This is a genomic window from Pseudomonas sp. IPO3778 (assembly GCF_013386825.1).
Classification (GTDB): Bacteria; Pseudomonadota; Gammaproteobacteria; order Pseudomonadales; family Pseudomonadaceae; genus Aquipseudomonas.
In genome coordinates, this window is the sequence record NZ_JACARC010000014.1 from 55,473 (window position 1) to 156,008 (window position 100,536).

87 protein-coding genes, 1 tRNA gene and 3 pseudogenes (1 of these 91 cut by a window edge) are annotated in these 100,536 nt (G+C 58.9%); 55 read left to right on the forward strand and 36 right to left on the reverse strand.

Annotation, left to right across the window (positions count from 1 at the left end; genetic code table 11):
• Positions 1-944, reverse strand: the 5' portion of a protein-coding gene (locus HX855_RS05150) for an MFS transporter (protein ID WP_177087382.1). Its footprint begins 274 nt before the window's first position; the window shows 944 of its 1,218 coding nt (coding positions 1-944); it begins with the start codon at positions 942-944; the stop codon falls past the left edge of the window.
• A gap of 426 nt (positions 945-1,370) precedes the next feature.
• Between HX855_RS05150 and HX855_RS05155 the strand changes: the two genes are divergently transcribed.
• The 4 genes and pseudogenes from HX855_RS05155 to HX855_RS05170 all read left to right on the forward strand — a co-directional run.
• Entirely contained in the window at positions 1,371-1,691 is a 321-nt protein-coding gene (locus tag HX855_RS05155) for a DUF6124 family protein (RefSeq protein WP_177087380.1), read from the forward strand.
• Positions 1,692-2,221: 530 nt separating this feature from the next.
• Positions 2,222-2,542: a DUF6124 family protein gene (locus tag HX855_RS05160; protein ID WP_177087380.1), complete on the forward strand. Its 321-nt coding sequence runs from the start codon at positions 2,222-2,224 to the stop codon at positions 2,540-2,542.
• Positions 2,543-2,789: 247 nt separating this feature from the next.
• Positions 2,790-2,866 (forward strand) — tRNA-Met (locus tag HX855_RS05165).
• Between the two features lie 167 nt (positions 2,867-3,033).
• Positions 3,034-3,958, forward strand: a pseudogene (locus HX855_RS05170) (tyrosine-type recombinase/integrase); the annotation flags it as partial.
• Between the two features lie 276 nt (positions 3,959-4,234).
• Here HX855_RS05170 and HX855_RS05175 read toward each other — a convergent pair.
• Complete coding sequence (locus tag HX855_RS05175) at positions 4,235-5,269, reverse strand: NAD-dependent epimerase/dehydratase family protein (protein WP_177087378.1); 1,035 nt, start codon at positions 5,267-5,269, stop codon at positions 4,235-4,237.
• Between the two features lie 74 nt (positions 5,270-5,343).
• Here HX855_RS05175 and HX855_RS05180 point away from each other — a divergent pair, with 74 nt between their 5' ends.
• The 5 genes from HX855_RS05180 to HX855_RS05200 all read left to right on the forward strand — a co-directional run bounded on the left by HX855_RS05180 (position 5,344) and on the right by HX855_RS05200 (position 7,281).
• A complete protein-coding gene (locus HX855_RS05180; protein WP_169355375.1) occupies positions 5,344-5,748 on the forward strand; it encodes a helix-turn-helix domain-containing protein in 405 nt (134 codons plus the stop codon).
• A gap of 388 nt (positions 5,749-6,136) precedes the next feature.
• The gene (locus HX855_RS05185) at positions 6,137-6,451 is read left to right on the forward strand and encodes a phage holin, lambda family (RefSeq protein WP_256353031.1); all 315 of its coding nucleotides are present in this window, start codon (positions 6,137-6,139) and stop codon (positions 6,449-6,451) included.
• On the forward strand, positions 6,448-6,672 hold the full coding sequence (locus HX855_RS05190) for a hypothetical protein (protein WP_177087374.1): 225 nt from the start codon (positions 6,448-6,450) through the stop codon (positions 6,670-6,672). The genes HX855_RS05185 and HX855_RS05190 overlap by 4 nt, the downstream gene beginning before the upstream one ends.
• Positions 6,659-6,919 carry a hypothetical protein gene (locus tag HX855_RS05195; RefSeq protein WP_177087372.1) on the forward strand — a complete coding sequence of 87 codons (261 nt, stop codon included), beginning with the start codon at positions 6,659-6,661 and terminating at the stop codon, positions 6,917-6,919. The genes HX855_RS05190 and HX855_RS05195 overlap by 14 nt, the downstream gene beginning before the upstream one ends.
• A gap of 17 nt (positions 6,920-6,936) precedes the next feature.
• Positions 6,937-7,281: a hypothetical protein gene (locus HX855_RS05200; RefSeq protein ID WP_177087370.1), complete on the forward strand. Its 345-nt coding sequence runs from the start codon at positions 6,937-6,939 to the stop codon at positions 7,279-7,281.
• 258 nt (positions 7,282-7,539) lie between these two features.
• On the opposite strand, the gene HX855_RS05205 is transcribed toward HX855_RS05200, so the two are convergent.
• On the reverse strand, positions 7,540-8,079 hold the full coding sequence (locus tag HX855_RS05205) for a DUF637 domain-containing protein (protein ID WP_177087368.1): 540 nt from the start codon (positions 8,077-8,079) through the stop codon (positions 7,540-7,542).
• A 179-nt stretch (positions 8,080-8,258) separates the two neighbouring features.
• Positions 8,259-8,360, reverse strand: coding sequence for a CHC2 zinc finger domain-containing protein (locus HX855_RS33800; protein ID WP_177087366.1), 102 nt, complete (start codon positions 8,358-8,360; stop codon positions 8,259-8,261).
• Between the two features lie 182 nt (positions 8,361-8,542).
• Here HX855_RS33800 and HX855_RS05215 point away from each other — a divergent pair, with 182 nt between their 5' ends.
• Both HX855_RS05215 and HX855_RS05220 read left to right on the forward strand, forming a co-directional pair.
• Positions 8,543-8,938: a helix-turn-helix domain-containing protein gene (locus tag HX855_RS05215; RefSeq protein ID WP_218175879.1), complete on the forward strand. Its 396-nt coding sequence runs from the start codon at positions 8,543-8,545 to the stop codon at positions 8,936-8,938.
• Positions 8,935-9,483, forward strand: coding sequence for an RNA 2'-phosphotransferase (locus HX855_RS05220; RefSeq protein ID WP_177087364.1), 549 nt, complete (start codon positions 8,935-8,937; stop codon positions 9,481-9,483). Before HX855_RS05215 ends, HX855_RS05220 begins: the two co-directional genes overlap by 4 nt.
• Here the strand turns inward: HX855_RS05220 and HX855_RS05225 are convergent.
• From HX855_RS05225 to HX855_RS05260, 8 genes are all read right to left on the reverse strand, one after another.
• Positions 9,474-9,899, reverse strand: a complete 426-nt coding sequence (locus tag HX855_RS05225; RefSeq protein ID WP_218175878.1) for a hypothetical protein — start codon at positions 9,897-9,899, stop codon at positions 9,474-9,476. The two genes, HX855_RS05220 and HX855_RS05225, sit on opposite strands and share 10 nt — an antisense overlap.
• The gene (locus tag HX855_RS33640; RefSeq protein ID WP_177087363.1) at positions 9,896-10,198 is read right to left on the reverse strand and encodes a hypothetical protein; all 303 of its coding nucleotides are present in this window, start codon (positions 10,196-10,198) and stop codon (positions 9,896-9,898) included. Before HX855_RS33640 ends, HX855_RS05225 begins: the two co-directional genes overlap by 4 nt.
• 194 nt (positions 10,199-10,392) lie before the next feature.
• Positions 10,393-10,851, reverse strand: coding sequence for a hypothetical protein (locus tag HX855_RS05235; RefSeq protein WP_177087361.1), 459 nt, complete (start codon positions 10,849-10,851; stop codon positions 10,393-10,395).
• 348 nt (positions 10,852-11,199) lie between these two features.
• Positions 11,200-11,439 (reverse strand): hypothetical protein, encoded by a 240-nt coding sequence (locus HX855_RS05240; protein ID WP_177087359.1) that lies wholly within the window; start codon positions 11,437-11,439, stop codon positions 11,200-11,202.
• A 7-nt stretch (positions 11,440-11,446) separates the two neighbouring features.
• The gene (locus HX855_RS05245; protein ID WP_177087357.1) at positions 11,447-11,767 is read right to left on the reverse strand and encodes a DUF4951 domain-containing protein; all 321 of its coding nucleotides are present in this window, start codon (positions 11,765-11,767) and stop codon (positions 11,447-11,449) included.
• A gap of 23 nt (positions 11,768-11,790) precedes the next feature.
• Positions 11,791-12,192 carry a contact-dependent growth inhibition system immunity protein gene (locus tag HX855_RS05250; RefSeq protein ID WP_177087355.1) on the reverse strand — a complete coding sequence of 134 codons (402 nt, stop codon included), beginning with the start codon at positions 12,190-12,192 and terminating at the stop codon, positions 11,791-11,793.
• On the reverse strand, positions 12,189-22,046 hold the full coding sequence (locus tag HX855_RS05255; protein WP_375140061.1) for a filamentous hemagglutinin N-terminal domain-containing protein: 9,858 nt from the start codon (positions 22,044-22,046) through the stop codon (positions 12,189-12,191). The genes HX855_RS05250 and HX855_RS05255 overlap by 4 nt, the downstream gene beginning before the upstream one ends.
• Positions 22,047-22,195: 149 nt before the next feature.
• Positions 22,196-23,926, reverse strand: coding sequence for a ShlB/FhaC/HecB family hemolysin secretion/activation protein (locus tag HX855_RS05260; protein ID WP_177087351.1), 1,731 nt, complete (start codon positions 23,924-23,926; stop codon positions 22,196-22,198).
• Between the two features lie 594 nt (positions 23,927-24,520).
• Between HX855_RS05260 and HX855_RS05265 the strand changes: the two genes are divergently transcribed.
• Complete coding sequence (locus HX855_RS05265) at positions 24,521-25,453, forward strand: LysR family transcriptional regulator (RefSeq protein WP_177087349.1); 933 nt, start codon at positions 24,521-24,523, stop codon at positions 25,451-25,453.
• Here HX855_RS05265 and HX855_RS05270 read toward each other — a convergent pair.
• From HX855_RS05270 to HX855_RS05280, 3 genes are read right to left on the reverse strand one after another with little or no spacing between them, the layout of a single operon-like run.
• Positions 25,411-25,782 (reverse strand): DUF485 domain-containing protein, encoded by a 372-nt coding sequence (locus HX855_RS05270; protein WP_177087347.1) that lies wholly within the window; start codon positions 25,780-25,782, stop codon positions 25,411-25,413. The genes HX855_RS05265 and HX855_RS05270 overlap by 43 nt on opposite strands.
• 28 nt (positions 25,783-25,810) lie before the next feature.
• Positions 25,811-27,466, reverse strand: coding sequence for a cation/acetate symporter ActP (locus tag HX855_RS05275; protein ID WP_177087345.1), 1,656 nt, complete (start codon positions 27,464-27,466; stop codon positions 25,811-25,813).
• 35 nt (positions 27,467-27,501) lie between these two features.
• Positions 27,502-28,659, reverse strand: coding sequence for a M20 aminoacylase family protein (locus HX855_RS05280; protein WP_177087343.1), 1,158 nt, complete (start codon positions 28,657-28,659; stop codon positions 27,502-27,504).
• Positions 28,660-29,576: 917 nt separating this feature from the next.
• Between HX855_RS05280 and HX855_RS05285 the strand changes: the two genes are divergently transcribed.
• From HX855_RS05285 to HX855_RS05340, 12 genes and pseudogenes are all read left to right on the forward strand, one after another.
• Positions 29,577-30,086, forward strand: a complete 510-nt coding sequence (locus HX855_RS05285) for a hypothetical protein (RefSeq protein ID WP_177087341.1) — start codon at positions 29,577-29,579, stop codon at positions 30,084-30,086.
• A gap of 100 nt (positions 30,087-30,186) precedes the next feature.
• Entirely contained in the window at positions 30,187-30,474 is a 288-nt protein-coding gene (locus HX855_RS05290; protein ID WP_177087339.1) for a hypothetical protein, read from the forward strand.
• Positions 30,467-30,688 (forward strand): hypothetical protein, encoded by a 222-nt coding sequence (locus HX855_RS05295; protein WP_177087337.1) that lies wholly within the window; start codon positions 30,467-30,469, stop codon positions 30,686-30,688. The genes HX855_RS05290 and HX855_RS05295 overlap by 8 nt, the downstream gene beginning before the upstream one ends.
• Before the next feature lie 60 nt (positions 30,689-30,748).
• Positions 30,749-31,099: pseudogene (locus HX855_RS05300) on the forward strand (toprim domain-containing protein); the annotation flags it as partial.
• Complete coding sequence (locus tag HX855_RS05305) at positions 31,086-32,882, forward strand: DUF927 domain-containing protein (protein WP_177087335.1); 1,797 nt, start codon at positions 31,086-31,088, stop codon at positions 32,880-32,882. The pseudogene HX855_RS05300 and the gene HX855_RS05305, both read left to right, overlap by 14 nt.
• Before the next feature lie 707 nt (positions 32,883-33,589).
• Positions 33,590-34,720: a PAS domain-containing protein gene (locus HX855_RS05310; protein WP_177087333.1), complete on the forward strand. Its 1,131-nt coding sequence runs from the start codon at positions 33,590-33,592 to the stop codon at positions 34,718-34,720.
• Positions 34,717-36,153, forward strand: coding sequence for a sigma-54-dependent Fis family transcriptional regulator (locus HX855_RS05315; protein WP_177087331.1), 1,437 nt, complete (start codon positions 34,717-34,719; stop codon positions 36,151-36,153). Before HX855_RS05310 ends, HX855_RS05315 begins: the two co-directional genes overlap by 4 nt.
• Positions 36,154-36,389: 236 nt before the next feature.
• The gene (locus HX855_RS05320; protein ID WP_177087328.1) at positions 36,390-36,992 is read left to right on the forward strand and encodes a dimethylamine monooxygenase subunit DmmA family protein; all 603 of its coding nucleotides are present in this window, start codon (positions 36,390-36,392) and stop codon (positions 36,990-36,992) included.
• Complete coding sequence (locus HX855_RS05325) at positions 36,989-37,957, forward strand: PDR/VanB family oxidoreductase (protein WP_177087326.1); 969 nt, start codon at positions 36,989-36,991, stop codon at positions 37,955-37,957. Before HX855_RS05320 ends, HX855_RS05325 begins: the two co-directional genes overlap by 4 nt.
• A gap of 18 nt (positions 37,958-37,975) precedes the next feature.
• Positions 37,976-39,016 (forward strand): DUF3445 domain-containing protein, encoded by a 1,041-nt coding sequence (locus tag HX855_RS05330; protein WP_177087324.1) that lies wholly within the window; start codon positions 37,976-37,978, stop codon positions 39,014-39,016.
• 93 nt (positions 39,017-39,109) lie between these two features.
• Positions 39,110-40,642: an APC family permease gene (locus tag HX855_RS05335; RefSeq protein WP_177087322.1), complete on the forward strand. Its 1,533-nt coding sequence runs from the start codon at positions 39,110-39,112 to the stop codon at positions 40,640-40,642.
• 51 nt (positions 40,643-40,693) lie between these two features.
• Positions 40,694-42,118, forward strand: coding sequence for a gamma-aminobutyraldehyde dehydrogenase (locus HX855_RS05340; protein ID WP_177087320.1), 1,425 nt, complete (start codon positions 40,694-40,696; stop codon positions 42,116-42,118).
• Between the two features lie 325 nt (positions 42,119-42,443).
• Here the strand turns inward: HX855_RS05340 and HX855_RS05345 are convergent, their stop codons facing one another.
• Complete coding sequence (locus tag HX855_RS05345) at positions 42,444-42,842, reverse strand: hypothetical protein (protein WP_177087318.1); 399 nt, start codon at positions 42,840-42,842, stop codon at positions 42,444-42,446.
• Positions 42,843-43,255: 413 nt separating this feature from the next.
• Here HX855_RS05345 and HX855_RS05350 point away from each other — a divergent pair, with 413 nt between their 5' ends.
• The 9 genes from HX855_RS05350 to HX855_RS05390 all read left to right on the forward strand — a co-directional run bounded on the left by HX855_RS05350 (position 43,256) and on the right by HX855_RS05390 (position 51,983).
• The gene (locus HX855_RS05350) at positions 43,256-43,795 is read left to right on the forward strand and encodes a hypothetical protein (RefSeq protein WP_309139808.1); all 540 of its coding nucleotides are present in this window, start codon (positions 43,256-43,258) and stop codon (positions 43,793-43,795) included.
• A 575-nt stretch (positions 43,796-44,370) separates the two neighbouring features.
• A complete protein-coding gene (locus HX855_RS05355) occupies positions 44,371-45,234 on the forward strand; it encodes a competence protein CoiA (RefSeq protein WP_177087478.1) in 864 nt (287 codons plus the stop codon).
• 396 nt (positions 45,235-45,630) lie between these two features.
• Positions 45,631-45,855, forward strand: a complete 225-nt coding sequence (locus tag HX855_RS05360; protein WP_177087314.1) for a hypothetical protein — start codon at positions 45,631-45,633, stop codon at positions 45,853-45,855.
• Positions 45,856-46,373: 518 nt separating this feature from the next.
• Entirely contained in the window at positions 46,374-47,183 is an 810-nt protein-coding gene (locus tag HX855_RS05365; protein WP_177087312.1) for a TIGR04255 family protein, read from the forward strand.
• 13 nt (positions 47,184-47,196) lie between these two features.
• A complete protein-coding gene (locus tag HX855_RS05370; RefSeq protein ID WP_177087310.1) occupies positions 47,197-47,895 on the forward strand; it encodes a Cro/Cl family transcriptional regulator in 699 nt (232 codons plus the stop codon).
• A 12-nt stretch (positions 47,896-47,907) separates the two neighbouring features.
• Complete coding sequence (locus HX855_RS05375; RefSeq protein ID WP_177087308.1) at positions 47,908-48,774, forward strand: hypothetical protein; 867 nt, start codon at positions 47,908-47,910, stop codon at positions 48,772-48,774.
• A 653-nt stretch (positions 48,775-49,427) separates the two neighbouring features.
• Positions 49,428-50,246 (forward strand): alpha/beta fold hydrolase, encoded by an 819-nt coding sequence (locus HX855_RS05380; protein WP_177087306.1) that lies wholly within the window; start codon positions 49,428-49,430, stop codon positions 50,244-50,246.
• Positions 50,236-51,432 carry a PAS domain-containing sensor histidine kinase gene (locus tag HX855_RS05385; protein WP_177087304.1) on the forward strand — a complete coding sequence of 399 codons (1,197 nt, stop codon included), beginning with the start codon at positions 50,236-50,238 and terminating at the stop codon, positions 51,430-51,432. The genes HX855_RS05380 and HX855_RS05385 overlap by 11 nt, the downstream gene beginning before the upstream one ends.
• Positions 51,429-51,983 (forward strand): GNAT family N-acetyltransferase, encoded by a 555-nt coding sequence (locus tag HX855_RS05390; RefSeq protein ID WP_177087302.1) that lies wholly within the window; start codon positions 51,429-51,431, stop codon positions 51,981-51,983. The genes HX855_RS05385 and HX855_RS05390 overlap by 4 nt, the downstream gene beginning before the upstream one ends.
• Positions 51,984-51,988: 5 nt before the next feature.
• Here the strand turns inward: HX855_RS05390 and HX855_RS05395 are convergent, their stop codons facing one another.
• Together HX855_RS05395 and HX855_RS05400 are read right to left on the reverse strand one after the other, a co-directional pair.
• On the reverse strand, positions 51,989-52,600 hold the full coding sequence (locus HX855_RS05395; RefSeq protein WP_177087300.1) for a hypothetical protein: 612 nt from the start codon (positions 52,598-52,600) through the stop codon (positions 51,989-51,991).
• A 228-nt stretch (positions 52,601-52,828) separates the two neighbouring features.
• Positions 52,829-53,719: a bifunctional helix-turn-helix transcriptional regulator/GNAT family N-acetyltransferase gene (locus tag HX855_RS05400; protein ID WP_218175885.1), complete on the reverse strand. Its 891-nt coding sequence runs from the start codon at positions 53,717-53,719 to the stop codon at positions 52,829-52,831.
• A gap of 196 nt (positions 53,720-53,915) precedes the next feature.
• Here HX855_RS05400 and HX855_RS05405 point away from each other — a divergent pair, with 196 nt between their 5' ends.
• From HX855_RS05405 to HX855_RS05430, 6 genes are all read left to right on the forward strand, one after another.
• A complete protein-coding gene (locus HX855_RS05405) occupies positions 53,916-54,413 on the forward strand; it encodes a sigma-70 family RNA polymerase sigma factor (protein ID WP_177087296.1) in 498 nt (165 codons plus the stop codon).
• 3 nt (positions 54,414-54,416) lie between these two features.
• A complete protein-coding gene (locus tag HX855_RS05410; RefSeq protein ID WP_177087294.1) occupies positions 54,417-55,355 on the forward strand; it encodes a FecR domain-containing protein in 939 nt (312 codons plus the stop codon).
• A gap of 116 nt (positions 55,356-55,471) precedes the next feature.
• Positions 55,472-57,892, forward strand: a complete 2,421-nt coding sequence (locus HX855_RS05415) for a TonB-dependent siderophore receptor (RefSeq protein ID WP_177087292.1) — start codon at positions 55,472-55,474, stop codon at positions 57,890-57,892.
• Positions 57,893-58,109: 217 nt separating this feature from the next.
• Positions 58,110-59,936, forward strand: a complete 1,827-nt coding sequence (ggt, locus tag HX855_RS05420; RefSeq protein WP_177087291.1) for a gamma-glutamyltransferase — start codon at positions 58,110-58,112, stop codon at positions 59,934-59,936.
• Between the two features lie 23 nt (positions 59,937-59,959).
• Complete coding sequence (locus HX855_RS05425) at positions 59,960-60,688, forward strand: polyphenol oxidase family protein (protein ID WP_177087289.1); 729 nt, start codon at positions 59,960-59,962, stop codon at positions 60,686-60,688.
• Between the two features lie 298 nt (positions 60,689-60,986).
• Positions 60,987-61,142, forward strand: coding sequence for a hypothetical protein (locus HX855_RS05430; RefSeq protein WP_256353030.1), 156 nt, complete (start codon positions 60,987-60,989; stop codon positions 61,140-61,142).
• On the opposite strand, the gene ddlA is transcribed toward HX855_RS05430, so the two are convergent.
• Entirely contained in the window at positions 61,132-62,226 is a 1,095-nt protein-coding gene (ddlA, locus tag HX855_RS05435; protein WP_177087287.1) for a D-alanine--D-alanine ligase, read from the reverse strand. The genes HX855_RS05430 and ddlA overlap by 11 nt on opposite strands.
• A gap of 43 nt (positions 62,227-62,269) precedes the next feature.
• Complete coding sequence (locus HX855_RS05440) at positions 62,270-62,908, reverse strand: LysE family transporter (RefSeq protein WP_177087285.1); 639 nt, start codon at positions 62,906-62,908, stop codon at positions 62,270-62,272.
• A 137-nt stretch (positions 62,909-63,045) separates the two neighbouring features.
• Here HX855_RS05440 and HX855_RS05445 point away from each other — a divergent pair, with 137 nt between their 5' ends.
• Positions 63,046-63,846, forward strand: coding sequence for an AraC family transcriptional regulator (locus HX855_RS05445; RefSeq protein WP_003214430.1), 801 nt, complete (start codon positions 63,046-63,048; stop codon positions 63,844-63,846).
• A 122-nt stretch (positions 63,847-63,968) separates the two neighbouring features.
• Here HX855_RS05445 and HX855_RS05450 read toward each other — a convergent pair whose 3' ends face one another.
• Positions 63,969-65,339, reverse strand: a complete 1,371-nt coding sequence (locus HX855_RS05450) for an MFS transporter (protein ID WP_177087476.1) — start codon at positions 65,337-65,339, stop codon at positions 63,969-63,971.
• A 121-nt stretch (positions 65,340-65,460) separates the two neighbouring features.
• Here HX855_RS05450 and HX855_RS05455 point away from each other — a divergent pair, with 121 nt between their 5' ends.
• Complete coding sequence (locus tag HX855_RS05455) at positions 65,461-66,345, forward strand: LysR family transcriptional regulator (RefSeq protein ID WP_177087283.1); 885 nt, start codon at positions 65,461-65,463, stop codon at positions 66,343-66,345.
• Between the two features lie 157 nt (positions 66,346-66,502).
• Here HX855_RS05455 and HX855_RS05460 read toward each other — a convergent pair whose 3' ends face one another.
• From HX855_RS05460 to HX855_RS05470, 4 genes and pseudogenes are all read right to left on the reverse strand, one after another.
• Complete coding sequence (locus HX855_RS05460; RefSeq protein ID WP_177087281.1) at positions 66,503-67,078, reverse strand: flavin reductase family protein; 576 nt, start codon at positions 67,076-67,078, stop codon at positions 66,503-66,505.
• Between the two features lie 55 nt (positions 67,079-67,133).
• Positions 67,134-67,565, reverse strand: coding sequence for a methyl-accepting chemotaxis protein (locus HX855_RS33805; RefSeq protein WP_371317243.1), 432 nt, complete (start codon positions 67,563-67,565; stop codon positions 67,134-67,136).
• 108 nt (positions 67,566-67,673) lie between these two features.
• A pseudogene (locus HX855_RS33810) lies at positions 67,674-68,492 on the reverse strand (PAS domain-containing protein); the annotation flags it as partial.
• Between the two features lie 63 nt (positions 68,493-68,555).
• Positions 68,556-68,888, reverse strand: coding sequence for a DUF2790 domain-containing protein (locus HX855_RS05470; protein WP_177087277.1), 333 nt, complete (start codon positions 68,886-68,888; stop codon positions 68,556-68,558).
• Positions 68,889-69,126: 238 nt separating this feature from the next.
• Here HX855_RS05470 and HX855_RS05475 point away from each other — a divergent pair, with 238 nt between their 5' ends.
• From HX855_RS05475 to HX855_RS05490, 4 genes are all read left to right on the forward strand, one after another.
• Positions 69,127-70,455: an OprD family porin gene (locus tag HX855_RS05475; protein WP_177087275.1), complete on the forward strand. Its 1,329-nt coding sequence runs from the start codon at positions 69,127-69,129 to the stop codon at positions 70,453-70,455.
• A 236-nt stretch (positions 70,456-70,691) separates the two neighbouring features.
• Complete coding sequence (locus HX855_RS05480) at positions 70,692-70,877, forward strand: hypothetical protein (protein WP_177087273.1); 186 nt, start codon at positions 70,692-70,694, stop codon at positions 70,875-70,877.
• Between the two features lie 219 nt (positions 70,878-71,096).
• Positions 71,097-71,771, forward strand: a complete 675-nt coding sequence (locus HX855_RS05485; protein WP_177087271.1) for a heavy metal response regulator transcription factor — start codon at positions 71,097-71,099, stop codon at positions 71,769-71,771.
• Positions 71,768-73,171, forward strand: coding sequence for a heavy metal sensor histidine kinase (locus HX855_RS05490; protein ID WP_177087269.1), 1,404 nt, complete (start codon positions 71,768-71,770; stop codon positions 73,169-73,171). The genes HX855_RS05485 and HX855_RS05490 overlap by 4 nt, the downstream gene beginning before the upstream one ends.
• Before the next feature lie 139 nt (positions 73,172-73,310).
• Here the strand turns inward: HX855_RS05490 and HX855_RS05495 are convergent, their stop codons facing one another.
• Genes HX855_RS05495 through HX855_RS05505 form a run of 3 tightly spaced genes read right to left on the reverse strand, consistent with a single transcriptional unit; the run spans position 73,311 to position 78,865 of the window.
• A complete protein-coding gene (locus HX855_RS05495) occupies positions 73,311-76,472 on the reverse strand; it encodes a CusA/CzcA family heavy metal efflux RND transporter (RefSeq protein WP_177087267.1) in 3,162 nt (1,053 codons plus the stop codon).
• Positions 76,473-76,490: 18 nt separating this feature from the next.
• Positions 76,491-77,603, reverse strand: a complete 1,113-nt coding sequence (locus tag HX855_RS05500; RefSeq protein WP_177087265.1) for an efflux RND transporter periplasmic adaptor subunit — start codon at positions 77,601-77,603, stop codon at positions 76,491-76,493.
• Positions 77,604-77,620: 17 nt separating this feature from the next.
• A complete protein-coding gene (locus HX855_RS05505; protein WP_177087263.1) occupies positions 77,621-78,865 on the reverse strand; it encodes a TolC family protein in 1,245 nt (414 codons plus the stop codon).
• Between the two features lie 161 nt (positions 78,866-79,026).
• Here HX855_RS05505 and HX855_RS05510 point away from each other — a divergent pair, with 161 nt between their 5' ends.
• Positions 79,027-79,701: a heavy metal response regulator transcription factor gene (locus HX855_RS05510; RefSeq protein ID WP_008437506.1), complete on the forward strand. Its 675-nt coding sequence runs from the start codon at positions 79,027-79,029 to the stop codon at positions 79,699-79,701.
• A 3-nt stretch (positions 79,702-79,704) separates the two neighbouring features.
• Here HX855_RS05510 and HX855_RS05515 read toward each other — a convergent pair whose 3' ends face one another.
• Positions 79,705-80,610 carry a cation diffusion facilitator family transporter gene (locus HX855_RS05515; protein WP_177087261.1) on the reverse strand — a complete coding sequence of 302 codons (906 nt, stop codon included), beginning with the start codon at positions 80,608-80,610 and terminating at the stop codon, positions 79,705-79,707.
• Positions 80,611-80,827: 217 nt separating this feature from the next.
• Between HX855_RS05515 and HX855_RS05520 the strand changes: the two genes are divergently transcribed.
• On the forward strand, positions 80,828-82,198 hold the full coding sequence (locus HX855_RS05520; RefSeq protein WP_177087259.1) for a gluconate:H+ symporter: 1,371 nt from the start codon (positions 80,828-80,830) through the stop codon (positions 82,196-82,198).
• Positions 82,199-82,312: 114 nt separating this feature from the next.
• Here the strand turns inward: HX855_RS05520 and HX855_RS05525 are convergent, their stop codons facing one another.
• The gene (locus HX855_RS05525) at positions 82,313-83,596 is read right to left on the reverse strand and encodes an MFS transporter (protein ID WP_177087257.1); all 1,284 of its coding nucleotides are present in this window, start codon (positions 83,594-83,596) and stop codon (positions 82,313-82,315) included.
• A gap of 189 nt (positions 83,597-83,785) precedes the next feature.
• On the opposite strand from HX855_RS05525, the gene HX855_RS05530 reads away from it, so the two are divergent.
• From HX855_RS05530 to HX855_RS05545, 4 genes are all read left to right on the forward strand, one after another.
• Complete coding sequence (locus HX855_RS05530; RefSeq protein WP_177087255.1) at positions 83,786-85,204, forward strand: short-chain fatty acid transporter; 1,419 nt, start codon at positions 83,786-83,788, stop codon at positions 85,202-85,204.
• Between the two features lie 264 nt (positions 85,205-85,468).
• The gene (gene acpA / locus HX855_RS05535; RefSeq protein ID WP_177087253.1) at positions 85,469-87,169 is read left to right on the forward strand and encodes an acid phosphatase; all 1,701 of its coding nucleotides are present in this window, start codon (positions 85,469-85,471) and stop codon (positions 87,167-87,169) included.
• Between the two features lie 122 nt (positions 87,170-87,291).
• Positions 87,292-88,461 (forward strand): hypothetical protein, encoded by a 1,170-nt coding sequence (locus HX855_RS05540; protein ID WP_177087251.1) that lies wholly within the window; start codon positions 87,292-87,294, stop codon positions 88,459-88,461.
• 173 nt (positions 88,462-88,634) lie between these two features.
• Positions 88,635-89,159, forward strand: a complete 525-nt coding sequence (locus HX855_RS05545; RefSeq protein ID WP_177087249.1) for an SET domain-containing protein-lysine N-methyltransferase — start codon at positions 88,635-88,637, stop codon at positions 89,157-89,159.
• Here the strand turns inward: HX855_RS05545 and can are convergent.
• Positions 89,156-89,800 carry a carbonate dehydratase gene (can, locus tag HX855_RS05550; protein ID WP_177087247.1) on the reverse strand — a complete coding sequence of 215 codons (645 nt, stop codon included), beginning with the start codon at positions 89,798-89,800 and terminating at the stop codon, positions 89,156-89,158. The genes HX855_RS05545 and can overlap by 4 nt on opposite strands.
• Before the next feature lie 152 nt (positions 89,801-89,952).
• On the opposite strand from can, the gene HX855_RS05555 reads away from it, so the two are divergent.
• Positions 89,953-90,357, forward strand: coding sequence for a serine kinase/phosphatase (locus HX855_RS05555; protein WP_177087245.1), 405 nt, complete (start codon positions 89,953-89,955; stop codon positions 90,355-90,357).
• A gap of 119 nt (positions 90,358-90,476) precedes the next feature.
• Here HX855_RS05555 and rimI read toward each other — a convergent pair whose 3' ends face one another.
• Positions 90,477-90,929, reverse strand: a complete 453-nt coding sequence (gene rimI / locus HX855_RS05560; RefSeq protein WP_177087243.1) for a ribosomal protein S18-alanine N-acetyltransferase — start codon at positions 90,927-90,929, stop codon at positions 90,477-90,479.
• On the reverse strand, positions 90,922-91,659 hold the full coding sequence (locus tag HX855_RS05565) for an energy transducer TonB (RefSeq protein WP_177087475.1): 738 nt from the start codon (positions 91,657-91,659) through the stop codon (positions 90,922-90,924). The genes rimI and HX855_RS05565 overlap by 8 nt, the downstream gene beginning before the upstream one ends.
• Positions 91,660-91,846: 187 nt before the next feature.
• Between HX855_RS05565 and mksB the strand changes: the two genes are divergently transcribed.
• The 3 genes from mksB to mksF are packed head-to-tail and all read left to right on the forward strand — an operon-like array spanning position 91,847 to position 96,658.
• Positions 91,847-93,124 carry an Mks condensin complex protein MksB gene (gene mksB, locus HX855_RS05570; protein ID WP_003214377.1) on the forward strand — a complete coding sequence of 426 codons (1,278 nt, stop codon included), beginning with the start codon at positions 91,847-91,849 and terminating at the stop codon, positions 93,122-93,124.
• On the forward strand, positions 93,114-93,821 hold the full coding sequence (gene mksE / locus HX855_RS05575; RefSeq protein ID WP_177087241.1) for an Mks condensin complex protein MksE: 708 nt from the start codon (positions 93,114-93,116) through the stop codon (positions 93,819-93,821). Before mksB ends, mksE begins: the two co-directional genes overlap by 11 nt.
• The gene (gene mksF / locus HX855_RS05580) at positions 93,818-96,658 is read left to right on the forward strand and encodes an Mks condensin complex protein MksF (RefSeq protein ID WP_177087239.1); all 2,841 of its coding nucleotides are present in this window, start codon (positions 93,818-93,820) and stop codon (positions 96,656-96,658) included. The genes mksE and mksF overlap by 4 nt, the downstream gene beginning before the upstream one ends.
• Before the next feature lie 170 nt (positions 96,659-96,828).
• Here the strand turns inward: mksF and HX855_RS05585 are convergent, their stop codons facing one another.
• Genes HX855_RS05585 through HX855_RS05595 form a run of 3 tightly spaced genes read right to left on the reverse strand, consistent with a single transcriptional unit; the run spans position 96,829 to position 100,394 of the window.
• Complete coding sequence (locus tag HX855_RS05585) at positions 96,829-99,132, reverse strand: PqiB family protein (RefSeq protein WP_177087237.1); 2,304 nt, start codon at positions 99,130-99,132, stop codon at positions 96,829-96,831.
• Positions 99,125-99,748: a paraquat-inducible protein A gene (locus HX855_RS05590; RefSeq protein ID WP_177087235.1), complete on the reverse strand. Its 624-nt coding sequence runs from the start codon at positions 99,746-99,748 to the stop codon at positions 99,125-99,127. Before HX855_RS05590 ends, HX855_RS05585 begins: the two co-directional genes overlap by 8 nt.
• On the reverse strand, positions 99,735-100,394 hold the full coding sequence (locus HX855_RS05595; RefSeq protein ID WP_177087233.1) for a paraquat-inducible protein A: 660 nt from the start codon (positions 100,392-100,394) through the stop codon (positions 99,735-99,737). Before HX855_RS05595 ends, HX855_RS05590 begins: the two co-directional genes overlap by 14 nt.
• Positions 100,395-100,536 lie beyond the last annotated feature (142 nt).

Below are 100,536 nucleotides of genomic sequence, written 5' to 3' on the forward strand. Positions count from 1 at the left end.
AGGTCCACATGGGGCAGCAGCAAGGTGAACGGCGCCACGCCGAGGATCGAGAACCAGATCACCGCCTTACGGCCGATCTTGTCGCCAATCGGCCCACCAAAGAACGTACCCGCCGCCACCGCGCCCAGGAACAGGAACAGATGCAACTGGGAACTGGCCACCGACAGGTCGAACTTCTCGATCAGGTAAAAGGTGAAGTAACTGGTGAAACTGGCCATGTAGAAGTACTTGGAAAACACCAGCAGCCCCAGCACCACCAGTGCGCTCAGCACCCGGCCCTTGGACAGGCCATGGGTGGCCGCCTGGCCTTGCTTGAGCTTGAACAGGTTCAAGTGGTGGGCGTACCAGCGGCTGATCGCATACAGCACAAACAATGCAAACACCGCGAACAGGCCGAACCAGGCCACATTGCCCTGGCCGAACGGAATGATGATCGCCGCCGCCAGCAACGGGCCAAAGGCCGAACCGGCGTTACCGCCCACCTGGAAGGTCGACTGCGCCAGGCCATAACGCCCGCCTGACGCCAGACGCGCCACGCGGGAGGCTTCCGGGTGGAAGGTCGACGACCCGACACCAATCAACCCCGCCGCCAACAGGATCAGCGGGAAGCTGCCCACCTGGGACATCATCAAAATACCCACCAGCGTGCAGATCATCCCGCAGGGCAACAGGTACGGCTTGGGGTGGCGGTCGGTGTAATAACCCACCCACGGCTGCAACAGGGACGCAGTGAGCTGGAACGTGAGGGTGATCAGGCCGACCTGGGTGAACGTCAGGCCGTAGTTGGCCTTGAGCATCGGGTAGATCGAGGGCAGTACCGACTGGATCAAGTCATTGATCAAGTGCGCCAGCGCCACCGCGCCGATCACACGCATCACCAACGGGCTGGTTTGCCCGGCAGCAGGCGTCGTAGCCACGGAGGGCTGGGAATTGCTCAGAGCCATGGGAGGTTTTCCGTACAGCAGATGGATGCACAGGTGCAGGTGCGACAATGTGCCACTTTTGGGGGCAGGAAGGCTATCCCGTTAGCAGGCTAACGACTAGATGAATCGATGCAGCGGTCATGGTTTGTAAAGGGCCAGCAAGATGAATCCCTTTAATTTGCGGGACGTTTCCTAGAGAATCTTTCGGCCTTGTGCCTGGGGGAGTCGGTGGCTAGTCTTCGGTCCGTCGCTGGTTTTCAGTGATCGGGTTTAGCAGCCTGAACTCAATAGGCACACGTTTTACGGCCCCGTTTTATGGTGGCTGTGCGTGGGGCACCTTCGGGTGCGCCGGTTTTCCTATTGACTGGTCTGCTAACCCGCGTACAGCCGCCACCCTACGTTTAGCAGCGAAGGTGGCAGCTTCTTCAGGTCAATAGGAGCTACACCATGTTCAAGATCGTCCCCGACCCACCCCGTGACCAAGCCAAAGACCGCGCCGCCTTCAACCGAGCGCTCGACCACTACCTGCCCACCGATCCGCCGCAACCGTCGACGAACTTCTACGCCATCAGCGACGACATCAGCTTCGAAGACTCCCTGCTCTACACCGCCGACCTGCTGCACAGCGCCTCGGCCACCGCGCTCGACTGTGGTGAACACCTGCAAAGCCCCGAGCGTGCCAAAGTGCTTGCCGTGTGGCACCTGCTGGAAATCGCCAAAGCCATGGTCGACCGCTCGATAGAATGCCTGCACCCGCGCAAAACCTGACGACTGACGCCGATCCAATGTGGGAGCGGGCTTGCTCGCGAAAGCGGTAGGTCAGCCAATACCTCTGTTGACTGACACACCGCATTCGCGAGCAAGCCCGCTCCCACACTTTGATCTTCAGCGCCTTGGGACCTGCGCAAACCTCAACCGCTCGTCACCAAACACGGTGTACTGATCGTTCCCGTTAAGCAGGCTAACGACTAGATGAATCGATGCAGCGGTCATGGTTTGTAAAGGGCCAGCAAGATGAATCCCTTTAATTTGCGGGACGTTTCCTAGAGAATCTTTCGGCCTTGTGCCTGGGGGAGTCGGTGGCTAGTCTTCGGTCCGTCGCTGGTTTTCAGTGATCGGGTTTAGTCGCCCGGACTTATATCAGGCGCATGCTCCCATGAGGTTTCATGGTGGCTGTGCGCAGGGCACCTTCGGGTGCGCCGGGTTTTCCTGATTAGCCGGTCGACTAACCTGCGTACAGCCGCCACCCTTCGTTTAGTCGCGAACGGTACGGCTCCAAGTTAATCAGGAGCTACACCATGTTCAAGATCGTCCCCGACCCACCCCGTGACCAAGCCAAAGACCGCGCCGCCTTCAACCGAGCGCTCGACCACTACTTGCCGACCGACCCGCCGCAGCCGTCGACGAACTTCTACGCCATCAGCGACGACATCAGCTTCGAAGACTCCCTGCTCTACACCGCCGACCTGCTGCACAGCGCCTCGGCCACCGCGCTCGACTGTGGTGAACACCTGCAAAGCCCCGAGCGTGCCAAAGTGCTTGCCGTGTGGCACCTGCTGGAGATCGCCAAAGCCATGGTCGACCGCTCGATAGAATGCCTGCACCCGCGCAAAACCTGACGACTGATCGTTCCCACGCTCTGCGTGGGAATGCATCCCGTGACGCTCCGCGTCACCCTGGCACATAGCGTCGACCGCGGGACGCGGAGCGTCCGAAGCGGCATTCCCACGCGGAGCGTGGGAACGATCAACCTCAACCGCTCGTCACCAAACCCGGTGTTTCCCTTTAAACAGTTGATAGCGTAGATAAATTTTCAAAAAAAGCGCTTGACGCATTCCCGTTCTACGCGAATAATGCGCGCCACTTGGCTACATAGCTCAGTTGGTTAGAGCATAGCATTCATAATGCTGGGGTCCGGGGTTCAAGTCCCTGTGTAGCCACCAAGTACCTGTTTACAGACGTCTCCATGAGTCTCTAAACAACCTCAAGAAGCCCGCCTAGTGCGGGTTTTCTTGTTTCTGGCTGTATCCCCTTATCTCCCCCTATATCTTCCCTCCGTGTATCCCCTCGTGTACCTTGGAAAAAAATTGAAACTGAGGGATACAAGCAAATGAAGCGCAGCGACATCAAGCGCCGCCCCTTAGCCGACACCGTATTGAATACGCTGGAACCAGAGGCCAAGGAGTACCGGGAACTCGACGGAAACGCCCTTTACATTCGCGTGCGTCCGGACGGCAGCAAGTCCTGGCAACTGCGCTACAAGAAGCCGGACGGCAAATGGTCGTGGCTTGGATTGGGTGGTTATGGCGCTGGAGACCATCAACTATCTGGATCGCAGGCCAGGCAAAAAGCCGCTTTGCTGAGAGAGGATGCCGCCAAGGGCGGAAACCCACTCGCCACCAAGCGAGCCAGAAAGGCTGCCGAGGTCGAGGCGGCAAACAATACGTTTGAGCACTTGGCACGGGAATGGCACACCGCCAAGCGCAAAAGCTGGACGGATGGCACGACCACCAGAACCATCGGCGCTTTGGAGCTTCACGTATTCCCGGTATTCGGCAAGCGGATATACACCGAGATACTCCCCATGGAGTGGATGGAGTTCCTGCGCGGCATGGAGCAGAAAGGCATCATTGAGCAGACCAGCCGAGTGCGAGCCAGGTGCCAAGAGATTTACGACCTCGCACGCGTTACAGGCCGTGCCACCCATAACCCACTGGAGGGGCTTCACAAGTTTCTTCAGACCAAGCCGTCAGAAAACTATGCCCACGTCCCGGTGGATGAGCTGCCGCCATTGCTACGAGCCATTCGTGCATATCCTAGCGCCATAGATGTTCGGATCGGGCTACACCTGCTCTCCATGCTCGCTTGTCGCCCGTCTGAGCTGCGAGAAGCCCGATGGGATGAGTTCGACCTAGACAAAGCACTGTGGACAATCCCCGCTGAGCGAATGAAGCGCCGCCGCGAACACTTAGTTCCGCTGCCCCATCAGGCTGTTGAACTGCTGTGTGATCTTCGTACTCTCACGGGCGGTTACGCAACAGGTATCCAGAAGCAGGTAATGTAATCATCACTTACTACAAATCGCGCGACATAGATCTGATGACTGTCGGTAAGCGACTCGGGTTCGGTTACGGGAAAACTCAAGGTCTTTGGAAGGCGGGTGTTGCTTGGATTGATGGCGCTCTCGATCTTCGTCGAGAGGTTGCTTGACGATTACATTCTTTCACCCATCACCGCAAATTCGGTGATTTTGAATGATTTGGGAGCACACGCTTTTGCCGTGATTCTTCTTGCTGGCATGTGCCTTCAGGCTAACGATGTCGGGAAATAACTAAACTCCGCGCACAATCGATAACGGTTTCGGCGACCGGTCGAGGATGCCAATTAAGCTGCTCAATCGCTTTGCGTGAATCAAGGGAGCTCTTCTTCCCAAGCATGGGCGCCATGAACTTGGCATCCTCTTGAAACAAGGCCGCTAATCGAAGAACAAAATCGGGCATCATTCGCGTAGGGACTTTAGCAGCCTCTTCACCAAGGGCCGTTTTGAGTGCTGCCGCGATTTCGGATAACCAGAGAAAATCACTAATCCCCAGAAATCGCTGACCGGCAGCGCTAGAGGACAACATTGCTTTGACGTGGAGATCAACCAAATCCCGCACGTCAACAATGCCAAAACCGATACGGGGGATGGCAGGCATCGCACCGGAGAGCATTCTTTTGACGACTTCAAGTGAACCTGTTGCTTCATCCCCGAAGAGAGGTCCCAAAATCAGGCCAGGAAGAATCGACGTCAACGAAAAATTCCGCCCCTCAGCTTTCATAAAATCCCAAGCGGCGCGTTCAGCGAGGACTTTGGAGCGTGCATAGTTACTCATGTCTTTGCGGGCGCTGTCTGCCCACACCGCTTCAGCTTCAACGCCGACAAGACGCTTGGTGACATCGTCGCCTTGCGCTGCGAATCCTGAAGACGTCATGACTACACGCTTGACCGAGCGCTGCTGCGCGGCGCGCAATACGCGTAGAGTTCCCTCCCGAGCGGGCGTAACTAGATCGACCTTCTTGCCTTGACCTTGCCCCATAGGCGACGCGACATGCATGATGGCTTCGCAACCGTCAACGGCATCGTCCCAGCCTACATCACTCAAAAGATCAATAGTCTTGAAGGTCAGTCTGTCAGGCGCAACGCCGCTTTTCTCAATTTTGTTGAGCAACGTATCACCCGCTTCAGGCCGACGGATGCTTGCCCGCACGTCGTAGCCCTGTTTTAACAGTGCCTGAATCATCCAGCCGGCAAGATATCCGCTGCCCCCCGTAACAAGCACCGTTTTCCCATTCGCGTCGTTCATAAGCTGCTCTTGTGGTTACTGTTGGTGACCGACATACTAAAAGTGACCATAAATCGCCGCAAGGAGGCACTTTTATGTATCCAAGTCACCTTAAAGTAACCACTTGTCAAAGTGCGTCCTCATTCGCTGAGTTGCCAGCCGATGTCTGCCAATCAGTCAGCGACGTGCTTGCTCGAGTCGGCGACAAGTGGTCACTTCTCGTCATCCACATGTTGTCGGGCCGGAGCAAGCGATTCAGTGAGTTAAAACGTGATCTCGGGTCGATTTCCCAAAAGATGCTCACGACGACATTGAGAGGATTGGAGCGAGACGGATACGTCCTTCGAACAGTGATGCCGACGATTCCTCCACGGGTAGATTATGAACTTACAGATATGGGTCGTGATGTGTTGGTCCCGGTTACGGCGCTGGCAACGTGGGCGTTCATGCATCGAGACACCGTAGAGAAAGCCAGAGCGGTTTACGACAGTCGTGACTAAATTGGCTATTTATCGAAACAAACTACGAGCTATAGATAACTTTATGCGTGGACTAAGTCGCGCGGCCGAAGCCCCTCAGCGGCATGCAGTAACATCGAAGGCAAAATGATGTTTGACAGGATCGATCTCGATCTATGGTTTTCACGTTAATTTGCGGTTTTTCCGCGAGCAAAGCCCGACCCTAGAGTTGGGCTTTTTGCTTTCTACAGTTCATTGAGCCTCGGCATTCGCCGGGGCTTTTTCGTTTTCGGCTCCACCACACCCATCGCTCTGGCTGGGAGTGCTGCTGGGCCTGATTCAATTGAACGCTGCTCCCCAGCACTGGGCCGCTCACACCGGCCTTTTTTATTCCCCAACTCCCATAAGGGAGGACTTCGGATTGAAGATCATGCCCGAAAAAGACCCTTCCTTCTGGGCGCTTGTCCTCTCCGCACTTCGGGACAACGGCCTGGCAATGGCCCTGACCTTCCTGCTTATCTTTCTTCGTGTGCAGTACGAGGGGAAAGAGACAAGCACCGTCCGCAAGTTAATCGAGGCGACTCTTGGCGCGCTGATGGTGATGGTCGTAGGTCTGACGGTAAAGGAATTCGGATTCAGCATTGGCTGGTCATTCTTCGCTGCTGTGTTCGTCGGCATTCTTGGCGTTGACCAGGTTCGCCTGCTTGGCAAGCGTTGGTCTGAGCGCAAGGCGGACGAGCTATGAAACTTATAGATGGCGCAAGCGGCTGGCATAGGCTCTGGTCAGTTCGCCTCGCTCTTGCCTGCGCGGTGCTCAACGCCTGCGCAATCGGCTGGACCGTCTTCCAGGGTACCGTCAACCCATTGATCTACGCAGTCATCAACATGGTGCTAGGCATCGGTGTTGCTGTCGTCCGAGTGTTGTCCGAAGCGCCCCCTGAGGGAGACAACCATGAAAATCCCTAAATTCCTGAAATCATCCTTCGCATGGCTTGCGAAGCTATTCACTGAGGTTCCAACCATGACTGACGAAACCACTGCTGCTCCAGCACCTGCTGCTACACCTTCACCGGCACCTGCTGCCGCGCCTGTTGCCGCAGCTCCTGTCGAGCCGGCAGTAAACACCGACACCCTCAAGGCTCTGCTGCTGACCCTGGGCCACAACATCGAGGCCGAGTGGGATCACCTCATCGCACTGGCCAAGAAAATTTAAGGGGAACGACATGACTGATGAAACCCTCTTGGTTGATGACGCGGACCAAGCCGCACCGGCTGAAGGCCCGCAAGGATATCTTCATTGGTCCGGTGAAAACCAAGTCGGGCATCGTCAATGGTGTTTGGCAGCGAGCGTTCTTCCGGCTAAAGGGAGCGGAACGAGGTCGGTCCCGCCAGGGTGGTGAGGTTCGGCGCGGCGCCAACACAACTGGTCGCCTCAAGCTGCTGATCCGCTTCGGCGATTCGCTGGCCGTGAACAAGCGGTTGAACTACCGAAGCCGAGCGAAGGCGCTGATAGACCGCCGGTTCAGTGCCGTGTTCGGTGAGGCTATGGCCAAGGCCCTAGCGTCCGCACGCTGACTGGTGCGACGGGAGGGCTGGGGGTACCCCCCCTGCATGGGTCCCTCCTGGGACCCTCGACATCGAGGGCATTGCGCACCGTGCTGTTTCTCTAGCTGCGAACTTTTGAAATTTGGGTAACAGGTAACAGAATTAATCTATGAATTAGCCAGAATCTTCCAAGCTTCACGGCGGCTCTAGAAAAATCGAAACACGCTGAAAGGCCCGTGGTTGGCTGGCTTCAGCGAAAGGCGTGATTAATGTCGACGCATCAAACGTTCAAATAGAGCTCAATGGAAAGTCTGTTACCCAAATGAAAAAGCAGATTTGGGTAACGGTTTTGGGTAACGAGGGTAACTCGTTACCCTTGTTACCCAAGCTGTTAATCGCCTCACTCAAGGCCGCGCTGCTCAAGTTCTGACCAAAATTTCCGCCATCGATCGCTGTGGAAATCCCACTGTTGATCAAGGCATGTGCACCACTGCGCAGTACGGTTTGCTCAGCATTGCCCCAACTGAGCATGTCGCTGGAGTAGCTAGCATTTTGAAGCGGCCCGGCGTTGGTGGCCGTCGATCCGTTCACCTCCGAGCCAACTGGTGTCGGCATAATCCAGAACCCCGTAGCTATTGCCAGCGACCGCTGCGTTTTCAAACTTTCCGAACTAAAGGTGTCGTTCCGCGTACTGCCCAGGTTGCCTTTGTCATCGATGAAGCTGGTCACCGCCGTCGTGGCCAGGCTGATCTCCGCCACGCCCTCTACCCCGCTCAGTCCCAGCCCTGCCGGACCGAGAGCGACTGACATCAAGATGGCGATGATCACCTTTGATGCGGGTCCCCGGTCGCAGTCATCGCAACATCACGCGTGGCATCGATATGGCTCGCAATGGCACTGATGTCACGCCCAACGGTAACCTGGAAGTCGCGCCACGCCTCCATAACGCTGCCGTATTGGGTCACGTCGCTGCTGCGGGACAGGTCAGTGACGGCGTTGCTATCCACTTAGCAGTGATAGAGGTTTTTCTCTTCGGAGACTGACAGGCTGGCACTGTTTTCATCATGAAACACGCAGTACATCACCCAATCCTTGCCGCGCTTTTGCAACGAATGGCCCTGCGATTAAATCAGCCGAACCAGCGACACCTCATGTTTGAGGCGTTCCAGTTCAGCTTCGGGAATGTGGGCCATTCGGTGTCCCCTCAGGACCTTGTCAAACAACTGATCAGGGATTGTTGTAGGCTCCATATAGATACTTCAGTCAACCCTCATCAGAATCAGAGGTGACAATGCCAGGCATCGACCACCACCAATGCTTGTTCTGGATGAGCTTCACTGAACGCCTCTTGCGGCTACGCAAGCAACACAGCCTGACCCAACAGCAAATGGCTGACACCGTGGGAATCCATATCACCCAGGTAAAACGCTATGAATCCGGTGAAGCCCAACCATCGCTTGAGGTGCTCAAGAAGGTTGCCGTGGCCTTTAACGTCTCCACCGATTGGCTGGTGTTTGAAGAAAACGAGCGCGAACCGCAGGACGAGTTAAAGCTCAAATTCGAAGCTGTGGTGCAAATGGACGAGGACGAACGCCGCTCTGTGCTCGCCCTACTCGATGCGATGATTTTGAAACACCAGACAAAACGATTTTTTGTGCCCAGTCCAGAGTCAAAACAGCAACCATGAACAGCAAGCAGCTCAACGAAATCAGCAAGTTTCTCAGCTATGTATTGCGACATGAACCGCAGTCCATTGGACTTCAACTAGATATGGAAGGCTGGGCAGAAATTGATTTCTTAATTGCAGGCGCAGCTAAGGAAGGGCGTGTTCTAGATCGCGAACTGATCCTGGCTGTTGTCAGCCGCAGCGATAAAAAGCGTTTTGCTATTTCTAACGATGCGCAATACATTCGCGCCGTGCAGGGCCATTCAACTGAAAGCGTAAACCTTCAGTATATTGAGAAAGAGCCGCCCGAGTTTTTGTACCACGGAACAGCAACTCGCTTTCTAGAGTCAATTCAGAAAAAAGGATTAATTGCGGGTTCTCGCCATCACGTGCATTTATCACAAAACATGGCCACTGCCGCATCGGTGGGACAGCGATATGGAAAACCTGTAGTGCTAAAAATTGAAGCCCTGCAAATGTACCAGCAGAGCTTCAAGTTTTTTCAGGCTGAGAATGGCGTATGGTTAACGAGTCAAGTCCCCATTTTTTTTATACATCAGGAATAGCCTTCGTCTCCGACCCGATCAGCCTTATAACGAGCAGATTCTTCTTTGGCAGCACTAAACCATTCAGAAAAACCAGAGTAAGAAAAGCTATCCCAAGGACTTGATTTCGGCCTTGAGTAATCATAAATCCGAACACTTGAATCCCCCCCCTTGCCTCCATCAAAGCAAGCGAGAACCACCCAGCCATCATTATACAATCCAGACTCATCTTGAATAATTGCAAATGGAACCAGAGCAGTCCCTGGAAACTTCAAAAGCATAGAACCATAATAAAAGAGAGAGAGCGCCATATCTTTCGTTAGAAAACGCCAAGGCGCTATATCTATATCACCAACCAAAACCACATTTAGATAGTCCGTAGGAAGTTGAAAACCATCTGGCAAAATTGGAAATTCATACAAAAAAGGCTTCATCATTTCCCGCCTCCAGAAATACGTGGTGGCTCTGTTAAACCGTAAGGATTGGAAGCAGAAAAACCTCCTGACTGTTTATTTATACGACCAGTTATTGCCTCTCCCCAAGTATCAAAATTCTGCCACCCTCTCGCCTCTTGAATAGCGGGCGTCAATGGATCGTCAAATCCACGAACGCTAGCATTCACGTCAATCCCCGCTTCTCTGGCAGCAGCAATTCGAGTGTTGTCCATACTAGTCAGCTGACCATCCGGCATTTTCACGACATCAACCGGATCACCTTTCCAGCCATTGGTTTTCATGCTCTGGACTAAATCGTCGTAGGTGTAGTTCGTGCCAGAAATCCGATCTGTCTTGTTAAACGAAACAGTATTCTGCGAGAAGCGAATCTCATCAGCAGCATAAGTTGCTGCATTGTCTACACCTTTTGCACCAAAGGCAAACGACCAACACCATCTACTCTTTTAACAGGATACAAAAATCTCGTTACACCAGCCTAAACCGCCTTATGGCACTCTATCTCGCTTTCTATATCTAAATCTTGCCCTTTCGCAAAAGAGAAGGTGAGAAGTTTAGCTCGCAACGCAAGCTGCTTAAGCGATTCAGGCAAATCATCAATGGTAATTGGACTTATCGGCGACGCTACAGGCTCATATTTATTTGAGCACTCGCGAATCGTTCGATGTACATCTCGCCAGTCATACACAAAAAAACCTTTTTTTGCCATATCATAAAAATCGTCAGGACGATTTACCTGAATAAGAAGACGAGCTTCAGAAACAATAGGAAGATTTTCGATAGCTTCCTCCACATTCTCTATCGCAAATGAACAGTCATGCAGCATGCCAACCGGAATTGGCCCACTCCCTCCAGTAAAAAACACTCCAAGGTTTAGCTCGCGATCGGTAGCAAGCCAAACACAATCCAGCCCATCGGGGTATACATCGCTACTCATATTAGATTACTCATCAGATTTGAATCGAGTCCCTGGAGGGAATGGTTCACGACCATAAGTAGATTCGCAACGAGGGCATACAGGGACTTGGTCGCCAGTCCTGGGACGCATCGCCTCCGTAAAACGAACGTCCTCTTTGTTACCTCCTAAGGCATCTACCACATGATCTTCCGCACATTTTCCACCGCCACAAAGCCTTGCAGCAACCTCACCAGTCTTTACGTTGTAGCCACCTGTAACAGTTGCAGGGGCTTTGCCTTTCAAAGGTGCAAGTGATTCAGCTAAAGCATCACGCGCTGCTGATGCTTCTTGACCCTTTGCAGCATCAGTCGCTTTTGGACCAAAAAATCAACTTTGTGGGCTTGGGGATGCCTCTTGACCATTTATAAAAACTGAAACCACGCTACCTTCCCAACCATAGAAAATTATTCCTTTTTCGAAATACTCCACTTCGAAGCTCCCATCACTTACCCCCCCTTGCCCTACGACATCAACTGACATTCCGGGCTCAAGCCAATACTCCTCAGCCCAAGGTTCAATAATAAGCAACATTACTTCAGATGTTCCATTGATGCAGCTTATTTTCATTATGTTTTTAATTCCAGTTATCTAAAATCTTCTGCATAAGCTCAACACGATTTTTTGCAGTAATATTATTTGCATTCCTAGAAAATTCGTTAGAATAAAAGTCCTTCCACTGGGTAGCCATCTCACGCGTCAACCCTTGCTCTTGCATTGATTCAACCTCTGAAGCGTTGATGGTATCTAGACGCTGTAATGCACCTTCGGGCCTAGCTCCCCACCCAATTACGTCCTTCCCAAATTGGCTTTGGGTCATTCCTTCAGGAATCAACGGCCGATCTAGTTTAGGAATCTCAGGGTTGGTTACTCCCTTGGAAGTATCGCTAGCAGCCACAGCCTCTTTTGCACCGCAGGCATTTACAGTTTATTTATTTCTCCAAGAACCTTCGCCAAAGTTGAAGCATCTCTTAACAAGTCGGCATCTTTGCTTAACTGTTTAACCTCAGCCAAAGCGTAAGCCGCTTGATACGCAGCACTTGTGTTCTCTTGCCAATACTTAGAACTCAAACCGGAAAGAGCCGCGACTAACTCGCCATCATACCTTTCCCCTATCAAAACATCATCATTCAGCAAGGCTACAGCAAACGGTAAAACTTCACTAACAAACAAATTTTGCCGCAGCGCACGACAAACATCCCCCACGCTCAAAAGATTTAAATGAATGTCGCGCACAGACAGATACCATTCAGTCAAAGATGAGTTCTTGTCTTCTGACAACCAATTGACTGGAGTTCCTTTTTCCAAATCACGAAACTTCATATTCCTGCACCATTTAAAGCTGAGTTGATACGTTGAATTGTATCTAAAGCTCTTTGGCGTGCAGCTTGCGCTACGGGATCACTCACGCCTTCCAGCGTTTCCGCATGGTTTCTTAATCCTCTAAGCATGTCGTTCATTTCTTTCAAGTGATCCCAATAGCCGCCATCAGGCTTCGGAACAGGGTCGCCTGCCATATCCTTTAATGTACCCGTAATGTCGCTATCCTTGAAACTATTGAGAATATTGTCAATTTTGTTAACAGCTCTCTGCTGACCTTGGCTCAGCTTAGCCGCACTGTCCACAGCCTCTTTTTCACCGCCAGCACTTTCTGCAACCTCAGTTTCAACCTGCTCAGCCTTGGTTGCACTCGACACAGTCTCACCGGCCCCCGCTGTGGCGTCAATTGCGGTGCTGCCTGAAACATTCTCCACGCCTGTTGCTGTAGCCCCAACAAGACCATCGCCCATCTCACTGAACATTGCCCCCATCCTGGCCAGCAAACTCTCCATCACAACTTCCGGCACCAACACGCTGAAGATCGCCAGCGACAGTTGCGCATAAGCTTTTTGCAGAGGCGTCAGATCGTTTGTGTGGGCCGCGTCTTCATCGCCGAAAATCACGGTAGGATCCAAATCCTCGTGCCCTTGGCGGTTGTACTTGTCCGCAGATCCACCTATCAAAGCCGCGATATTAGGATCGCCGCCAGCCATTGCCCCCGAAACCACCCCAATCAACTGTGCTGTCGTGATCTGCGTTTGGCTACCCTGGTAACTCAGATTGTTCGCATCGAAAATCTTGCTGACGTAATTGGACAACGCTGCGTTGACCAATGGTGTCAACCCTTCGGCCACGCCGCCTGCGACGACACCACTCGCAAAGTCTTGCCCCGCAGCCTTCGACAGCAATCCACCGAGCACAGCGTGCAGGACTAGCTTGCTCGCAATGTCATTCGTCGCATCGCCGATGGCTTTGTTGCCGGCTGCCGCGCCAAGGCTGATCGCCTCACTCAAGGCCGCGCTGCTCAGGTTCTGGCCAAAACTTCCGCCATTGATCGCTGTGGAAATCCCACTGTTGATCAGGGCATGTGCACTACTGCGAAGCAGGGTCTGCTCAGCATTGCTCCAACTGAGCATGTCGCTGGAGTAGCTAGCGTTTTGAAGCGGCCCAGCGGTGGTAACAGTCGACCCTTCGGTACTTCCGAGCCAGTTGGTGTCGGCATAATTCAGGACTCCGGCGCTAATGCCAGCGACCGCTGCGTTTTTCAAACTGTCCGAGCTGAAAGTGTCCTTCAGCGTACTGCCCAGATTGCCCTTGTCATCGATGAAGCTGGTCACCGCCGTCGTGGCCAGGCTGATCTCTGCCGTGCCTTCTATTCCGCCCAGTCCCAGCCCAGCCGGGCCAAGAGCGACTGACATCAAGATGGCGATGATCACCTTTGATGCGGGTCCCAGGCCCGAGGTGTTGTACTTGAAGGAGTCGTGGATTTCCTGTACCTGGCGCCAGTCGACGTCCCCACGCTTTTCAGCGTCTTTTAACCAAGCAAGGCTCGGGTCGGCCTGGACCATCGCGTCAATACTTTGCGACACCGTATCTTGGTCGATCTGTTTGAGGTCGATGTGCAGGCCGTCGACCGCGTTGATCGTCAGTTGACCCTTCGCCGTCAGCTCACTCTGGTGCAAGGTCTCGTCAGTGGTGCCTTTGCCTTTGGCCGAAACCCAGAAGGCATTGTTATCGCTTTTGGTGTGGCTTTCGTCGTGCAGGTCCTTGACCGCCTCAAACGTGATGCTGCCACCAGTGCTCAGGGACAAATCCCCACCACTGTTTAGCTTGGCGTCCTGATACAACTGATCGCCACCGCTGACCAGAGCCAAAGCACCGCCGGTCTGGATCTCGCTACTGACATTTTTGACGTCGGTGACTTCGTCGTGCTGAGTTTTCTTGCTGCCCCAACTACCCGTCTTCTTCATGTCATACAGCGAGTAATCGCTGTTCTGAGCAGCCAGCACATCAAGCTCGCCACCCGCCACCAGGTACGCTTCATTGCCCGCTGAAACCCGGCTGGCGATCAACGCCATATCGTTCCCGGCACTAAGGTCAACGTTGCCACCAGCGGTTACGGTGGTACTCACCTGACTAACGTGATCTTCCTGGGTGGTGACCTTCTTTGTATTAAGCGCCGAGTGCTGCTCATCCGCTGCCGAGGCCAAGCTCAGGTTACCGGTCGCAGACATCGCAACATCACGCGTGGCATCGATCTGGCTCGCGATGGCACTGATGTTTCGGGCAGCGGTAACCTGGAAGTCGCGTCCGGCCTCAATAATGCTGCCGTATTGGGTCACGTCGCTGCTGCGGGACAGGTCGGTGACGGCGTTGCTATCCACTTGCTCGGCAGCCACCAGGTTAACGTCGCGACCCGCCACGATGGTGGTGTCCGCACCGCTGCTCAATACCCCACCCACGTTGTTGACGTCTTCCCCCGCCTGCACGCTCAGGTTGTTGGCCGCCTCGATACGCGCGGCGCTGTCGACAAAGTCAGTGCCCTCGGTGCGATAGCCACTGCTGCTCTCATGGCTGGTAACGGTGCGCTCATTGTTCACATCGCCGTTGACGGCGGTGACACTGACGTCACTCCCCGCGATGATGCCGCCCGCCTGGTTGGTCAGGTTATTGCCTGCCAGGAGATCGAGGCGGTCACCGGCTTCGACCAGGCCGCTGTTGACCATGTTCTGGCCCGCTTGGGCAGACAGGTTGCCGGTCGCGCTCAAGGTGCCAGCGTTGGTCAGGTCGCTCCCGGCAATCAGGCTCACGTCAGAACCTGCGATCAACGCACCGGTGGGGCCGAGACGATTATCCGCCTGGGCCAGGTACAGCACAGGGACCAACACCTGCTCACCATTAACCGTGGCGTCTTCCATCCAGACGATATCATGGGTCAGGGACGCGACCTGCTCAGCCGTAAGACTCACACCGACAGACAGGTTGAGTTGTTGCTGACTGGTGATTGCGTTGTCCATCAGGTACTTGTACAAGCCGGCATCGCTGGTCTGGCCATCGATAAATTGCTGGCCGGTCCGAGCGATGACGGCTTGCTGGATCAACTGCTCTTCGTAAAGCCCGTCACCTAAACGCTTCCAGCTTTGATCCGGGTCGTAACCAAGATTGGACAGCAGGTAATCCGAGCTCATAAATTGCGTGAGGTTGGTGAGCGCCGGATTGGTCTCGATCAGATACTTTTGCGGATTGGATGGACGACTATCGTCGGGCAAGCCCTGAACCCGGTTGACGGTCAACAAACTTGCCGCCGTGGCCTGGACTGGGGTGGATGTGTTTAATGCCGTTTGAACCGCATCGCCTACCTGAATGGCCTGAATGCCACTGCTGGGGGCCGCTTGTTGGTGCTGGGCCGTGCCAATAACCGCACTGCCCAGGGTCCAGCTTTGTGGAGTTTGATTGGTCGGTGCTGTGTCCCCCTGACCGCTCAGGCGAAATAGGCCATTCTGCCCGGTGGGTAAGCTGAAGCCTGGCAGGGTTAGCGGATTGATCTGCTGCTGGGCAAGGTCGGGGGGCAGTTGTTGGTTGAGGGTGACGCGGGTTGAGTAGGTACTGCCTGCACCACCGGCACCCGTGGCGTCTGTGCCGGTTTTGGCACCTGCGCCAACGTAGGTGAATCCTGGTTGCACGACACTGTTGTCGATCGTGTTCTGAGCGGTGACGTTGACCGCCCCGCCTGCCTGAATGATGGCGGCGTAGGTTTGGTCGCCCTCTGCAATTTTTTGCGTCGTTCGAAGTTGCGGCAACTCTTCAAGGGTCGTGCCGATAAAGCCACTCATCGCAGCCTGCAGCCCCCCTAGGTCATTGGGGGTGTAGGCGGGGCTCAGGTACCAGTATTTATTGGTAAAGGCACTGGCCATGGCGTACCAGCCTGAAGCATCGCTGGTCCGCTCTGTCATGAATATTCGGGTGGTTTCTGTCTCGCCGGTCTCAATGCCGCTGTTGGTCAGGTTGCTGACTGTCGCGCTCAGGTTGCCAGCAGCGCCGATGCTGCTACTTGCATTCAGCAGGTCGCCACCGTTGATGGTCAGATTGCCACCGGCGGTGATACTTGACGCCGCACTGGCGTCGGTCACATCTACCTTGTCGCGCTGAACAACCTCCCAGGCATGGTTCTGTTTACCGCTGCAGTCGCCGGCGTTGTAACCCTCAATACAGGTAACCTCGTCGATTCGCGCGGTGTAGATGCCCAGGTCACTGGTACTCAATACGGCACGAACGTTTTGTATGGTGCTGGCGGACAGGTTCAGATTGCCGTCGCTTTGAATACTGGAGGAACTGTTGATGATGCTGCTGGCGAGCCCACCTTGACCGTCGCGGTCAATATTCAGGTTGCCGAGGCTGTAGATATCGGCGTAGCTGTTGTTCAGTGAGTCGACCCGCAGGCTCATGTCTGAGCCGCTGAAGATCAGCCCATGATCATTGAGCAGCGCCCCGGTGGTGACGGTCAACGCTTGGCCGCTGCCGAGTGTGCCGTAGTTGTTGATGGTACCTGCAGTCACGGACAGGTCAGCCGCTGAGGTCAGCCGCCCGTTGTTGTTTAGCGCGCCAGAGACGGTCGCGGTGGTGAGCCCTCCCCCGGCAATGCTCGCGGTGCTGCTCAGATCAACTTGAGCCGCAGACAGGTTGAGGTTACCCAGGCTGCTGATGCGGCCGGTACCATTCAGCGCACCACTCAGGTTCAGGTCCAGGCTGCCATCGCTGGCAATAATGCCATTGGTAACCCAGTTGACACCGCTTGCGACAAGGCTATCGGCGGCCAGCAACTGGCCGGCTGCGCTTTGGGTCAAGGTGTTGACGTTGAGCGTCAGACGCCCGGCCTGAATAACACTGTCGTTGGTCCAGGTGTCTTGGTCGATGCTCAAACCACCGCGCGTAACCACGCTACCGCCAACACCATTGAGGTTGCCCGGCGCAATCTCGAAGGTGCCGGTGCCGACGTGCAACACACTGCCATTAACGTTCTGAAAACTACCCGCATTCAACGTCAAGTCGGTGTTGGCCGTTTCCAGGACACCATTGCTGTTATCGAACAACCCGCCAATCTGAAACTCGGTCTTGCCGTCGGTGCCCAGGGCACGCAGTTGGCCGGTCTGGTTATCCAGGCTGGCCGCGCTGACTTTCAGGGTGGTGTCGCTTTCAATAATGCCCAGTTGGTTGTTGAGCGCGCCGCTCAGATTGAGGTCAATCTGATGCCCGGCAATCTGACCATCGTTGGTGCCGTTGTTATCAAAGTCATTGCCGGTGACACTCACCAGGCCTTTGGCGTAGAGGCCGCCATTGCGGTTGTCGAAGTTACCGGTGGTGACGATGGCGTCTGCGCTTTGTGCAGAAATACGACCGCCATTATTGTCGACGCTGCCGGTGACCAGATCCAGGCTCTCAGCCTGGGTGACACCGGCCTGACTGTTGTTATTGAGGTCATAGCCGTTACGCAGCACCCCGACGACCTTTGCGTGCAGGGCGCCTCCAAGGCTCGCCAATGTACCGCCACGGTTATCAATGTTTGCAGCCGTGAGACTGACGTCATTGGCCTGGGCGATGACTTTGCCGCTTTGGTTATCAATATCGCCGTCGGTGCTCAAGTTCAATGCCGTCTGGCTTTGGACGGAACCCTTGGCGTTGTCGAGGCTGGCAGCGTTTAGCTGCACATCGGCGTTTTGACTGTAGATCAAACCGTCGCTGTTGTTTTGTATGGCGCCGGTGGTGGTGAGGGTCAGTGTGCCATTGGCGGCGACAGTGCCACGATTACTGTTGTCCAGATTGCCGGCCAACAACGTCAACAGGTCCTGGCTTGCGATCTGGCCACCCTGGTTGTTGATCTGGGTAGCACGCTTGAGCAACAGAGCACCGGTGCTGGCCAGTTTACCGTTGGTGTTGGTCAGTACGCCGAGCAAGTCGAGGGTGACCCCACTGTTACCGATCAACGTACCGGCGGTGTTATCGACGGTGGTACCGGTAACGCTAATGTTCTGTTGTGCATTGATAGCGCCGCCCGCGTTGATGAGCGTTGGTGCTTGCACGTCCAGGGTAGCGCCACTGTCAATCAAGCCGCCTTGGCTGTTGTTGAGTGGGCCGGTGACAGTCAGGGTTTGCCCACCGCCGCTGGACAGAATGCCGTTGTCACTGTTGTCGAGACTGGCTGCGGTGACGGTCAGCGCTTGTTGGCTGACCAGCGCACCGGCGCCACTGTTGAGCACGCTCTGGGTGAACTGGGCCGCCACGTTACCGTAGCGGCTGGAGACGGTGCCGTTGTTGCGGTTATCCAGGTCGGTACCACTAAGGCTGACGCCCTGCCAACCGGATATCAGACCACCCTGATTGAGCAACTCGGTACCGGTGAGTGCCAGCAGGTTATTGCTGATCAGTTTGCCCGCGCTATTGTCCAGCGTTCGGCCTGAGAGGTTCAGGCTCTGGGCACTCGATATTTCTCCGCTCTGGTTGCTCAGGTCACGCAAGTGCTGGAGGGTCAGCGAGCCTGCGGTGGTGATCATCCCGCCATTGTTGTTCAGATCGCCTGTGGCCGTACTCAGGTCGATAGCAATCGCGCTGCCCAGCAACGAACCCTGTTGGTTGTTGATCCCGGTGGAGTTAATGGTCAACGTATCAGTGGCGTTGATCAGGCCCTGGCTCTGATTATTGAGCGCGCCATCGATGTTCAGCAACGTGTCACCGCGGCTGGTCAACGTGCCGCCACTGTTGTCCAGGCTGGCGGCATGGCCGTCAATGGATTGAGCAGCGATCTGGCCTTTGAGGTTGCTCAGGACTTGGTCAATACGCAACGTCAGTGCCTGATTGCTGAGCAGCTTGCCGCTGCTGTTATCCAGGCTTTCGGCGGCAACCGTAAAGGCCTGGGCACTGGAAATTTCACCGCCCTGGTTGTTCACGCCCTTGAGGTTTTTCAGCATCAACAGAGGCGCGTTGATCAATCCGCCCTGGTTGTTCAACTGGCCGTGGTTTAAGTCCAGCGCCACTGCAGTGTTGCTAAACAGCTTCCCGCCCTGCTGATCCAGACCTGTGACCTTGGCGGTCAGCGTTTTGTCACTGGAAAGGCGACCGCCGTCCTGGTTGGTCACCTGCCCGGCGTTGATGTTGAGCGTATCGGAGGTGCTGACATTACCGCTGTGGCTGTTGTCGAACGTGCCAGTATCGATGGTCAGTGCAGACTTGCTGCTGAGCGTACCGCTCTGACTGTTGTCCAGGCTTGCGCTGTTGAGGGTAAGGCCGCCGTCGGTAACTAATTGGCCACCCTGGTTATCGGTCGCACCCGAGGTGGTGACACTCAATTGGCCGGCGCTGGACAGCTTGCCTTGGCGGTTTGTCAGATTGGCAGCGTTGAGGGTTAACACGCCTTCACTGCTCAACAGTCCTTGGGTGTTATTGAGATCGCCACTGACGTTTAAAGCCAGGCCGGCCTGGCTGATGAGGCTGCCACCGGTGTTATCCAGGCCGGCCCCGGTCAGGCTCAAGCCGGTCTGAGTGCTGAGCAACCCATTAAGGTTGAGTACGTTGTCGACGGTCAGGCTCAGCGTTTTTCCGGCGATTACTCGGCCGCTGTCGCTGTTGTTCAGTTGCTGACCCTGAAGGCTGACATCCGCCGAACTGGAAATTTCACCGCCACGGTTGTCGACGCCCCCCACCTGGAGCTTTACCCCTTGGGTGCCACCGACCAGGCCATTGTTGCGGTTGTCCAGTGTGGAACCGTTGAGCGCCAGTGCGCCTTCAGCGATCAATATCCCATTGTTATTAGTGAGCGCGTTAACGTTGGCAGTCAGTGCCCCTTTGCTGGAAACCTGCCCGCTACTGTTATCCAGGCTGGCGGCATCAAGGCGAAAGTCGCCATCGCCAATCGCCGTACCGCCTTGGTTATTAAAGGCGCCATCGACGGTAACACCTAGCTCGTCACGACTGCTGAGCATCCCGTCACTGTTGTCCAGGGTTGCGCTTTTCAACTGCAGTGCCGCAGCAGAAATCAGGCCTTTGATGTTGATCAGCGCCTGATCCAGGCGCAAGGTCAGGGCTTGCTCACTGAGCAGTTTGCCACTGGTGTTGTCCAGGCTCTTCGCGGCGAACGTAAAGCCCTGGTTGCTGGAAATCTCGCCGTTCTGGTTGCCGACGTCAGCGAGGTTATTCAGCGCCAGTGTCGTACCATGGATCAGACCGCTCTGGTTGTTTAACTGGCCCTTGTTCACATCCAGGGTCAGCGAGGTCACGCTGGTGAGCTGCCCGCCGTTGTGCTGATCAAGATTACTTACGTTGGCCGTCAGCGCCTGGTTGCTGCTGATGTGGCCCGCCGAGCTGTTGTCGACCGCGCCGGCGGTGAGGTTCAGGACGTCCAGGCTGGTGAGTTTGCCGCCCTGATTATTGATGGCGCCGCTCGCGGTGATACTGAGGCCGTTGTTTGCCGTAACCAATCCTGCAACGTTATCCAGCGTGGCCACATTCAAGGTCAACGCGCCCAGGCTGGACACTTCACCGCTGCTGTTACTTAGTTTCCCGACTGTCGCGGTCAGCGGACCGCTGCTGTTAAGCAGGCCACCCTGCGCGTTGAGCAACTGGTCCGCATTCAAGCTCAGGCTGCCGGTGCTTAACACCCGGCCCTTGTTTTGGTTATCCAGGATGCCCGTGGAAAGGTTCGCGGCTTGCTTTGCACTCAGGGTGCCGCCTTGGTTGTTCAGCGCTTGTGCCGCGCTCACCGTCAGGTTACGGCTCGCAACCAGGCTGTTGCCAGTGTTAGTAACCGTCTGCGCAGTGACCGTGAGGTCGCCATTAGTGTTGCGACTATTATCGGCGTTAACACCCGCCTCGATAATGCCCAGGTTGGTGAGTTCCCCACCGCTGGACAGATTGATGCTGTCACCGGCGGCGAAGTTTTTCTGATTGGTTAGAGCACCGGTGGTATGCACATCGAGAGCGGTACCTGCGTACACCGCTCCGGTTGAATTTAAACTCGTGGCATTGAGGGTGACTCCACTGTCAGCCCTTGTGTCGGTCAGGGTCAGGTTCCCCGCCGCATCAATGCGTATATCGCCGCCACTGGCCCCCAGATTACCCGCCAGCTTCACCCCTACTCCGGCCTCGGTGCCCACCAGTTTGATCGCGCCGGCATACATGCCGCCCAGCACCGAGGAGTCGATGGCCAGTTCCGGTTTCACGCTGCCATCCTCGGCACGTACCGTGGTATTCAGCGTTAGTGCATCAACGTCGTTACGACCCGCCACAATGGCCAGATTGCGCGCATTGATCTGTGCGTTGATTTTTGCCGAGCGGGTGATGATCTCAAAATGGTCGATCTGACTGGCGTCCAAGTCCTTGCCGTCGATGGTCACCGTGCCGCCATCCACCTGATAATGGTCCAGGCGGCCGTTATCGAGAACAGGCGTGCCGGTGGTCAGGGTGACATTGGGTGTATTGATAAACCCGCAGCCGCTGCAACTGATGCCATAGGGGTTGGCGACGATAACCTTGGCGGACTGCCCCGCTACTTCCGTGTAACCACTTAACTGGCTCGGGCTGCCCCCGTTCACTTCGTTGAGGATGATACTGGCCGCAGTGCCATTGAAATTGGGGTTGCCAAGAATGATCCCCCCCAGTTGAGTCGATTGCGTACTGTTGGTGGCGTTGTTGAGGATCACGCCACTGGCGCCGACGTTGTAATCCTTGAACTGGTTGTGGGACAAACCACTGCCGTTGGGCGCCGCGATGTTGATGATCGGAATACCGTTCCCCGCCACACCCAAGCTGGTACCCGGGGCGCTGACGGCAATACCGTCGGCCTGAGCCAGCAGAGGTTGCCAAAACATCGCATTGGCCAGGATCAGCGCCAGGCTACGTTTTGAAAGCCCCCAAAATCGCTCTTGGGCTTGCACAGAAAAAGGCTCGAGAGTCCGAACGGTGTGTGGGCGAAATTCCATATCAGACTCTCGATGCAACTAGGCGTTTGAGGGGGGAGTTACAGGAAAAAATCCATGCGGAAATAGATCGGCGCTTCGCGTTCGGTCAGTACGCCAGGCCGCTCCAGGGAGTGGGCAAACGTCACACTGGTGCTTAGGTGCTTACCGCGAGCGAACAACTCTATGGAGTCACTCGACACTCGACCGTGCAGGTCACCGTTGTAGCGATCGTTTCGAATGACGCCCTGGTCGTATCCCAGGCTGGTGCCATATTCCGAAAACAGCGGGTGCATCCAGCCCCACGTCACCGGACGCGTCCAGCGCAGGTCGTTGCGCCAGTAGCCGCCACTGTCGCCGGTCAATTGCTCATCTTTAAAACCACGCACCGACGACGAGCCACCCAAGCTCATACGCTGAGGGCTGAACAGCACATCTTCGCTGCGCTGCCCGGTCGCCAGGCTGGTGAAGCTCAACGACTCGCCCCACAGCGTGAACGGCTGCAGATAGCTGACTGTGGCGGTGTACTTGCGATAGTCCGGAGTAGCGGTGAGATTGCCCTGCCCGTCTCGATGCTGGTCGTTGCTCTGCGCCCCGAATGCATCAATGCCGTTTTGCATGCCAAGGTCGATGTTGAGGAACGCAGTGCCGATTCGTCGGCCATGGTTAATGCCCAACTGCAGTTCGCTCAGGCTATTACTGCTGACAGCCAGGCGACTGTCTTCGATGTAGTTGTTGGTGCTTAGATGGGCCACGCCCACATTGAGGGAGGTCTTGCTCACGGCGTCGCGATAAATGACCCGTTCGGCACGCAGTTGGTGATTTTGACTGTCGCCGGTTTGCTTGAAATCAAAACCATTGGCTTGGGCCTGGGAGCGATAATCGCTCTGGTTGTAGGTGTAACTGAAGTTCCACCAGCCCCACGGCAGGTTGTAGTAAAGCATGGTGTTTTCTGAGGTTTTTTGATGATCGCTGATACCGTCATGGCCGCCACGCAAGACCAGCTGATCCGCCAATCCAAGTGGGTTGTCCCACTCAAAGCCAGTATCCCACTGCTGCTCGCCCGTATTTTTCTGGCCGTCGTTGTTGCGTGACAAACTGACGCGCCAAGGCTTTTGCGGGGTGTTCTTGACGACAACCTCACTGCCGCCCACCTGCGTGCCAGGGGCCAATTCCATTTGCGCTTGATTGGAGGGTAAGCGGTTGAGTTGATCGATGGTTTGTTCGATTTCCCGCAAGTTAAGCAACCCGCCCTGTTTGCCCGGAAACGCCATCGCCAACTCGCGGTCCGACAGTTTGCTGTCGGCAGCACCTTTCAAACCTTCGAGTTTCCCCTCAACTACCACGACCAGCAGATGGCCCTTCGAAAGATCCTGTTGCGGCAAGTAAGCCCGGCTGGTCACCAAACCTTTATCGATGTAGTCATCGGTGATGACCTTCAGCAGCTCATTAAGCTGTGAGACACCCAGGCATTGATTCAGATAAGGCTTGAGCAAGCGCTCTCGATCGGCCGCAGACAAGCTGTCGGCCCCCTTGAGCTCGATGCTTTTTATCTCAAAGCAGCGGGTGTCAACCGGCGCCTTGGGCGCGACGGCAGGGCCTTCTGTACCCGGCAAATCCTTGAGATCTTCCAGGCGCTTACGCTGCTCTTCGAGCAGGCGGTCCTGACGGTCACGGATCATGTCCTGATCGCCGGGCGTCGAAAGCGGCGCCGCGAAGGCAGGACTTAACGTACTCAGGCAACCCAGTAATACAAAAGAAAACGACCTCATCCGGAGGTGAAATGACGACATGCTAATTCCATTTGCGCGTTTTTTGCTGGGTTAGCCAAAAAAGGAATGAAAGGAGTACTAGTGGAGTTTTCCTTTTATCAAGTAAGGACATCCGAAAGTTCCCCTGGAGGAACATGATTTTTCCTGCTTTAGATGCCGATAGATCTAGGAAATTTCCGAAATTAACTAGTGAACCTTCCCAAATATTAAAGCCCGGCAAGCCTCGTCAACTACGTCTGTAGTGATCGAACACTACCCTGAACCGGGGTGGTGCCGGTGCGATATAGTAGCTAGAGCAACTTATCAGGAGAGGTGGTGGCGATGGCACCGCCTCCGCATATTTAGAATAGAAGCTTCGTTAAAGGGCTAAAGTTTGGCCACTGCCTAGACACCCGCCCTACTACTAACTCGCATTGACCAACGGGTTTCGAGTTTCTGTTTTTGGTCGAGTAGCGGCCTGTAGTCAAAGGCGGCTATGGGTCGGTTAGCGACGGCCTGACTTCGCCTTCCCAGAGTTCAGCCCAACCGTGAGGCAGATCAGTATGGACGCGAGTGGGCTTTTGGAGGATCGTTCTTGGCTATGTTTAGTAGATCCGTCAGCCAAGAAAGAGAAAAATGGATACTAGGAAACTACGTCACGTTCTTGGGCTGGTAGAGCACCTGACATTCACCCGAGCCAGTATCGAGGTAAACCTGAGTCAGCCGGCCCTGTCTCGGAGCATTCAGTCGATCGAGGCCGAACTTGGCGTTCAATTGTTCGATCGTGGGCCCACTGGAGTTGAGCTAACACCTTACGGCGAGGTGTTTACCGAGCGGGCGCGCAAGGTGCTGGCCGAGCTCAATGAGTTGCGCCGGGACATCGAATTGGTACGACGCGGCGAGTATGGCGAGATTGCCCTGGGTTTCGGGCCGACAGCTGCTGCCTTGCTCAAGACACCAATGCTGGAACACTTTGCCCTGAATGCTCCGCAGGTGCGGCTAACCGTCAAAGGCGGCACCTATGAAGAGTTATTGAGGTTGCTGCTGGAGGAAAAAATCGACATTTTTTTCGGCGATGTCGCGCTGCTGTCCTATCGCCAGGATCTGCAGGTCGATTTGCTACCCAGTTGGCGCAGCGGTTTCTTTTGCGCAGCCAACCATCCACTGGCGCAAAGAAGTTTGGTCACCCCGGCCGAGTTGTTGGATTACCCCTTGGGCTGTATCAAATTGTCAGCATGGGCCATGGCGGACCTGGATGTGTATTTTGAGGGATCTATCGAAACGGCTATTCATTTTCAGACTGATGTGCTCGCAGACCTGGAAGCTTTGGCGCTGGCCGGGAACGCGGTGATCTTTGGCAGCCGTCCGGCTTTTTGGCAGGCATTGGACAGTGGTCAGTTACAGGAAGTCGCTTTGAGTCCGCCACTGCTACGTAGCGCGCGGTTCGGTTCGGTCAGCCTGGCAGGACGCACTTTGGCCCCCTCGGTGAAGGGGGCCAAGACGTTGGCCCATACAGTGTTCGCAAGTTACGCCAAACTGCTGGTCGTTGCGCCCGCATCTGACGGTTGACCAGTCTGGGGTAGGCTGTCTTGTGTGTCGGCCGAGTACTGCATTTCACGCAACAGCGGATCGATACGGCGGTTGGCATACCACGTGTAGAAGCCTGTGACAGCGACACAGAACCAATACAAGCCAATTCCCGCAACAATGCCGGTGGTCAGGCGTGACTCTGTCGACAGCGGCAGGGTCAGCCAATGAGGAACAAAGGCCACCAGTAGGATAAAGCCAAAATAAGTACCGAGGGTTAGTACTGTCAGCCCAAGGATTAACCTGAGGCGAATCTTTTTCAGGCGGGCCAGAGACGTGTCGCTTTTGGGGACAATGAACGGGGTCGACATGGTAGGTACCTCGTTTACAGTTTAGGGTTCAGTGAGCCACGGCGTTGCTGGCGTTGATGCCGGTCAGCGAGCGGTAGTGCTGGGCATCGAACCTGTTGCGCTCGGCGCGGGCCAATGGGCTGCGGTCGGTGACCGAGGCGACCCAGGCAGCTATAAAGGCCAGGCTCATGGAGAACAGCGCGGGATTGGAATAAGGAAAGATCGCCGTATCGTGTCCCAGAACACCTACCCAGATCGTTGGTCCCAGTATCAGTAGGCCTACGGACGAGAAAAGACCGCACAGGCAGGCGGCGATCACTCCTCGGGTGGTCAGGCCGCGCCAGTAGATCGACAGGATCAGCATCGGAAAGTTGGTGCTTGCGGCAATCGCGAACACCAGGCCGGCGAGGAAACTGATGTTCAGATTCTGCACCACTTGCGAGAGCAGTAGGGCAACGACGATCAGCGTCACGCAGGCCCTGCGGAAAACTTTCAGTTCCCGCTTGGGGTCGTTTGCTTTCTGGCGGAACAGATGGGTGTAGATATCGTGGCCGACCGCCGACGCGCCAGAGATAGTCAGGCCGGCGACGACCGCAAGGATAGTGGCAAAGGCTACGGCGGACATCATCCCCAGAAACAGCTCGCCACCGAAGAAGGTACCCAGGTGCATAGCGGCCATGTTGTTTCCGCCGATCAGACCCTGGCTGCCGGCGTCTAGGAATTCTGGATTACCTATGACGAAGATCGCTGCCCCCGCACCGATCACCACCACCAGGGTGTAGAAGTAAGCAATGATGCAGGTGGCGTAGAAGGCAGACTGGCGGGCGGCGGCGCCGTTCTTCACCGTGAAAAAACGGATCAGGATATGCGGCAGGCCCACCATACCGAAGATCAGCGCGACTCCCAAAGAAATAGCATCCACCGGGTTGGCGATCAGTTTGCTGGGAGCTAATACGTCCAGGCCCTTAGGGTAGGCCTGGATCACTCTGTCGAGCAGTTGGTTGCTGCTGAAGCCCACACTTTTTAGCACCATGAAACAGAGGAAACTGCCGATCGCAAGAATCAGGACGGCCTTTGTGATTTGCACCCATGTAGTGGCCAGCATGCCGCCGAAAAGCACATAAAACAGTACCAGAACGCCGACCATGCCCACCGAGAACAGGTAGGGCGTACCAAACAGTAGTTGGATCAGCTTGCCGGCACCGACCATTTGTACCACCAGGTAGAACAGCACAATGACTAGGGAGTTGGCGGCGGTCAGTAGGTGTACCGGGCGCTTTTGCAGACGGAACGAGACCACATCCGACAGAGTGTGATGCCCAAGATTGCGCAAGGGTTCGGCCACCAGAAATAGCAGGATCGGCCAACCGATCAGAGTGCCGACCCCATAGATCAAGCTGTCATAACCGTACAGCGCCTGCATGGCCACGGCGCCGAGGAAGGTCGACGCCGACATATAGTCGCCGGCCAAGGCAAAGCCGTTTTGCAAGGGGGTGATGCCGCCGCCAGCGGTGTAGAAGTCCGCGGTGCTGTGATTGCGACGGCTGGCCCAACGGGTAATGCCGAGGGTCAGAGTGATTATCAGGAAGAACGGTACCAGGGTGTGCCAGTTGGTGGCATAGCTGCTGCCAATGGACGCACTGGCTGGGTTAGAAAGCAGCAGCAACAGCAGTGAAAAAAACACTGGCAGGGTTTTGGGGGTCATGCCGGGCTCCGGTCTTTGTTGTTATTGTTGTTACGTCAGGCGCCAAGGCGCAGACGTACTAATTGCTCGAACATGGCGACACCGATACTCGCCACCTCATCGTTAAAGTCATAGTGTGGGTGGTGGCACATGGGGCCGTCCTGACCCAGCAGGAAATGACAACCGGGGCGCTCTTGGAGAAATACCGCGACGTCATCACCGGCCATGATTGGTGCGACGTTATCGATCAGGTTATGGGCCCCAACCACATTCTTCGCAGCGAGAATCACGTGCTGGGTATGCTCCGGACTATTGACCACCGGTGGGGTGTTGTTGGACAGCGTCATGTCGATTTGGCAGTGATGACTCACTGCGATCCCTTGGCAGATGTCACGCATGCGTTCGATGACCTGTTGGCGAACAGGGATAGAGAGAGTACGCACGGTGCCATTGAGCTGGGCAAATTCAGGGATAACGTTATTGGTCTCTCCGGCCTGGAAGCTACAGACACTGATAACTGCGTTTTCTATCGGGTCGACGTTTCGGCTCACTATGCTTTGCAGGGCTGTGACTAGGCTCGAACCGATAACGATTGGATCGACGCTTAAATGGGGCATGCCACCATGGCTACCTATGCCGGTAATACGGATCGAGAAGAAGTCCACTGAGGCCATCAGAGCGCCGGTGCGCACGCCAATGGTACCTGCCGCGAGGGAAGGGTGATTGTGCAGGGAATAAACTTCGTCGAAAGGGAAACGCCGCAGCAAGTCATCCTCCAGCATGGCTCGACTTCCCTGGATAATCTCCTCGGCAGGTTGGAATATCAGCACCACTTTGCCGCTAAAGTCCCGGTTCTGGGCCAAGAGGCGGGCCGTGCCTAGGAGGATGGCCGTATGACCATCGTGGCCACAGCCGTGGAATATCCCATGATGTTGAGAGCGATAAGAGGGCTGCCCTTCTTCTACGATCGGCAGCGCATCCATGTCGGCGCGAAAGGCAATACTCGGCCCAAAGCCAAGGCTGCCGTGGATCACCCCGATGACACCAGTCTGGCCAATGCCCGTGTGAGTTTCTATATCCCAAGACCGCAGATGCTCGGCGACGAAGTTGGCGGTCTTGTGTTCCTTGAAGGCAATTTCCGGCTGGCTGTGAATCTGTTGGCGCCAGACGCGCATATCGGTGGCCAGAGCTTGGATTTCGGGACTAATAGCCATGTGCATGGATCCTTTGGCGTTGGGGGCGGAGAGTAGAGCTTGCCGACTCTTGCCCGCATCATGCCGGAGTGGAAATCCCGTGGACCAATGCAAACTTAGGACGTAGCTATGTGGTCTTTGCATAGCCGATGCACACTGTCGTTATCGGCGGATCACCTACCTTGTCAAGGCGCGAAGCCCTCTAAGATTCACGCCCCTTCACGCAACATATTCAAGCACTGGGACCGTGTAACAACTGGCGTAACAGATCAAAATGGTCCCGGTAGGTCATTTGCCGGCAGCTACCGCGACGAGTTCACGTCAAAGGAACTGTGCCGGTCTCCCCGATCGGGAATCAGTAACGTGCTGTCGACCGGCCAGGGGAAAGACATCTCAGCCCGCAAAGCATCTCTCATGCGCAATGTCCAAAGCCTGACGGCCAAGCACGTTCACGGTGATGCTGCATGACAACGATGCTCGGGCAGCGATAAACGGTCGATAACTTTTCTTGCCAGCAGTGATGGTCGTCGGTATGGTTTGCATGTCGCTGCAAATTCAGCGACCGACCTTGGCCGGTCGAGCTCATACAGGCGCAACGGCGCCCATCTTCGAATTGCAGGCGCTTTTTTTATGCCTGCAATCCAGAGTTATGGCGGGTTGTGTGGGGACACCTTCGGGTGTGCCGGGGTCCTGTATGCCCGGTCGGCCAACCCTGCACAATCTGCCACCCTTCATCGCTTGGCCGCGACAGGTGGCAGTTCCTCACATACGGGAGCTACACCAATGCCTACCTTAAATCCGTCTGCGATTCGCGCATTCGCTCACCGCCGTATGGCCCTGAGCGCTCTCCGCGCAAACTCATCACTTTCTGTTCGGCTCGCCCGTTACAACGCCCATATGACCATTGCTCGGACCTTGGAGTCTGCCGGAGGTCATCAATGATCCGCTCCTACAAGGAAATCGCCGAGACCGGTGTTGGTGATCTGTACGACGTACAGAACGCATTCGACAACGTGCGAGCAATCTTCACGCTCCTGCTCGACCGCTTCCCCGAAGACAGTGCGGCGTACTCGCTCGCGGAGCTCGGCACCTTCGAGATAAACGATTGGACCTCCAAACTTTTCCAGTGGTGTGAGTGCATGGAAAACGAACTGGATGACGCGAACGCTCAGGCACAAAAGGCAGCGCCATTGACGCACTACCTGCTGGACCAGCGAAGCCATGATGTGGCCGAGGCGATATCTGCCGAGCGCAAACACGCAACCCGCTGGTGGTCGCACCTGCATGAGTTGCGGCGCTTTAACCAACTACCAGAGTGGGTGGCAGCAGACATAGGCACGGATGAGGAGCGCGACCACATGCTTGAGAGCTGGAAAGCCGTCAATCAAGCCCTGTTCGGATCAGACTACTTGGGCAACTTTCAGCCGTACCGCGGGGCCGCCCTATGACTTGGCCACCACACTCACCCCTATTTATCAGACCCACTTTTTGTATTCAGCCGCCGCGTACTGATGCGCAGCGCCGACGCCCTGACCTAAGAGGTTAAGCATGAAAATTCAAAACGACGCATCGGCGTCGACGGGATCGGCTTGCCTGAAGAAAGCCACCGAACTGTTTTACGTCACACATCCGAAGGTGCCCAAGGCGTTGCTTGGACCGTTCTTGAGTGAGGCTGACGCTGAGTGCGGACGCGTAGTTATGCGTAGTCCTGATGCGGTCGTCACGTCCGTTCTGTTCGACTCAATCGACGATTTCACCCGTGGACGTGCGGTGAACAACGGAAATGTCTGCCGGGCCTTTGCTGGCGCTCATGACCGGGAGGTTAACCATGGGTGACGTTATTTCGATCAAGCGCAAAGGCGGCTGCATGCCGCCCACCACACGCGCGCACATCGACAGCTATGTGCTGCTGATAGAGATCCTGATCGGCTTCCTGGACCTGTGCATCTCAGGAGACGAACAAGGTCACGACTGCAACGAACTGGTTCGCTTGGCTCAGCAACTGGATAGGTTGTCCAAGCGGTTTACTCCGCCGAAGGGGGCCGTATGACAGACACAACGATCCTATTCCGTGACGCGCTCCAGGCCGTATATGGCCTTCTCGATTGGCTATTCACCATTGGGCGTTATCGAGTCCGACTCTGTGCTTTGCATCTGTGAAGGGTGGGCAACGGCCGCCAGCCTCCACCAACACGGCTACGTCGTCGCAGCAGCCATGAACGCGGGCAACCTGATCGCCGCGGCGATGGGCCTGCGAGCTCGATACCCAGATCAGCCAATCGTCATCGCCGGTGACGACGACCGGCTCACCGATGGCAATCCGGGGCGCGCAGCAGCAAACGCCGCGGCCGCCGCCGTGGGTGGCCAAGTGGCTTTCCCTGAGTGGCCAGAAGGTACTCCCGATGACCTCACCGACTTCAACGACCTCGCAAACTGGAAACTCACCCATGTCCAAGCCTGACACCAACGTGATCAACCTTCGACCAGACGCCGCGACCATTGCGCCAGATCGTCCCTGCTGGGCGGTGTATGAGCACTGGGTGATCAATGAGAAAGGCCGCAAGCTCCGGCCCGGCGTGTATCGGCACGGCTTCAAACGGATGGCGGGTCAAGATGAGGATGATGCCGAAAATGATATCCGCGACCGCTCAATCACTGATGAGTGGATTTCCAGCCCCGTCACGGTCGTGGCCCGCACCACAAACAGCGACGACGGCAGCGAGGGCAGATTGCTGCGCCTAGTCACAGAGGGAGGCATCAAGGAATGGATCATCGCTATGGAGGTGTTCGGAGGCAGCGGTGAGGAAGCCCGGCGCGCGCTGTTTGGGATGGGCGTCATTATCGCCCTCAAGAAACGCGGCACCTTCATGGAATACCTGCTCGACCAGCACCCTGCAGAACTGTTTGCCACCACCAGCCGGCCGGGCTGGCATGAGTCGGGGGCATTCGTGCTACCTGGACGGACTATCGGCACCGCCAATGTGCGGTACCAGGCCAGCAATAAGGCTCAAGTTCTTTTCAGCCGGCGCGGTGAGCTGGCGTTGTGGCAATCGGAGGTAGCCACCAAGTGCGCGGGCAACCCGGTACTAACTCTGGCGATCGGGTGCGCGCTGGCTGGTCCATTGCTGAGCTTGGTAGGTGTGCTGGGAGGTGGTGTTCACCTGGTGGGCGACAGCTCAAGCGGCAAGTCACTAGCGCAACTGATCGGATCGTCGGTATGGGGCGACCCGGGAGTGTTCGCCGCCAGTTGGGACATGACCAAAGGAGGCTTGGAGATCGAAGCATCAGGCCGCAACGACACCATCCTGCCCTTGGATGAGATCAAGCGCGCCGATCCCAAGCGGGTACAAGAAATGGCCTACTCCCTCGCCAACGGCCAGGGCAAAGGCACCATGACCCGTGAACGTGAAGGTCGTGCAAAGTTGAGTTGGCGCCTGCTGACCCTGTCCAGCGGCGAGCGCTCCCTCTCCGAACATGCGGCCATATCCGGCAATGCCGCCCACGCTGGCGCCGAGTTGCGCATGGTCGACGTGAACGCCGGCACACGCACACACCGGGCCTTCGACGAGTTGCACGGGCTTGAGGGAGCGGACTTCCATCGGCAGCTAACCGTGGCGGTCGGCGCCCACCACGGCCACCTTGGACCAGCCTTTGTCGAGAAGCTGCTCGAGAGCGACGACCGGATCGACCTACTGGAAGACTTCGCCGGGGTACGCGCCAGCTTTGTGGAAGACAACGCCCAGGCCGGCCGGGTGGCTGATCGGTTCGCCGTGATCGCGCTTGCCGGCGAGATGGCCATCGCCTACGGCCTGCTGCCATGGGTGCAGGGGGCCTCCCTAGCTGACTGCCGCTTACTGTACGGCGAATGGCTCAGCAGGGTGGGCAGCGGCAATGCGGAAGACCGGCAGATCCTGGCCGGCATCCTGGACTTTATCGACCGCCACGGTAGCAGCCGCTTTTCAGACGTCGACGATCAAACGCCTGACACCAAGGTGTTCAACCGGGCCGGTTACTGGGAGCTGGTGGGCACCAACCGTCTGTACCTATTCAATAAACCGGCGCTCATCGAGGCGGCGCACGGCTATGGCCTATCTCGCATCATCAAAGCCTTGGAGGGAGCTAACGTCCTCGCACGCCGTGACAATGAGCGCAAAACCAAAAATTACCGACTCCCTGGTGGTGGTCAGGCGCGTCTCTACGTAATCGACCCAGACATCATGGATCGTGAGGGCGGTGGCGCATGAACGTCAAAGACCAGCAATCCAGATTGCCCAAGTCCACAGGAACCTAAAATCACTGGCAACAGTGGCAACAGTGGCAACAGTGGCAACACCGGCAACGGCCATGCCGGGCGTGGCTTACAGCCGTTGCCACCCTATAAAAAAGTGGCAACAACTGGCAACGCACACCTCATTTTCAACATAAGAGACCCGCTCTCCCCTTTCATTTCGTTATCACTGTTGCCGGTAAAAAACCGGTGGCAACAGTTTGGCAGCATCGGCAACGCCTGGAAGCCACGGTTTACGGGGCTGTTGCCACTGTTGCCGCTGTTACCGGTGTTTTTGAAATCAGAGAAACATTTGATCAGCAGTGATCAAGTCGAGGTGAAAATATGAGCCTCCTTTCCGGCCTGCTCGATCACATACCGCCCGCCATCCCCAGTAGCTCGGTTTCGCGTCAGTGCCGGCAGCTATGCTCCATACTTGACTCTCAACCGAAGGCACCGCTTCAGGCGCAAAGGGGATCGTTGAACTGGCTGCAGAAACCCAAAAAGCGGCTCAAGCTGCTGCAAAAATGCGCATTTCGCTGCATTTTTACAGCGATCGTTCATTCGTGAGTGCTTAAGCTGCAATGTTTACTGGCATCTTTGTTGGCATGCGATATGCCACTGGCCTAACAGCCTGCGTCTTTTCGACCAGAAACCAATAAGCCAAGTCGAGCCGATCAACCGATGGATACCCTGAATTTACTGGTTAATAAAGTCCAGCCTCTTTCAGGCACGGTGAGTGCCGGAGGGCAACTCGTCAGCCTGTCCGCAAGCCTGAGCGATCAATTGGGTTATGCGCCAGAGGAGCTACTGAATCAGCCGATCGAACGTATCTACAGTGTCGAATCAATACGTGCCTTGCAGTTGCTATTCGCTGATCCACCCGCCGACCAGATAGTTCATAGTTTGGAACTGACCCTGATTCGCCACAACGGCGGTCTGCTGCAAGTGGTCGCCTGCGGGCTGCTTGAGTGGCGCTCGGTTCACCCCCCGCGCCTGCATCTGCTGAAAATTCCGCTCGGGCCGCTTGGCCATCGGTTACGGGAAATGCACAACGCCAATGAAGTGATGAGTCAGATGCTGCAAAGCGCGAAGGCTGCCTACTGGTGTATCGAGTTCACCGAGGCGGTGAATATCAACACATCGCAGGATGAAATTGTCCGCCAGGTATTCGAAAACGACTCCCACTGGAGGATGTGCAATCGGGCCATGGCCGGTGTCTATGAGATGCCGGCGGATGTCGACTTCAACCAGCAACCGGTTCGTCTTTATTGGCCGCGCAGCCCCGCCAACGAGGAATTCGTGCGGCGCTTGATCGAAGCCGGTTTCAGCGTCGACTGCGCGCTCTCGGTGGACCGTCGTCACGATGGCTCACCGGCCTACGTCGAGAACGATGTCCGGGCGACCATCGTCAACGGATATCTGCTGCGGATGTGGGGCAGCATTCGCGACGTCAGCCAGGAATTACGCGTGCAGCACGACGCAGAACAACGTATCGATGCCTTGCGCAGGGTCTTCGATGCGGTGCCGGATGCGGTGCTGGTGATCGATGAACACCTGCAACCACAATGGCGCAATGCAGCCTTCGAAGAGACTTTTGGCATTACTCAGGGCGCCAGCATTGTCCGCCTGTTGCTGGATAATCCCCTGCCCGAGCGCACCTGGCATACCCTCCAACTGCCTGTTTTAAGTGGGCGCGACTTGAACTTCAATGTGCATTGTTCGCGCATCCTGATTCGTGAAAGCGTGGCCTGGCGGGTTGCAGTGTTTCGCGAAAGCCAGGGTGCGCGCCGTGCGCAAGAGTTGCACCCATGAAAGACAAGAACCTGCCACCCACGCTGCAGATGGGCATGCGCTCTTCAATAAACGTCAGTAGCGAGGTTCTTCGCGCATTGCTGGAAACACCAGCTTTGCACGCCCTGCTCGACAGCTTCAGCGAAGCGCTGATCGTAACGGACGATGAGGGTCGGGTGCGTTTTCTGAATCTGGCGGCCGAGCGCATTAATCAACTGTCCAAACAGCAAGCCGTTGGGCTGTCCGACACTGAGTTTTACCAGCGCTCGGCATTGAATTACGACGATTTGATCGCGGCACTGAGTCGAGGTGGCAATAGCGCCTTGACCCGTTCCCGGGAAGGTCGGGTTCTACTCAGCATTACCCACGCCGTACCCACTGGTGCCTACGAAAAGCCGTTCAGAATACTGACTCAGAAAGACTTCACCGCCAGCCAGTCGCAACGTCGAGAGCCCCAAGGGAATCGGCCCGTGGCACCGCAAGGTCTGCGTGACCCCCAGGACAGTGCCCTGCATTTGTCACCTCAGCTATCGAGCATCGCAGACACCGGCGTACGCGCCTTCCGACGTCGGGCACGCCTGTTACTGCTCGGTGAGCCCGGTGTCGGCAAGACCGCTATCGCGCGCCATATTCACCGTGCCGCCGGCTGGGGAGATCGTCCGTTTATTCACGTTAACTGCGGTAGCATTCCGGAAAGCTTATTCGAGTCAGAGATGTTCGGCTATGAGCGTGGCGCCTTCACCGGCGCACTGCAGGGCGGCAAACAAGGCTATATCGAGGCCGCTTCAGGCGGGACCTTGTTCCTTGATGAAATCGGCGAAATTCCTCTGCATGTCCAAGCCAAGCTGCTGAAGTTTCTTGAAGACAGTACGATTCAGTCGGTCGGCTCGCCCCTGAGTAAAACGGTGCAGGTACAAGTCATTGCAGCCACTAACAAGGACCTGCGCCACCTGGTGAGCATGGGTGAGTTTCGCGCCGATCTGTACTACCGACTGGCCGTCTTGCCGGTAGAAATCCCACCCTTGCGCCAGCACCGGGATGACTTGCCATTTCTAATCGACATTTTGTTGAGCCGCATCAATGGGGATCGAGAGCCTTCACTGAGCCTGTCTGCCGGTTGCCGGCAACGACTGATGAGTTATGACTTTCCGGGCAATATCCGCGAACTGGTGAACATCTTCGAACGGCTGGCGGTCCTCGCCGACGATGAAGCGCAAGAGCATCATTTGCCTTGCGAATTGCTTGAGCCGGTGCGCTCGCGGGAAGATTTGAACCCCTCAACTGCGGGTGAAGCACCAGAGGACAGCACAGAGAGGAACCTCAAACTTCAAGTCCAGCATTTCGAACGCCAGGTCATTCTCAAAGCAGTACACCTATGCGGCAGCAAGCGCAAAGCGGCGCAGCATCTGGGAATTGATATCGGCACGCTGATCCGCAAGCTCCAACGCGACTGACGCTCCCGCCACAAGGACGTGCTTTCTTCTTTTTGCATAAAGCGCTGCAAAAATGATTACACCATGACCATTTTTGCAAACACCGCCTTCAGAATATTTTTATAAAACTAATAAAATTCAACAGGTTAAATACCTGGCACGACCTGTGCTCCTGCTACCTGCAACCCACCGTCGCTGGGCCTTGCATCAAAGCCGGCCTTCATTGGCTGAGCAGACAGTCAGGAGAAAAAATAAAAATGTTGATCACCGGGATCAAAAGCCGACCGGTTTACGATCGGCTACAACCGCTGCCAGGGGGTACCCGGCACATCATTGCAGGGCAAGGCAGCGGCGGTCGCGCCATGTTGCGATTGTTGGGTGATATGGCCGGACTGGACCGACCGATCACCTTGTTGTACTCCCAGGAATCTTTTTCCGGCCAGGACTTCCTCGCGCAATTACAGCAACACTCAAACCATCCGCTATCTGCGCATGCAACCAACCTGGCGCTGATTGCGCAACTCAAGAGCCTGCTCGATGAATCCCGCATGGGCACCCGCGTGTACCTCGCGGGCTCGGAAAGTTTTCTTGGCAGCGCCATGCAAGTAATCACGCACTTTGACCTCAACCGCGACGAAGTGCTTCGCGAGCACTCTGGCACGTTGGTCCGCCGAGTCTGGTGCGTGCATTGCGACACCTATACCGAAAACGTCACCCAACGCGTTTACGACTGCCCAGGTTGCAGCCTGACGCTGGTGGTGCGCGATCACTACTCTCGGCGACTGGCGGCCTTTCAGGCGGTTAAGGCCGACGCTGAAGTCCCGGGTGAACTGCCGCAAGCCGAGGAACTCGATACATGAGCCATGACAATGGGACGTTGAATCTGCGCGTAGCCCGGATTGAAGTAGTCACTCCAGAAATCAAGCGATTTACCCTGGTGTCACCAACGGGGGCGCATCTACCAGCATTTTCCGGCGGCAGCCATGTCGTGGTATTGATCGCTAGCGCCCACAACACACTGCGAAATCCATACTCATTACTGAGTTCACCTTACGACACCAGCAGCTATCAGATTGCGGTACGCAGGGTGGACAGTGGGCGTGGCGGCTCGACTTCATTGCATGACACCGTGACTGAAGGCGATCTGATTCAGGTGACGCCACCGGTCAATCTGTTTGCGCTGATCAAACAAGCACGTCTTCACTTGTTTATCGCAGGAGGGGTCGGAATCACTCCAGTGATCTCCCAACTCGAAGAACTGCAACTGAGCAAGGTGCCCTTTGAGCTGCATTATGCGGTTCGCGGCGAGGAGCACGCGCAACTCGGCAAGGAATTGCAGGCCACCTACGGCGAGCAGGTTCATCTTTACCGCAAAGGCATAGAACCCCGCATGGACATAGGCCAAGTACTCGCCGACCGTCCTCTGGGTAGCCACGTCTATGTGTGCGGCCCGGACAGCATGATCGACGCCAGCTTGCGGTGCGCGCGAGACCTTGGCTGGACCGACAGCCATGTGCACTTCGAGCGCTTCCTCGAACAAAGCAACGGCGGTGAAGCATTCAGTTTCACCCTCGGGCGCAGCGGCACAACCATTGAGGTTTCGCCTGACCAAACCATGCTTGAAGCAGTAGAAGCCGCTGGCCACACCCTGCCTTACCTGTGTCGTGGCGGCGCCTGTGGCCATTGCGAAACCAACGTTCTCGAACTCGACGGCGAGCTGCTGCACAGCGACGACTGGCTGTCCGACGAAGACAAAACCAGCGGAAAGAAAATCATGCCGTGCGTATCTCGCGCGAAGTGTAATCGCCTGGTCATCGACCTTTAATCGACGGAGACAAAACAAATGAATATCAAATTCAATCCCGACGAAACCTATCGTGACGACTACACCTTTGCCAATAGCCCGGAAACTATCGCACGCGCGCCCTTCCCTTTCCCGGACGACAACTACATGTACTCGATGAACCTCGAGCCTCATGTGTCGGTAGGCGATGATGCGTTTCGAGCGGCCTTCGATATCGATGAGCACTACATCAGCGAATGCAGAGACCGTGCTATCACCCTGGAGAAAGATCCGGGCATGCACTATGTCTCGGCACCGCACATGATGGAGGCGCAATGGGACCTGCTCGAACTGATCATGGAATCCTACGCCCGCGACTACCCGCAATATTTCAACCTTGAGCGCGAAGGTCGGCAGTGGCATTGGACCAACTGTTTGCTGGGCATAGACGATCACTTCACGTTCGGCGATCCGACGACGCTGCCCTTTGAGCCCATGGAGTATGTGACCCGCCAGGCCCAAGGCGACTGGGTGCTGCAAGAAGAGCGCGACAGCATGCTGTATTGGGGAGCAGGAATCGCTACCCAACGCGCCGACTACTCCCTGCGCTTCAACCTGGGCATGAGTTGGGATGAGTTCCATGGCCCAGTGCCCCTGGTTAAAGAGATCGGCATGCTCGATCGCGCGCTGAAATTTCTGCTGCGTCTGCGTACCGGGCACCCGGTGCGGCGCCTGAACTGGTCACTGACCGTCAACCCCCGCCTCGAAGTGTCTGCCGAAAGCCTGCCGGAATGGGCGCCGGATCGCACTATCGTGACCCCGCAAAACGCCGGCAAACTGGTTTACCTGCGTATCGAACTGCAACCTTTGCATCGCCTGCCGCGCAGTAACGCCATTGTCTTTCCGATTCGTACCTATCTGCTCAGTCTCGAAGACATTGCTACGAACCCGGCTTGGGCACGACGGATGCATCGAGTTTTGCGTGATCTGAATCAGCAATTAGTCGACTACAAGGGCTTCAGCCGTTATCGCGATGCCGCCGTTGAATGGCTTTCGCAGTACGACGATGGCCGCAACAACGAGCCTGCAAAGCAGGCTTGAACCCGGCATAGAACAATAAAAGACTGATCACGAGTATCGGCGGCTCCAACCGCCAACACTGCAATCAACTGCCATTGATAATGAGGAAATAAAATGAGTGGCTTATCGACCTCGCGTGCAAGTGCCAACGCCGATCAGGATGCGGAACAACTCCGCGCCCTCGGCTACAGTTCGGACTTCAATCGCAGCATGAGCCTATGGGAAAACTTCTCCCTAGGCTTCACCTACCTGTCGCCGGTGGTCGGCGTCTATACCTTGTTCGGTTTATGCCTGGCCGCAGGCGGCCCTCCAATGTTTTGGTCTTATCTGTTGATCGGTGCCGGGCAGTTGTTGGTGTGCCTGATCTTCGGTGAAATCGTTTCACAGTTCCCAATTTCCGGAGGCGTCTATCCTTGGGCACGTCGTCTGGTAGGCAAGCGCTGGGCGTGGATGGTTGGTTGGGTGTACGCATGGGCCTTGTGCGCGACCATCGCCGGAGTCTCGGTAGGTGCTGGGCCATATCTCGCAATCCTGATGGGCTTCCATCCCGGCCCGCAAGCCAATACCTACATTGCGCTGGCGATCATCCTGCTCTCCACCGGTCTGAATCTGGTGGGTACGAAACTGCTGGCACGTGTAGCAATGTTTGGCTTTGTCTGTGAGCTGGTTGGCGCAATTCTAGTTGGCGGTTACCTGTTGATTTTCGAGCGCCATCAACCATTCAGCGTGCTGTTCGACACCTTCAACATCCAAGTTAATGGCTCGTACTTGCCCGCATTCCTCGCCGCCTCCCTGGCAGGGCTGTTCCAGTATTACGGCTTCGAGGCCTGCGGCGATGTTGCCGAAGAAACGCCAAACCCTGGCAAACGCATTCCCAAAGCCATGCGCATGACCATTTACATTGGCGGCGCAGCAGCGATGTTTGCCTGCCTGGCATTGATCCTGTCAGTACCGGACATGTCAAAGGTCCTGGCTGGTGAAGACACTGACCCGGTCGCCACTATCCTTGCCAACGCCTTCGGCCCGCTCGGTTCTCGCTTGGTGATGGCAGTCGTAATGGTGTCTTTCATCTCCTGCGTCCTGAGCCTGCAAGCCGCAGCCAGCCGTTTATTGTTTGCCTACGCCAGAGACGAAATGATCGTTGGCAGTTCACTGCTCAAGCGTCTGTCGTCCAATCACGTGCCATCGTTTGCACTGCTGATCAGTGGTCTGGTGCCGGCGGCGATTGTCTGCCTGGGAATGTTCATGGCGGATGCTGTCGCGACCATCGTTGGCTTTGCCGCGATTGGTATCTATGTCGCGTTTCAGTTGATCGTCATTGCGGCCTTGATTGCCCGCGCCAAAGGTTGGCGTCCAAACGGTCAGTTCACGCTCGGGGCCTGGGGCCTATGGGTCAACCTGGCAGCGCTGGTCTACGGCCTGTGCGCCATCGTCAACATGGTCTGGCCGCGCTCACCGGATGCGCCGTGGTACGTCAACTACGCGATGATCCTGACCACACTTATTGTGATGGGCGCCGGCTTCATTTACATGCTTCTGGGCAAACCCTACGACAAAGGAACGGCACCGGCGGGTGATGCCTGGAAATTTTCAAAACCGCTTGCCAGCGCGGCTGATCAATCAACGGTGTCCGTGCAACAACGCTGATCGAGTGCCAAGGGATCTCATCCCCCTGGCCCATTAAACTGAGGAGCAGTGATGCAAACTAAATTATTGATCAACGGCCATCTGGTCGAAGGTGAAGGCCCGGCGCAGCCGGTGTTCAATCCGGCACTGGGCCGGGTACTGGTAGAGATCAAGGAAGCCAGCGAAGCCCAGGTCGACGCCGCCGTGCGCGCCGCCGACAGCGCCTTTGAAGGCTGGTCCCAGACCCCGCCCAAAGACCGCTCGCTGCTGCTGCTCAAACTCGCCGACGCCATCGAAGCCCATGGCGAAGAACTGGCCAAGCTGGAGTCGGACAACTGCGGCAAGCCCTACAGCGCCGCGCTGAACGATGAGATCCCGGCGGTGGCCGACGTGTTCCGCTTCTTCGCCGGCGCCAGCCGCTGCATGAGCGGTTCGGCCGGCGGTGAATACCTGCCGGGACACACCTCGATGATCCGTCGCGACCCGGTGGGCGTGATTGCCTCCATCGCGCCGTGGAACTACCCGCTGATGATGGTCGCCTGGAAAATCGCCCCGGCCCTGGCCGCCGGGAATACCGTGGTGCTCAAGCCGTCGGAACAAACCCCGCTGACCGCGTTGCGTCTGGTGGAGTTGGCCGCTGAAATTTTCCCGGCCGGTGTACTCAACCTGGTGTTTGGCCGTGGGCCGACCGTAGGCAGCCCGCTGGTGAATCATCCGAAAGTGCGCATGGTGTCGCTGACGGGTTCGATTGCCACCGGTGCCAATATCATTTCCAGCACCGCCGACAGCGTCAAACGCATGCACATGGAACTGGGCGGCAAGGCACCGGTGATCATCTTCAACGACGCCGATATCGACGCGGCGGTTGAGGGCATTCGTACCTTTGGTTTCTACAACGCCGGCCAGGATTGCACCGCGGCCTGCCGGATTTATGCACAGGCCGATATCTACGATGCGTTTGTCGAGAAGCTCGGCGCGGCCGTCGCCAGCATCAAGTACGGTTTACAGGATGACCCGGCCACCGAGTTGGGCCCGCTGATCACCGCGCAGCATCGCGATCGTGTCGCCGGCTTTGTGGAGCGTGCGGTGGCGCAATCCCACATCCGCCTGATCACCGGCGGCAAGGCGGTGGAAGGCAACGGGTTCTTCTTTGAGCCGACGGTATTGGCCGATGCGCAGCAGGACGATGAAATCGTGCGCCGCGAGGTGTTCGGGCCAGTGGTTTCGGTGACGAAGTTTAATGACGAGGCCCAGGTATTGGGCTGGGCCAATGATTCGGACTACGGCCTGGCGTCGTCGGTGTGGACCGCCGATGTCGGCCGCGCCCATCGCCTGGCTGCGCGCCTGCAATACGGCTGCACCTGGGTGAATACCCACTTCATGCTGGTCAGCGAAATGCCTCACGGCGGTCAGAAACTGTCTGGCTATGGCAAGGACATGTCCATGTATGGCCTGGAGGACTACACCACCGTTCGCCATGTGATGTTCAAACACTGACCACTACGTTGGTGTTTTTTATCCTGGCGCCTGGCTTCTTGTTCCTGAAGCAGGCGTCAGCTCGACCAGAGGCGGTTGTTCGTTCATTACTCTGTGTCACCGAACTAGGTATGCGTCTAAAGGTGGAGCGCCGAGCGTACGGACTTTCTCGGCAAGCATTCGGTCCTGTGGCCGGGGTCGAAGTTCTCAACATTTCTCAACATCGCGCTAGGCGCCGCACTCGATCCGATACTAGGTTTTATACGGTTCTGGTGCGCGCCCTGTGACGGGTTTTGGCAGGTCGCTGGCGCAGACCTAACGGCAAAAATCGGCCAAAACCGACCTCTCAAACAGGTTCATGAGGGCAATCGACGAGCGCTTGCATTACGTGGCCGAGTTGCACCAATTTCTCTATGGCGAATGGAACAGTCGTTCCACTGATCGAGAGAGGGGTAAAGGCGAGTATCCGAACGGCGAGCGCTCCCGGCTGATTACTCTCAGAGAAGCTAAGGCGGTACCACGAAAATATTGACGGTTTCCATGTAACAGTCGCCCGGTTAGAAGGCGCAGCAAAGAAAGCTGAAACCCTAGCAATGTGTTCTCGCTTAATCTTGAGAAAGTAATTGCCGGCAGTTCCTTGTTCAAAAGTCAGATAGAGATCCTCTCCCTTTGCCTGGAGGTAGAGATAAATCGAACGCCACTTACCTTCGTGGCAGGCGCTGAACACCGCTGGTGTCCCTAACATTTTGCATTCCTTCATCAAGACGGTCTGATGAGGTTTAGCTCATGCTTGGCGAGTCTGCATTTGGAGGCTATTTCTGACCAATTGCTGCCTTTCGCGAACGACAGCTTAGGGTCGAAACCTGCCAGTATCCAACCAGATACCCACAGATTGACGCTGGTCCAAGATAGATACCCGGTCGGTGACCGCCATTAGTGACCACTTTTGGCTGGCCAACTGTTCGTCCAATCCTTTTCGGAGAAACACACTATGGAGGGAACCAGATGCTGGCCGATCCACGCGGCATAGCATTACCGCCTGCTATATTGCCGGCCACCTAACCAGGCAAACCCAATACAAGGAATGTGAAGCTCGCCCCTGTCTTATTGCTCGCCCTACTGACGTCTGGCTGTGCTACAGGCCCCGCCGTCGAATGGGTGACTGTCCGCAACACTGACAAATTCACTGATAAATCCAGCTGCGCGGTCACGGTAGGCACCTATTACACGGGGGGCGGGCTATACACCGTCAGCAATCAATACTACCCATACATTGAAGTGGTAAATGGCGACCTCCGAGTGGGCGTGAAAAGCGGTGGCCGCTTCCTGATCCCGGTCGGCGACGTCCAGCTCAGAGTCGATCAGAACAAGGCATGGACGATCAGCACCAGCGAAACCCCGCTGGACTATGTGCCCGAGGGCCAGCTCAAAGCTATGCAAGCCTACGCACCGAAAGATCCCCAGCAGCAACAAATAGTGGAAAACGCCTACAAGACGGCGATGGATGCTACAGCACGGTCCATGTCGCCGTTTACCGCGTCAACAGGCGAGAAGGCTCAGTCAATTCTCAAAGAAATGCGATCCGGCAAGACGCTTATCTATCGCACTGTTGGCCTGAATCAAGCGGCGTCTACGACCGGGGAATATGTACTGGACCAGTCGCTGGAGGTCGCATTGCGTCAGTGCGGTATCCAATAGGCGCAGGCATCTGCGGTTCTCGCGCATTGTTTCGCGCACGCCCGTCGCGCACCTGGTCAATGCGCGAAGCCCTCCCCCGGCAAGGTTTCACGCCCCCTTCACGCAGCATATTCACGCACTGGGCCGCGTGATGCCCTGGAGGCCCGCAAATGCTCAAGCCTCAGCAAAGACCTCTGGACTGCGCAGTAACTGCGCAAATTGCGCGCAGGAAGTACGCGGTTCAGTACGCACGGTTGGTACGCATTCGGGTGCGTACTGGCAGCAGGTTCGCACTGAGGTTCGCACCTCTGGTTCGCACCCTCTTACGCGAACCTGGTGCGAACCCGGCCAGCGGTCACCACGCTGATTACCACGGGAAGTTACCAATGCGAGCGGTTGCCAGCCGCTGGTTTCCACTGTGGTTTCCACCAAAAGAAGGCGTTCTGACTGGCAACCTCGGGAAATAGCGGCACATTGTCTTGAGGCACTCGCGGCAAGCGTTCGCCCCCATTGGCGAAACACGCTGCACACGACCACGCCCCATCTATTCAGCTACATTCATTCGCATCACCGGAAGGGAGAAGGCTATGCCATCAATGGAAGTAGCTCTTGTGGGCGGAGAGCGGGCTGCGCCAGCGCCAGGCCTTAAAGGCGAGTGTCCGTTGTGCGGAAAACCCGCTCAGGCGAAATGCGGGCCAATCATTCGTTGGCACTGGGCACACGCTGGCCGAAGGCACTGTGACCCATGGATGGAAAACGAAGGCCCCTGGCATCGCGCCTGGAAAGCTCTGTTTCCGTTCGAGTGGCAGGAGGTAGTGGCCTATGACCATGCGGGCGAGAAGCATATCGCTGATGTGAAGCGCCCAGACGGCACAGTGATTGAGCTCCAGAACTCTCAGATGAGCTTTCAGGAGATGAAAAGCCGCGAGGCGTTCTACGGGGAGCGCATGATCTGGATCGTAAACGGGGAGAAGTTCAAGAACCAAATCCGGATCAGTGATTCGTTGCCTGATCCACATCATGAGCGGATGCGTGATTTCAAACTGGGGATGCCGACCTATACAAAATGGTCCAAGCACTTAAGGCAACCATGTCACGACGGCAGCGCCTTTGGATACTTTCTTAAGAGCGATATCGCCGCAGACCCGTCGCGCGGTGCAATGTATGAATTGCATCACGGCAAGGCGTTCGAAAGTGTCGTGGCTAATTCGTACAGAGGCCAACATGCGTGGTCTTGGAAGAATCCCCGGGAAGGGTGGCTTTTGTCCCGGCGCACTGTTGTCTTTGATTTGGGCCAGGGAGAGATGTGGGCGCTAGCTAAATACGGAGACGATGGGGATCTATGCCTTCAGCGTGTGTCGATCAAAGCGCTGATGGATTCTCTGCTATCGGGCGCTGTACCCGATCTTAGCTATGCTGTCAGGCCTGCCCGGGATCTGATCGATCTTCCCGCACTTTGACCACACTTTGACGGAATGGGGGACAAGCATCAGACCAAAACCCACGCCGGGTGGGCGTCTGAGGCTTATCGCGTGGCCAGCCCGTCAAACAAGCGCACCGTTGCCGCCGATACCCCTGACAGACCCCAGACGGATACGGCGCTCTCGGCCCGCCTACTTTTACCTGGCCTTTACCGAACCGCTGGCGAATGTGAGACAGGCATGAGACGGATTCGGCGAGCGCGGCCCCCTGAGATCGCGCAGCGGCCAATGTGGGCGGGGCTCACGCATTAGATGCGGCGAAATCCCGTATCACATCTCTAGGCACTTTGCCGCCGGCAGACTCAAACCACGTAAAAGTGATTCCGGACGCTCACGGCGCCGGTGCTACGCTCTCTCGAAACACGGAGAGCCACCATGACGGATACCAAACTGATAGCCAGCCTGTTCGACCGCCTCAATCAAAACCAACTCGCCCTGGGCGCCGCGGTGGAGGAGCTTTGCAACTGGGTCGAACAGCGCGGATCGGCAGACATTGCCAATAACGTGCGCGGCGCGCTGGAAACGCTCGACGAGAACCTGTTGTTCATTCGCCAGGGCATTGCTGAGCTCACCGTCGCCGGCAGCCTGGGGCAGTCCTAACGCTGGATAGGATTCTGGACAGGCTCTGGACGGCTAGATAGGCCGCAGTTCATCCAGGTCGGCCTGCGAGCTAAAGCCAGCAAAGGCTGGCGGCAGATCTGGCATGCGGCCGGGTAGCTACCTCGTCCAGAAACAGGGGTGAGCCGCGACAGTCGCTTGCGGGACAAGTGGCGCACGATCGAACCCGGCAAACGCGGCCATAATCCTTGACCAGCCTTGACGAAATTTTAGACAGGTCTTGACGGATTTATCTGACGCCACCAGCGGCGGGAACGCTCAAAGCCAAGCAGGACAATGCTTTGCGGGAATTCGCGTGGCTAGGCCAGCACCAGCCTCGTCAAGAATTTAGGAGGAGGCCGTCAAGGTAAATGCTCGATCCAGATTCAAGTACTGAAAATGACATGGAGAAAAATATACATTTCAGGCAGTTACAAAAAAGTGAATTCAGTGAATGGCAAGCCTGTCAACCGGAGTGTAAACTGTCAATCAAAGTGTAAAGTAGCCAAACGGGAGCTCTGATGGGACGCAAAATGAAGAACGCGCCGGTGTATTTCGCCGTCGGCCAAGTGCAGCACAATCCACTGCTGAACCTGAGCACCTTTCTTCCCGCAATCCAGGAGCGCTTGCGGAAAGCTGGCTACCCCGGCTTTAAGCACTCATCCAGCATGCAGTTCACACTGTCTCCTGCTATGGCGTCGTCTGAGAATGACCAAATGCCTCAACCTGGCCTTCAAAAAGTAGACAGGTATTTATTTTCAGACATCTGGGGCAAAAATGGCTTTTTACTACAATCAAATTCGTTAATGTTTCGCACAACCGAATATGACACATTCCCCGAGTTTCTAACTAGACTAGAACTTGGCCTATCTATTTTAGATGAGGTTGTAGGCGGACTTAGCTACTTCGACAGATTGGGGCTTCGGTATTTAGACGCTGTAGCTCCTCGTCCTGGTGAGTCTGTGAATGCATACCTTGCCAATGAAGTAACTGGACTACCAGCCAAGATATCTGATGCGACCTTCGCATATGCTTTCGCTGAAACTTCCATGCTCAGCGAAGGAATTGGCCAAGTTATATCTCGCACTATCATCCAAGCGGGAGTATTGGGGTTCCCACCAGATCTTGGTCCAGATGACCTCGTGATAAACCCGCGATTCAAAGAAATTTCAGGCGAGCATGCGATGATTGACACTGATGGTTTCTCCGAAGGCCGCCATCAGTTTAATCTAGGATTAATCCGCGAAAAACTAGATTCGATACACGGACTTATTGATAAGTGTTTTCATGCGACCGTGTCAGATCATGGTCGTGAACAGTGGAATGCTTAAAGGGAATTAGCATATGAGTATCCAAGCTTTAAGAACAAGCCCTGAGCTTTGTGAAGCTTTCAGAGTAGGTAATTTTATTGACAGGCATCGTGAGTTCAAAGCCTCGACTCCGACAAAAATTTATTCCGCGACAAAATTTGTTAGTGGGATGGGAGCGGCCATCGCATTATTAGTTGGTACTGGTGGGGCTCTGACACCGAGCTACGTTATGGAGCGCGACGTACGAGGATACAAGCTGCACGACTTTGGATATCAGCAAAAGCAGTTTGCTGAGGCTACTGTGCGCACTCAAGTCCATAGCTCGAACGATGACCTTGCATTTGTGAGATCTATTTTCAAACCGTCCGTCACTGAGCTGGCTAGTATTTTCGGCGTGTCTAGGCAGACAATATATAATTGGCAAGCCAATCAGCCCATTGCAGAACAAAATGAAAAGCTGGTAGTCCAGCTGGCCTTGGCTGCGGTAGCCGTCCATGCAGCAGAGCTCGACGTCACGCCGAGTGTTTTGAGGCGTAAGCTTCCAGGAGGAAAGACATTAATGGAGAGCGTTCGTGACGGTATCCCTGGCAGCGACGCCGCCTTCTCTTTAATTGAGATGATTCAAGATGAGGCTAGACAGCGGCAGACGGTAACTAACAGACTAGCAGGTCGCGGCATGCCGGCTGTTGACGTCACAGAAATAGGGAAATCTTACTACAATGAAAAGTCCTAGCGTGTAGCTCAGATGATTAAATGGGGACGCGGTATTGCGTGGAGGCAAGGTCATTTTCTGAGTGCAGAATGCATAGCCGCACTTGGAATTAACGGCGGAGTCGACCCTGAAAAATTAGCAGTAGTAGTCGTCTCCCATGATTGCGACTTGGCTCAACCATCTGACTCTGAAGAGTTTGTGGAAGTGGTCATGGGGACCTTTTTGGACACGTTACCCGATGGTAATTTTACGAACTGTAAAAATCTTCGGCGGCTCCACATTGAATGTTCTGGGGGCAAGAACGTACGTGTGCTTGATCTAGACACTTCAAGAAGACTGCTTTTACACAAAGACTTGATCGACGCTGCAGGCACTGCTTTGGTTCAGCACCAGCCGTGCGAACTGCATAGGATGACGCCTAGAGAGCGCAATATACTTCAGCAGTGGTTAGCCGCACGTTATAAGAGAGCTGCGTTTCCAGACGAGTTCGATCGTCGCCTCAAATATGAAACCGGCGTTGCTGAAAGGCTTGCGAAAGCGTTCAAAGATAGTGGCACGCATGTCATAGCTGTTTTTTTCGATGTGGATCAGGGAGAGGAAAATGCCAGAGACGGCGAGGATGATACTTACGAGCTGACGATCACACTTCTGTACGCCACCAACGATGATCCTCAAGCGTCAAAAAGTATAGCTATGAAGGCTGCCGAGAAAGTCGCGGAAATCTTCAAAGCCCGCTGCTTTCTGGCGAAAAATTCAGTTCAATCCTGGCGGTGGATAGAACTCCAAGATGTCGAGGTTATCGCCGATACCGCCCTCAGCTTTGCTCAGTCCCAACTGCTTACGAGATGGCATGCCGACCATATAAGCCTCCGTACAGATCCTCCACAACCAATGATGTAGTGCATGCTACTGAATGGCTCGGATTGGCCACCACCCCGTTCTGGGGTGGTGACGCGAAGCACTGTCAGGTACGCATAGCACGAGGAAGATATTCGACACCTCGTCCTCAGAGGAAGTCTTTGCAAAGGCTCGTCGAAGCGATCAGGTCATTTTATCGAGACAGTCTGTATTGCTCATCGAGGCGCTACGGACGCACCAACATATCTGCAGATTTCGAAGTTCAGCCAGGATAGCTGTACCGTTTGTCGGAAGCAGGGCGTCGCCTCTTTAGGTTATTTCTCGGAGATCGGATGCAGGTCCGAGGTACCCCAGCAGGCAGTACCATGTATCCCATGGTGTATCCCTTAAAAAAACAAAATAAAAATATCCTTAAAAAACAACATGATAATGTGTAGGTTCAAGTGCCTGTGTAGCCACCAAGTACTAAAAACGGCTTACCGAAAGGTAGGCCGTTTTTTTATGCCCGCTGAAAAGTACACGGCGTCCAGCCGTGGGAACGATCCCGTGACGACGCCTTTTTCGAACGGGAAGCCATCCAAGCTCAACCGTTTAAATCAATTCAAATGAATGCACTTGCGTTTGATATATACGCTATGGTGCTGAAAACCGCCCCTGCCCCGCCCCCTTGCATAAACACCCGATTCGGAGCCCGAATGGACCTTGCGCAGCGCAACAACGTAAATGTATCGGGCCAAGGGCCGGCGACACTGGTGTTCTCCCATGGCTTTGGCTGCGACCAGAGCATGTGGCGTTATCTGGCTCCATCGTTCTCTGACCGGTTCAGGGTCGTCCTCTACGACTTGGTAGGCGCCGGCCGATCAGACCTGCGCGCCTATGACAAAACCCAATACGAACGCCTCGGCCGGTATGCGCAAGACCTTGGCGAAATCATCCATCAGTTCGCCGAAGGCCCGGTCATCCTGGTGGGCCATTCCGTCAGCGCCATGATCGGCGCGCTGGCCGACAGGCAAGCACCGGGGCAAATTGCCGGCCACGTGATGATCGGGCCGTCACCCTGTTACATCGACTCCGGCGACTACGTGGGCGGTTTCACGCTCAAGGACATCCAGTCGCTGCTGGACACCCTGGACAGCAACTACCTGGGCTGGTCGAGCACGATGGCGCCCGCGATCATGGGGGCACCTGACCAGCCTGCACTGGGTGAAGAACTCACCAACAGTTTTTGCCGGACCGAGCCCGATATAGCCAAGCAGTTTGCCCGGGTGACATTCATGGCGGATAACCGCGCCGATGTGAACGGCCTGCAAACCCCCACCCTGATCCTGCAGTCCACAGACGACTTGATCGCTCCCGTGGCCGTGGGCGAGTACTTGCACGCCATTATGCCCAACAGCGAATTTTGCCTGGTCGACAACGTCGGCCACTGCCCTCACATGAGCGCCCCTGAGGCGTGCCGCGTCGCAATGGACGGGTTCCTCCGTCCGTGGGAAGGGCCGACTGGTGGCGTCTGACGCGCCGCTGGCACCCGAGGCTGGCGCCCTGTTCGATGGCGCCCCCTGCGGGCTGGTGGTCACACTGGCGGACGGCACCATCCAACAAGCCAACACCACCTTCAGCGACTGGATCGGCTTTCGCCCGGAGGAACTGGTGGGCAAGCGATTTCAATCGCTGCTGACCATGGGTGGCCGCATTTTCCACCAGACGCACTGGGCGCCCCTCATGCAAATGCAGGGTTCAGTGGCGGAGGTAAAACTGGACCTGGTGCGCCGTGATGGCAGCACCGTCACGATGTTGCTCAACGGCATTCGCAGGGAGCACCCGAGCGGCGTTTTTCACGAACTCGCCTTGTTTGGCACCACCGATCGCGACAAGTACGAACAGGAGTTGCTGAAGGCCAGGCAGCTGGCAGAAGAGTCATTGGCAAAAAAAATTGAAGCCGAAACCGCCTTGCACGAAGCACAAGACAAACTTCAGGTGGCCTATGAAAAGGCCCATCACCGAGCCCTGTTTGCCGAGCAAATGGTCGCCATCGTCAGCCACGATTTAAAAAACCCCATGACCGCCATCAAGATGGCTTCGGACTTTCTCAGCCGCGGTGAGCGCTCGCCCAACGATATCAAGATGATCGGGCATATCAGCCAATCGGCGCACCGGGCAGAACGGATGATTGGCGACTTGCTGGACTTCGCGCTCGCCCGGGCCGGCCGCGGCATTGCCGTCACGCCCAAACCCACAGACCTGCAACGCCTCGTGAAACGCAGCATGGAAGAACTGAGCGTTACCTTCCCGTCTGCGTTGCTGAACGTGAACGTCCAGGGTGAAGGTTCGGTGATTCTGGATGCGGACCGGATTCAGCAGGTCATCGGGAACCTCATCGCCAACGCAGTCGCCTATGGCGATACGGCCCGGCCGATTACCGTTAACGCTCATCTCGACGACCACGCCGCCGTGTTGAGCGTCCAGAACTTTGGCAACCCCATCGCCGCGTCCACGCTGGCCACCCTATTCGAACCGATGACCCGAGGCGTCAGCGGCGACAGCGACGCGCGCAGCGTGGGGCTAGGATTGTTCATCGTCAAACAGATCGCAGAGGCCCATGAGGGGTCGGTGTCGATTGCGTCGACCGCAGAGGCCGGCACGTCCTTCACGGTGACGTTCCCAAGGAACCCTGCCCCTTCACAGGAACGTGATACATGACGTTCCCCACCGCCGGCATTCGCACCGCCCGGCTTTTACTGCTCCCCGCGCAGCCTTCCCACGCTTGTGCCCTGCAAGCGTACCTGCGGGAAAACCGCGATTACCTCCAGGCTTGGGAACCCTCGCGTGACGAGGCGTTTTTTGAACTGGACACCATCACCGAACGCCTCGAAACCATGGCCGACAAAACCGCCAGTGGCGAAGCGTTGCACCTGCTGTTGTTCAGCCAGGACAAGATCGTTGGCGCCTGCAACTTCAGCAACGTCGTGCGCGGTGCATTCCAGGCCTGTCACCTGGGTTACGCGCTGGCTGAGTCCGCCCAAGGCCAGGGCCTGATGCATGAAGCGCTGAAGGCGGCGATTGCTCATGTGTTCGATGAAATGCAACTACACCGCATCATGGCCAACTACCGCCCCGAGAATGAGCGCAGCGCGCGCCTGTTGGCACGGCTGGGTTTTGAGCGGGAGGGTGAAGCGCGGGCGTATCTCAAGATCAACGGGGTGTGGGCCGACCATGTATTGACCGCCCTGATCAACCCCAAAGACAGTTAAACCACTCAGTGGCCCTGGGCGACGTCGCTTACGGCACCCGGACAGGGATTCACCAACTCCGAATACTCAAACTCCGTGAAGTACGGAATCTTCGTCCCCGGAATCATGCCGCCTGCGTACTTCTTCTTCCCGCTCGGCCTGACGGCTTTCGCGCCAGCACCGATCAACAGTGGCTGACCATTGGCCAACAAATAATCCACCATCTCCCGGTGCATCGCGCCATTCCAGTGTTTGTCTGCATCCAGCGGCAGCAGCACAAAGTTGGAGTCCGCCGTAAACATGTTCAGCGCTTCCGCCGCTTCCCGCGAGGTGGCGGTATGGCCGCACAGTACTTCAGCGGTTTTCAGGGAATACGCAGGCACATGCCGGCCACTCTGATACTTGCTCAGGATCAGCCCTTTGCGCGTCAGCACCGCCAAGCCTTGCTCGGCATGGCAGATCGCCTCGTCGCCGTACTTCAGTTTGCAGAAGTTGGTGTAGGAGATGTCGATGATGTCACTGCCGGAAACCCCCAGGTCTTGCTCTATCTGGGCGCGGGCTTGAGGGGTTTGGTACGGGATGCTGCAGCCGCCCAGCAGGAGGGCGGTCACTAGGGTAATCAGCGGTAAAGCACGCATGGAAATTCCAGTCCTTGGAGTGGGAACGTGGCTGGCGATTAACGCGCAACCGGTGAAACCAGAGGGGGTGTTGGGTTTCGCAAGAAACCTGCGGGACAAGCAACCGTTCACGGGATGGCTGCACACGATACAGCCCGTGGTGGGGGCCTTTATACAACCTCCTGGCAAAGCCGGGTAGTTGCGGGTCGCTCTCGTCGTTGTAGACCGTGCCACCCTGGCGCTGTTGCGTCAAACCCCTTGGCGCACAAAACACTGCTCCACCACCGACGTGCCCCACTGCTGCCCTTCCTGCTCGGACGCCAGCACAAAGCCCGCCTGTTCATACAGCGTGCGCGCCACATCCAGGCCTTTGAACGTCCACAGCCGCACCGCCGGGAACCGGTGTTCGTCACAAAAATCCAGCGCCTCTTTCAGCAGCCGTTTACCCACACCCTGACCGTGGGCCGACGGGTCCAGGATGAAGCAGCGCAAGATCGCCTCGCCGTTTTCGCCCTCGCCATCAATGGCGATCGAACCCACAATCTGCGTGCCATCCAGCACCGCCCACACGTCGTTGCGCGGGTTGGCCAGGCGCCCCATCAACTCGGCCATGTCCGCTGCCACCAGGCTTTCGAACGGCTGGCCAAAATTCGCATGTTTGGCGTAGTACTCGGCGTGCATCTGCGCGATGCGCCCGATCACGCCCGGGCGGTAGCCACGGGCAATTCTGTAAGGCCTGGGTTGCCGGGCACCGGTGCGTTGGGTGTGCAGGGCACCGGCGTATTGATCCAGCCCGCGGCTGACGGCCTGTTGCTGTTCGCTGGACAGGTCAGCAATCGCCTCGCCCACCTGCCGCCGGGCAAAGGCTTCGATGTCACCCCGGGTGTGCTGGCCTCGCGCGGTGAGCCGCAGTTTTTTCGAGCGGGCGTCGTCCTCGTTGGCAAACTCTTCCAGCTCGCCGGCCTCGATCAGCTTGCGCACCATGCGGCTCACTGACGATTTTTCCAGCCCCAGCAACGTGACCAGCTCCGCCGCCGTCAGCGGTCCACGCTCGCCTATTTCGACGAGGGTGTGCACCGATGACGGTGGATAACGGCTGGCCGCCAACTTCGGCTGCATAAAACCCAGCTCTCGCACCATAAGACGCGAGGCGCAGCGGATCTGATCGATAAGGTCTGGCCGGGAACGGTTCACGGGAAAAGCCTTTGCCTGAAGAGATGGATATTTAGTTGTATCGCACAACCATATGCAAATCAACTGGCGCGCACTTGCCAAATAGCGGCGCAGCGATGAAGATGAGATTCATTATCAAACAAACATGTTTCGGGTTTACGCCATGCCCTGCGAGCAACACATCGTGCAAACCCTGTATGCAGACCACCATCGCTGGCTCTGCGGGTGGCTGCGCAAACGCCTGGGTTGCGTCGACCACGCGGCGGACCTGGCCCAGGACACCTTCGTGCGGGTGCTGACCCAACGCTCCACGCAACCGTTGCGCGAGCCCCGCGCGTACCTGAGCACCATCGCCCGCAGCCTGATGATCGACATGTTCCGCCGTCGCGCACTGGAGCAGGCCTATCTGGAAACCCTGGCCGCCCGCCCCGAAGCGCTGGATATCTCGCCTGAAACCCGCCTGCTGATCATCGAAACCCTGGTGGAAATCGACCGCTTGCTCGACGGCCTCGGCGGTCGCACCCGGGAGATTTTCCTGATGGCCCAACTCGATGGCTTGAGCTACGTGGAGATCGGGCGGCAGTTGAAGGTGTCGGTCAACACCGTGAAGAAACATGCGGTGCGCGCCCTGATGCATTGCTTGCTGGCAGCCGAGGAGTAAGCCGTGGCACTGGATCATGCGACCCTCGAAGCGGCCGCACGCTGGTACGTGGACCTGCGTTGCGACGAGCTGGATGACACCACCCGTGAAGCCCATCGGCGCTGGCTCGACGGTGACCCGCGTCACCGCCAGGCATGGGAGCGGCTGACCCGTTTGCAGGAGCGCTTTGAGCGCGTCGGCCCGGGCATCGCACGCCCTACGCTCAGCAGTGCCCGCGCCAAGCGGCGTGAAGTGCTTAAGGTGCTGTCGCTGCTAGTGGCGGCGGGCGGCACGGGCGCGTTGGCATGGCGTACCACCCCGCTGCCGTCGCTGATGGCCGACCAGCGCACCGCCACCGGGGAGCACCGCCGCTTGCGCCTGGACGACGGCAGTCAATTGCAGTTGAACACGGCCACCGCGGTGAATATCAGTTACAGCCCGCACCTGCGGGAAGTGCAATTGCTCAGCGGTGAAATCCTCATCGACACCGCCCGCGACACACAGGCCCGGCCGTTCGTGGTGCACACCCGCGAAGGCAGTATCCGCGCCCTGGGCACGCGGTTCATCGTGCGCAGTGCAGCCGATCGCACCCACGTCTGCGTGCTGGAACATGCCGTAGAAGTGCGCACCGCCCACCTGAGCCCCACGGTGCGGGTGGAGGCCGGCCAGCAGCTGGCGTTCAGTGAAGACGCGGCCGGCAACGTGCAACCGGCAAGCCAACAAGCCGACGCCTGGACCCACGGCATGCTGGTAGTAAATGACTGGCGACTGGGGGATTTCATCAGTGAATTGCAACGCTACCGTCCCGGTCACCTTGCCTGCGACCCGACGGTGGCAGCGATGCGTATTTCGGGGGCGTTTCAGTTGGCCAACACCGACACCATCCTCGAAAACCTGACTTCCACCCTGCCGGTGCGCGTGCGCCAATTCAGCCGCTACTGGACCCGCGTGGAACCCGCTTGAAGGCCCGCCCAAAAATAAATCTCGGCGAGGGGTTGTTGATTCTGATTCTCGTTCGACTTGGTAGATAGAGGCGCCACCGACGCCACCACCACTGCCACAGGGCGAAAGGAAACCGCATGTCCGCGCACACCCCGATGATTGAAACCCCACCCGCCAGCCTGCCCCGCGCCCTACGCCGGGCTGCACTCGGCATGGCGCTGGCGACTGCGGCGATTGCCCCGGCAGCCTGGGCCCAGGGCGCCGCTGAAAGTCAGTTCGATATTCCCGCCGGTTCCGTGAACAGCGCGCTGGCACAGTTCGCCGCCACCGCGGGGGTGAATATTTCTTTCGAACCCGGTGCGGCCCAAGGGCAACAATCTGCCGGTTTGCATGGCCGCTACACCGTGGACTCAGGTCTGCGCCAACTGCTGGCCGGCAGCCAATTGCAGGCCGTGTTGCTGAGCAATGGCAGCTACTCGCTGATCCCGAGGGTGGACGGCACGGTGCAACTGGACCCCACCAGCATCTCCGGTAAAGCCACTGAACCCGCCTCCGGCCCGATGGAAGGCTACGTCGCCACCCGCAGCAGCAGCGGGTCGAAGACCGACACGCCGATCATCGAAATCCCGCAGTCGGTCTCGGTGATCACCCGCCAGCAGATGCAGGCCCAGGGTGCGCAGACCGTCACCGATGCGTTGCGCTATGTGCCGGGCGTCAAGGTCGAAGCCTACGGCCTGGACCCCAAGGGTTTTGACTGGCTGTACATCCGAGGCTTCAACGGCCAGGCCAGCAGCGACTACCTCAACGGCCTGCGCCAGCAGAACAACAGCTATGCGTTTTTCCGCAGCGAGCCTTACGCCTTCGACCGCATCGACGTGGTACGCGGCCCGGCCTCCAGCCTGTTCGGCCAGGGCGACGCGGGCGGCATCATCAACCGCGTGAGCAAGAAGCCCGAGGCCAACCACGTCAACGAGGTGCAGCTCACCGGCGGCAACCATGATCGAATGCAGGGCCAGTTCGACATCGGCGGCGCGCTGGATGACGACCAACACCTGCTGTACCGCGTGGTCGGCCTGGCCCGCGATGCCGACACCCAGGTCGAATACGCCGACGGCCACGAGCTGAAGGACGACCGTCTGTACATCGCGCCTTCCTTCACCTGGACACCGGACGAAGACACCAGCCTGACGGTGCTCACCGATTTCCTGCGTGACCACAACGGCGGCTCGCTGTTTGCCTACAGCACGCCCAACGGCCACACCACCAACATCTTGATGGGCGACCACAGCTTCAACCACCTGGACCAGGAGCAATACAGCCTGGGCTACGAGTTCCGCCATCGCCTGAATGACACCTGGGAATTCCGCCAGAACGCACGCTACGGCCAGGTCGACGTGATCTTCCAGAACCTGCTGCCCGCCGCCGTCAACACCAGCACCGGCAACGTGACGCGCATCGCCGACCGCTTCGACCAGCACATGGACACCTTCAACCTCGACAACCAATTGCAGGCCGACTTCACCACCGGCCCGCTGACCCACAAGCTGCTGATGGGCTTGGACTACACTTGGCAAGACGCCGATATCACCCGCTGGCGCACCCTCGCACCGAACCTGAACCTCTACGACCCGCAGTATGGCAAGGACATCACCCGGCCCACCTCCGCCAACAGCTTGAGCTCGATCGACTACGACCAGACCATCGAGCAAGTGGGCGGTTACCTGCAGGACCAGATCAAGTTTGACGACCACTGGATCCTCACCGCCGGCGGCCGTTATGACTACGTGCGCAACGCGCTGGACAACCACGTGGGTGCATCCACCAACCAGAAAGACAACGCCTTCACCGGCCGCGTGGGCCTGACCTACCTCACCGAGTTCGGCCTGGCGCCGTACGTCAGCTACGCCGAGTCATTCACCCCCAACACCGGCACGGACCGCAATGGCAGCGCCTTCGACCCGAGCATGGCCCACCAGTGGGAAATGGGCGTGAAGTACCAGCCCACCGACGCCATCCTGATGACCCTGGCGGCCTACGACCTGACCAAGACCAATGTGCTGACCAACGAGATTGTCGGCGGTGTGAACACCGGCTTCACCGTGGCCTCGGGCGAGCAGCAATCGAAAGGCATCGAAGCCGAGATCAAGGCCCGCCTCGACCAGAATTGGGACCTGATCGCCTCATACACCTACACCCACGCTGAAATCACCAAGAGCAACCGTGGCGATGAAGGCAACCGCCCGGCCAACGTGCCCAAGCACATGGCGTCGACGTGGCTGAACTACACCTTCCACGACACGGCGCTCAACGGCCTGAGCCTGGGCGGCGGCGCGCGGTACACCGGGGCCTTGTATGGCGATAACGGCAACACTTATCACATCGACAACTACACCCTGTTCGACGCGGGCGTGAGCTACCCGATCAACAAGAACGTGACGGTCTCGGTGAATGCCCAGAACCTGCTGGACACCGAGTATGTGGCGACCTGTGATGACACCTATGAGTGTTACCCGGGGCTGCGGCGTACGTTGCTGACCAGCGTTAAATACACGTGGTGATGGGGGGCGAGGGGGCTTGCCCCCCGTTGGAGTGCGCAGCGCTCCTGCTTTCTGGGGCCGCTTCGCAGCCCAACGGGGGGCAAGCCCCCTCGCCACAACAAGCCTCTCATCACCCCAGTCGGGCCTGAAAACCCATTCAAGCTCCCCTCCTCCAAACCACTGATGTACATTCACCTGCACGGACAACAGATCATTCTCAAATGAACGGAGTCATCGCGTGCTTTCGATTTTCCCCCGTCAACGCCTTACCACCCTCTCACTGATTACCGTCGCCCTCACCCTTGCCGCCTGCCACAGCGCCACCGCGCCTGAACTGCCGCCCGCTCCGGAACTCGGCTCGGGCTACCGCACCGACATGAGCGCCCGCCACGCCGAACGTCATATGGCCGCCGCCGCCAACCCGCTGGCCGCCGAAGCCGGGCGGGAGATCCTGCGCAAGGGCGGCTCGGCCATCGATGCGGCGATTGCCATGCAAGCCGTGCTGACCCTGGTGGAACCGCAGTCTTCCGGGATCGGTGGCGGCGCGTTCATCATGCTGTGGGACGGCAAGCAGGTGCATGCCTATGACGGGCGTGAAACCGCACCGGCAGGCGCCACTGAGCGGTTGTTCCTCAACGCCGACGGCACGCCGATGGCGTTCCCCCAGGCTCAGATTGGCGGGCGCTCGGTGGCAACGCCCGGCGTGTTGCGCGCCCTGGAGATGGCCCACAAAAAGACCGGCCACCTGCAATGGGCAACGCTGTTCGAGCCGGCCATTCGCCTGGCCGAACAGGGCTTCCCGATCTCGGCGCGCCTGCACAGCCTGATCGCCGCCGACCGCTATATCACCCGCTCGCCGGAAATGACCGCCTACTTCCTGAACGCCGACGGCAGCCCCAAGGCCACCGGTACGCTGCTGAAAAACCCGGCGCTGGCCAACGTCTTCAAGCGCATCGCCAAGGAAGGGCCGGACGCGCTGTACCACGGCCCGATTGCCGAAGAAATATCCCGCAAGGTGCAGGGCAACAGCAACGCCGGCAGCCTGACGCTGACCGACCTCAAAGGTTACAGCGCGGTTGAGCGGGCACCGTTGTGCACCGACTACAAACGCTGGAAAGTCTGCGGCATGCCGCCACCGTCGTCGGGCGGGATCGCCATCGCGCAGATCCTCGGCACCTTGCAGGCCCTGGAAGCCCGCGACCCGCGCCTGGCGTTGGCGCCGTTGAAGCCGGTGAAAAACGACTCCCCGGCAGGCCTGGAGCCGGTACCCGAAGCGGTGCACCTGATCGCTGAAGCCGACCGCCTGGCCTATGCCGACCGCGCCCAGTACGTGGCCGACTCCGACTACGTGCCGGTGCCGGTTGCCGGGCTGGTCGCACCGGATTACCTGGCCGGCCGCGCGGCGCTGATTGGTGAACGCAGCATGGGCGTCGCCAAGCCGGGTAAGCCTGCCGGAATTCAAGTGGCCTACGCGCCGGATCGCTCGCCACTGCGCATTTCCACCTCGCAAGTGGTGGCGGTGGATGACGTGGGTGGCGCGGTGTCGATGACCACTACCGTGGAGTCCGCATTCGGTTCCCATGTGATGGTCCAGGGTTTTTTGCTGAATAACCAGATGACCGACTTCTCGTTCATTCCCGAAGAGAACGGCCAGCCGGTGGCCAACCGGATTGAGCCAGGCAAACGCCCGCGTTCGTCGATGGCACCGACGCTGGTGTTTGATCGCCAGAGCGGCGAGCTGGTGGCCACGGTCGGTTCACCGGGCGGATCACAGATCATCGAATATGTGAGCAAATCCCTGGTGGCCATGCTCGACTGGAACCTCGACCCGCAAGCCGCCGTCGGCCTGCCCAACTTCGGCAGCCGCAACGGCGCTACCGAGCTGGAAGCCGGCTTGTTCAGTGCGCCGTTGAAACAGGCGCTGAAGGACAAGGGCCACGCCCTGAGTGAAATCGACATGACCAGCGGCGCCCAGGCAATCGTTCGGGTGCGAGACGCCCAGGGCAAGGTGTCGCTGATCGGCGGGGCGGACCCACGTCGTGAAGGCGAGGCCCTCGGGGATTGATGTGACTCACCGGAGAACTGCGCGTGCATAAGGCAAATAACCTCGGCGCCCTGGTGGGCGTCGACCATGGGTTCTGTTCGATTGACGACCCGTTGCGGCCTGACGAGGTGTTCATCTGCAAGCAGGTGCACAGCGCCACGACCATTGAATGGCGCCCGGAGCTGGTCGCCAATACGGTTGAAGCCGATGGGGTTTTCAGCCGGGATGTGCGGCCGATCGCGGTGATCACGGCCGACTGTTTACCGCTGCTGATGGCCTCGGAGAGCGGAGATTTTGTCGCGGCAATTCATGGTGGCTGGAAGGGGCTTCAAGGCGGGATTATCGCCAATGCCATGCAACGGTTTACCGCCGAGGGCGTGGCGCTGGACCAATTGCGGGTTGCGATCGGGCCGTCGATCAAGCCGTGTTGCTATGAGGTGAGCGGCGAGTTTGTCGCGCAGTTGCAGGCGAGCCAGGGTCACTTATGGCCGGACGGGAATGCGCCGTGGACGTTCGAGCAGCCGGGGCCGTTGTTGGCACCGGAGATTCAGCCGCCAGAACCCAGGCAGGCCTTGAGTGCGTGGTTTGATTTGAGCCGTTATGCGCTGATCTTGCTGGAGGCGGCGGGAATCAGGCGTGAACAGGTCGAGGTGAGTGAGGTGTGTACGTATTGCACCTCGCCGGCGTTTGCGAGTTATCGCCGAAGGACCCATGACAGCACGGAAAGGAAGACGTTGCTGTATTCGTGGATTTCGCGAAAAGCACAACGATAAAGCGACCTATAACAACACCGTCTCCGGCAACACTCAATTTGTGGCGAGGGAGCTTGCTCCCGCTGGGGTGCGAAGCGCCCCCAGAATGAGCTGATGCGTTTTTTCAGGAAGAGCACCGTACCCAGTTTCAGGGCTGCTGCGCAGCCCAACGGGAGCAAGCTCCCTCGCCACAATGGGATCTCACTCATGAAAAGGTTTCGTCAGATTCCCAAACCGATCCTCGATCGGTAACAAAGTTGGTCTTGCTGATCATGCAAATTGCGAAGATCCTTCGCAAAAAAACCGAAGGCAAGCCCTTATGCCGCTCACCAAGTACCGACTTAAAAAACGCGACGCCAAACGCAACATCGGCGAGGAACTACTCGCTGCAATTGTGGACATCAAAACTGGCCGGTATGGGCAGGTACAGCATTCCGGCCCGTCCAAATCTAAACCCGCAAAAATCACCGGCTGATCTTCAGCCCCTTACGCCCCGCATGCCGCTCCAGCGCCAGCTCGATCAATCGGCTCACCAGCTCGCTGTAGCTCATGCCCGCCGCCTGCCACAACTTGGGGTACATGCTGATACGGGTAAAACCCGGCAGCGAGTTGATCTCGTTGATCAGCACCTCGCCCTCGTCCGTCAGAAACACATCCACCCGCGCCAGCCCGGCACAGCCCAACGTCTCAAACGCTTCGATGGCCAAGGCGCGAATGCGCTCGCTGTCTTCAACACTGATGTCCGCCGGCACCACCACCTGGGCCGCCTGGTCATCGATGTATTTGCTGTCGTAGGAGTAGAAGCCGTCGCGCACCACGATCTCGCCGCAACCACTGGCGATGGGATTCTCGTTGCCCAACACGGCGCATTCGATTTCCCGGCCTTTTACTGCCGATTCCACCAGTACCTTTTCATCAAACCCGAGGGCCAGTTCTACGGCGGCCTGATATTCAGCCTCGCTGCTCACCTTGCTCACGCCCACGGATGAACCCTGGTTCGCCGGTTTCACGAACATCGGTACTCCGAGTTTCTGCCGGGCTTGTTCGAAGGTGGTACGCGCCGCCGTGCGACGGTTGAGGGTGATGAACGGCGTCACGGCAATCCCGGCATCGCGCAGCAGGCGTTTGCTGATGTCCTTGTCCATGCACACCGCCGAACCCAGCACGTCGGAGCCGACAAACGGCAAGTCGGCCATGCGCAGCAGGCCTTGCAGGCAGCCATCCTCGCCGAGGGTGCCGTGGACGATCGGGAAGATCACATCGACGTGTTCCAGGGCGGCCTGGCCGGCGGTTTCCACCAGTTGCTGGCTGGCCTTGCCCGGCACCACGGCCAGTTCCCGGTTGGATTGATTGAGGGCGATCAGCGCCGGATTTTCCTCGTTGAGCAGAAAGCCCGAGGTGTCATTAAGGTGCCAGTGGCCGGCCTTGTCGATGCCGATCAGGATCGGCTCGAAGCGCGAACGGTCCAGTGCATCGACGATGTTGCGCGCCGATTGCAGCGACACTTCGTGCTCGGCCGAACGGCCACCAAAAATAATCCCTACCCGCAGCTTGCTCATGATCGGCCTCACGTTTGAAAGTAAGGCTTCTTACCATGAGCCGTCAGCGATTCGCTACCAGCGTGGCCCCGAACAGCACATAACAACCACCGGCAAACCGGTCCAGCCACTTGCGCGAGCGGCTGTAGGCGCTGGCCATACGCTCGCTGGAAAACACCAGTGCCACGCAGGAATACCAACTGAATGACAGTGTCGCCATGGTGATCACGGCCAGGGTCAGCAGCATCGGCGAGGGTGACGGCGGCATGGTGGACGCAAAGATCGTCGCGACGAACAACGCCGCCTTGGGGTTGGACAGGTTGCCCAGCAAGCCCAGGCGCCAGGCCGAGAACAGCGAGCGACGCGGTTCATCGGGCAACAGGTTCTGGCCCATGGCCGGTGCCGAGCGCCGGAACAGTTTCAACCCCAGGTAAATCAGGTAGCAGCCGCCGATGATCTTGAACGCCAGGTACAGCATGGGCGCGGCGGTGAACAACGACTTGATCCCCAAACCGCCTGCCAGGCCCCACATCACGGTGCCGGTGGCCACGCCTGCGGACGCCACCACGCCGTGGCGGCGTGAGCAACTGGCGGCCAGTTGCGCGGTGTTGAAGAAGTTGGGGCCGGGCGTGACCACAGCGACCGTCCACAACAAAGCCAGCGACAGCAACGGTGCCGCGTAGGCCGGGTTGAACAATTCCATATAAGGCTCCGCCAAGGCAGTGAACGATTGAGGATCATAGGCCCGGCACCCGCCCGCGCACAATCGTACAAGACCCCGGCAGACAGCGGATTCAGACTGGGGTACCGTATTTCCACCTCTTTGCACGACACCTCATCATGGCGACCAATATCGACTGGCTGCACCGCGCGCCCCACGCCAGTGGCCTGGAGCGTATCGAGGCGTATTTTGCCGGGTTTGGCTTCGACCCTCATCGCCACGACACCTACGCCATCGGCCGGACCTTGTTCGGCGTGCAAAGCTTTCACTACCGCGGCGGCATGACCCACAGCCTGCCGGGGCGGACCATGGTGATCCATCCCGACGAAGTGCATGACGGGTGGGCCGGCAGCGAGGAAGGCTTCAAATACCGGATGATTTACGTGGAGCCGGCGCTGATTCAGCAGGTGCTCGGCGGCAAGCCGTTGCCGTTTATCCCCGGCGGGCTGTCCAGCGACCCGTGGCTTTACCGCGCCAGCGAAGTCTTGCTGCAAAGCCTGGATTGCCCGATCGACCCGTTGCAGGAACAGGACGCGATGTTCGACCTGGCCCAGGCGCTGAACAATGCCTCGGGCATCACGGTGAACCGCAAGACCTTCGACTACCGCGCCGCCGAGCGCGCCCGGGAGTTTATCCACAGCGCCCTGGGCCGCCCGATCACCCTCGATGAAATGGCGGAATACGCCAACCGCGACCGCTGGGCGTTGTCGCGGGATTTTCGATTGTTATTTGGCACCAGCCCGTATCGCTACCTGACCATGCGCCGCCTGGACCTGGTGCGCAGCCTGCTGGGCCAGGGCCAGTCACTGGTGGATGCGGCGCTGACTGCCGGTTTCACCGACCAGAGCCACATGACCCGCCAGTTTCGCAGCACCTTCGGCATGCCGCCGTCGCGCTGGGTGAAGATGCTCGGGCGCTGAAAATCCCGCCTTGAAACGCGATCAACCTGTGGGAGCTGGCTTGCCTGCGATAGCGGTGGGTCAGCGAATAAATGACTGACTGACACTCCGCCATCGCAGGCAAGCCAGCTCCCACAGTTGAACTATGTCACTGCCGAGATCGCATTCGACTCTGGAGCCCGCTCTTTTAGCGCCAACGCCAAAACCGCACCCGCCAGGGCAATCGCCGCGCTCCACCACAACGCCAGTTCGATCCCACCTGCCTGCGCCGCACCCGTCGACCCGCCGGCATTCGCCAATGACACCAGCAACGCCAGCCCCAACGCGCCGCCGATCTGCTGGCTGGTGGACGCCATGCCCGCCGCCACACCTTGCTCTCCTGGCCGAATGCCCAACCCGGCAGCCACCCACATTGCCGTCCAGGTCATGCCCTGGCCGATACTCAGGATAAAAATCCCCGGCAGCAGCGACCAAAACCCCGCCCCCGTCGGCAACGCCACGCACACCAGGGCGATGCCCACCGCCCCCGCCAACTGGCCGCTGACCAGTGTGGTGCGCAAGCCCAGGCGCGCCAACGAACGCTCCGCCAGCCAGATGCCGCCGGTGCACACCAGGGTTGCCGGCAAAAACGCCAGCCCCGCCTGCAATACGCTGTAGCCGTAGACCTGCTGGTAATACACCGCCAGGAAGTAGTACTGCACCCCAAAGCTGCTCATGAACACCGCCGTCAACACCATGGCCATGCGCAACTCGCGATAGCCCAACAGCCGAAGCGGCATCAAGGGATCACGGCCCCGGTGCTCGATCCAGGCAAACAGCCCGAGCAGGGCCAGCGCCAAGGCCATGCAGCCGAGGGTCGACGGCGCCGCCCAGCCCCACTCCGGCCCCTGCACCAGGGAAAACACCAGCAACGTGCCGCCCACCGTCACGGTCAGCGCGCCGCTGATATCAAACTTGCGCCCACGGGCCCGCTCGCCATCGGCGGGTATCCAGTAGCGCGCCGCCAGGGCGCAGGCGCCGGCCAAGGGCACGTTCACCAGGAAGACCGCTTCCCAGCCCCAGGCCTGGGTCAGCACGCCGCCGAGCAACGCACCCAACGCCAGCCCCGCCGCCGACGCCGCGCTCCATACCGCAAACGCCCGATTGCGTGCCGGCCCTTCGGCGTAGTGGGTATTGATCAGCGCCAGCGTGGCCGGGAACAACAGCGCCCCGCCCACGCCCTGCACCGCCCGGGCCAGCACCAGCAGCAAGGCGCTGCCGCCGAGCACCGCCGCCAGGGATGACAGCGCGTACAACGACTGGCCGAGGATGTACAAGCGCCGCTTGCCCAACAGGTCCGCCGCCCGGCCGCCCAACAGCAGGAAGCCACCGAACGCTACGCTGTAGGCGCTGACCACCCACTGCAATTGCTGGGCGGAAAACCCCAGGTGGCTGCCGATCTGCGGCAGCGCCACAAACACAATGGTCGCGTCCAGGGCGATGATCAGTTGCGCGGTGGCCAGCAACAACAGCATCCAGCCTGAGGGTCGAGAGAAAGACATCACAGCGTCCTGCCAGAAAATGAGAGGCGCCAGTGTCTTTCATGCTCAACAGATGATAAATAGCCCTATCACTCTTTCAGTAATGACTTTAATCATGGATCTGAACGCTGTTCGCCTATTGGTTCGCGTCGCTGAAACCCGCAGCTTCACGCGCGCCGCCGGGGACTTGGGCCTCACCCAATCCGGCTTGTCCCGGGCCATTTCCCGGCTGGAAAACCAGCTGGGCGTGCGCCTGCTGCAACGCAATACCCGCAGTGTGAGCCTCACGCCCGACGGGCAGATGCTGTATGAACGCAGTGCACCGCTGCTGGCAGAGCTGGCCGAAGCCGAGCGCCAGATGCTCGACCGCCGCAGTTCGCCGTCCGGCCTGCTAAAGATCAGCACACCGTCGTTGTTTGGCCGCAAGGTGGTGATGCCGGTGATCGGCGAACTAACCCTGCAATACCCCGACCTGCGCATTGAAGCGGTGATGACCGACCGCCTGGTGGACATTGTCGACGAAGGCTTTGACGCCTTGCTGCGCACCGGCGATATCCAGGACCAGCGCCTGATCGCCCGGGCGCTGCCGCCGTTGTGCTGGATCACCGTCGCCGCCCCGGCGTATCTCGCGCGTTTTGGTACGCCGCAGACCGTCGATGAACTCAAGGACCACAACTGCCTGACCGTGCGCAACCTGCGCACCAGCCGGCTGGTGGACTGGCAATTCATGCTCGATGGCAAGGTGCAGGACGTAAGCGTCGAAGGAAGGCTGATCTTTGATATCGGCGACGCGCTGGTGGACGGCGCGGTGGGCGGGTTTGGCATCGCCCAGGTGATGGATTTTGCGGTGCGGGAAGATTTGGCGGCCGGGCGCCTGGTGCCCTTGCTGGAGGATTTTGCCGGGCGCAGTCGGGCGATCTCGTTGGTGTATCCACCCTCGCGGCAGTACTCGCCGAAGTTGATGGCGTTTGCCGAGGCGCTAAGCAAGGCGCAGTGGTAACACAACCAAGGTGGTGAGGGCGCTTTTGTGGCGAGGGAGCTTGCTCCCGCTGGGCTGCGCAGCGGCCCCAAAATCCTGGGAGCGCTTCGCACTCCAGCGGGAGCAAGCTCCCTCGCCACAGCAAGCTCCCTCGCCACAAAAGCAGCCGGGAGTCGGCTTAAAGCTGTCGCCCATCAATAGGCTCGCCAATCGTCAAGAAATGCCCACCCGCCACATGGTGCAAGGTACGCAGTGCGTCGTGCCCTTCAAAATGCCAGCGACCTTCACTGAATACTCGCTCATCCGCCTCGGCGGCCACCACTTCAGCCAGGAATAAATCATAGGTCTGCTGGTTATGCGGCTCGGGCAGCAAGCGGCATTCCAGCCAGGCTACGCACCCTTCCAGCATCGGCGCATCCGTGTGTTCGCCACTGAACGTCTGCAAGCCATAGGCTGCGAACTTGTCGGTCTCGCTGCCGGTGGTATTACCCACGGTCTGCACGATATCGGCCTGGGCCGCACACGGTACGTTGAGCACAAAGGTGCCGGCGCCTTCCAGCAGTTGCCGGGTCCAGGTGGCTTTGTCCAGCACGACGGCGACTTTGGGCGGTTCGAAATCCAGCGGCATGGCCCAGGCAGCGGCCATGATGTTGCGCTGGCCGTTGTGCGCAGCGCTGACCAGCACGGTAGGGCCGTGGTTGAGCAAGCGGTAGGCCTTGGACAGCGGGACGGGACGGCGATGGTTAGGGCTCATGGACGAAAGGCTCGGAAAAAAAAACCTACGATACCTCAAGCATGAGCCCCGGCAACTAGCTGCTCAGTTGATTGGCGAATTGCCCCACCGCGCTGACCACCTTCTGTGCACCGTCCTGGATCTCGACGATCACCGTGCCCGCCTCGGCGGCCAGGGCCAGGCCTTGCTCGGCTTGCAGGCGGCCGTCGGTCATCAGCGCCACCGCGTCGCGGGCCATGTCCTGGTTCTGGCGCACCACGCCGACGATTTCCTCGGTGGCCTTGCTGGTACGCGACGCCAGTTGCCGAACCTCATCGGCCACCACCGCAAAACCACGACCTTGCTCACCGGCGCGGGCGGCTTCGATGGCGGCGTTGAGGGCCAGCAGGTTGGTCTGTTCGGCGATCCCACTGATGGTCTTGACGATGCTGCCAATCACCTGCGACTGGGCGTTCAGCGCTTCAATGCCCTCGCCCGCCTGTTGCATGTGCTTGGCCAGGTCGCGCATCACGTCCACCGCCTGGGTGACCACGGTGGTGCCGCGCTGGGCGCTGCTGTCGGTTTGCAGCGAGGTGCTGTAGGCGATGTTGGCCGCTTCGGCCACGGCTTGTTCCTGATTGACTTGGTCGGTGATCACCGTGGCGAACTTGACCACTTTGTACAATTGCTCATTGGCGTCGAGCACCGGGTTGTACGAGGCTTCCAGCCACACCACGCGCCCGTGGCTGTCCACGCGTTTGAAGCGGCCGGCGACGAATTCACCCGCGTTCAGGCGCTTCCAGAACTGCTGATACTCGGCGCTGTTGGCGTCTTGCGACTCACAGAATATCCGGTGATGTTTGCCCTGGATCTGCGCCAGGCTGTAACCCATGCCGTTGAGGAAACGGTCATTGGCCGTCAGCACATTGCCGTTGAGGTCAAACTCGATCACCGCCGTGGAGCGCACCAGCGCAGTGATCAGGTTTTCGTGTTCACGAGACGCCTCGATGGTGCGCGTCAGGTCGCTGGAGTACACCGAAAAATGCTTGATGCGTCCGTCCGAACTGCGCACCGGCTGCACGATGGAGCGCAGCCACGCCTCATCGCCGTTGCCCCGGGTCAGGCGCACGGTACCGGCGAAGTGCTCGCCACGCACCAGGGCGTTTTTGAAACGCAGTTGAAACGTGTCCTGCTTGACGTGCGCCGGCACTATATCGTCGATCAAGCGACCTTGTAGCTGGCTTGCCTGGTAACCCATCTCCTGAAGAAAGATGGCATTGACCGACTCGATGCGCCCTTCGGGATCCAGTGTCAGGGTCATCATTTCACTGTCCAGGCTCTCCTTAACCTGCTGCAAGCTTGATAATTCTTCGCGAAGAGCCGACAGCTCCTGCTTGAGACGGGTGTTGAACATGGAGGCACCGGTGGGCAAGTAAGGACGGGATCTGACCTGCATCGGCGCTGCCGGCGTTTTCTTAAGAGCGCTTTAGCCCGTTGCTCAATTATATTTTTGGATCCCTTAACTGCCGTTATTACGGCAGATGCCCATGACCTGGTATTGGACAGTATTGAGCTTGCCGGTGGAGTCTTCGTAGGTCATGCGCGACGGCACTGCGTTGCACGAACGGATCGGCGGCGTCACGTTGACCACCTTGGCAATGTCCAGGTTCATACCATAGCGATAGGTCTGGACGACGGGCGCAGGCAGGCCCTTTTTCGCGGCGTAGGCGGCCATGGCTTGCTCATTGTTTTGCATCAACTGGGCGAAGGTGCGATCACCTCCGCCTTCAGCCATCGCGCCGACGGAAAAGATCAGGGCCAGTGCCGCAACCGTGGTTTTCAGGGTGTTCATGAGGGCTTCCTCGTCTGACTTATTGAATTAAAAGTTCAGAGCAAGGGTAACTAACCAAGCCTGTCGTAAAGTTCACCGAAAGATTACTTATTCGTTATCTTTTATTGAAATTCCAAAATTGTAATCTGCGCGCCACCCCGTCGTTATCTCGTGTTTGCAACTATCAGCGCGGGCAACACCACAACAAGAATGCCCCATCGATAAGAAGCTAATAGCTGCCAAAACCGAGGAGCGCTACATGAACACTCACCGCACACTTTCCGTTTCCATGATTGCCGCCCTGGCGGGCCTTGCACCGCTTTCAGGCATGGCCGTGGAAGACAAACCCGAAGGTTTTATCGAAGGCAGCACCCTGAACGTGCTGGCCCGTAATTTCTATTTCAACCGTGACGACCGCAAAGGCCAGTCGAGCCCCACCGGCAATGGCTACTCGGAAGCCTGGGCCCAGGGGTTTATCGGCAAATTCGAGTCCGGTTTCACTCAAGGCACGCTGGGTTTCGGCCTGGACGCCTTTGCGATGTATGGCCTGAAACTCGACTCCGGCACCGGCCGCAGCGGCGGCAAGGGCTCGTTCGGCGTGCTGCCGGTGGACAGCGACAACCACCCCGAGGATGGCTACAGCAAGCTCGGCGGCGCGGTAAAAGTGCGCCTGCTGGATACCGTGATCAAGGCCGGTGATGTGTTCCCGCTGACCCCGGTGGTGGCCTATGGCGATGCGCGGGTATTGCCGGAAAGCTTTCGCGGCGTCACCGCGCAAAACACCAGCCTCGAGGGCCTGAGCCTGCAGGCCGGGCACCTGAACGGCATGAGCCAGCCCACCCAAAGCGGCATGGACAAAGGCTTTGCGACCTTTTATGCGGGCAAGGTGGACTCACCCTGGATCGGCTATGCCGGTGGCGACTACCAGGTGAACAAACACCTCAGTGTCAGCCTGTACACCAGCCGCCTGAAGGATGCCTGGGACCAGTACTACTTCGGCAGCGCCGCCAGCTACCCGCTGAACGAGGACGTATCGCTGTTTGGCGACTTCAACTATTACAAGGCCGTGGACGAGGGCAAAAAACGCCTGGGCGAGTTTGATAACAACATCTGGAGCGCCAGGCTCGGGGTCAAGGTGGGGGCCCACAGCCTGGCCGTGTCGCACCAGCGCAACAACGGTGATGACGACTTTGACTACCTGCGCATGTCCGACTCGATCTTCCTCAATAACTCGATCCAGTACAGCGACTTCAACTCGCCCAAGGAACGCTCGTGGATGCTCACCTACAACCTCGACATGCAGCCCTTCGGCATTCCCGGCCTTTCGTTCATGACCCGCTACGGCAAAGGCACCGGCGCCGACTACAGCAACGCCAACGCGGTGTACATGCGCCGGGACGCGGCCGGCGACCCGCTGACCGATCAACGCCGCTGGGAGCGGGATATCGAAGCCAAGTACGTGGTGCAGGGCGGCAACTTGAAAGACCTGTCACTGCGATTGCGCCAGGCCACGGTTCGCTCCAGTGCGTTTGAGTCGGACCTGGAAGAAGTTCGGTTGATAGTCGAATATCCATTAGCGATTCTGTAAACACCGCTCTTTGTAGGAGCGAGCTTGCTCGCGAAGGTCGCTAACGATAACGCGGGGCATCTGGTTTAACGCGGCGCCCTCAAGTTCTTCGCGAGCAAGCTCGCTCCTACAATTGAATAACATCTGTTCACAATTAGAAGCCTGTCAGAACTGTAATATGAGCCTCACCTTCTCGTTAAGTTAAACTTCATATACTGGCCCCAACTAACGGCACCCGCCTTAATTGGAGAACAGTCATGAAGCCATCCTACGTGTTATTGATCAGCTTTCTCGGCGCTGCATCCACCGTCGCCTTGGCCGACGACGGTGCCGACCGGTCCCGGCAGTTTCTCGCCGAGTTCCGCCAGCAACAGCAGCAGGTCCACGGTGAACAGTCCGTGGCCGAGGCCGCGCCCGCCGACGCACTGAAACAATCGATCTGAACGGCGCACACCGAGCACATTCATCTCTGAAGCTTTTGTGTAGCTCCTTTGGAAAGAGATGAATTTTTAACGCCCCGGATGGGGCGTTTTTTTTGCTCGCCGGTTTTGCAGCGCAACAACCAGTCACACACTGGCTGATTGACCCTAAAGCTACTTCAGCCTTCAGGCTTCGCAAAATTCGAATCCCAGTCTCTCCTTATCAATAAAAGGTAAACCCCCATGCGCATCCTTGTGGTTGAGGACGAACAAAAAACGGCCGCCTACCTGCACCAGGGCCTGACCGAAAGCGGCTACGTGGTCGACTGTGCCGCCAGCGGCGTGGACGGCCTGCACCTGGCCGGGCAACACGCCTATGAACTGGTGATTCTCGATGTAAACCTGCCGGCCAGGGACGGCTGGGACGTGCTGGAGCAACTGCGCCGCGACAGCAACCAACGGGTGATGATGCTGACCGCCCGTGGCCGGCTGACCGACAAGATCAAGGGCCTGGACATGGGCGCCGATGATTACCTGGTCAAGCCCTTTGAGTTTCCTGAACTGCTGGCCCGGGTGCGTACCCTGTTGCGCCGCAGCGAACATATACCGGTGCCGGAAGTCTTCCGCGTGTCGGACCTTGAGCTGGACCCGCGCCGCCACCGCGCCTACCGCGGCACAAGGCGCATTGACCTGACCACCAAGGAGTTCGCGCTGCTGCACGTGTTGATGCGCCAGTCCGGCGAAGTGCTGACCCGCACGCAGATCATTTCCCTGGTCTGGGACATGAATTTCGACTGCGACACCAACGTGGTGGAAGTCTCCATCAGCCGCTTGCGGGCCAAGGTCGATGACCAGAGTGACGTCAAGCTGATCCACACCATTCGCGGCGTGGGTTATGTGCTGGAGGCCCGCCAATGAGAGCCAGCAGCCTGTCGATGCGCCTCGGGCTGACGGTGAGCCTGATGGGCGCGGGCCTGGTGGTGTTGCTCGCAACGCTGGCGTACCTGGCGCTGACCCACGAGCTTGAGAACCTGGCGCGCAAGGGCCTGGAAAGCAAGATGGAGCAGATCCAGCACAGCCTGGCCCTGGGCCTGGACACTCGCGCCATCCAGGCCCGCCCGCACTCGCTGATGGACCTAGTGATGGGCCATGACAATTTTTACCTGACCATCGTTGGCACCGCGCCGGATGACGCGGTGCTGCTCAGCGTCGGCGCCAAACCCCAGGTACCGTTGCTGACCGACTTTTCGCCGCGTCAAAACCTCGGCTACCTGAACTGGGACGACAGCAACGGCAACCAAGTGCTGAGTGCCTCCAGCCTGATGCGCCTGGCCAGCGGCGAACGCGTGCGGGTGTTGCTGTCGCTCGACCGCATGGACGATCAGGCCTTGCTCAGTGCCTACCTGCGCTCCACGGTGATCGCCCTGCCGCTGCTGTTGCTGCTGATCGGCATCGGCGCCTGGTGGGTGGTGCAACGCGGGCTGGCACCGCTGCAGCAGTTCAGCCGCGTGGCCGCCAAGGTCACCACCCAGGACCTGACTCATCGCCTGGCTGTGGATAACTTGCCCAAGGAGTTGGGCGAGTTGGCCCAAGGCATCAACTTCATGCTGCAACGGCTGGACGGCGGGGTGCAGCAGCTGTCGCAGTTCTCCGATGACCTGGCCCATGAACTGCGGGCGCCGCTGACCAATTTGATGGGCAAGGCCCAGGTGACGCTGTCCCGGGAACGACCACCACAGGAGTACAAGGCGGTGCTGGAATCCAGCACCGAAGAGATGGAACGCCTGGCGCGGATCGTGTCTGACATGCTGTTTCTGGCCCAAGTCAGCCACCCGGCGGCGCGGGTTTCGTTTGCGCCGGTGTCCCTGGCGGATGAAGCGCGCCGGGTGATGGAGCTGTTCGCCTTGAGCGCCGAAGACAAGCAGCTGACCCTGAGCCTCAACGGGGATGCGTCGGTGCAAGGCGATCGCTTGATGATCCAGCGGGCGATTTCCAATTTGCTGTCCAATGCCATCCGTCATACCCCGCACGCGTCCACGGTGTCGTTGCGGGTGGAGGCCCATGGGCAGCACGTGTCGCTGTCGGTGAGCAACCCGGGCTCCGGGATTGAAGCGCAACACCTGCCGAACCTGTTCGAACGGTTCTACCGCGTCGACAGCAGCCGCGCCCGCTCCGAAGGCGGTACCGGGCTGGGGCTGGCGATTGTGCGGTCGATCATGGTCCTGCATCAAGGCCGGGCAGAAGTCAGCAGCGAGCCCGGAGATTTCACTGTGTTTCGGTTGATGTTTCCCCTTCATACCGACGCGATCTGCCAATAAACCATTGTGGCGAGGGAGCTTGCTCCCGCTGGGTTGCGCAGCAACCCTAAAAAGCCCACCGCATTCTTTCAGCTGAAAGTGGGTCGTCGGTGTTGGGGCTGCTGCGCAGCCCAGCGGGAGCAAGCTCCCTCGCCACAGGTTATTGGTCAGGCATCAGGCGGTCTTCCTGTTCTTCACGCCGATGTGCCCAGTGATACAGCGCCGGCAGTACCAGCAGGGTCAGTAGCGTCGATGAAATAATCCCGCCAATCACCACCGTCGCCAACGGGCGCTGCACTTCGGCGCCGGTGCCGGTGGCCAGGGCCATGGGGATAAACCCGAGGGACGCCACCAGCGCCGTCATCAACACCGGACGCAAGCGCGTCAGGGCACCTTCGTTGATGGCCACCGACAATGAGCGCCCCTCTTCCCGCAGGTTGCGAATGAAGGCAATCATCACCAGCCCGTTCAGCACCGCCACCCCCGACAGCGCGATAAAGCCCACGCCCGCCGAGATCGACAGCGGAATATCCCGCAGCCATAGCGCCATGATCCCACCGGTCAATGCAAAGGGAATTCCGGTGAACACCAGCAGCCCGTCCTTGAGGTTGTTGAACATCATGAACAACAGTCCGAACACCAGCAGCAACGCCACCGGCACCACGATGCGCAGTCGCTCGGAGGCTTCCTTCAACTGTTCGAACTGGCCGCCCCAGGTGGTCCAGTAGCCCGCGGGGATTTTCACCTGGGTGTCGATCGCGGCCCCGGCCTCCTCGACAAACGAGCCGATATCCCGCCCACGTACGTTGGCGCTGACGATCACCAGGCGCTTGCCGTTTTCGCGGCTGATCTGGTTGGGGCCGAGCACCAGGTCCAGGCTGGCGACTTCCGACAGTGCGATAAACCCCAACTGCCCCGCCGCGTTATTCGCCAGCGCCGGAATCGGGATCAGCAGCCGCGACAAGCCTTCGATGTCGGTGCGCAGTGCGTCGGACAAACGTACGACCATGTCGAAACGCCGGTCACCTTCGTACATCGTCCCGGCCTGGCGCCCGCCCACGGCGACGGCAATGGTGTCTTGCACATCGCCCACATTCAGGCCAAAACGCGCGGCCTTGTCGCGGTCGATATTGATGGTCAGCACCGGCAGGCCAGAGATCTGTTCCACCTTCACTTCCGAGGCCCCCTTAAGGGTCTGCAAGGTCTCGGCGATTTCCCCGGCGGTCTTGTTGAGCACCGCCATGTCATCACCAAACACCTTCACCGCCACGTCGCTGCGCACTCCGGAAATCAGCTCGTTGAAGCGCAGCTGGATAGGCTGCGACAGTTCATACACGCTGCCCGGCACAATCGCACTGGCCCGCTGGATGTCGGCGATGATTGCCTCGCGGGACTTCTTCGGGTCCGGCCACTGGTCCTTGGGTTTGAGCATCACATAGCTGTCGGAGATATTGGGCGGCATCGGGTCGGAGGCGATTTCCGCGGTGCCGGTGCGGGCAAATACCCGTTCGATTTCCGGCACCTCGGCCATCAAGGTTTTTTCCAGTTGCTGCTGCATGTGCACCGATTGCGTCAGGCTGGTGCCCGGCACCCGCAACGCTTGTTGGGCGAAATCGCCTTCGCTGAGGCTGGGGATAAATTCGCTGCCCATGCGGCTCGCCACCAGGCCCGACGCGACGATGGTCAGCACCGCCAGGCCAAACACCAGCGGCCGGCGCGTCATCACCCAATCCAGCACGGGCGCATAGGCACGGCGTGCGGTGCGCATCACCAGGTTTTCTTCTTCCTTGACCTTGCCCGTCACGAACAGCGCAATCGCCGCCGGTACAAAGGTGACGGACAGAATCATCGCCCCCAGCAGCGCGATCACCACGGTGAAGGCCATCGGGTGGAACATCTTCCCGGCCACACCGGTGAGGGCGAAGATCGGCAGGTACACCACCATGATGATCAGTTGCCCGAAGATCAGCGCACGCCGCGCTTCCTTGGCCGCCGCAAACACTTCATGCAGGCGCTCGCTGCGGGTCAGCAATCGCCCCTGGCGCTGCTGGGCGCGGGCCAGGCGGCGGATCGCGTTCTCGACGATCACCACCGCGCCGTCGACGATAATCCCGAAATCCAGGGCGCCGAGGCTCATCAGGTTGGCGCTGACCTTGTTGGTAAACATCCCGGTAAAGGTGAACAACATGGCCAGGGGAATCACCATCGCGGTGATCAGCGCGGCGCGGATATTACCCAGGAACAGGAACAGCACCGCCACCACCAGCAGCGCCCCTTCGAAGAGGTTTTTCTTCACCGTGCTGATGGCTTTTTCCACCAGGTTGGTGCGGTCGTAGACGGTGACGGCAACCACCCCTTCGGGCAGCGAGCGGTTGATCTCTTCGAGTTTTTTCGCGACCGCCAGGGACACGGTGCGGCTGTTTTCACCGATCAACATGAACACCGTGCCCAGCACCACTTCACGGCCATTTTCGGTGGCGGCGCCGGTACGCAACTCACGGCCGATGTCGACCTGGGCGACGTTGCGCACCCGGATCGGCGTACCGTCGGACGTGGTGATCACGATGTTGGCAATATCGTCGATGGACCCAACCTGCCCCGGTGCGCGGATCAGCAATTGCTCGCCGCTGCGCTCGATGTACCCGGCGCCAACGTTGGCGTTGTTGCGCTCCAGCGCGGTGACCAGGTCACTCAAGGTCAGGTTATAGGCCGCCAGGCGCTTGGGGTCCGGGGCGATCTGGTATTCCTTGGCAAAGCCGCCGATGGTGTTGATCTCGGCCACGCCCGGCACGTTGCGCAGTTGGGGCTTGATGATCCAGTCCTGGATCACCCGTAGATCCGTCGGAGTGTAAGGCGAGCCATCTTCCTTTCGCGCACCGTCTTTCGCCTCCACGGTCCACAGGAAAATTTCCCCGAGCCCGGTAGAGATCGGCCCCATCATGCTTTCGATGCCGTCCGGTAATTGCTCGCGGGCCACCTGCAAGCGCTCGTTGACCAGTTGGCGGGCGAAGAACAGGTCGGTGCCGTCCTTGAAAATCACCGTCACCTGGGACAACCCCGAGCGCGACAGTGAGCGGGTCTGCTGCAACCCCGGCAGCCCGGCCATGGCGGTTTCAATCGGAAAGGTGATGCGCTGCTCGGTTTCCAGCGGCGAAAAACCCGCCGCCGCCGAGTTGATCTGCACCTGCACGTTGGTGATGTCGGGCACCGCGTCGATGGGCAGTTTCTGATAGCTGGCGATGCCGACACCGGCCATCAACAGCACCGCCAGCAGCACGATGATGCGCTGCTCGATGGCAAATTGGATAAGGCGCTCAAACATGGGAAATCACTCGCAGGATCAATGGGCGTGCTCGGCCGAGGCCTTGCCCAATTCGGACTTGAGGATGAAGCTGCCGACCGTCGCCACCTGCGCGCCGGCGTCGAGGCCCTGGCGCACTTCGACAAAACCGTTTTCGCTGACGCCCAGTTCGATATGCCGGGTCATGAAGCCGTCGGGGGTTCGCACAAACACCGAGGGTTTGTCCTCGACGGTCTGGATCGCTGCCTGCGGGACGGTGACCTTGGCCTGGTAGGTATCGGTAGCGACCTGCACGGCGACGAACAAGCCTGGGCGCCACGAGTCGTCAGGGTTCTGCACCGTGACGCGCACGGTGGCGGTGCGGGTCTGCTCCCCCAGCAAGTTGCCGACATAGGCCACGGTGCCGAGCACTTCGGTGCCCATTTCCGAGGAGGTGACCTTCACCGGTTTACCGACCTGGACCTTGTTCAAATCCTTGGGAAATACGCCGAAGGTGACCCACACCTGGGACAGGTCCGACAGGGTGAAGGCGTTGCTGGTCTCGCTCACCACCTCGCCCACGCCGAGGTGTTTTTCCACCACCACGCCGTCGAACGGCGCACGCAGTTCGTAGCGATTGCCACCGACCAATACGGTGCTGCCGCTCAGGGCATTCATCTTTTGCCGGGCATTGTTCAGGGCGATTTCGGCCTCTTGCAGCGCCTGGCGCGCCAGCAGGTAATCCTGTTCGGCGGAGATCTTGTCCTGCCACAACTGGCGCTCGCGCTGGAAGGTGGTGCGGGCCAGTTCGACCCGGCGTTGGCTGGCCGCCAGCTCGCTGCGCTGATCGGAAATCTGCTGGCTGGCGATCACCGCCAGCAGCTCGCCCTTCTTCACCGACTGCCCGAGGTTGACCTTCACCGACTCCACCACGCCGGCGGCCCGCGGCACGATGTGGGAGGTGCGGTCTTCGTCGAATCGCACCTCGCCCGGCAGTGACAGCACGGTGCTGATCTGCCGGGATTGGGCGGGCGCGAGTTGAATGCCGGCGGCCTGGATTTGCTGGTCGGTCAGTTCAAGTTTGCCGTCTTCTTCGGCCTCTGCCGCACCGCTGATTGCCGGCCACGCCAGCATCAACGCAACGGCCAGCGCCATCCTGTGTTTGGTGTTCATGGAACGCTCCTGAAAAATCAAAACCGGGCGAGGTCGCCGTAAATCCGTTCGATACGCACCCAGGCGTCAGTCGCCTGAGCGGTCGCCATGAGGTATTGGGTGCGGGCCGCAATCAAGGTGCGCTGGGCGTCGAGCACGTCGAGGAAGTTGAACTTGCCCATTTCGAAACCACGGGTGGCGCTGTCCACCGCGCTTTGGGCGGCGGGCAGGATTTGCTGGTTGAACGCGCGCACCTCGGTATTGGCGGTTTGCCAGAGGTCCAGGGCCTGGCGGGTTTCGGTGCGCAGGCGCAGTTCGGCGGCGTTGCGCAGGTCGCGGGCCTGGTCGGCGCGGCGACTGGCAGCGAGTACGTTGCCCTGGTTGCGGTTGAACAGCGGGATCGGCATCGACACCCCCACCACATTGACCCGCTCACGGGCGCTGGCGTCGTATTGGCTGCCGATGGACACGTCGAGGTCGGGAATGCGCTGGGCTTTTTCCAGGCCCAGGGCCGCCTCACCCTGGACGATTTGCAGCTCGGCCAGGCGCAATTCGGCGGTTTGTTCCAGGCGCGCCAGCAACTGCGCAGGCGACGGTAATGTCGGCGCCGCCTGGGCTTGGGTGGCTACCGCCTGGAAGTCGGTCCTGGCGGCGCCGGTGCTGGCAGCGAGGCGGCGATAGGCGTCGGTGAGGCCCATCTGTGCGCGGTTGAACTCCAGGCGAATTTCCGAGAGCTGCACCTGGGCGCGGGTAGCTTCCACCGGGGACGACTTGCCGGCGGTGACGCGCCCGTTGGCCACCACCAGCCCGCGCTCGGCCAGTGCCAGTGAGCGTTGGGCCAGGTCGAGGCGTTCCTGGGCACGAAGGGCGCCGTAGTAGCCGTCGATGACCTCCGCCCGCAGGCCGTTGCGGCGTTGCTCCAGCGTCAGTGCGGCGGCCTCCTGGGCGCGGGTGGCGACGTCAATCCGAGCCCCGCGTTTGCCACCCAGTTCCAGGGTTTGGCTCAGTTTGACGGTGGTGGTGCGCGAGTTGCGACGGGTGTCTTCGGCATCCCAGGAGGCGACCGGGTTCGGGATCAACCCGGCCTGCTGGCGACCGCCCTGGGCGATGTCGATTTCCCACTGCGCCGCGGCCATATCGGGGTTGTTGGCGAAGGCGGTTTGCAGGGCCGATTCGAGGGTCAAGGTTTGCGCCGACGCCTCTTGAACCGTCGCAGTGGCCAATAAAAAGACAGTCGACAAGGCGCCTGCCACCCACAGTAATTTGCGTATGAACGTTGGCATAACACGAGTTCCATGCCCATGAATTAACAGGTGGGCAATGTAACTTTCGGTACTTATCAGAGGAGTGGCCAGAACATTACAAATCCGTTAGCAACAGCTCTGCGCCGGGCTTTTGCTTTAAGCTTCGGCCAACTTTTCCACTGCCCGGCGGGACCCTCGACATGCGTATTCTGGTTATCGAAGACGAACCCAAGACCGCCGATTACTTGCACCAGGGATTGAGTGAAAGTGGCTATATCGTCGACTGTGCCGCCACCGGTGCCGACGGTTTGCATTTGTCCCGCCAGCACGCCTACGACCTGGTGATGCTCGACGTAAACCTGCCGTTGATGGATGGCTGGGACGTGCTGCAGCGCATCCGCCAGAACAGCAGCACGCGCATCATGATGCTGACCGCCCAGGGCCGCCTCGCCGACCGCATCAAGGGCCTGGACCTGGGCGCCGATGATTACCTGGTCAAGCCGTTTGAATTCCCGGAATTATTGGCGCGGGTGCGTACCTTGATGCGCCGCAGCGTGCATTCGCCGGTGCCGGATGTGCTGCGGGTGGCCGACCTGGAACTGGATCAGGGCCGTCACCGGGCGTTTCGCGGCTTGCAGCGCATCGACCTGACCACCAAGGAATTCGCCCTGCTGCACCTGTTGATGCGCCAGAGCGGCGTGGTGCTGTCCCGCACGCAAATTATCTCGTTCGTGTGGGACATGAACTTTGATTGCGACACCAATGTGGTGGAGGTGTCGATCCGCCGCCTGCGGGCGAAGATTGATGACCCGTTCGAGCGCAAGTTGATCCATACCTTGCGCGGCGTGGGTTATGTGCTGGAAGACCGTGAGTAACCCTCAGGCGTGCACCTCGTCATGCTCGTCGTGGTGAAAGCCGTCGCCCTCGACCTGGATGGTGGCGTGGGAAATATCGAATTGTTCATGCAGTAATTCCGTCACCTGGCTGAGAATCTGTTGCTCCGAGCCTTGCGCCGAATCCGCCACCAAGTGAGTACTCAGCACATTCTTGCCGCTGGTGAGCGCCCAGATATGCAGGTCGTGTACCTCCTTTACTCCGGGCACACCACGAAGCGCCTGCTCGACCTTGTCGATATCGATGCCGTCGGGCACACCTTGCAGCAGCACGTTCATGCTTTCCTTGAGCAGGGTCCAGGTGCGTGGCAACACCCAGAAGCCAATCGCCGCCGCCACCACCGAATCCACCCAGCCCCAGCCGGTGTACAGGATCACCAGCGCCGCGATGATCACGCCGATGGAGCCGAGCATGTCGCTCCAGACCTCCAGGTAAGCGCCCTTCACGTTGAGGCTTTCGCCGCTGGCCGCGCTCAGCAACCGCATGGAAATCAGGTTGACGATCAACCCCAGCACCGCGATCACCAACATGCCGGTGGACTGGATCTCGGCGGGCGCCTGCAGGCGTTGATAGGCCTCATAAAGAATGTAGAACGCCACGCCGAACAGCAGCAGCGCATTGAACGCCGCCGCCAGAATCTCGAAACGCGCGTAGCCGAAGGTGCGCTTGCGATCGGCAGGGCGCTTGGCCACCTGGATCGCCACCAGGGAAATGGCCAGGGCCAGGGCGTCGGTCATCATGTGGGCGGCGTCGGACAACAGCGCCAGGCTGCCGGTGATAAAGGCACCGATCACTTCGGCAATCATGAAACTGCCCGTCAGCCCCAGGGCGATCCATAACAGGCGCTCGTGGCCGGCGCGTACTTGGGCGTGGCTGTGTCCTGCGCTCATGGAATGTCCTCGTGGGTGGTGGTCCGGTTGATCATAGAGCTATAGGCCAAAACCACCGGCATGGGTTGCGAAATTGTCATCACACCGTCAGGTGCGCGTTACGGCGTGCGCACCAAAATTGAACATGGGCGCTCTGGAACCGTTCTATCAGGTATGCTTTTCGAGCAGGAAACAAAAAGAAACACATTAGCCAACCTGTTCGATAAGGAGTCCCGTTTTGGAGTTATCGACTGCCGCGTGGATGGTTCACGACACCCGCCTCATGTTCTGCGTACTGCTGGCCATCGCCAGCATCATTGTGTTGATCAGCGCGACCAAGCTGCCGCCCTTTCTGTCGATCCTGATCGGCACGTTTATCGCCGGTGTCGGCGCGGGTTTGCCGCCGGAAGAAGTAGCCAAGGCGTTCAGCAAGGGCGCCGGGGCGATCCTCGGTGAAGCCGGGATCATCATTGCCCTGGGCTCGATGCTTGGCGCGTTGATGGCCGAGTCGGGCGCTGCCGACCGTATCGCCACCACCCTGCTGGGGTTGGGTAAGGGCAAGTCGTTGCCCTGGGTGATGGCGCTGGTGGCGATGGTGATTGGCCTGCCGCTGTTCTTCGAAGTGGGCCTGGTGATGATGGTGCCGATCATCTTCGTGATGGCCAAGCGTTCGAACCAGCCGCTGCTGAAAATCGCGATCCCGGCGCTGGCGGGCATGACCACCCTGCACGCCCTGATGCCTCCGCATCCGGGGCCGTTGATTGCGGTCAGCGCCTTGCACGCCGACCTGGGCCTGACCATGTTGCTGGGCTTCTGCCTGGCAGTACCGGCGGTGATTCTGGCTGGCCCGTTGTACGGCAACTGGCTGTCCAAGCGCATGCACGTGGATGAGCCGGCCGACATTGGCGCACTGTTCAGTGCACCGCCCAAGGCGCCGCGCCAGCCGGGTTTTGGCGTGTCGCTGCTGATCATTCTGTTGCCGGTGATCCTGATGCTCGGCAGCACCCTGGCCAAAGTCGCCATGTCACCTGAAAGCCCGGTGGCGCTGACCTTGAAGTTTCTGGGCGAGCCGTTGATCGCCCTGGGCCTGGCGGTAATTGCCGCGGTGATTTGCCTGGGCTGGGCCAGCGGCATGCCGCGAGCCGAGGTCGGCAATACCCTGCGTAAAGCGTTGGCGCCGATCGCCGTACTGTTGCTGACCATCGGCGCGGGGGGCGGGTTGAAACAAACGTTGCTGGATGCGGGCGTGAGCCAGACCATCAGCAAGGTGGCCGAAGGCGCGCACATGCCGTACCTGCTGCTGGCCTGGCTGATTGCCGTGGCGCTGCGTCAAGCCACCGGTTCGGCGACCGTCGCCACCACGACCACGGCGGGCATTCTGGCGCCGATGATGGCGGGTTTGGCGGCGACGCAAAGCTCACTGGTGGCCCTGGCGATTGGTGCCGGCTCCGTGTTCTTCTGCCACGTCAACGACGCCGGCTTCTGGATGGTGCGGGAGTACTTCGGCTTGCAGTTGAAGCAGACGATTTGGGTGTGGTCGGTGTTGCAGACCATCGTGTCGGTGGTGGGCCTGGTGGGCACATTGCTGATGTGGCACTTCCTCACCTGAGGATCTGATGATCGTTCCCGCGCTCCGCGTGGGAATGCAGCCCGTAACGCTCCGCGTCACAAGAGCCGACGCGGAGCGTCCAGTGAGGCGCTCCCACGCTGAGCGTAGGAACGATCAGGTGGGTTGGCGCTTGCCAAAATGCGCCGCGCTCACTGCGCCCACCGCGCCCATCACCACGCAGTACCCCACACAGATCCACGGGCTGGTGGGCATCAACGCGATCAACATCAGCGGCGTGGTACTCGCCCACAGCGCATACGCAATGTTGTAGGTGAAGGAAATCCCCGAAACGCGCACTTGCGCCGGGAACAGGCTGACCATCACCGACGGCACCGCCCCCACCACCCCGCAACTCAACCCGGCAATCGCATACGCCGCGCCCAGCCACACGCCGCCCGCAATCAGGCTGGCATACAACACGGCAATCCCCACCGGCAGCAGCAGGCTGTAGACCAACACCGCGCGCCACGCGCCGATGCGGTCCACCAACAGGCCGGCCAGCACGCAGCCGATGTTCAGGAACACGATGCCCAACGCACTCAGGGCGAAGGTATGGCTGGGGCTCATGCCGAAGGTTTTCTGCATCATGGTCGGGGTGATGACGACCAATACCACCACGGCTGAGGTGAGCACGCAGGTGAGGATCATGGCCGGCAGCAGCGCGTTGCGGTGTTCCCGCAGGACGGTGCGCAGGGGTAATTCGGTGCCAGCCTGGCGGCGGGCCTGCATCTGCAGGAACACCGGGGTTTCGCTGAGCCAGCGCCGCAGCCAGACGCCGATCACACCAAATACGCCGCCGAGCAGGAACGGGAAGCGCCAGGCGTAGTCGAGGATTTCTGCCGGGGTGAAGACTTGCGCCAGCAACGTCGCGGTCAGCGCGCCGAGCAGGTAGCCGAAGGTCAGCCCGGCTTGCAGGAAGCCCAGGGCATAACCACGATGGTTATCCGGGGCGTGCTCGGCGACAAATACCCAGGCGCTGGGCACTTCCCCGCCCACCGCCGCGCCCTGGAGGATGCGCAGCGCCAGCAGGATCAAGGGCGCGAAATAACCTATTTGTGCGTAGGTGGGCATGATCCCGATCACCAGGCACGGCAGCGCCATCATCAGGATGCTCAGGCTGAACACCCGTTTGCGGCCCAGGTGATCGGCGAAGTGCGCCATCAGGATCCCGCCCAGCGGGCGCGCGAGGTAGCCGGTGACGAAGATCCCGAAGCTTTGCAGCAGGCGCAGCCACTCGGGCATTTCCGGCGGGAAGAACAGTTGACTGAGGGTCAACGCGAAAAACACGAAGATGATGAAGTCGTAGATTTCCAGGGCCCCGCCCAGGGCAGCCAGGCCCAGGGTTTTGTAGTCGGAACGGGAGAAACGCTGCGCCTGTGGATAAGAGGTGGCAGTCATGTGCAAGCTCGGCAGACAAACAAAATGGCCTGCAGGTTAGGAGCTGGGCCGAGTGATGGCAATCACGCTGGATATATTTGCTTTACTCATTGATCAATGAAGATAACTACATTCCCAAATGAATAGCCGTAGAGGAACATGCAGCAAAACTGCCGCCCCCCATAATAAATACAAATAGAGGTACTGAACGTGGCCGATGCTATCGAAGACAGCCGCTACGCCCGATTTGCCCTGCGTTGTTCCAACTTCGCCGAGCGCTGGTTCCCGGACTCCTGGGTGTTTGCCGCCCTCGCCGTGATCATTGTCGCCGTGGCGACCCTGAGCATGGGCGCCGCACCGACCGAGGCCGCCAAGGCCTTTGGTGACGGCTTCTGGAGTCTGATTCCGTTCACCATGCAAATGGCCTTTGTGGTGATCGGTGGTTATGTGGTCGCCAGCTCCCCACCCGCCGTGAAACTAATCGATCGCCTGGCGCGCATCCCGAAGAACGGCCGTTCTGCCGTGGCCTGGGTGGCGCTGATTTCGATGGTGGCTTCCTTGCTCAACTGGGGACTGTCCCTGGTGTTCGGCGGCTTGCTGGTGCGGGCACTGGCCCGTCGTACGGATTTGCGCATGGATTACCGCGCCGCCGGTGCTGCAGCCTATCTGGGCCTGGGCGCGGTATGGGCGCTGGGGCTGTCGTCGTCAGCGGCGCAGTTGCAGGCCAACCCGGCCAGTTTGCCGCCGTCGATTTTGTCGATCACCGGGATGATCCCGTTCACCGACACCATCTTCCTGTGGCAATCCGGCGTGCTGTTGCTGGCGTTGATCGTGGTCTCGCTGATCATCGCCTACGCCACCGCGCCCGGGCCGAACTCCGCCCGTGACGCCAAGGCTTGCGGTATCGACCCCGCCTTCAATATGCCCAAGCCGCAACCGCCGACCCGCCCGGGCGAGTGGCTGGAACACAGCCCGTTGCTGACCATCCTGCTGGCGCTGCTGGCGGCCGGGTGGCTGTTCCATGAGTTCTCCACCAAGCCGGCCATCAGCGCGATCTCGGGGCTCAACACCTACAACTTCCTGTTCCTGATGGTGGGCGCGTTGCTGCACTGGCGCCCGCGCAGCTTCCTCGACGCCGTGGCCCGCGCGGTGCCGACCACCACCGGGGTGCTGATCCAGTTCCCGTTGTATGGCTCGATTGCGGCACTGATGACCGTGGTGAAAGGCAGTGATGGCTCGACACTGGCGCACCATATCTCGACCTTTTTCACCTCGATTGCGTCCCACGATACCTACGCGCTGTTGATGGGCGTGTACTCGGCGGTGCTGGGCTTCTTTATCCCGTCGGGGGGAGGAAAGTGGATCATCGAGGCCCCGTATGTGATGCAGGTCGCCAATGACCTGGAATATCACCTGGGCTGGGCGGTGCAGATCTACAACGCCGCCGAGGCGCTGCCGAACCTGATCAACCCCTTCTATATGCTGCCGCTGCTGGGCGTGCTGGGGTTGAAGGCGCGGGACTTGATCGGCTTTTCGTTTGTGCAGTTGCTGGTGCACACGCCCCTGGTGCTGTTTTTGCTGTGGGCGTTGGGTACGACACTTAAATATTTGCCGCCGGTGATGCCGTAAACGCTTCTGTCACATTGCCTGCTTAAGCTTCTCACCCAGGCCCGGCAACGCCTCCTGTACCTTGATCGGCACCCCGCCGATCAAGGTTCAAATGAGTGCGTCGCAGCGCGGCCCCGTTACAAAACCCGTCAGTCACAAACAGTTCCCTTACGCCCTAAGGCCTCGCCTTATAGACTGAAGCGTTTAAGCTTTGCCATATTTCACGCCATTTCAATGAAACATCCAGCAATAAAATAAACCAAAAACAGCAGTGAGAAGCCTCGGATGACTGACGAAACAGAAGACCAGAACGCCTCCATCAATGCCTCCGATACCCTCCCCGATTCCAGCCGCCGGCGCTTTTTAGGCGGGGTTGCCGTACTCGGCGCCGGAGCCACCCTGAGCGCCTGCGGCGGCACGGCGGACAAGCCGGGCCCGGTGGTCGACCGCGAACTGACTCCTGCAGAACTGGACAAGGCCCTGCACGACAACGTGAAAACCGTGGTGGTGATCTACGGCGAGAACCGCAGCTTCAACAACTTGTTTGCCGATTTCCCCGGCGTGGAAAGCCCGCTCTCCGCGCTCAAGCCCGCCGACTACCAGCAACATGACCGTGACGGCAGCCTGTTGGACACCTTGCCTGAGGTGTGGGGCGGCGTGACCCAGTTGGGCCCGCAGACCATCGACGGGGTGATCTACCCCAGCGCTACCCAATATCAGCAACACCTGCCCAACGCGCCGTTTGCGCTGAAAGGCCCGGACGGTGAAGACCTGCCGCTGGCCCTGATCACTCGCGACCTGTGGCATGTGTTCTATCAAAACCAGATGCAGATCAACGGCGGCAAGAACGACCGTTTCGTCGCCTGGGCCGACTCGGGCGCGCTGACCTTCGGCCATTACTCGCAAACACGCTATTCCCTGCGCCTGTGGGACGTGGCCAAGGAGTTTGTGCTGTGCGACAACTTCTTCCAGGGCGCCTTCGGTGGTTCGTACCTCAACCACCAATATCTGATCAGCGCCCAGGTGCCGTTCTACCCGGACGCCGCCAACTCGGTGGCCAAGTCGCAGATCGCCACGTTGCAGAGCGACGACCCGACCGATACGCGCCTCAAGCCGCTGGATAAATCCCCGGCCAGCGCGATGACCGGCCCACCGCAATTCGGCCCGAGTGCACTGACTCCGGACGGTTACGCCGTGAATACCATGGCCCCGCCCTACTGGCCCACCTGGATCCGTGACCCGGAACGCCCGGACTACGCCAAGCCGGACCTGCCCAGCGTCCTGGTGCCACAGTCCCACGAGCATATCGGCGACAAGCTGTCGAAGAAGAACGTCGACTGGGCCTGGTACGGCGGCGCCTGGCAGGCAACGATTGATGAGCACAAGGACTCGGCGGCGATTCCGAAGATCCCGAGCTTTCAGTATCACCACCAGCCGTTCAACTACTTCAAGCAGCAAGGTCCGGAAAACCCGGTAGAACGCAAAAAGCGCCTGCGCGATGGTGGCCTGGGCGATGACCCGAGCACCAACCACTTCATGGCCGACGCCCAGGCGGGCACGTTGCCGGCGGTAAGTTTCTACAAACCCCAGGGCAACCTGAACATGCACGCCGGTTACGCCGACGTGGCCTCGGGCGATCGGCATATCACCCGCACCTTGAAGATGCTGCAGGAAAGCCCGCAGTGGAAAAACATGGTGGTGATCATCACCGTCGACGAAAACGGCGGCTGGTGGGACCACGTAGCACCGCCGAAAGGCGACCGCTGGGGCCCGGGCACACGTATTCCGGCGCTGGTGGTTTCACCCTTCGCGCGCAAGGGCACGGTGGATCATACGGTGTACGACACGGCGTCGATCCTGCGCCTGATCACCCGGGTGTTCCAGCTGGAAAAACTCGACGGCATCAAGCTGCGGGACGAATCAATGGTCGCCCGCGGCCAGAAACCCATGGGTGACCTGAGCAACGCGCTGCACTTCAAGGTGTAGGCGCATTTGCCCAATAGCGACAAGCGCGTAGTTTTTTCACGCGCTTTTCCCGGTCAACCGCTACTGTGTGAGGGTGGGCATTCACCCCGCGCAGACGGGCTTTCGCTGACAGGGAACCATCCATGTTTAAACTCTCCAGGTTGTCCTTCACCCTGGCCGCACTGACCTTGAGTGCGGTCGTACAGGCTGATGTCACCGTACCGCTGGGTACCCCGCAACGGGTCACCCAGTTGTTCGCGTACCCGAACAATTGCAACGTCGTCTGTTTTCGTCCCTGGACGCTGGAACAGACCGTCGAGCACTACCTGAACCAGAGCCTGCAACGAGACGGTTACAGCCGGGCCAAAGTCAGCGTCAAAACCGAGCATGACCAGGTGCTTGCCGCCTTCAGCGGCGTGCCGGACGGTTATGGCCAGCCGCTGACCACCTTGCTCGACACCGCCGACCTGGCCTACCAGGGCGCCAGCAAACTCAACGGCGACGGCAAATGGCAGTTCAACTGGTACCTGTTCCTGCCCCTGGGCATGGCCTTGGAAAACCGCAAGAGCATCGAGCTGCTGCACTTTCCGCCGGACTATTCCCTGACCCACTTCCAGGATTACCTGGAGTCGGCCACCACCGACCGCTGGGCAACCTTGCTCACGGCCAACGGCATCCCGGCGACCCAGACGCCGGAATACCAGACCATCATCGACATCGCTCCGATCGCCGCCCCCGCTACGGCGGGCAAGGACCTGGAAGGCGTCTACAGCTACTTCACCGACTACCAGACGCGCATGGTCAAGGAATTGAGCCTGCACGCCGGCGGCGCGTTGCCGATGGTGGCCTTCGGGGCGCCGGTGCGCAGTTGGATCAAGCAGCAATACGGGCAAACCGTGGGGGTGTTGGGCCTGGCACAGATCAGCCCGGCCGATGGCAGCACGGTGGCCGTGTTGGGCGCCAACCATCCCAGCTACATCTGGTACGCCGCCAGCCCCGACACTTATGGCGGTGACGAACAAAAGGCCGATGAGGCCGGCTTAAAGGTGATGGGCCAGGATTTGAGTGCCGCCTGCTGGCAGGCCGCGATGGGCCAGAAGCCCGCCAGCGACCCGAATGTGCAGCTCAAGGGCTGCATGAACACCTGGCAGGTGACGCGCAAGGAGCAGACGTGCGAACTGTTCTACACCTCGATCCGCGAGCTGACGCCCGAGCAAGCGAACGCCAAGTGCGCCCAACCGGCGATCAAAACCCAGCTGAGGCAATTGAAAAGCGCAGTGCCGGCACCGTCGGTGGAAGCCCCGGCGCTTTGACGCAGGCTGCAGGAAGGGCACTTTCCTACCTAAAAAAATAGGCAATTTCTACTGTCAGATTTGACAGTAGAAATTGGATCCTGCTTAGGCGAGTCTTGAGCCGCGCCCATCCGCTGCAAGACTGGCAGTCAAGACACTACCGGCAGGTCGATGCAGCCCCTTCCTGGAGAGTCATGAAAACTCAAGCCATGGACAAGGCTAAAACCGCTGTGAGTGACTGCCTTTACCCCTTCGCGAGCGTGCTCACCGAACACGGCTACCCCCGCGCTCGCGACTACGAAGTGGTGCGAGCCCGCAACGGTTCAGGTGATGGCATCAAGACCCGCGTCGCCTTTGACAGCCGCCTGTGTATCGCCAAGGTGTCGGGCTATGCGCTGAGCGAGCGGCGAATGCACACGGTGCAAATGTCGTCGCGCATCCACTTGTACGACCCGTGGTTCAGCGGCCTGCTGTCGCACTCGTGCAACCCCAACGTGTTTCTCGACATGACGTATCTGGAACTGTGGTCCGTTCAAGCGGTGCCCGCCGGCGCCCTGCTGACCATGGATTACGCCCACACCGAGGACGTGCTGTTCCGACAGTTTCGCTGCCAGTGCGGCGAGCTCAACTGTCGGGGCTGGATCACCGGCATGAAAGAGCCGCTGAATGCCGAGGGTCAACAGTTCATGGCGCAATGGCGCGCACGCAAAAGCCCTTAGACCGCACCCAGCGGGCGCAGGCGGTATTGCGGCGGCAATTGCTCAAAGCCACTGATGGTGGTGTTCAGGCTTTTCCAGCGGCCGTCCTTGATCCCATAGATACAACCATGGATCGACAGGCTCTGCCCGCGGTGCCAGGCATTTTGCACAATGCTGGTGTGGCCGACGTTGGCCACTTGCTGGATCACGTTCAGCTCGCACAGGCGGTCTACCCGTTCCTCTTCGGTGGGTAACTGGGCCAGCACGTCGCGGTTTTCGTAGTACAGGTCACGGATGGTGCGCAGCCAGCCGTCGATCAGGCCCAACTGGTTGTCCTGCATCGAGGCGCGCACGCCACCGCAGCCATAGTGGCCGGTGACCAGGATGTGTTTGACCTTGAGCACGTCGACCGCGTACTGGATCACCGACAGGCAATTGAGGTCGGTGTGCAGCACCACGTTAGCCACGTTGCGGTGTACAAACAGGTCGCCCGGCAGCATGCCGACGATCTCGTTGGCCGGTACGCGGGCGTCGGAACAGCCGATCCACAGGTATTCCGGGGTTTGCTGGCGGGCGAGCTTGGCGAAGAATTCGGGATCTTCCTGTTTGATCGCATCTGCCCAGCGTTCGTTGTTATCAAGCAGGTCTTGTAGTTCGTTCATCAGGGAAAGCCTCAGGAATGATGCGCAGCTTTGACAATCGACCGCCCGTCCGGGTCACGCCAGGAATTAAAGATAGCCGGCGGGCAATTACTTGAATCTTGGGGAGCCATGCCTGTCCACACACTATAAGCCCCACAGTATGAGGAATCGCCATGACTGATTCACGACGTCCTTTCGGCGCCACCCAACCGGAGCCGATTGATGACAACGAAGACCGCATGGGTTCGATGCGGGAACTGGATTTTGACGAGGAAGCGCCCACGGCTGAGATCGGCGACGAGATTCCGCCCCGCGAACGCGAGCATCTGATGCCCGACGAACGGGTGCGCGAGGCCGGGATGACCGGGGCCTCCACCGATGATCATGAATCAACCGATGATGACATGAGCCCGGAAACGCTGATCCATGAGGACGGCGCGCGCGATGCCCGGGAAGCTGGCGACGATGAACCGGCCGATTGGGACCTGAGCATCGTCGATGAAGATGAGATTGGCGGCGGTAATGGCCTGGATGAGGCCGAGATGGCCGATATCGATCCGGTAGACGGCAACCGCTGACACCCTGCCGAACTGAATGTGGGAGCGGGCTTGCTCGCGAATACGGTGTGTCAGTCAATACATCTGGCGACTGAACCACCGCCTTCGCGAGCAAGCCCGCTCCCACATTGGGCCTGTGTTTAGTCGACCAGGGTGCAGGCCATCACGACCGCATCTTCGCGACCACCGACGGCGGGGTAATAATCCCGCCGGCGACCCACTTCGTTGAACCCATAACGCTCATACAAGCGGAACGCGCCGGTGTTGCTGTCGCGCACTTCCAGGAAACATTCACGCGCCTTGGCCTCGTAGGCCCGGGACATCAGGTGCTCCAGCAGGCTCAAGCCCAGGCCGCGGCCCTGGTTTTCCGGTTTGACGGTGATGTTCAGCAAATGCGCTTCGTCCAGGATGATCTGCACCACCCCGTGGCCCACCTGTTGCTCACCTTCGAACATCAGCCAGATCTGGTACTTGCCCAGCCCGTCGAGAAAAATCCCGCGGGTCCAGGGGTGGCTGAACGCTGCGTATTCGATCTTCAGTACAGCGTCGAGGTCCGCCTCGGTCATCGGGCGGAAGGATAAAGCTTCACTCATCGGTACTTTTCCAGCGCGCCATCAGCCGGCGCATGGCTTGCCAGACATCAGCCTTACGCTGTGGCTCTTCCATTAATAGTTCCAGGCCCGGCAGGGCCCAGACGGAGCCCAGGCCTTCGACCTGCAGTTCACGGTACCAGGCCTCGGCGTTGGCTTCGCCGGCGAAACGCACGGCAGGCAGGCCGATCAGCCACAGGCACACGCAGGGCTCGTCTTCGAGGCGCGCCGACACAAAACCTTGCACAAAATCCCGCGCGGCTTCCGGCCCCTGGTCCATGGTGCCCCGCACCAGCAGCGGCCAACGTACCGGCTCCCCGACAATTTGCGGGCTGTCGGGCAGGCCGGCGGCGCGCAGCATGTCTTTGAGCAGCAGATAAGCCGGGTCGCGGGTCTGGAAGCGCTCGCCGGTGGGTAACTCCACCAGCAACAGGCAACGTCCGGCCCGCAGCAATTGCAGGGCAAAACGCGGCGGCGGCACCACCGGAGCCTTGGCCACGGCAGGCGCTTCTTCGGCGACGACCGGCTTGGCCACCGGCGACGGGCGTGGGACTTCGACCTTTGGCCGCACCACTGGGGTTTCAGCCACGGCTTTGACCACCGGCACCGGCGCAGCCGCCTCCTCACCCGAAGGCCCGAAGGCCTCGAACGGTTCCAGGGCCTCCAGCAGCTCGGGCCGCGAGGGTGCGGCGAAGGGCAGTTCAGTGCGCGGCAGCCAGTTGACCACCTGCATGGCGGTCAAGTAAGCGCGACGTCGGGACTCGATAAGCAAAGGTCGGCCACTTGTGGATAACTAAAGAGCGGGGATTCTACCGCTGTTCGGTAACAATCGCCCACTGCGCACTGACCGGCTGTGGATAAATCCCGCGCCTGATGCAGTACAATCGCGACTTTTAACCGCTAACCAGCCGGCCACTCCGATGATCGAACCCAAGCGCGTCTTGCGCGCCCTCGCCGAACACTGGGCCCTGCTTGAGCCACTGTGCGAACACTTCGACCAAGGCACCCTGAGCCTCAGCGAATTGCGCGCCCAACTGGCCGCCCAACAACTGGACAGCACGCCACAGGACATCACCAGCCTGCTGGACGTGTGGATTCGCCTGGATATCCTGGTGCCTGTCGCCAAGAGCCCGAACCGTTTCGAGCTCAATGCACAGATCCACGACTTCCTGGCTTATCTTCGCAAGGAGCACCGGCTAGGCCTGTGCCTGGAGATTGAAGCCTACCTGCGCCACCTTGAGCGCCTGGCCGGTTATATCCAGGACGCCTTCGACATCCGTGACGGCCATGACCTGGCGCGCCAACTGCGCCTGCTGGACATGCGCGTGCGGGACGTGCTGAAAAAACTCGCCAACGACGAACAGGCCCTCGCGGCCGTGGCCGACCGGGCCAAGACCAGCGACCGGCAGATCCCGTTACGCCAGCGTTACGCCGAAGTCCTGGCGACCTGGGACGAATACGTCGAACCGATGATCCAACTGGTGAACGCCGACGGCGCCTTCGAACAAGGCGTGCGCAAGGTCGAAAACGTGCTGCTGCGCATGCTCACCGAGCAGCAGCGCCTCGGCCACCTGGTGGACGACGACATGCTGCTGCGCACCCACGCGCGCATCCTCGAAATGCAGACCAGCGCCCAGCTGACCTTGCGTCATGCGCGGGAGCTGCTGTTGCCCCTGCGTGAAGAGGCCCGCCGGCATAACGCCGTGACCCGTGGCGCGGCGCTGGCCTTGTCGGCGATCCGCCGCAAGGGCCTGGACGCGGTGCCGCAGGCGGCCATGCCGATGTTCACCCGGCCCCAAAGCACCTTCCTCGGCAGTGCCAGCCAGGTGGAAGCCTACGTGTACGCCCTGGCCAACTTCGAACCGAAGCCGGCGCGCTTCCCCAAGGCGCACAAATCCCACAAGGGTGAAGCCCCACGCGCACCGCGCACGGTCAAGGAAATGCTCGAGCGCTGCGAAGACGCGCTGCCGATGCCGGACCTGATGACCTGGCTGCTGGAGCAGGAACCGGACGGCGCAACTGACGAGTTGCTGTACTGGTTCTCACGCCTGTCGCGGGAAAAACGCTTCAAGCGCGAACGTCTGGAACGACGGGATTACCACACTCACGAGCACCAGGTCAGCCTGCGCTCATTCGCCCTGCTTCCAGCCAGTATTGATACGGCCGGGAATTCTGCGAGCACACCTCATGCATCTTGATCTATCCGAACTGTCCCAGCTGGCGCCAATCTTTCGCGAGCTGTTCAAGGGTTACCACGTCAGCCGCCGCGACCCGGAGCTGTACGCCCAACTGTCGAACTTCCAGGACCAGTACCGCACGCTGTTCAAGGCCCTGGGCTTTGAGCTGGTGTGCGATACCCGGGGTTTCTACTACTTCGTGCCGGACTCCGCCGTGGCCGCCGCGCAGGTCAACAAGACCGCCCAGCGCCTGGCGTTGTTCACCTTCATCATCGTCGAGCACCTGGCCGACCAGGGCCGCGACCCGATCGCCGTGCTCGACGGTGGCAGCCTGGGCCGTGACGAGCTGCCGTCGTTGCTGGAAAAATACCGCGACCTGTTTATCCAGGCCGAAGTGACGACCGTTGAGGAGCTGGAAGAAAAAATCATGCGCCGCATGACCCAACTGGGTTTTGCCAGCGAAGAAAACGGTATCTACCGCTTCCTGCCGCCGATGCACCGCTTCCTGGATGTGTGCCTCTCGGTCCAGCAAGACCGTGACCTGGCCGCCAGCATTCACAGCGTATTGCCGTTGCCGGCCCCGGTGATCATCGACGAAGACAGCGATGAAAAACTGCTGAAGACCGATGATCCGCTGGACTTGAGTGACTTCGAGGAAGAAAGCGAAGAAGACGCCATGGCCCGTGCCATTGCCGAAGAACAGGAGACCGACGCATGAGCAAGGAACGCTACGGCATTCGCCGCTTCGCCCTTTTGAACACCGCCGGTTACAGCCTGGGCTTGTTCCCGCTGGAAGAACCGCTGTCGGTGTATGGCGCGAACAACCTCGGTAAATCGGCGTCGATCAACGCCTTGCAGTTCCCGATTCTGGCGCGCATGTCGGACATGAGTTTCGGCAAGTACACCCTGGAGCAATCCCGGCGCTTCTACTTTGCCACTGACACCAGCTACATCCTGGTGGAAGTGGCCCTGCCCCATGGGCCGCATGTGATCGGCGTGGTCGGTCGCGGCCCGGGCGGTGGTTTTGGTCACCAGTTCTTTGCCTACGCGGGCAAGCTGGATTTGGCGCATTACCAGAAGAACGACACCTGCCTGCGCCAGAAAGAGCTGTTCACCAACCTTGAGCGCGAAGGCCTGAAAGCCTACGAGTTGAAGCCGGATGAACTGCGGCGTTTGCTGGTGGGCGGCCACACGTCGATCCCGCTGGACCTGACCCTGATCCCCCTGCGCTCCACCAGCGAACAGAGCCTGAAGACCTTCCGCGCACTGTTTATCAACTTGCTGCACATGCGGGAAATTACCGCCGCCAAGTTGAAGCAGCTGTTCCTGGATGCGTTCGAACACAGCCTGCGTTCCGGCAGTGTGGATTACATCGCGGCGTGTGAAGAAGCCTTCCGCGATGTGCGACGCATGGAGCAAGACTACAACTCACTGGTCGCCGCCGGGCCGTTGGTGGAAGCGCTGTCCAATGGCGTGAAACAGCGGGAAATCCTGCGGGGCAAACTGCATCGCCTGTCGCCGTTGCTGGACTCGTTGCTGGGCACCTGGTCGGACTACGCCAGTGCGCGCAAGGAAGAGCTGACGATCCAGGCCGAGCATTACCGCAACGAGCAGGACTCGCTGCAGAACGACCAGCGCGGCGGCACTCAGGAGCTGATGCGCCTGGAGCGGGAAATCAGCGGCATTCAGCGTTGGCTCGGTGAATTGTCGGTGCTCAAGCATCGCTTCGCGCTGGTGGATGACGTCAAGGTGCTGGAGCAGCAACTGCTGGCGGCCAAGGATGCTCACGATGAATTGGCCGGTGCCTTGGCGCAGTCGCGCCAGTTCAGCGCCGAAGATCTGGACGAGCGTCTGCGGGACCTGGAAAAACGCCTGAAGTCGGTGAAGCAGCAACTGGATCACGCTGACAACAACAGCTACGCCAAGCTGCGGGAAGAATTCTCGCAACAGGATGTCGAGCGCCTGATGCGCCTGTTCAACAGTTCGCTGTTCAGCTTGCCCCTGGGTGAGCATGGCATCACGCTGGATGAAGAAGGCCTGTGGGTGAAATCCCTGGAGCAAATCCTTGATGGCTTCAAGGGCGAGCGTTTTGAAGTGCCGGGCCTGGCCATCGACATTTCGCACATCGAGCCGCCAGCGTTGCAGGCCTTGGCTGACCGTGCCGCGTTGCGCGATCAGAAAGAGCGCCTGGAAAAAGAACTCAAGCAACTGAAAACCCAACAAGCGGTGGCCTCAGACCGCGCGGCGAGCAAGACCCAGACTGAAGCGCTGTACCAGCAGGTGCTGGACGCACAGAAGGCGCTGGAAGACTTCCGCCGTGCGCAAACCCTGAGCGCCGAGGAAGGCGAGAAGCTGGAAAACCTGGCGCAGATGGAAGGCGCCCAGGACGAGTTGAAACGCTCCAGCGATGCGTTCACCGAACGTGTCCAGCAGCTGTCGGCCAAGCTGCAACTGGTGGGCCGCCAGATTGGCGACATGGAAGCCAAGCAGCGCACCCTGGATGACGCGCTGCGTCGTCGTCAGTTGCTGCCGGCGGACCTGCCGTTTGGTACGCCGTTCATGGACCCGGTCGACGACTCCATGGAAAACCTGCTGCCGCTGCTCAATGACTATCAGGACAGCTGGCAGGGTTTGCTGCGGGCCGATGGCCAGATCGACGCGCTGTACGCCCAGGTGCGCCTCAAGGGCGTGGCCAAGTTCGACAGCGAAGACGATATGGAGCGTCGCCTGCACCTGTTGATCAACGCGTACGCGCACCGTACCGATGAAGCCCTGACGTTGGGCAAGGCACGGCGTGCGGCGGTCACCGATATCGCGCGGACCTTGCGCAATATCCGCAGTGACTACGACAGCCTTGAGCACCAGTTGGCGTTGTTCAACCGCGAGATCAACAAGCGTCAGGTGTCCAACCTGCAGAGCTTCCGCATCGTGCTCGCGCCGAACAAGGAAGCCCTCAAGCATATCGACCAGATCATCCACAGTGCCGGTCAGTATGAAGAAGGCGAAACCCTGTCGGTGTTCGACCTGAGCCAGAGCGCCGAGCAGGACAACAAGAACGAGGAAGCCAAGGAATACCTGGCGCGCCTGGTCGCGGCCAACCATAACCAGTTGGGCCTCAAGGACCTGTTCGAATTGGCGTTCGAGATCACCAAGGTCAACGGTCAGCCGATCATTCACACCGACATCGATGGCGCTGCCTCCAACGGCACCACCATGACCATCAAGGCGCTGACCAACATGTACTTGTTGCTGCACTTGATGGACCGCGACCAGGCCGGGCGCGTGCGCTTGCCGTACTACCTCGACGAGGCCGCGGATATCGATGAGAAGAACCAGGCCGCGTTGCTGGAAACCAGCCTGCAGTTGGGCTTCGTGCCGATTCTGGCCAGTGTGAAGCCGCAGGTGTCCGCCCAGGTGGCGATCGACCTGGAAGGCGGCAGCGGGCCGAACGGGATCTACATTGATGAGGCGGACTGGAAATACATTCGCCGTCACGATGTGGTGAAGGCCACGGTGAATGTGCAGGCGGATGAGCCGGAACTGGATGAGGTTTAATCGGCTGCGCTGAAAGGCAAAAAGGCCGCGATCTTTTGGATCGCGGCCTTTTTTTGGTGGTCTTGAGGGCCTCTTCGCGAGCAAGCCCGCTCCCACATTTGACCGAGTTCCCCCTGAAGGGACCCGATTGAATGGGAGGGCGGGCTTGCTCGCGAAGGCCGCGCCTCGGCCTATTTGCCGAGTGGGATTTTAGGTGCCCAAGTCAGCCATTCGTCTTCGAACTTGTCGAACAGCGGGAAGGTTTGCTGCGGCCGAGCGGCGTTGCCCATACGCTCGCCGTCTGGCGTAGCAAAGGCGATACCGCCGGCAACCAGGGTCTCCAGGGACTCGGTACGCACCGTCGCGCCCTTGAACAGGCCGAAGTCGAGACCGAACCCGCTGGTGTTCCAGAACCGGCTGCCGCTGCGCACCAGAGGCGCGTACTTGGGCTCGATCAGGATGTGGATCAGCACACGGTCGGCAGTCTGGCCCAACTCGTAGCCTGTGACCTTGCCTACGGTGACTTCGCGGTAGGTAACCGGCACACCTTCCTTCAACGAGCCGCGACGTGCGGCGCTGAGTACCAGGCTCAAACCGGCTTCCTGATGGACCGCTTCCGGCGGTTGGTCGAGGGCGACAAAGCTCTTTTGCGGGCCCGCGTTTTTCACCGCTGGCTGCACTTCGATGTACTGACCGGTGACCAGGGTTTCCAGGTTCGAGGTTTTCATCAGCCCGAGTTCCGGCTTGACCACCCAGAACTGACTGCCGGCCCGGGCGATGCGATCGGCCACTTGAGTGATGCGCGCGCTGAGCAGTACCGATTGCATGTCGGCACTCAGGTCGACGCTTTCGATCTTGCCCACGTCCAGGCCCTTGAAGCGCACCGGCGTACCAGGGCGCAGGCCATCAGCGCGGTCGACCTTGATGGTCACCAGCGTACCGTGCTGATTGGCTGCCTCGCGATCCGGGAACAGGCGAAAACGCGGGATGCGCTTTTTCAGCGGCACATTCTGCTCCGGGGTTTCGAAGGCGATACCGCCTGCCATCAGGCTGGCCAACGATTCGCTTTTCACCTGGATACCGCCAGTAAGTCCACCCGTCAGGGTTACGCCACTGGCATTCCAGAAACGCGTCGAGCCGTTGACCAACCCTTCGTATTCCTTCTCGATATGAACGCCGATCACCAATTGCTTGTTCTTGCGTGAGAACTGGTAGCTCTGCACGGAGCCGACCTTGACCTGCTTGTAGAGGATCGGGCTGCCGACATCCAGGGAACCTAGGTTGTCGGTGAACAGCACCATGTGCAGGCCAGGCGAGCGCAGGTCCAGTGGCGGCGCCTTGGCCCGGGCCACGAACTCCCGTTGGGGCGCGGTGCCCTTGTCGCCGGGACGGATCGCGATGTAGTTACCTTTGACCAGGGCTTCCAGGCCGGTGATGCCCGCCAGGGAGATGGACGGTTTGACTACCCAGAATTGGGTGTCCTGCACGAGGTAGTCTTCGGCCAGTGGGTCGAGGGTCAATTCGGCATTCGCGCTGGACAGGTCCGGGTCGATCTTCAGGGTTTTCAGGCTGCCAACCTGGATGCCTTTGTACATCACCGGCGTACGCCCCGCCTGCAGGCCTTCGAAGTCGCTGAGCTTGACCTTGACCTTGATGCCCGCGGCGGCGGCGTCGAAATCTTCGTAGAGCCGAAACGGCAGGCTTGGGTCCGTCGGAGGGCTGTCCTTGCGGTTCTCTGGCGTGGCGAAGGCGATACCGCCGGCAACGATGCTGGCCAAGGACTCACTGCGGACTTTTACACCGGAGAGGTTGGCGTCGATGCTGATGCCGCTGGCGTTCCAGAAGCGCGTGTGTTTGCGCACCAGGCTGGCGTAGGTGGGCTCGATATAGACCTTGATTTCAACAGTGGTCTGGTCTTCGGAGAGCAGGTAGCTTTTGACCTGGCCCACCTGGATCTGCTTGTAGAACACCGGGCTGCCACGGTTCAGCGAGCCGAGGCGATCGGCTTTGATCGTCAGGTGCAGGCCGGGCTTGGCGTCGGACAAGGGAGGTTCTTCGGAAAGGGCCTTGAACTTGCGCGTCGGCTCACCATCGCCCGGGCTGGCAGCGATGTAGTTGCCCGAGACCAGGGTTTCCAGGCCAGTGATCCCGGCCAAGCTGACACTGGGTTTTACCAGCCAGAAGCGGGTGTTGGTCTTGAGGTATTGCTCGACATCCTTGTTCATCTCGATGGTGGCAATCACCCCGCGATTGTTACCTTCATCGTCCAGGGCCAGGGTTTTGACCTTACCCACGGGCATGCCTTTGTAGACCACTTCTGTCTTGTTGGCCTGGATGCCTTCGCCGCTTTCAAAGCGAACCTGAATCTCGATACCTTGCTGGTTGTAGGCACGCCATCCCAACCAGCCGCCGATGATCAGGGCAATCAGGGGCAGCACCCAAATGGCCGACCAGTTGGAAGCTGGGCGGGTTTTAGCCTTAGGCAAATCACTCATGGTCGTCGTCCGACTCCGTGTTATCCCAAATCAGTCGGGGATCGAAAGTTACTGCGGCAAGCATCGTCAAAATCACCACACTGGCGAACGCCACGGCGCCGAGATTGGCCTCGACACTGGCAAGCCGCCCAAAATTTACAACCGCCACCAGGATGGCGATCACGAAGATATCCAGCATGGACCAGCGCCCAATGAACTCGATAAAGCGGTACATGATAATGCGTTGTTTCGCGGAAAGTGGCTGGTGACGTTGCACCGAGAACAGCAGCAGGCCAATGCCCACCAGCTTGAAGGTGGGCACCAGGATACTGGCGATAAACACCACCGCCGCGATGGGGAACATGCCGTGCTGCATCAACTGGATCACGCCGGACATGATGGTGCTCGGGTCGCCTTGCCCCAGGGAGCTGACGGTCATGATCGGCAACAGGTTGGCCGGGATGTACAAGATGGCCGCCGTGATCAGCAACGCCCAGGTGCGTGTCAGGCTGTTCGGCCGCCGAGCGTGCACCTGCGCACCGCAACGGGTGCAGGTTTGCTCGTCGGTGTCCGGGTCTTGTTTGTTTAACTCGTGGCATTCCGTACAGATCAGAATGCCCGCATCAATCGCCCGCATGAGCATCCTCTCCTGACAGCGCTTCCCAAATCTGGTGAGGCGACATGACCACCTCCAGCAGCACCTGGACCATTAACAGACTCACGAAGCAAGCCAGGCCCAGCCCTACCGTGATGGAAGCCATGTCGGCCAGTTTTACAATCGCCACCAGCACTCCCATCAGGTAGACCTCGAGCATCCCCCAGTCTTTTAGATGGTGGTAGATGCGATAAAACAGCAAGCCGTAGCTGCGGCCGATGTTCCAGCGAATGCTCAGTAATACGGCCAGCTGGCACAGCAGCTTGAGCAACGGAATGCCCATGCTGCAAAGGAACACGACCACCGCGACCCCTTGCATGCCGGTGTCGAACAGGCCGACAACGCCGGTCCACACGGTGTCCTGCGAGGACTGCCCGAGTAGATTGAGCTGCATGATGGGTAAAAAGTTCGCGGGGACGTACAACAACAGCGCGGCAAGCACTAAAGCCAGACTCCGCTCCACGACGTTATGGCGGTGCGCATACAACTCGTAGCCGCAGCGCGGGCACTGGGCCTTTTCACCGCGGACAAGCTCTGGCTTGCGCATCAGCAAGTCGCACTCATGGCATGCCACCAGTTCGTCCAGCGGTAAGTCTGACCCCTCGAGGGTATCAACCGGGTCGGGCATATAGGGCTCGGACTCTAAAAAACATTAGGTGGCTATTCTAGTGTTCTGGTTCAGAAATAACTGTGCAAATTTGTCGGGCGCCACGGTGGATCAAGCACGCTTTAAAGTTTCCGACCGCCCAAAACAAAACCCCTGATTGCGT

What these genes read in the sequence shown, in the direction of transcription:
- HX855_RS05155 (WP_177087380.1), top strand. Translation starts at nt 1,371, where the DNA reads ATGTTCAAGATCGTCCCCGACCCACCCCGTGACCAAGCCAAAGACCGC.
- HX855_RS05160 (WP_177087380.1), top strand. Translation starts at nt 2,222, where the DNA reads ATGTTCAAGATCGTCCCCGACCCACCCCGTGACCAAGCCAAAGACCGC.
- HX855_RS05175 (WP_177087378.1), bottom strand. Translation starts at nt 5,269, where the DNA reads ATGAACGACGCGAATGGGAAAACGGTGCTTGTTACGGGGGGCAGCGGA.
- HX855_RS05180 (WP_169355375.1), top strand. Translation starts at nt 5,344, where the DNA reads ATGTATCCAAGTCACCTTAAAGTAACCACTTGTCAAAGTGCGTCCTCA.
- HX855_RS05185 (WP_256353031.1), top strand. Translation starts at nt 6,137, where the DNA reads ATGCCCGAAAAAGACCCTTCCTTCTGGGCGCTTGTCCTCTCCGCACTT.
- HX855_RS05190 (WP_177087374.1), top strand. Translation starts at nt 6,448, where the DNA reads ATGAAACTTATAGATGGCGCAAGCGGCTGGCATAGGCTCTGGTCAGTT.
- HX855_RS05195 (WP_177087372.1), top strand. Translation starts at nt 6,659, where the DNA reads ATGAAAATCCCTAAATTCCTGAAATCATCCTTCGCATGGCTTGCGAAG.
- HX855_RS05200 (WP_177087370.1), top strand. Translation starts at nt 6,937, where the DNA reads ATGAAACCCTCTTGGTTGATGACGCGGACCAAGCCGCACCGGCTGAAG.
- HX855_RS05215 (WP_218175879.1), top strand. Translation starts at nt 8,543, where the DNA reads ATGCCAGGCATCGACCACCACCAATGCTTGTTCTGGATGAGCTTCACT.
- HX855_RS05220 (WP_177087364.1), top strand. Translation starts at nt 8,935, where the DNA reads ATGAACAGCAAGCAGCTCAACGAAATCAGCAAGTTTCTCAGCTATGTA.
- HX855_RS05225 (WP_218175878.1), bottom strand. Translation starts at nt 9,899, where the DNA reads ATGATGAAGCCTTTTTTGTATGAATTTCCAATTTTGCCAGATGGTTTT.
- HX855_RS33640 (WP_177087363.1), bottom strand. Translation starts at nt 10,198, where the DNA reads ATGAAAACCAATGGCTGGAAAGGTGATCCGGTTGATGTCGTGAAAATG.
- HX855_RS05235 (WP_177087361.1), bottom strand. Translation starts at nt 10,851, where the DNA reads ATGAGTAGCGATGTATACCCCGATGGGCTGGATTGTGTTTGGCTTGCT.
- HX855_RS05240 (WP_177087359.1), bottom strand. Translation starts at nt 11,439, where the DNA reads ATGAAAATAAGCTGCATCAATGGAACATCTGAAGTAATGTTGCTTATT.
- HX855_RS05250 (WP_177087355.1), bottom strand. Translation starts at nt 12,192, where the DNA reads ATGAAGTTTCGTGATTTGGAAAAAGGAACTCCAGTCAATTGGTTGTCA.
- HX855_RS05255 (WP_375140061.1), bottom strand. Translation starts at nt 22,046, where the DNA reads ATGTTTTGGCAACCTCTGCTGGCTCAGGCCGACGGTATTGCCGTCAGC.
- HX855_RS05260 (WP_177087351.1), bottom strand. Translation starts at nt 23,926, where the DNA reads ATGTCGTCATTTCACCTCCGGATGAGGTCGTTTTCTTTTGTATTACTG.
- HX855_RS05265 (WP_177087349.1), top strand. Translation starts at nt 24,521, where the DNA reads ATGGATACTAGGAAACTACGTCACGTTCTTGGGCTGGTAGAGCACCTG.
- HX855_RS05270 (WP_177087347.1), bottom strand. Translation starts at nt 25,782, where the DNA reads ATGTCGACCCCGTTCATTGTCCCCAAAAGCGACACGTCTCTGGCCCGC.
- HX855_RS05275 (WP_177087345.1), bottom strand. Translation starts at nt 27,466, where the DNA reads ATGACCCCCAAAACCCTGCCAGTGTTTTTTTCACTGCTGTTGCTGCTG.
- HX855_RS05280 (WP_177087343.1), bottom strand. Translation starts at nt 28,659, where the DNA reads ATGGCTATTAGTCCCGAAATCCAAGCTCTGGCCACCGATATGCGCGTC.
- HX855_RS05285 (WP_177087341.1), top strand. Translation starts at nt 29,577, where the DNA reads ATGATCCGCTCCTACAAGGAAATCGCCGAGACCGGTGTTGGTGATCTG.
- HX855_RS05290 (WP_177087339.1), top strand. Translation starts at nt 30,187, where the DNA reads ATGAAAATTCAAAACGACGCATCGGCGTCGACGGGATCGGCTTGCCTG.
- HX855_RS05295 (WP_177087337.1), top strand. Translation starts at nt 30,467, where the DNA reads ATGGGTGACGTTATTTCGATCAAGCGCAAAGGCGGCTGCATGCCGCCC.
- HX855_RS05305 (WP_177087335.1), top strand. Translation starts at nt 31,086, where the DNA reads ATGTCCAAGCCTGACACCAACGTGATCAACCTTCGACCAGACGCCGCG.
- HX855_RS05310 (WP_177087333.1), top strand. Translation starts at nt 33,590, where the DNA reads ATGGATACCCTGAATTTACTGGTTAATAAAGTCCAGCCTCTTTCAGGC.
- HX855_RS05315 (WP_177087331.1), top strand. Translation starts at nt 34,717, where the DNA reads ATGAAAGACAAGAACCTGCCACCCACGCTGCAGATGGGCATGCGCTCT.
- HX855_RS05320 (WP_177087328.1), top strand. Translation starts at nt 36,390, where the DNA reads ATGTTGATCACCGGGATCAAAAGCCGACCGGTTTACGATCGGCTACAA.
- HX855_RS05325 (WP_177087326.1), top strand. Translation starts at nt 36,989, where the DNA reads ATGAGCCATGACAATGGGACGTTGAATCTGCGCGTAGCCCGGATTGAA.
- HX855_RS05330 (WP_177087324.1), top strand. Translation starts at nt 37,976, where the DNA reads ATGAATATCAAATTCAATCCCGACGAAACCTATCGTGACGACTACACC.
- HX855_RS05335 (WP_177087322.1), top strand. Translation starts at nt 39,110, where the DNA reads ATGAGTGGCTTATCGACCTCGCGTGCAAGTGCCAACGCCGATCAGGAT.
- HX855_RS05340 (WP_177087320.1), top strand. Translation starts at nt 40,694, where the DNA reads ATGCAAACTAAATTATTGATCAACGGCCATCTGGTCGAAGGTGAAGGC.
- HX855_RS05345 (WP_177087318.1), bottom strand. Translation starts at nt 42,842, where the DNA reads ATGTTAGGGACACCAGCGGTGTTCAGCGCCTGCCACGAAGGTAAGTGG.
- HX855_RS05355 (WP_177087478.1), top strand. Translation starts at nt 44,371, where the DNA reads ATGGAAGTAGCTCTTGTGGGCGGAGAGCGGGCTGCGCCAGCGCCAGGC.
- HX855_RS05360 (WP_177087314.1), top strand. Translation starts at nt 45,631, where the DNA reads ATGACGGATACCAAACTGATAGCCAGCCTGTTCGACCGCCTCAATCAA.
- HX855_RS05365 (WP_177087312.1), top strand. Translation starts at nt 46,374, where the DNA reads ATGGGACGCAAAATGAAGAACGCGCCGGTGTATTTCGCCGTCGGCCAA.
- HX855_RS05370 (WP_177087310.1), top strand. Translation starts at nt 47,197, where the DNA reads ATGAGTATCCAAGCTTTAAGAACAAGCCCTGAGCTTTGTGAAGCTTTC.
- HX855_RS05375 (WP_177087308.1), top strand. Translation starts at nt 47,908, where the DNA reads ATGATTAAATGGGGACGCGGTATTGCGTGGAGGCAAGGTCATTTTCTG.
- HX855_RS05380 (WP_177087306.1), top strand. Translation starts at nt 49,428, where the DNA reads ATGGACCTTGCGCAGCGCAACAACGTAAATGTATCGGGCCAAGGGCCG.
- HX855_RS05390 (WP_177087302.1), top strand. Translation starts at nt 51,429, where the DNA reads ATGACGTTCCCCACCGCCGGCATTCGCACCGCCCGGCTTTTACTGCTC.
- HX855_RS05395 (WP_177087300.1), bottom strand. Translation starts at nt 52,600, where the DNA reads ATGCGTGCTTTACCGCTGATTACCCTAGTGACCGCCCTCCTGCTGGGC.
- HX855_RS05400 (WP_218175885.1), bottom strand. Translation starts at nt 53,719, where the DNA reads ATGGTGCGAGAGCTGGGTTTTATGCAGCCGAAGTTGGCGGCCAGCCGT.
- HX855_RS05405 (WP_177087296.1), top strand. Translation starts at nt 53,916, where the DNA reads ATGCCCTGCGAGCAACACATCGTGCAAACCCTGTATGCAGACCACCAT.
- HX855_RS05415 (WP_177087292.1), top strand. Translation starts at nt 55,472, where the DNA reads ATGTCCGCGCACACCCCGATGATTGAAACCCCACCCGCCAGCCTGCCC.
- HX855_RS05430 (WP_256353030.1), top strand. Translation starts at nt 60,987, where the DNA reads ATGCCGCTCACCAAGTACCGACTTAAAAAACGCGACGCCAAACGCAAC.
- ddlA (WP_177087287.1), bottom strand. Translation starts at nt 62,226, where the DNA reads ATGAGCAAGCTGCGGGTAGGGATTATTTTTGGTGGCCGTTCGGCCGAG.
- HX855_RS05440 (WP_177087285.1), bottom strand. Translation starts at nt 62,908, where the DNA reads ATGGAATTGTTCAACCCGGCCTACGCGGCACCGTTGCTGTCGCTGGCT.
- HX855_RS05445 (WP_003214430.1), top strand. Translation starts at nt 63,046, where the DNA reads ATGGCGACCAATATCGACTGGCTGCACCGCGCGCCCCACGCCAGTGGC.
- HX855_RS05450 (WP_177087476.1), bottom strand. Translation starts at nt 65,339, where the DNA reads ATGCTGTTGTTGCTGGCCACCGCGCAACTGATCATCGCCCTGGACGCG.
- HX855_RS05455 (WP_177087283.1), top strand. Translation starts at nt 65,461, where the DNA reads ATGGATCTGAACGCTGTTCGCCTATTGGTTCGCGTCGCTGAAACCCGC.
- HX855_RS05460 (WP_177087281.1), bottom strand. Translation starts at nt 67,078, where the DNA reads ATGAGCCCTAACCATCGCCGTCCCGTCCCGCTGTCCAAGGCCTACCGC.
- HX855_RS33805 (WP_371317243.1), bottom strand. Translation starts at nt 67,565, where the DNA reads ATGCGCGACCTGGCCAAGCACATGCAACAGGCGGGCGAGGGCATTGAA.
- HX855_RS05470 (WP_177087277.1), bottom strand. Translation starts at nt 68,888, where the DNA reads ATGAACACCCTGAAAACCACGGTTGCGGCACTGGCCCTGATCTTTTCC.
- HX855_RS05475 (WP_177087275.1), top strand. Translation starts at nt 69,127, where the DNA reads ATGAACACTCACCGCACACTTTCCGTTTCCATGATTGCCGCCCTGGCG.
- HX855_RS05480 (WP_177087273.1), top strand. Translation starts at nt 70,692, where the DNA reads ATGAAGCCATCCTACGTGTTATTGATCAGCTTTCTCGGCGCTGCATCC.
- HX855_RS05485 (WP_177087271.1), top strand. Translation starts at nt 71,097, where the DNA reads ATGCGCATCCTTGTGGTTGAGGACGAACAAAAAACGGCCGCCTACCTG.
- HX855_RS05490 (WP_177087269.1), top strand. Translation starts at nt 71,768, where the DNA reads ATGAGAGCCAGCAGCCTGTCGATGCGCCTCGGGCTGACGGTGAGCCTG.
- HX855_RS05495 (WP_177087267.1), bottom strand. Translation starts at nt 76,472, where the DNA reads ATGTTTGAGCGCCTTATCCAATTTGCCATCGAGCAGCGCATCATCGTG.
- HX855_RS05500 (WP_177087265.1), bottom strand. Translation starts at nt 77,603, where the DNA reads ATGAACACCAAACACAGGATGGCGCTGGCCGTTGCGTTGATGCTGGCG.
- HX855_RS05505 (WP_177087263.1), bottom strand. Translation starts at nt 78,865, where the DNA reads ATGCCAACGTTCATACGCAAATTACTGTGGGTGGCAGGCGCCTTGTCG.
- HX855_RS05510 (WP_008437506.1), top strand. Translation starts at nt 79,027, where the DNA reads ATGCGTATTCTGGTTATCGAAGACGAACCCAAGACCGCCGATTACTTG.
- HX855_RS05515 (WP_177087261.1), bottom strand. Translation starts at nt 80,610, where the DNA reads ATGAGCGCAGGACACAGCCACGCCCAAGTACGCGCCGGCCACGAGCGC.
- HX855_RS05525 (WP_177087257.1), bottom strand. Translation starts at nt 83,596, where the DNA reads ATGACTGCCACCTCTTATCCACAGGCGCAGCGTTTCTCCCGTTCCGAC.
- acpA (WP_177087253.1), top strand. Translation starts at nt 85,469, where the DNA reads ATGACTGACGAAACAGAAGACCAGAACGCCTCCATCAATGCCTCCGAT.
- HX855_RS05540 (WP_177087251.1), top strand. Translation starts at nt 87,292, where the DNA reads ATGTTTAAACTCTCCAGGTTGTCCTTCACCCTGGCCGCACTGACCTTG.
- HX855_RS05545 (WP_177087249.1), top strand. Translation starts at nt 88,635, where the DNA reads ATGAAAACTCAAGCCATGGACAAGGCTAAAACCGCTGTGAGTGACTGC.
- can (WP_177087247.1), bottom strand. Translation starts at nt 89,800, where the DNA reads ATGAACGAACTACAAGACCTGCTTGATAACAACGAACGCTGGGCAGAT.
- HX855_RS05555 (WP_177087245.1), top strand. Translation starts at nt 89,953, where the DNA reads ATGACTGATTCACGACGTCCTTTCGGCGCCACCCAACCGGAGCCGATT.
- rimI (WP_177087243.1), bottom strand. Translation starts at nt 90,929, where the DNA reads ATGAGTGAAGCTTTATCCTTCCGCCCGATGACCGAGGCGGACCTCGAC.
- HX855_RS05565 (WP_177087475.1), bottom strand. Translation starts at nt 91,659, where the DNA reads ATGCAGGTGGTCAACTGGCTGCCGCGCACTGAACTGCCCTTCGCCGCA.
- mksB (WP_003214377.1), top strand. Translation starts at nt 91,847, where the DNA reads ATGATCGAACCCAAGCGCGTCTTGCGCGCCCTCGCCGAACACTGGGCC.
- mksE (WP_177087241.1), top strand. Translation starts at nt 93,114, where the DNA reads ATGCATCTTGATCTATCCGAACTGTCCCAGCTGGCGCCAATCTTTCGC.
- mksF (WP_177087239.1), top strand. Translation starts at nt 93,818, where the DNA reads ATGAGCAAGGAACGCTACGGCATTCGCCGCTTCGCCCTTTTGAACACC.
- HX855_RS05585 (WP_177087237.1), bottom strand. Translation starts at nt 99,132, where the DNA reads ATGAGTGATTTGCCTAAGGCTAAAACCCGCCCAGCTTCCAACTGGTCG.
- HX855_RS05590 (WP_177087235.1), bottom strand. Translation starts at nt 99,748, where the DNA reads ATGCGGGCGATTGATGCGGGCATTCTGATCTGTACGGAATGCCACGAG.
- HX855_RS05595 (WP_177087233.1), bottom strand. Translation starts at nt 100,394, where the DNA reads ATGCCCGACCCGGTTGATACCCTCGAGGGGTCAGACTTACCGCTGGAC.